The organism is Cutibacterium avidum ATCC 25577, from assembly GCF_000227295.1.
Taxonomy (GTDB): Bacteria; Actinomycetota; Actinomycetes; order Propionibacteriales; family Propionibacteriaceae; genus Cutibacterium; species Cutibacterium avidum.
In genome coordinates this window covers 2,382,038-2,483,507 of the sequence record NZ_JH165054.1, presented here as the reverse complement: position 1 = coordinate 2,483,507, position 101,470 = coordinate 2,382,038, and the positions used below count along the sequence as shown (strand labels likewise).

The 101,470-nt window shown below is 64.1% G+C and carries 97 protein-coding genes, 1 other RNA gene, 3 pseudogenes and 2 riboswitches (1 of these 103 only partly in view); of the genes and pseudogenes, 52 read left to right on the top strand and 49 right to left on the bottom strand.

The genetic code is table 11. From position 1 onward, the window contains the following. Positions 1-425: hypothetical protein (locus HMPREF9153_RS11150; protein ID WP_004811958.1), on the bottom strand; the 425-nt coding region annotated here is incomplete at its 3' end. 175 nt (positions 426-600) lie between these two features. Here HMPREF9153_RS11150 and HMPREF9153_RS11145 point away from each other — a divergent pair. The 5 genes from HMPREF9153_RS11145 (at position 601) to HMPREF9153_RS11125 (ending at position 9,000) form a co-directional block, all read left to right on the top strand. Further along, entirely contained in the window at positions 601-1,608 is a 1,008-nt protein-coding gene (locus HMPREF9153_RS11145; protein WP_004811957.1) for an alpha/beta fold hydrolase, read from the top strand. Between the two features lie 70 nt (positions 1,609-1,678). After that, a riboswitch (cobalamin riboswitch) is annotated at positions 1,679-1,930 on the top strand. A gap of 80 nt (positions 1,931-2,010) precedes the next feature. Further along, positions 2,011-3,921: a methylmalonyl-CoA mutase small subunit gene (gene mutA, locus HMPREF9153_RS11140; protein ID WP_004811956.1), complete on the top strand. Its 1,911-nt coding sequence runs from the start codon at positions 2,011-2,013 to the stop codon at positions 3,919-3,921. After that, a complete protein-coding gene (gene scpA / locus HMPREF9153_RS11135) occupies positions 3,918-6,107 on the top strand; it encodes a methylmalonyl-CoA mutase (protein WP_004811955.1) in 2,190 nt (729 codons plus the stop codon). The genes mutA and scpA overlap by 4 nt, the downstream gene beginning before the upstream one ends. 150 nt (positions 6,108-6,257) lie before the next feature. Further along, positions 6,258-7,304 (top strand): methylmalonyl Co-A mutase-associated GTPase MeaB, encoded by a 1,047-nt coding sequence (gene meaB, locus HMPREF9153_RS11130; protein ID WP_004811954.1) that lies wholly within the window; start codon positions 6,258-6,260, stop codon positions 7,302-7,304. A 214-nt stretch (positions 7,305-7,518) separates the two neighbouring features. Beyond that, positions 7,519-9,000 carry a S8 family peptidase gene (locus tag HMPREF9153_RS11125; RefSeq protein ID WP_036980187.1) on the top strand — a complete coding sequence of 494 codons (1,482 nt, stop codon included), beginning with the start codon at positions 7,519-7,521 and terminating at the stop codon, positions 8,998-9,000. Positions 9,001-9,074: 74 nt separating this feature from the next. On the opposite strand, the gene HMPREF9153_RS11120 is transcribed toward HMPREF9153_RS11125, so the two are convergent. The 10 genes from HMPREF9153_RS11120 to HMPREF9153_RS11075 all read right to left on the bottom strand — a co-directional run bounded on the left by HMPREF9153_RS11120 (position 9,075) and on the right by HMPREF9153_RS11075 (position 18,038). Continuing rightward, a complete protein-coding gene (locus tag HMPREF9153_RS11120; protein ID WP_036979841.1) occupies positions 9,075-9,290 on the bottom strand; it encodes an RNA-binding S4 domain-containing protein in 216 nt (71 codons plus the stop codon). A 45-nt stretch (positions 9,291-9,335) separates the two neighbouring features. After that, entirely contained in the window at positions 9,336-10,097 is a 762-nt protein-coding gene (locus HMPREF9153_RS11115; protein WP_036976522.1) for an amino acid ABC transporter ATP-binding protein, read from the bottom strand. Positions 10,098-10,132: 35 nt separating this feature from the next. Next, entirely contained in the window at positions 10,133-10,816 is a 684-nt protein-coding gene (locus HMPREF9153_RS11110) for an amino acid ABC transporter permease (RefSeq protein ID WP_231128557.1), read from the bottom strand. Between the two features lie 287 nt (positions 10,817-11,103). After that, the gene (locus HMPREF9153_RS11105) at positions 11,104-12,030 is read right to left on the bottom strand and encodes an ABC transporter substrate-binding protein (RefSeq protein ID WP_036979839.1); all 927 of its coding nucleotides are present in this window, start codon (positions 12,028-12,030) and stop codon (positions 11,104-11,106) included. A 145-nt stretch (positions 12,031-12,175) separates the two neighbouring features. Next, a complete protein-coding gene (locus HMPREF9153_RS12435; protein WP_004811948.1) occupies positions 12,176-12,820 on the bottom strand; it encodes a hypothetical protein in 645 nt (214 codons plus the stop codon). Between the two features lie 41 nt (positions 12,821-12,861). Then, positions 12,862-13,965: an esterase-like activity of phytase family protein gene (locus HMPREF9153_RS11095; RefSeq protein ID WP_004811947.1), complete on the bottom strand. Its 1,104-nt coding sequence runs from the start codon at positions 13,963-13,965 to the stop codon at positions 12,862-12,864. Positions 13,966-14,094: 129 nt separating this feature from the next. Next, positions 14,095-14,949, bottom strand: coding sequence for a metal ABC transporter permease (locus HMPREF9153_RS11090; RefSeq protein WP_004811946.1), 855 nt, complete (start codon positions 14,947-14,949; stop codon positions 14,095-14,097). Position 14,950: 1 nt separating this feature from the next. Beyond that, a complete protein-coding gene (locus HMPREF9153_RS11085; RefSeq protein WP_004811945.1) occupies positions 14,951-15,805 on the bottom strand; it encodes a metal ABC transporter ATP-binding protein in 855 nt (284 codons plus the stop codon). A 5-nt stretch (positions 15,806-15,810) separates the two neighbouring features. Then, positions 15,811-16,746 (bottom strand): metal ABC transporter solute-binding protein, Zn/Mn family, encoded by a 936-nt coding sequence (locus tag HMPREF9153_RS11080; RefSeq protein WP_036979836.1) that lies wholly within the window; start codon positions 16,744-16,746, stop codon positions 15,811-15,813. A 242-nt stretch (positions 16,747-16,988) separates the two neighbouring features. Further along, a complete protein-coding gene (locus HMPREF9153_RS11075; protein ID WP_036979833.1) occupies positions 16,989-18,038 on the bottom strand; it encodes an alcohol dehydrogenase catalytic domain-containing protein in 1,050 nt (349 codons plus the stop codon). A 126-nt stretch (positions 18,039-18,164) separates the two neighbouring features. Between HMPREF9153_RS11075 and HMPREF9153_RS11070 the strand changes: the two genes are divergently transcribed. Next, positions 18,165-19,862, top strand: a complete 1,698-nt coding sequence (locus HMPREF9153_RS11070) for a dihydroxyacetone kinase family protein (protein ID WP_004811942.1) — start codon at positions 18,165-18,167, stop codon at positions 19,860-19,862. A 1-nt stretch (position 19,863) separates the two neighbouring features. Here HMPREF9153_RS11070 and HMPREF9153_RS11065 read toward each other — a convergent pair whose 3' ends face one another. Both HMPREF9153_RS11065 and HMPREF9153_RS11060 read right to left on the bottom strand, forming a co-directional pair. Beyond that, positions 19,864-20,367, bottom strand: coding sequence for a phosphoribosyltransferase (locus HMPREF9153_RS11065; RefSeq protein WP_004811941.1), 504 nt, complete (start codon positions 20,365-20,367; stop codon positions 19,864-19,866). A gap of 138 nt (positions 20,368-20,505) precedes the next feature. Further along, positions 20,506-21,003 carry a GNAT family N-acetyltransferase gene (locus HMPREF9153_RS11060; protein WP_004811940.1) on the bottom strand — a complete coding sequence of 166 codons (498 nt, stop codon included), beginning with the start codon at positions 21,001-21,003 and terminating at the stop codon, positions 20,506-20,508. On the opposite strand from HMPREF9153_RS11060, the gene HMPREF9153_RS12815 reads away from it, so the two are divergent. From HMPREF9153_RS12815 to dapC, 5 genes are all read left to right on the top strand, one after another. Further along, on the top strand, positions 21,002-21,127 hold the full coding sequence (locus tag HMPREF9153_RS12815; protein ID WP_004811939.1) for a hypothetical protein: 126 nt from the start codon (positions 21,002-21,004) through the stop codon (positions 21,125-21,127). The two genes, HMPREF9153_RS11060 and HMPREF9153_RS12815, sit on opposite strands and share 2 nt — an antisense overlap. 178 nt (positions 21,128-21,305) lie before the next feature. After that, positions 21,306-22,850 (top strand): Re/Si-specific NAD(P)(+) transhydrogenase subunit alpha, encoded by a 1,545-nt coding sequence (locus tag HMPREF9153_RS11055; RefSeq protein WP_036902317.1) that lies wholly within the window; start codon positions 21,306-21,308, stop codon positions 22,848-22,850. Between the two features lie 3 nt (positions 22,851-22,853). Further along, complete coding sequence (locus tag HMPREF9153_RS11050; RefSeq protein WP_004811937.1) at positions 22,854-24,275, top strand: NAD(P)(+) transhydrogenase (Re/Si-specific) subunit beta; 1,422 nt, start codon at positions 22,854-22,856, stop codon at positions 24,273-24,275. A 148-nt stretch (positions 24,276-24,423) separates the two neighbouring features. After that, entirely contained in the window at positions 24,424-24,744 is a 321-nt protein-coding gene (gene fdxA, locus HMPREF9153_RS11045; RefSeq protein ID WP_002514074.1) for a ferredoxin, read from the top strand. Continuing rightward, the gene (dapC, locus tag HMPREF9153_RS11040; RefSeq protein WP_004811935.1) at positions 24,741-25,850 is read left to right on the top strand and encodes a succinyldiaminopimelate transaminase; all 1,110 of its coding nucleotides are present in this window, start codon (positions 24,741-24,743) and stop codon (positions 25,848-25,850) included. Before fdxA ends, dapC begins: the two co-directional genes overlap by 4 nt. A 3-nt stretch (positions 25,851-25,853) precedes the next feature. Here the strand turns inward: dapC and HMPREF9153_RS11035 are convergent, their stop codons facing one another. Both HMPREF9153_RS11035 and dapD read right to left on the bottom strand, forming a co-directional pair. Next, positions 25,854-26,801, bottom strand: a complete 948-nt coding sequence (locus HMPREF9153_RS11035) for a hypothetical protein (RefSeq protein WP_023032482.1) — start codon at positions 26,799-26,801, stop codon at positions 25,854-25,856. A 1-nt stretch (position 26,802) separates the two neighbouring features. Beyond that, positions 26,803-27,765 (bottom strand): 2,3,4,5-tetrahydropyridine-2,6-dicarboxylate N-succinyltransferase, encoded by a 963-nt coding sequence (gene dapD / locus HMPREF9153_RS11030; RefSeq protein ID WP_015583082.1) that lies wholly within the window; start codon positions 27,763-27,765, stop codon positions 26,803-26,805. A 415-nt stretch (positions 27,766-28,180) separates the two neighbouring features. On the opposite strand from dapD, the gene dapE reads away from it, so the two are divergent. Genes dapE through HMPREF9153_RS11625 form a run of 3 tightly spaced genes read left to right on the top strand, consistent with a single transcriptional unit; the run spans position 28,181 to position 29,791 of the window. Then, a complete protein-coding gene (dapE, locus tag HMPREF9153_RS11025) occupies positions 28,181-29,278 on the top strand; it encodes a succinyl-diaminopimelate desuccinylase (protein ID WP_023032483.1) in 1,098 nt (365 codons plus the stop codon). Then, entirely contained in the window at positions 29,278-29,583 is a 306-nt protein-coding gene (locus tag HMPREF9153_RS11020; RefSeq protein WP_004811929.1) for a DivIVA domain-containing protein, read from the top strand. Before dapE ends, HMPREF9153_RS11020 begins: the two co-directional genes overlap by 1 nt. 40 nt (positions 29,584-29,623) lie before the next feature. After that, on the top strand, positions 29,624-29,791 hold the full coding sequence (locus tag HMPREF9153_RS11625; RefSeq protein WP_004811928.1) for a DUF3117 domain-containing protein: 168 nt from the start codon (positions 29,624-29,626) through the stop codon (positions 29,789-29,791). 83 nt (positions 29,792-29,874) lie between these two features. On the opposite strand, the gene glgA is transcribed toward HMPREF9153_RS11625, so the two are convergent. Beyond that, on the bottom strand, positions 29,875-31,062 hold the full coding sequence (glgA, locus tag HMPREF9153_RS11015) for a glycogen synthase (RefSeq protein WP_004811927.1): 1,188 nt from the start codon (positions 31,060-31,062) through the stop codon (positions 29,875-29,877). A gap of 142 nt (positions 31,063-31,204) precedes the next feature. Between glgA and glgC the strand changes: the two genes are divergently transcribed. After that, positions 31,205-32,431 (top strand): glucose-1-phosphate adenylyltransferase, encoded by a 1,227-nt coding sequence (gene glgC / locus HMPREF9153_RS11010; RefSeq protein ID WP_004811926.1) that lies wholly within the window; start codon positions 31,205-31,207, stop codon positions 32,429-32,431. Positions 32,432-32,504: 73 nt separating this feature from the next. Here the strand turns inward: glgC and HMPREF9153_RS11005 are convergent, their stop codons facing one another. Next, a complete protein-coding gene (locus tag HMPREF9153_RS11005) occupies positions 32,505-33,158 on the bottom strand; it encodes an O-methyltransferase (protein ID WP_004811925.1) in 654 nt (217 codons plus the stop codon). Positions 33,159-33,227: 69 nt separating this feature from the next. Here HMPREF9153_RS11005 and dapA point away from each other — a divergent pair, with 69 nt between their 5' ends. Continuing rightward, positions 33,228-34,109, top strand: a complete 882-nt coding sequence (gene dapA, locus HMPREF9153_RS11000; protein ID WP_004811924.1) for a 4-hydroxy-tetrahydrodipicolinate synthase — start codon at positions 33,228-33,230, stop codon at positions 34,107-34,109. 50 nt (positions 34,110-34,159) lie between these two features. Beyond that, on the top strand, positions 34,160-34,573 hold the full coding sequence (locus HMPREF9153_RS10995; RefSeq protein WP_004811923.1) for a sec-independent translocase: 414 nt from the start codon (positions 34,160-34,162) through the stop codon (positions 34,571-34,573). 77 nt (positions 34,574-34,650) lie between these two features. On the opposite strand, the gene HMPREF9153_RS10990 is transcribed toward HMPREF9153_RS10995, so the two are convergent. The 3 genes from HMPREF9153_RS10990 to HMPREF9153_RS10980 form a co-directional block, all read right to left on the bottom strand. Further along, a complete protein-coding gene (locus HMPREF9153_RS10990) occupies positions 34,651-35,805 on the bottom strand; it encodes an Mrp/NBP35 family ATP-binding protein (protein ID WP_004811922.1) in 1,155 nt (384 codons plus the stop codon). 62 nt (positions 35,806-35,867) lie between these two features. Further along, the gene (locus HMPREF9153_RS10985; RefSeq protein ID WP_004811921.1) at positions 35,868-36,392 is read right to left on the bottom strand and encodes a DUF1003 domain-containing protein; all 525 of its coding nucleotides are present in this window, start codon (positions 36,390-36,392) and stop codon (positions 35,868-35,870) included. Continuing rightward, entirely contained in the window at positions 36,385-37,650 is a 1,266-nt protein-coding gene (locus HMPREF9153_RS10980; protein WP_004811920.1) for a magnesium transporter MgtE N-terminal domain-containing protein, read from the bottom strand. Before HMPREF9153_RS10980 ends, HMPREF9153_RS10985 begins: the two co-directional genes overlap by 8 nt. Positions 37,651-37,757: 107 nt before the next feature. Here HMPREF9153_RS10980 and HMPREF9153_RS10975 point away from each other — a divergent pair, with 107 nt between their 5' ends. Further along, a complete protein-coding gene (locus tag HMPREF9153_RS10975) occupies positions 37,758-38,264 on the top strand; it encodes a YflT domain-containing protein (RefSeq protein ID WP_171048598.1) in 507 nt (168 codons plus the stop codon). 109 nt (positions 38,265-38,373) lie between these two features. Then, positions 38,374-39,246 (top strand): COX15/CtaA family protein, encoded by an 873-nt coding sequence (locus HMPREF9153_RS10970; RefSeq protein WP_004811918.1) that lies wholly within the window; start codon positions 38,374-38,376, stop codon positions 39,244-39,246. A gap of 52 nt (positions 39,247-39,298) precedes the next feature. On the opposite strand, the gene HMPREF9153_RS10965 is transcribed toward HMPREF9153_RS10970, so the two are convergent. Continuing rightward, positions 39,299-40,795, bottom strand: coding sequence for an aminopeptidase P family protein (locus tag HMPREF9153_RS10965; protein ID WP_004811917.1), 1,497 nt, complete (start codon positions 40,793-40,795; stop codon positions 39,299-39,301). 222 nt (positions 40,796-41,017) lie between these two features. On the opposite strand from HMPREF9153_RS10965, the gene HMPREF9153_RS10960 reads away from it, so the two are divergent. The 7 genes from HMPREF9153_RS10960 to HMPREF9153_RS10935 all read left to right on the top strand — a co-directional run bounded on the left by HMPREF9153_RS10960 (position 41,018) and on the right by HMPREF9153_RS10935 (position 46,140). Further along, positions 41,018-41,755, top strand: a complete 738-nt coding sequence (locus HMPREF9153_RS10960; RefSeq protein ID WP_004811915.1) for a zinc ribbon domain-containing protein — start codon at positions 41,018-41,020, stop codon at positions 41,753-41,755. Positions 41,756-41,815: 60 nt separating this feature from the next. After that, positions 41,816-42,197: RNase P RNA component class A (rnpB, locus tag HMPREF9153_RS11590), an RNA gene on the top strand. A gap of 16 nt (positions 42,198-42,213) precedes the next feature. Then, complete coding sequence (locus tag HMPREF9153_RS10955) at positions 42,214-42,414, top strand: hypothetical protein (protein ID WP_004811914.1); 201 nt, start codon at positions 42,214-42,216, stop codon at positions 42,412-42,414. 34 nt (positions 42,415-42,448) lie between these two features. Continuing rightward, a riboswitch (cobalamin riboswitch) is annotated at positions 42,449-42,634 on the top strand. Between the two features lie 41 nt (positions 42,635-42,675). Continuing rightward, positions 42,676-43,689 carry an ABC transporter substrate-binding protein gene (locus HMPREF9153_RS10950; RefSeq protein WP_004811913.1) on the top strand — a complete coding sequence of 338 codons (1,014 nt, stop codon included), beginning with the start codon at positions 42,676-42,678 and terminating at the stop codon, positions 43,687-43,689. Then, positions 43,686-44,720, top strand: coding sequence for a FecCD family ABC transporter permease (locus tag HMPREF9153_RS10945; protein ID WP_004811912.1), 1,035 nt, complete (start codon positions 43,686-43,688; stop codon positions 44,718-44,720). The genes HMPREF9153_RS10950 and HMPREF9153_RS10945 overlap by 4 nt, the downstream gene beginning before the upstream one ends. Next, the gene (locus tag HMPREF9153_RS10940) at positions 44,717-45,511 is read left to right on the top strand and encodes an ABC transporter ATP-binding protein (protein WP_004811911.1); all 795 of its coding nucleotides are present in this window, start codon (positions 44,717-44,719) and stop codon (positions 45,509-45,511) included. The genes HMPREF9153_RS10945 and HMPREF9153_RS10940 overlap by 4 nt, the downstream gene beginning before the upstream one ends. Beyond that, complete coding sequence (locus tag HMPREF9153_RS10935) at positions 45,508-46,140, top strand: (2Fe-2S) ferredoxin domain-containing protein (protein WP_004811910.1); 633 nt, start codon at positions 45,508-45,510, stop codon at positions 46,138-46,140. The genes HMPREF9153_RS10940 and HMPREF9153_RS10935 overlap by 4 nt, the downstream gene beginning before the upstream one ends. Before the next feature lie 22 nt (positions 46,141-46,162). Here the strand turns inward: HMPREF9153_RS10935 and HMPREF9153_RS10930 are convergent, their stop codons facing one another. Further along, entirely contained in the window at positions 46,163-46,378 is a 216-nt protein-coding gene (locus HMPREF9153_RS10930; protein WP_004811909.1) for a YbdD/YjiX family protein, read from the bottom strand. Continuing rightward, positions 46,375-48,648, bottom strand: coding sequence for a carbon starvation CstA family protein (locus HMPREF9153_RS10925; protein WP_004811908.1), 2,274 nt, complete (start codon positions 48,646-48,648; stop codon positions 46,375-46,377). Before HMPREF9153_RS10925 ends, HMPREF9153_RS10930 begins: the two co-directional genes overlap by 4 nt. A 673-nt stretch (positions 48,649-49,321) precedes the next feature. Between HMPREF9153_RS10925 and HMPREF9153_RS12495 the strand changes: the two genes are divergently transcribed. The 6 genes from HMPREF9153_RS12495 (at position 49,322) to HMPREF9153_RS10900 (ending at position 54,471) form a co-directional block, all read left to right on the top strand. Then, entirely contained in the window at positions 49,322-49,513 is a 192-nt protein-coding gene (locus HMPREF9153_RS12495; protein ID WP_203335088.1) for a hypothetical protein, read from the top strand. 15 nt (positions 49,514-49,528) lie between these two features. Then, positions 49,529-49,903 (top strand): ABC transporter permease, encoded by a 375-nt coding sequence (locus HMPREF9153_RS12490; RefSeq protein WP_218915094.1) that lies wholly within the window; start codon positions 49,529-49,531, stop codon positions 49,901-49,903. After that, the gene (locus HMPREF9153_RS10910; RefSeq protein ID WP_004811905.1) at positions 49,900-50,886 is read left to right on the top strand and encodes an ABC transporter permease; all 987 of its coding nucleotides are present in this window, start codon (positions 49,900-49,902) and stop codon (positions 50,884-50,886) included. The genes HMPREF9153_RS12490 and HMPREF9153_RS10910 overlap by 4 nt, the downstream gene beginning before the upstream one ends. A gap of 93 nt (positions 50,887-50,979) precedes the next feature. Then, on the top strand, positions 50,980-52,113 hold the full coding sequence (locus HMPREF9153_RS10905) for an ABC transporter substrate-binding protein (protein ID WP_203335089.1): 1,134 nt from the start codon (positions 50,980-50,982) through the stop codon (positions 52,111-52,113). Next, a complete protein-coding gene (locus tag HMPREF9153_RS12485) occupies positions 52,001-52,651 on the top strand; it encodes an ABC transporter substrate-binding protein (protein ID WP_218915093.1) in 651 nt (216 codons plus the stop codon). Before HMPREF9153_RS10905 ends, HMPREF9153_RS12485 begins: the two co-directional genes overlap by 113 nt. A 92-nt stretch (positions 52,652-52,743) precedes the next feature. Then, positions 52,744-54,471: a dipeptide ABC transporter ATP-binding protein gene (locus tag HMPREF9153_RS10900; RefSeq protein WP_238993152.1), complete on the top strand. Its 1,728-nt coding sequence runs from the start codon at positions 52,744-52,746 to the stop codon at positions 54,469-54,471. Positions 54,472-54,477: 6 nt separating this feature from the next. On the opposite strand, the gene map is transcribed toward HMPREF9153_RS10900, so the two are convergent. The 3 genes from map to HMPREF9153_RS10885 all read right to left on the bottom strand — a co-directional run bounded on the left by map (position 54,478) and on the right by HMPREF9153_RS10885 (position 57,507). Further along, the gene (map, locus tag HMPREF9153_RS10895) at positions 54,478-55,218 is read right to left on the bottom strand and encodes a type I methionyl aminopeptidase (RefSeq protein WP_256998272.1); all 741 of its coding nucleotides are present in this window, start codon (positions 55,216-55,218) and stop codon (positions 54,478-54,480) included. 190 nt (positions 55,219-55,408) lie between these two features. Beyond that, positions 55,409-56,119: an ABC transporter ATP-binding protein gene (locus HMPREF9153_RS10890; RefSeq protein ID WP_004811900.1), complete on the bottom strand. Its 711-nt coding sequence runs from the start codon at positions 56,117-56,119 to the stop codon at positions 55,409-55,411. Further along, entirely contained in the window at positions 56,119-57,507 is a 1,389-nt protein-coding gene (locus HMPREF9153_RS10885; protein ID WP_004811899.1) for an FtsX-like permease family protein, read from the bottom strand. Before HMPREF9153_RS10885 ends, HMPREF9153_RS10890 begins: the two co-directional genes overlap by 1 nt. Before the next feature lie 84 nt (positions 57,508-57,591). Here HMPREF9153_RS10885 and HMPREF9153_RS10880 point away from each other — a divergent pair, with 84 nt between their 5' ends. Further along, positions 57,592-57,786 carry a hypothetical protein gene (locus tag HMPREF9153_RS10880; RefSeq protein WP_004811898.1) on the top strand — a complete coding sequence of 65 codons (195 nt, stop codon included), beginning with the start codon at positions 57,592-57,594 and terminating at the stop codon, positions 57,784-57,786. Positions 57,787-57,790: 4 nt separating this feature from the next. Here the strand turns inward: HMPREF9153_RS10880 and HMPREF9153_RS12810 are convergent, their stop codons facing one another. Further along, the gene (locus HMPREF9153_RS12810; RefSeq protein WP_036902323.1) at positions 57,791-58,192 is read right to left on the bottom strand and encodes a hypothetical protein; all 402 of its coding nucleotides are present in this window, start codon (positions 58,190-58,192) and stop codon (positions 57,791-57,793) included. A gap of 396 nt (positions 58,193-58,588) precedes the next feature. Then, a pseudogene (locus HMPREF9153_RS12805) lies at positions 58,589-58,660 on the bottom strand (hypothetical protein); the annotation flags it as partial. A 104-nt stretch (positions 58,661-58,764) separates the two neighbouring features. Between HMPREF9153_RS12805 and glnA (HMPREF9153_RS10870) the strand changes: the two are divergent. Beyond that, positions 58,765-60,066 carry a type I glutamate--ammonia ligase gene (gene glnA, locus HMPREF9153_RS10870; protein ID WP_036902328.1) on the top strand — a complete coding sequence of 434 codons (1,302 nt, stop codon included), beginning with the start codon at positions 58,765-58,767 and terminating at the stop codon, positions 60,064-60,066. Between the two features lie 122 nt (positions 60,067-60,188). On the opposite strand, the gene HMPREF9153_RS10865 is transcribed toward glnA (HMPREF9153_RS10870), so the two are convergent. Next, positions 60,189-60,989, bottom strand: a complete 801-nt coding sequence (locus HMPREF9153_RS10865; RefSeq protein ID WP_036979826.1) for a sterol carrier family protein — start codon at positions 60,987-60,989, stop codon at positions 60,189-60,191. A gap of 129 nt (positions 60,990-61,118) precedes the next feature. On the opposite strand from HMPREF9153_RS10865, the gene HMPREF9153_RS10860 reads away from it, so the two are divergent. Then, positions 61,119-64,070, top strand: coding sequence for a bifunctional [glutamine synthetase] adenylyltransferase/[glutamine synthetase]-adenylyl-L-tyrosine phosphorylase (locus HMPREF9153_RS10860; protein WP_080564900.1), 2,952 nt, complete (start codon positions 61,119-61,121; stop codon positions 64,068-64,070). On the opposite strand, the gene HMPREF9153_RS10855 is transcribed toward HMPREF9153_RS10860, so the two are convergent. Both HMPREF9153_RS10855 and HMPREF9153_RS10850 read right to left on the bottom strand, forming a co-directional pair. Next, on the bottom strand, positions 64,071-65,297 hold the full coding sequence (locus HMPREF9153_RS10855) for a threonine/serine exporter family protein (RefSeq protein WP_036902330.1): 1,227 nt from the start codon (positions 65,295-65,297) through the stop codon (positions 64,071-64,073). It lies immediately after the preceding gene. A 99-nt stretch (positions 65,298-65,396) separates the two neighbouring features. Then, positions 65,397-66,578: a Nif3-like dinuclear metal center hexameric protein gene (locus HMPREF9153_RS10850; protein ID WP_004811892.1), complete on the bottom strand. Its 1,182-nt coding sequence runs from the start codon at positions 66,576-66,578 to the stop codon at positions 65,397-65,399. Positions 66,579-66,600: 22 nt separating this feature from the next. Between HMPREF9153_RS10850 and HMPREF9153_RS10845 the strand changes: the two genes are divergently transcribed. Both HMPREF9153_RS10845 and HMPREF9153_RS10840 read left to right on the top strand, forming a co-directional pair. Next, positions 66,601-67,227 (top strand): hypothetical protein, encoded by a 627-nt coding sequence (locus HMPREF9153_RS10845; protein WP_235044092.1) that lies wholly within the window; start codon positions 66,601-66,603, stop codon positions 67,225-67,227. 353 nt (positions 67,228-67,580) lie between these two features. Beyond that, positions 67,581-67,988, top strand: a complete 408-nt coding sequence (locus HMPREF9153_RS10840; RefSeq protein ID WP_015583057.1) for a hypothetical protein — start codon at positions 67,581-67,583, stop codon at positions 67,986-67,988. Between the two features lie 108 nt (positions 67,989-68,096). On the opposite strand, the gene glnA (HMPREF9153_RS10835) is transcribed toward HMPREF9153_RS10840, so the two are convergent. Then, positions 68,097-69,518, bottom strand: coding sequence for a type I glutamate--ammonia ligase (gene glnA / locus HMPREF9153_RS10835; protein ID WP_004811889.1), 1,422 nt, complete (start codon positions 69,516-69,518; stop codon positions 68,097-68,099). 112 nt (positions 69,519-69,630) lie between these two features. On the opposite strand from glnA (HMPREF9153_RS10835), the gene HMPREF9153_RS10830 reads away from it, so the two are divergent. The 3 genes from HMPREF9153_RS10830 to HMPREF9153_RS10820 are packed head-to-tail and all read left to right on the top strand — an operon-like array spanning position 69,631 to position 71,803. Beyond that, a complete protein-coding gene (locus tag HMPREF9153_RS10830) occupies positions 69,631-70,053 on the top strand; it encodes an RDD family protein (protein WP_021108700.1) in 423 nt (140 codons plus the stop codon). 5 nt (positions 70,054-70,058) lie between these two features. Beyond that, a complete protein-coding gene (locus HMPREF9153_RS10825; protein WP_004811887.1) occupies positions 70,059-71,171 on the top strand; it encodes a glycosyltransferase in 1,113 nt (370 codons plus the stop codon). Between the two features lie 23 nt (positions 71,172-71,194). Next, positions 71,195-71,803: a DedA family protein gene (locus HMPREF9153_RS10820; protein ID WP_004811886.1), complete on the top strand. Its 609-nt coding sequence runs from the start codon at positions 71,195-71,197 to the stop codon at positions 71,801-71,803. A gap of 70 nt (positions 71,804-71,873) precedes the next feature. Here HMPREF9153_RS10820 and HMPREF9153_RS10815 read toward each other — a convergent pair whose 3' ends face one another. After that, positions 71,874-73,262 (bottom strand): PTS transporter subunit EIIC, encoded by a 1,389-nt coding sequence (locus tag HMPREF9153_RS10815; RefSeq protein ID WP_004811885.1) that lies wholly within the window; start codon positions 73,260-73,262, stop codon positions 71,874-71,876. A gap of 213 nt (positions 73,263-73,475) precedes the next feature. On the opposite strand from HMPREF9153_RS10815, the gene HMPREF9153_RS10810 reads away from it, so the two are divergent. The 4 genes from HMPREF9153_RS10810 to HMPREF9153_RS10795 all read left to right on the top strand — a co-directional run bounded on the left by HMPREF9153_RS10810 (position 73,476) and on the right by HMPREF9153_RS10795 (position 75,275). Further along, a complete protein-coding gene (locus HMPREF9153_RS10810; protein ID WP_004811884.1) occupies positions 73,476-74,201 on the top strand; it encodes a GntR family transcriptional regulator in 726 nt (241 codons plus the stop codon). Beyond that, on the top strand, positions 74,198-74,446 hold the full coding sequence (locus HMPREF9153_RS10805) for a PTS sugar transporter subunit IIB (protein WP_004811883.1): 249 nt from the start codon (positions 74,198-74,200) through the stop codon (positions 74,444-74,446). Before HMPREF9153_RS10810 ends, HMPREF9153_RS10805 begins: the two co-directional genes overlap by 4 nt. A 146-nt stretch (positions 74,447-74,592) precedes the next feature. Next, positions 74,593-74,823 (top strand): PTS sugar transporter subunit IIB, encoded by a 231-nt coding sequence (locus HMPREF9153_RS10800; RefSeq protein WP_004811882.1) that lies wholly within the window; start codon positions 74,593-74,595, stop codon positions 74,821-74,823. Then, positions 74,823-75,275 carry a PTS sugar transporter subunit IIA gene (locus HMPREF9153_RS10795; protein WP_004811881.1) on the top strand — a complete coding sequence of 151 codons (453 nt, stop codon included), beginning with the start codon at positions 74,823-74,825 and terminating at the stop codon, positions 75,273-75,275. The genes HMPREF9153_RS10800 and HMPREF9153_RS10795 overlap by 1 nt, the downstream gene beginning before the upstream one ends. Here HMPREF9153_RS10795 and HMPREF9153_RS10790 read toward each other — a convergent pair. The 9 genes and pseudogenes from HMPREF9153_RS10790 to HMPREF9153_RS10750 form a co-directional block, all read right to left on the bottom strand. Next, a complete protein-coding gene (locus HMPREF9153_RS10790; protein WP_231097295.1) occupies positions 75,254-76,378 on the bottom strand; it encodes a glycosyltransferase 87 family protein in 1,125 nt (374 codons plus the stop codon). The two genes, HMPREF9153_RS10795 and HMPREF9153_RS10790, sit on opposite strands and share 22 nt — an antisense overlap. A gap of 104 nt (positions 76,379-76,482) precedes the next feature. After that, on the bottom strand, positions 76,483-78,285 hold the full coding sequence (locus HMPREF9153_RS10785; RefSeq protein ID WP_004811879.1) for an ABC-F family ATP-binding cassette domain-containing protein: 1,803 nt from the start codon (positions 78,283-78,285) through the stop codon (positions 76,483-76,485). Positions 78,286-78,292: 7 nt separating this feature from the next. Then, positions 78,293-79,063 (bottom strand): DUF4191 domain-containing protein, encoded by a 771-nt coding sequence (locus HMPREF9153_RS10780; RefSeq protein WP_004811878.1) that lies wholly within the window; start codon positions 79,061-79,063, stop codon positions 78,293-78,295. Positions 79,064-79,208: 145 nt separating this feature from the next. Beyond that, entirely contained in the window at positions 79,209-80,201 is a 993-nt protein-coding gene (gene lipA, locus HMPREF9153_RS10775; RefSeq protein WP_021108695.1) for a lipoyl synthase, read from the bottom strand. 10 nt (positions 80,202-80,211) lie between these two features. Then, positions 80,212-82,455 carry a heavy metal translocating P-type ATPase gene (locus HMPREF9153_RS10770; RefSeq protein ID WP_004811876.1) on the bottom strand — a complete coding sequence of 748 codons (2,244 nt, stop codon included), beginning with the start codon at positions 82,453-82,455 and terminating at the stop codon, positions 80,212-80,214. Then, positions 82,452-84,395, bottom strand: coding sequence for a cytochrome c oxidase assembly protein (locus HMPREF9153_RS10765; RefSeq protein ID WP_004811875.1), 1,944 nt, complete (start codon positions 84,393-84,395; stop codon positions 82,452-82,454). The genes HMPREF9153_RS10770 and HMPREF9153_RS10765 overlap by 4 nt, the downstream gene beginning before the upstream one ends. 49 nt (positions 84,396-84,444) lie before the next feature. Beyond that, on the bottom strand, positions 84,445-85,209 hold the full coding sequence (gene lipB, locus HMPREF9153_RS10760; RefSeq protein ID WP_174266677.1) for a lipoyl(octanoyl) transferase LipB: 765 nt from the start codon (positions 85,207-85,209) through the stop codon (positions 84,445-84,447). A gap of 160 nt (positions 85,210-85,369) precedes the next feature. Continuing rightward, positions 85,370-87,108 (bottom strand): annotated as a pseudogene (gene sucB, locus HMPREF9153_RS10755) (2-oxoglutarate dehydrogenase, E2 component, dihydrolipoamide succinyltransferase). Positions 87,109-87,267: 159 nt separating this feature from the next. Then, on the bottom strand, positions 87,268-88,794 hold the full coding sequence (locus HMPREF9153_RS10750; protein ID WP_004811871.1) for a leucyl aminopeptidase: 1,527 nt from the start codon (positions 88,792-88,794) through the stop codon (positions 87,268-87,270). A 20-nt stretch (positions 88,795-88,814) separates the two neighbouring features. On the opposite strand from HMPREF9153_RS10750, the pseudogene HMPREF9153_RS10745 reads away from it, so the two are divergent. Beyond that, positions 88,815-89,299, top strand: a pseudogene (locus HMPREF9153_RS10745) (hypothetical protein); the annotation flags it as partial. Here HMPREF9153_RS10745 and HMPREF9153_RS10740 read toward each other — a convergent pair. Continuing rightward, entirely contained in the window at positions 89,269-89,487 is a 219-nt protein-coding gene (locus HMPREF9153_RS10740; protein WP_004811869.1) for a hypothetical protein, read from the bottom strand. The pseudogene HMPREF9153_RS10745 and the gene HMPREF9153_RS10740 sit on opposite strands and share 31 nt — an antisense overlap. Before the next feature lie 79 nt (positions 89,488-89,566). Next, positions 89,567-90,331 (bottom strand): DUF3043 domain-containing protein, encoded by a 765-nt coding sequence (locus tag HMPREF9153_RS10735; protein WP_004811868.1) that lies wholly within the window; start codon positions 90,329-90,331, stop codon positions 89,567-89,569. A 199-nt stretch (positions 90,332-90,530) separates the two neighbouring features. On the opposite strand from HMPREF9153_RS10735, the gene HMPREF9153_RS10730 reads away from it, so the two are divergent. From HMPREF9153_RS10730 to HMPREF9153_RS10705, 6 genes are all read left to right on the top strand, one after another. Further along, positions 90,531-91,334: a PspA/IM30 family protein gene (locus tag HMPREF9153_RS10730; protein WP_004811867.1), complete on the top strand. Its 804-nt coding sequence runs from the start codon at positions 90,531-90,533 to the stop codon at positions 91,332-91,334. After that, the gene (pspAA, locus tag HMPREF9153_RS10725) at positions 91,331-91,621 is read left to right on the top strand and encodes a PspA-associated protein PspAA (protein WP_004811866.1); all 291 of its coding nucleotides are present in this window, start codon (positions 91,331-91,333) and stop codon (positions 91,619-91,621) included. The genes HMPREF9153_RS10730 and pspAA overlap by 4 nt, the downstream gene beginning before the upstream one ends. 172 nt (positions 91,622-91,793) lie before the next feature. Then, positions 91,794-92,147: an iron-sulfur cluster insertion protein ErpA gene (gene erpA, locus HMPREF9153_RS10720; RefSeq protein ID WP_004811865.1), complete on the top strand. Its 354-nt coding sequence runs from the start codon at positions 91,794-91,796 to the stop codon at positions 92,145-92,147. Between the two features lie 181 nt (positions 92,148-92,328). Continuing rightward, positions 92,329-93,237, top strand: a complete 909-nt coding sequence (gene ctaC, locus HMPREF9153_RS10715) for an aa3-type cytochrome oxidase subunit II (protein WP_004811864.1) — start codon at positions 92,329-92,331, stop codon at positions 93,235-93,237. Further along, positions 93,234-94,955, top strand: coding sequence for an aa3-type cytochrome oxidase subunit I (gene ctaD, locus HMPREF9153_RS10710; protein WP_004811863.1), 1,722 nt, complete (start codon positions 93,234-93,236; stop codon positions 94,953-94,955). Before ctaC ends, ctaD begins: the two co-directional genes overlap by 4 nt. Continuing rightward, complete coding sequence (locus HMPREF9153_RS10705) at positions 94,955-95,350, top strand: cytochrome c oxidase subunit 4 (RefSeq protein WP_004811862.1); 396 nt, start codon at positions 94,955-94,957, stop codon at positions 95,348-95,350. The genes ctaD and HMPREF9153_RS10705 overlap by 1 nt, the downstream gene beginning before the upstream one ends. An 88-nt stretch (positions 95,351-95,438) precedes the next feature. Here HMPREF9153_RS10705 and HMPREF9153_RS10700 read toward each other — a convergent pair whose 3' ends face one another. Next, complete coding sequence (locus tag HMPREF9153_RS10700; protein ID WP_004811861.1) at positions 95,439-96,095, bottom strand: NAD(P)H-binding protein; 657 nt, start codon at positions 96,093-96,095, stop codon at positions 95,439-95,441. Positions 96,096-96,159: 64 nt separating this feature from the next. Continuing rightward, positions 96,160-97,644: a GuaB1 family IMP dehydrogenase-related protein gene (locus HMPREF9153_RS10695; protein WP_004811860.1), complete on the bottom strand. Its 1,485-nt coding sequence runs from the start codon at positions 97,642-97,644 to the stop codon at positions 96,160-96,162. 40 nt (positions 97,645-97,684) lie between these two features. On the opposite strand from HMPREF9153_RS10695, the gene HMPREF9153_RS10690 reads away from it, so the two are divergent. Then, positions 97,685-98,002 (top strand): MGMT family protein, encoded by a 318-nt coding sequence (locus HMPREF9153_RS10690; RefSeq protein WP_004811859.1) that lies wholly within the window; start codon positions 97,685-97,687, stop codon positions 98,000-98,002. A 45-nt stretch (positions 98,003-98,047) separates the two neighbouring features. On the opposite strand, the gene qcrB is transcribed toward HMPREF9153_RS10690, so the two are convergent. The 3 genes in view from qcrB to qcrC are tightly spaced (each overlapping or abutting the next) and all read right to left on the bottom strand, a layout consistent with a single transcriptional unit that may run on beyond the window. Next, on the bottom strand, positions 98,048-99,727 hold the full coding sequence (qcrB, locus tag HMPREF9153_RS10685; RefSeq protein WP_004811858.1) for a cytochrome bc1 complex cytochrome b subunit: 1,680 nt from the start codon (positions 99,725-99,727) through the stop codon (positions 98,048-98,050). Then, complete coding sequence (gene qcrA / locus HMPREF9153_RS10680) at positions 99,727-100,809, bottom strand: cytochrome bc1 complex Rieske iron-sulfur subunit (RefSeq protein ID WP_004811857.1); 1,083 nt, start codon at positions 100,807-100,809, stop codon at positions 99,727-99,729. Before qcrA ends, qcrB begins: the two co-directional genes overlap by 1 nt. Next, on the bottom strand, positions 100,776-101,470 hold the 3' portion of the coding sequence (gene qcrC / locus HMPREF9153_RS10675) for a cytochrome bc1 complex diheme cytochrome c subunit (protein ID WP_036979822.1). 109 nt of this gene lie beyond the right edge of the window; only the last 695 of its 804 coding nucleotides appear in the window; its start codon lies off the right edge, out of view; it ends in the stop codon at positions 100,776-100,778. The genes qcrA and qcrC overlap by 34 nt, the downstream gene beginning before the upstream one ends.

Genomic DNA, 101,470 nt, shown 5'->3' with positions numbered 1-101,470 from the left:
ACGAGGAACAAGGATCGGGAGACCGACAGCTTGAACAGATAACTGAAAATTGCCAGAGAACCGAAGGCCCACAGAGTCCCCCGCGCCACGAGCTGATACTCCTGTAATCCCGAACTCAACAGCCGGATTCGATGGCTGTCGTTGGTTGAAAGAATGAGGAGCCACACCAGGCCGAAGACCACGGCCAATGCCGAATAGGTGATGTGCCGGGTGCCGGCAATCGTCTGGCTGTCTGGGCTTGGCCAACGGATATATATCGTTGTGATGAGCGCTACGGCTATCGCCAGCGCGTCAGAGAGGGTAAGTCCGAAACGTATGCGCGTCGGCCAGTGAAGGCGTCCGGCGGCCTTGCGGGCAACTTCGGTACTGATGGCGGTGCCTTTCGAACGTGAGAGCACTCTCAAGCTGAAGTCATTCCGAAGCATTCATATCATGAAAGTGACAGTCCCTGCCGGGGCGCGACCATCGCGGATGCTTGGCGGGTTGATCGCCTCTACGGCAAGGCACAATGCAGTGTCAGACTCGTCCGGGCGACGGGTGAGCGCTCCGGTACGTTCTCTCGCGGCCAGGCTGTGTGATAGCCGCGATGAAGACGTCGGTATGGTTGAGACGGTTTTGTCCGGGGTGAGCTGTCTGGGAGGAACTATGGACACCATCACCATCACCGCTGATGACGGAGCCGACGTCGACGTCCTTGTCTGGCGTCCCGAGGCTGCGTCGGGGCGCCCCATCAAGGGCTTGGTGCAGTTCTGCCACGGTATGGCCGAGTACGCGGCTCGCTATGACGAGGTCGCCCGGGTGCTTGCAGCCGACGGCTGGCTCGTCGTGGCGAACGACCACCGTGGCCACGGGCCGCGTGCTGCTGCCATAGGAGAACTCGGAACCACGTCTGATCGTGGCTACCACCAGCTGCTCGACGACCTGTCCGCCGTCGCTGACCACTTCATGGCCAAGCTGGAGGGGAAGCCGTGGTTCCTCGTCGGACACTCGATGGGGTCGTTCCTTGCCCGTGTCCTGGCCGTTCGTCGGGGACGCGAGATGGCCGGCCTGGTCATCATCGGCACCGGCTCCTCCCTGGGGCCGTTGAGCACTGTCGCCACCGGGCTGGCCCAGGCCCAGGTGCTCATGGTGGGGGAGGACTCCCGCAGCCCGCTGCTCAACACGCTGTCCTTTGGGTCCTTCAACCGAGCCTTCCTGCCGGCCCGCACCGACTATGACTGGTTGTCCCGAGACGCTCACGTCGTGGACGCCTACAACGACGACCCGCTGTGCGGTTTCGTCTGCACCGCAGCCTTCTACCGCGAACTCGTCCGACTCATCGAACTCGCCAACTCCACCGAGATCTTCCGAGCGACTCCACCGGCACTGCCCATTTTGCTGATGTCGGGCGCCAAGGACCCGGTGGGGGACTCCGGCAGGGGAGTGCGCCAGGTCGCGCGTCAGTTGCGCGACTCGGGCTCGCGTGAGGTGGACCTTGTTCTCTACCCCGGGGCGCGCCACGAGATCCTCAATGAGGTGAACCGTCGACATGTCCACGCCCACCTGCGCGACTGGATTGATGCCGTCGCTGCCCGGCCCCGGACCTTGCAGGTTCGGAAAGCACGGTGAAAGGCCGCTCACGTTCGTTTCGCACAATCGTGCACATGCACCCCCGCTGCGTGAAGGCGATTGTGCGCAGCCTAGTATCGTAGGTGCTGGTGCCGAGGAATCCCATCCGGGGTTTCAAGGCGGTAAGAGGGAATCCGGTGAAACTCCGGAACTGCCCCGCAGCGGTGAGTGGGAACGACATCACCATCGTCGCCCATCTGGTTCTCGGACCGGGTGGACGTCGATCAAGCACTGGGCTTCGGTCTGGGAAGCGGTGACGTAGGACTCGTCGGCAGACGAGGTGCCCATGAGTCCGAATACCTGCCAGAGCGTGTGGTGCACTCCGCGTGTGCCACAGCGTCCGAGGTCTCGAGGGCCGGCCGAGGTCGTCCAACCATCCACAGCGGAGCAGGAGTCTGACGAATGACTGATCCTGACAACCTCGCATCCAAGCCCGTCGAGGACAGGATGCCCGAGGAGTTGAGCCTGGCCGGGGACTTCCCGAAGGTCACCCACGAACAGTGGGAGGACGCGGTCCTCAAAGTCTTGAACCGGGGTCGCCCCGAGGGCAAGGAACTCAACATCGAGCAGGGAATGAAGCGCCTCGAGCCGACCACGGTCGACGGCATCCAGATCGAGCCGATGTACCGGCGTCAGGATGCCTCCGAGAAGCTCGGCGCCCCGGGCGTGCCGCCCTTTACCCGTGGCACGACGGTCCGTGACGGCAGCATGGACGCGTGGGACGTCCGAGCCCTTCACGAGGATCCCGACGTCGAGTTCACCAAGAAGGCCGTCATCGCTGACCTCGAGCGTGGCGTGACGTCCCTGTGGCTGCGCGTCGGTGCCGACGCCATCAACCCCGAGGACATCGCCGGCGATCTCAAGGACGTGCTGCTGGACCTGGCCAAGGTCGAGGTCTCCAGCCGCGACGACCAGGAGGCTGCCGCCGAGGCCCTCCTCAAGGTCTACGCCGATTCCAAGATCGAGCCCGACAAACTGTCGTTCAACCTCGGTCTGGACCCGATCGGTTTCGCCGCCCTCAACGGTGGCACCCCGGATCTGTCCGGCATGGGCGAGTGGGTCAGGAAGATCGAGAAGTACAAGAACTCCCGCGCCTTCGTCGTTGACGCCACGATCTACCACAACGCTGGTGCCGGCGACGTGCATGAGCTCGCCTGGGCCATCGCCACCGGCGTCGAGTATGTCCGCGCTCTCATGGAGCAGGGACTGACCGCCGAGCAGGCGTTCGACGCCATCAACTTCCGGGTGTCCGCCACCCACGACCAGTTCCTGACCATCTGCCGTCTGCGCGCCCTGCGCACCCTGTGGAACCGTGTCGGTGAGGTCTTCGAGGTGCCGGCCGCCAAGCGTGGTGCCCGTCAGGAGGCCGTCACCAGCTGGCGTGAGCTGACCCGTGACGATCCCTACGTCAACATCTTGCGAGGCACCATCTCGACCTTCGGTGCTGCTGTCGGTGGTGCCGAGGCCGTCACGACCCTGCCCTTCGATGCCGCCATCGGCCTGCCGAAGAGCGACTTCTCGCGTCGTATCGCCCGCAACACTGGCATCATCCTCGCCGAGGAGTCCAACATCGGTCGCGCCAATGACCCGGCTGGTGGCTCCTTCTACGTTGAGGCTCTGACTAAGAAGCTGGAAGAAGCCGCTTGGGTCGAGTTCCAGGCTGTCGAGGCTGCCGGTGGCATGGCCGCCGCCGTGACCGGCGACCACGTCCGCACCGAGCTCGACAAGCTGAATGCCGAGCGCGCCAAGCGTCTGGCGACCCGCAAGCAGCCGATCACGGCCGTCAGCGAGTTCCCGCTGCTCGACGCCAAGACGGTCGAGACCAAGCCGTACCCCGAAACTGCCGAGCGCAACGGGCTGGAGTGGCGCCGCGACGCCGAGATCTTCGAGGCCCTCGTTGATCGTTCCGCCACCTGCTCCGAGCGTCCGAAGGTTTTCCTGGCTTGCCTGGGAACCCGTCGTGACTTCGGTCCTCGCGAGGGATTCTCCGCCCCGGTGTGGCACATCGCCGGCATGGAGACCCCGGAGTGCGAGGGAGGCACCACTGAAGAGGTCGTCAAGGCCTTCAAGGAGTCCGGTGCCGAGGTCGCTGACTTGTGTTCGAACGCCAAGACCTACGCGGCCCAGGGCCTCGAGGTCGCCAAGGCCCTCAAGGAGGCTGGCGCCAAGCTGGTCTACCTGTCGGGTGCCTTCAAGGAATTTGGTGATGACGCTGCCGAGGCCGAGAAGGTCGTCGACGGGCGCATCTACCTCGGAATGGACGTCGTTGACGTCCTGACCACTACTCTGGACACGTTGGGAGTTGCCAAGTGACCACCCTGCCTCGTTTCGATTCCATCAACCTCGGAGACTCTCCGGTCCCCGCGGACGCACAGGAGCAGTTCGCCAAGTTGGCCGCCGCCGCTGGTGAGCAGGAGCCCTGGACCACTCCGGAGCAGATTCCGGTTGGCCACCTGTACTCCGAGGACGTCTACGCTGACATGGACTGGCTGGACACCTACGCCGGTCTGCCGCCCTTCACCCACGGCCCGTACGCCACCATGTACGCCTTCCGTCCGTGGACGATTCGTCAGTACGCCGGATTCTCCACCGCCAAGGAGTCCAACGCGTTCTACCGCCGTAACCTGGCCGCTGGTCAGAAGGGTCTGTCGGTCGCCTTCGACCTGCCGACCCACCGTGGTTACGACTCCGACAACCCGCGTGTTCCCGGTGACGTCGGCATGGCTGGTGTGGCTGTGGACTCCATCCTGGACATGCGTGAGCTTTTCGCGGGTATTCCGCTGGACCGCATGTCGGTGTCCATGACGATGAACGGCGCCGTGTTGCCGATTCTCGCCCTGTACGTTGTGACCGCCGAGGAGCAGGGCGCCAAGCCCGAGCAGCTCGCCGGAACGATCCAGAACGACATCCTCAAGGAGTTCATGGTTCGTAACACGTACATCTACCCGCCGCTGCCCTCGATGCGGATCATCTCCGACATCTTCGCCTTCACCAGCGCGAACATGCCGAAGTGGAACTCCATCTCCATCTCCGGCTACCACATGCAGGAGGCCGGCGCGACCGCCGACATCGAGATGGCCTACACCCTGGCCGACGGAGTCGACTACATCCGCGCTGGCGAGTCGGTGGGCCTGAAGGTCGACCAGTTCGCACCGCGTCTGTCCTTCTTCTGGGCCATTGGCACCAACTTCTTCATGGAGGTCGCCAAGATGCGCGCGGCTCGCATGCTGTGGGCCAAGCTCGTCAACCAGTTCGGACCTAAGAACCCGAAGTCCATGAGCCTGCGTACCCACTCGCAGACCTCTGGCTGGTCGCTGACCGCTCAGGACGTGTACAACAACGTCATCCGTACCTGTGTGGAGGCCATGGGAGCCACCCAGGGACACACCCAGTCCCTGCACACCAACTCCCTCGACGAGGCCATCGCCCTGCCGACAGACTTCTCCGCTCGTATCGCTCGAAACACCCAGCTGTTCATCCAGCAGGAGTCGGGCACTTGCCGCGTCATCGATCCCTGGAGCGGTTCCGCCTACGTCGAGAAGCTCACCCTCGAGCTGGCTCGCAAGGCTTGGGCCCACATCCAGGAGGTCGAGAAGGCCGGCGGTATGGCCAAGGCCATCGAGAAGGGCATCCCGAAGATGCGTATCGAGGAGGCCGCTGCCCGTACCCAGGCCCGTATCGACTCCGGTCGTCAGCCCCTCATCGGCGTCAACAAGTACCGTCTCGATGAGGAAGAGGATCTTGAGGTCCTCAAGGTCGACAACACCCAGGTACTCAAGGAACAGAAGGCCAAGCTCGAGCAGCTTCGCGCCAACCGTGACGAGGAGGCCTGCCAGGCTGCTCTGGAGAAGCTCACCTGGGCTGCTGCCAACCCGGACCCGAGCGATCCCGACCGCAACCTGCTCAAGCTGTGCATCGACGCCGGTCGCGCCAACGCCTCCGTCGGCGAGATGTCCGACGCAATGGAGAAGGTCTTCGGGCGCTACACCGCTCAGATCCGTACCATTGAGGGCGTGTACAGCAAGGCAGCCGGTAGCACCGAGTCGACCAAGAAGGTCCACGACCTCATCAAGAAGTTCGAGGAGAAGGAAGGCCGTCGTCCTCGCATCATGATCGCGAAGATGGGCCAGGATGGTCACGACCGTGGCCAGAAGGTCGTCGCGACCGCCTACGCGGACCTCGGCATGGACGTCGACGTCGGCCCGCTGTTCCAGACCCCTGAGGAGACCGCTCGACAGGCTGTCGAGGGCGACGTCCACGTCGTCGGTGTCTCCTCGTTGGCCGCCGGACACCTCACCCTGGTGCCGGCCCTGCGCAAGGAACTGGACAAGCTTGGCCGCTCCGACATCATGATCGTTGTTGGTGGCGTCATCCCGACCCAGGACTTCCAGGAGCTCAAGGATGACGGCGCAGCCGCCATCTACCCGCCTGGCACCGTCATTCCCGACGCTGCCGTCGAGCTCATGGAGAAGCTGCTCGCCGCTCACAGCGACGACTGAGACTGGATGGGTCCACGAGACTGAAGGGTTGGCCCCTGGAACCTCGCGAGGTTCCAGGGGCCAACGTCGTTTTCAGCCCGAAAAACAGCCAGGAATGGGCCCTCAGCCGTGGACGTTGTCCCCGGGCGGTACGGTAGACGTACCCACCCGATGAAGGAAATGGTGATCATGCCGATCGACGTCCCCGAACTGGTTGAGCAAGTCCTGGCCGGGAGCCGCCAGCACATTGCCAAAGCGCTGACTCTGGTGGAGTCGAGCAAACCGGCACATCGCGAGAAGGCACGCGAGATGTTGCGCCTGCTGGCTCCTCACACTGGTGACGCCATCCGTGTCGGTATCTCGGGTGTTCCCGGCGCCGGTAAGTCGACCTTCATCAATGCCATGGGCACCAAGCTCATCGACGAGTTCAACTACAAGGTTGCCGTCCTGGCCGTCGACCCTTCCTCGACCCGCACCGGCGGTTCGATCCTCGGTGACCGCACCCGTATGGGGGATCTGTGCAACCGTGACGAGGCATTCGTGCGCCCGTCACCCTCCGGCGGTCACCTGGGTGGCGTCGCCCGGGCCACGCGTGAGGCCATGATCGTCATGGAGGCGGCTGGTTACAACGTGGTCCTCGTCGAGACCGTCGGTGTCGGACAGTCCGAGGTCGCCGTGGCAGGCATGGTCGACACTTTCCTCATGCTTTCCGTCGCGGGTACCGGCGACCAGCTGCAGGGCATCAAGAAGGGCATCCTGGAACTGGCGGACGTCGTTGCGGTCAACAAGGCCGATGGCGACAATGCCGGCAACGCGCGTGTCTCCGCTCGTGACCTGTCCATCGCCATGAAGCTCGTCTCCTCCGATGCCGACAAGCGGCGTGTTCCGGTGCTGACCTGCTCCTCGTATACCAAGGAGGGGCTCGACGACGTCTGGCAGGCCATCGTCGACCACCGCGCGTACCTCGAGGCGGACGGCTCCTTGCAGGCCCGCCGTATCGAGCAGCAGCGTGAGTGGCTGTGGAACATGGTCCGGAACGAGATCCTCGAGTCCTTGGACACCGATCCCTCCGTCCAGCAGGTTGCCGAGAAGATCGAGGCCGGGTTGGGCACGGAGGCCACCAACGCCTTGGAGGGGGCCGAGCAGATCCTGCGCGCCTTCGCTCATGCCGTCCCGGGGCTGCCGTGGGCTCAGGGAGAGATGACCAGCGGTTCCTGATCTGACGTCGTCCCAGAAACGACCGGCCGGGGGTGCTTCGCGCTCCCGGCCTTGTCATGCCTGGATGGCCGGCACATATGGAGCTGAAGCTAATCCGGTTTTGTTTCGGAAAGATTTCTCGACCGTCATGTGAGAAGTTTCGACGTCATGACCAGGAAGTGACCCCTTGTCACCTTAGGTTCATTCCACCTTCAACAAACCGAGAGGAATGGACATGGCATCACGTCGTACGTCGACCTTGCTGCTCTGTGCGATCACTGGCGCTTCCCTTGCCGCGACCGCCGTCCCCAGCATCGCCGCTCCCGGCTTCACCACCTCACCGCTGCGCACCTCCGCATCCACGCAGACCACCAGTGGATTCGTCGTCCATCTCAAGGACGACTCGACTTCCGCTCAGGGCATGTCCCGCGCAGCTCGTACCAGCTCCGCCATGCGGGCGAGCTCGACCTCCCTGCGTGGAGCCGTCGATCACGCCGCCAAGGCCCGTGGCGCCCACGTCACGGCATCCCTGGCTCGAGCCAACGACTCGATGTCGGTCCAGGTCTCCAAGGGACTCGACTCCAAGGCCGCCAAGGCTTTCATCTCGGAGATTGAGCGCAACCCTGAGGTGGAATCCGTCGAGCCGATCCTCCACATGTCGATCAACGAGCAGACCGGCAAGAAGGTTCGCCCTGCCGCGGTGTCGTCTGCCCCGAACGACCAGTACTGGGGTCGTCAGTGGGGACTCCACTCCGACAAGGGTATTGACGCCCCCGGAGCATGGTCGACCAGCACCGGTTCCGGTGTGACCGTGGCCGTCATCGACTCGGGTATCACCGAGCACCCGGACCTGGCCGGCAAGATCCTGCCGGGCTACGACTTCATCTCTGACGGTCGCATTGCGGGTGACGGAGACGGCCGAGACAACGATCCTTCCGACGAAGGCGACTGGACCCTCGCCGGAACCTGCACTCGCCGTGACGTCGATTCCTCCTGGCACGGCAGCCACGTGGCCGGTGTCATTGGAGCTGCGACGAACAACGGCATGGGCATCGCTGGTGCCGCTCCTGACGCCCAGATCCTGCCCGTCCGCGCCCTGGGCCACTGCGGTGGCACTGACGTCGACATCGCCGACGCCATCACCTGGGCCTCCGGCGGTTACGTTCCGGGAGTTCCTACCAACAGCCACCCCGCCCAGGTCATCAACATGAGCCTTGGTGGCCGTTCCAACTACTGCCCGACGAGCTACCAGCGAGCCATTGACAACGCCAGGTCTCGTGGTGCCACGATCGTTGTCGCCGCTGGTAACGAGTCGATGGATGCCAGCCGTTCGACCCCCGGTAACTGCCGTGGCGTCGTCGTCGTGGGTGCGACCGGCCAGACTGGTTCCCAGTCCTACTTCTCGAACTACGGTTCGACCGTTGATGTCTCCGCTCCCGGCGGTGACGACCGCACCGGTGACCTGATCCTGTCGACGGTCAACAGTGGTAGGAGGACGCCGCAGTCCCCGGCCTACGGCTACATGGAGGGCACCTCTCAGGCCACCCCGCACGTGGCTGCGATCGCCGCCCTCATGCTGTCCACCAACCCGAACCTCACCCCGTCTCAGGTTGAGTCGATCCTCAAGCAGTCGGTGAAGCCGGCTCGCTGCTATTCAGGATGTGGGACCGGCATCGTCGATGCCCGCAAGGCTGTTCAGACAGCCAGATACGCCTGATCCTCAGCGTCCACTGAGAACAGAACGTGGCCCGGACCATGTGGTCCGGGCCACGTGTCGTGTTGGGGGCGTGATCACCAGGGAACGTCAGGCTCAGTGAGATCGACGGTCTCGGTGACGGTCTGGCCGCCGCTGGTCACGCCCACCTCGTCGCCGGGGTGAAGCTGGCGTCCGCGTCGAGTCTCGACCTCGCCGTTGACGCTGACCTGCCCCGACGCGATGAGTTCGCGAGCCTGACCGCCAGTGTCGGCGAGGTTGGCGAACTTGAGGTACTGGCCGAGCCTGATCATCTGGTCGTCATGCACACCGTCAGTCTGTCACCCGGACCCGACACCTCACAGCACCGAGTTGATGAATCCCTGCAGCCGCTCCGACTTCGGGTGATTGATGACGTCATCGGGAGAACCGGCCTCGACGACGACGCCGCCGTCCATGAAGACGACGTGGTCGGCGACCTCGCGGGCAAATCCCATCTCGTGGGTGACGACGATCATCGTCATGCCCTCGCGGGCGAGGTCCTTGAGGACACTGAGCACCTCCCCGACGAGCTCGGGGTCAAGGGCTGAGGTTGGCTCGTCGAAGAGCATGAGTTCGGGTTTCATGGCCATCGCACGTGCGATGGCGACGCGCTGCTGCTGGCCGCCGGAAAGTTCGGCGGGGTAGTGGTCGGCGCGGTCAGCCATGCCGACCCGCTCCAACAAGGACATGGCCAGCGGCTTGACTTCTTCCTTGGACAAGCCCGACACCTTGATCGGCGCTTCCATGACGTTGCCCAGGGCGGTCATGTGAGGAAAGAGATTGAACCGTTGGAAGACCATGCCGACTCGTGCCCGCTGGGCGGCGATTTCCTTGTCGGAAAGCCGCTTGAGGCGTCCGTCCGGCAAGGGATCATGCTCGTAGCCCACGCGCTCGCCGCCGACCCAGACCTCTCCGGCCTCGAAGGTCTCCAGCTGGTTGATGCAGCGCAGCAGCGTGGATTTCCCGGAGCCGGAGGGACCGAGGAGGACACACACCTCACCCGGGGCGACGTCGAGGTCGATCCCCTTGAGGATGTGCAGGGGGCCGAACTCCTTGTGCAATCCCGTGATGCGCACCATCGGCTCGATGCGTGCAGACTCTGCTGCGGATGTGGTCACTGCTCGACCTCCAGGGCGATGTTCTTGTGCGTGGTGCCGGCTGCCTGGATGGCGGCCTGGCGTCGCAGTCGCTTCGACGAGGACTTCCCGTTGAAGCCACGTCCGAAGTACTGCTCGAGGAAATGTTGCCCGATCATGAGGACACTCGTCATGACGAGGTACCAGAAGGCGGCGACGATGAGTAGCGGGATCGGCGCGTAGATACGGTTCGCGATGGCGTTTGTGGCGTACTGCAGGTCAAGGGTGAAGGGCACGGCCAACACCAGGGAGGTGGTTTTGAGCATGCCGATGGTCTCGTTGCCCAGCGGCGGAATGATCACCCTCATGGCCTGGGGAATGATCACCCGGCGCATGATGAGGGAGGGCTTCATGCCCAGTGCCTTGGCGGCCTCGGTCTGGCCGGCGTCGACGGATTCCAGCCCGGACCGGATGATCTCGGCCAGATAGGCACCCTCGTTGAGACCCAGGCCGATGATGGCGGCGGCCAGCGCGGTGACGACCTTCTCGGTCTCGACGCTGGCCAGCGTCGGTCCGCCGAAAGGCACCCCGATGGACAGGGTGGGGTAGAGCACGGCGAGCAGACCCCAGAACACCAACTGGGTGTACACCGGAACGCCACGGAAGACGAAGATGTACGCCCAGGAGACGCCGCGTAGCACAGGATTGCTCGACTGCCTCATGATGGCCATGAGGAGGGCTACCGCGGTTCCGAGGATCATTGCCGCAAAGGTCAGCAGGATCGTGTAGCCGATACCAGTGATGACTTTGACGTCACGCAGGTACAGCCACACCACCGACCACTGATAGTTCGGGTTCGTGACGAGCCCCTGGACGAAGATCAGTACCAAGAGGGCGACGATGACGGCAGCGATCCAGGTGCCCGGATGAGCGACGTCGCGGGCCCGGATGCGATTGGGGATGTCGGCGTGGTGGTTGGCCACCTTAGATGCCTTTCAGTTGGTTGTGATCACGACTCGGGATTGACCTTGGAGGTCTCGATGAGACCGTCCTCGGTGCCCCACGAGGTCAGCAGCTTCTTCATGGTCCCGTCGTCCATGAGCTTCTGGGTTGCGGCCTGGATGGCCTTGGACAGTCCGCCGTCATTCTTGGCGGTGACGACGCCAAACATCGATGCATCGGTGATGTTGCCGAGGGCTTCGAGCTTGGACGTCTGCTTGATGGCGTACCCGGTAATCACTGAGTCGGCGTAGAGGACGTCCGCCTTGCCCCCGGCGACATTCGTGGTGGCGTCTGACTGGGAGGCGTAGGACAGCAGGTCAATCGGCTTCTTACCGGCCTTGGTGCACGCCTTTGACTTCTGCTGGGCAGCGGTCTCCTGGGCGGTGCCGGTCTGAACGGCCACGGAGTGACCACACAGGTCGTCAGGGGAGATCTTCTTGGGGTTGCCCTTCGGGACGGCCATCGAGAATCCGGCCTTGAAGTAGGAGGTCATGGTGACCTGCTTCTGCCGCTCCGCGGTGATGGTGAAGGAGGAGACGCTGACGTCGTACTTGGATCCGATGGCAGGGATGAGGCTGGGGAAGGCCGCATTGGCGGTCGTCACCTTGAGTCCCATGAGCTTGCCGACGGCGGTGATGTAGTCGATGTCGTAGCCGACCACCTTCGAGCCGTCCGTGTCGATGAACTCAGCCGGAGCATAGTTGGCTGCTGCGCCGTTGCGAAGGGTGCCGGATTTCTTGATGTCGTCAGGGACCATCGCGGCGATCGTGGGATCAGTCTTGATGGAATCGATGATCTGGGCATTCGACGGAGTGCCAGCCTTGCTGGCCTCTGCCGTGGGAGTCGCGGACTCCTCTGAGGCATGGGTGCAACCGCTGACGGCAAAGGCGACAACGGCCAGGGTGGCACCGGCGGCATGACGCAGAGTTTTCATGTAACGTTCCTTCGCTGCTGCGGCGCCGGGTGACACCGCGAGATACATAATTATGCACTATAGGGCATGAATACAAATTGGCACGCCTTTGGGCACGCAAGAACAAGCGCCCGGACGAATCGTCCGGGCGCTTGGCGTGGGGGGATCAGAGTCCGGTGTGCGGCAGACCGCGACCGGCGTGGGTAGTCGAGGCTGACGTGCCCGGTGCCGTTGCGTTAGCTGCAGTGGTGTTGGGCATAGTGCTGTTGGGCGCGGTGGGGCTCGACGAGGCGGCGCTCGGGGCGGGCGTGATCGGAGTCGTCGGGGCTGACGGGCCCGCCTTCACCGTGACCGAGGCAACCGTGGACTCGGCCAAGGACAGGGTCACCTCGTGGTCACCAGTAGTCAGGGCTGGCAGATCGAGGGATCCCGAACCCTTCGCGTTGGTCGCCAGGGTGCCGACCTTGGTGCCGTCGACAGCCACGACGTAACCGGTGTCAGGCTCGAGGTTCTTGCCGGTCACGGCATTCCCGTCGGTGGTGAACTCAGCCTTACGGTATGCCGGTCCGCGCAGGTTCTCAGTCAGGGAGTTCATGCGCACCTTCAGCGACTCGCCGATGTCCTGGCGGGATTCGTCGGTGCCGAAGTGCTTGGAGACGAGCTGGAAGGGGTTCTTGGACCCCTTGACGATGCCGTTGATACCGAAGTCGGAGTCGTTCGACAGCGTGACGGTGGCCCCACCGTGAGTCACCGCGACCCCCTCGACCTTGTCGTGGGGAAAGGTGTTGCCGGATGGATCAGCGGTCCACACCAGCTTGGTGACGTCGAGGTACAGCTCGCCGATCGCGGGCTCTACGCCGTGGGAGGTGAGGATCTCGGTGGCCTTCTTCTCGTCGTTCTTGGTGGACTTGTCGGCCGAGACGAGACCCTCGAGGGACTTGCCGTCGACGAGTAGCCACCCTTGGCGGCGTCATAGGTCGCTCCCGGGACCGACTTCGCGTCGTTGACATTGGTCGCCTTCGACAGGTCAATCTTGTACAGGCGCTTGAAGGTGTCCTTGCCCGGGTCGCCGTCACGTTCGTCAACGAGCAGGGTGTGGTTTCCCAGGGCGGTGATCTCTGAGACGGAGGTCTTGGCCTGGCTCAGGTGCAGCTGGTACAGGTACTGCCCAGTGGTCCTGCCGCTCGCGACGTCGATGGTGACGATGCGCACGAAGGGGACCTTCTTGGAGCTGCCGGACAAATCCGGGGTCTCCAGGGCCGACTGCATGGTTCCGACCAGGGTCTTGCCGTCGGGGGTCAGGGTGAGGCCTTCCATGCCACGATTCGGGGTGCGGAAGGCCAGCTCGCGAGGGAGGGTGCCGTCGAAGGGTTTGAGACGGGAGATCTCGCGTCCCTGGGCATCGAAATGAACGACATAGGGGCCGTACTCGTCGGAGACCCAGAAGCTGCCGTCTGGGGCGACGACGAGACCTTCGGAGTCGATGCCGGCCTTCGAAGGGGCGATCGTCCTGCCGTTGATGTCGACGATCGTCTCCCCGGTGGAGGCCTCCGGATTGACGGCACCGTTCATCGGTGTGCCGTCCTTGGTCACCAGACCAATCCTCTTGACGAGGTCCATGTGGCCGTTGACCAGACGGAACTTGGCGATCGAGGGCTGGAACTTGACCGGCTCGATCTTCTCGTTGTCGGCATCGGAGTCAGTGTTCGGGCCGCGGTCGGTCAGGCCGTAGTAGACGTCGTCAGGATCGCCGTTGCGATGGGCAAAGGCTGAACCGAATCCGCTGTCGGTGATCTTGACGCCATTCGGCGCAGTGGACAGGACCGGAGCGCCTCCGGTGTACACCTCGATGGCGTCCGTGGTCGGTTCGGCGGAAGCAACCCCTGGTGCCAGCGGGCAGGTCAGGGCAGCGGCACAGGCGGTGGCGGCCAGACCTCGGGTCAGGTGGCGATGCATGAATCATCCTCTCAACGGCGGACCGCACCAGTTCACAGTGCCCAGTTGACATCGCGGTGACGTCGAGATGACAGCACAACGTCCTGTCGACAACAGTCGTCGACAGGACGTTGTGCGAGAAATGACGGTTCAGGAGACCCGACGGCTCCAACCGCGGCGCTGACGAATCGCGCCGAGGACAAGGCACACCAGATAGATGAGGAAGCTCACCGTCGTCACGTAGGGGCTGATCGGCAAGCCGGGCCCCAGGGACAGCAGGATGCCGCCCACAGCGGAGACCGTCGCGAAGATGATCGACAGCAGGGACATGGCCAGCGGATGTGCCGTCACCTTGGCGGCGGAAGCTGTCGGAGTGATGAGCAGGCTCAGCACCAGCAGGGCACCGACGAGCTGTACTGCCATAGCGGTGGTCAGACCGAGCAACAGCATGAAGACGATCGACAGGAACCGCATGGGGACCCCGCGAGCCTTGGCTGCCTCGGGATCCACTGACGCGAAGAACAGCGGTCTCCATATGATGCCCAGGCACACTGCAACGAAGATCGCGACGGCGACCAGGGTGCTCAGCTCGGTGGTGTCGACAGCGACGATCTGTCCGGTCAACAGGCCGAACTTGTTGGACGATCTTCCCTTGTAGAGGCTCAGGAAGAGCACGCCAATGCCCATGCCGAAGGGCAGCATGATGCCTATGGAGGCGTTGCGCTCAGCGGCTTTGACGCCTAACAGCCCCAGGATGAGGGCGGCTACCAGGGATCCGACGACAGCACCCTGGGTGACCGATGCATCGAAGAACAGGGCCACTGCGGCGCCCGCGAAGGAGAGCTCCGAGGTGCCGTGAATCGCGAAGGCCAGGTCGCGGGCATGGATCATCGGTCCGATGAGACCTGCCATAACCCCGAGGATGATTCCGGCGATGATCGAGCCGTGGACCAGGGGAACGAGCTGGCTGAAGCTGTCGAAGTTGATGATGGTAGAGAAATCCATGTCAGACCATCTCCTCGACCTCGGCGATCTGCGGGCCGTGCAGATGCGACGGTCTCTCGTCGTCTGCCAGCACGATGATCCGGTCGTCATGACGGAAGACCTCGACGGGGGACCCGTAGAGATCGGTGAGGACCTCAGAACGCAGCACCTCGTCGGGGGTGCCGACACGAACTTTGCCGCCAGCGACGTACACCACCCGATCGACATAGGGCAGAACCGGGTTGATCTCGTGGGTGACGAAGAGCACCCCGAGATTTCGGGTCCGACGTGCAGTGTCGATGAGCTTGGTGACCTCCTGCTGGTGGCGCAGGTCAAGGCTGGACAACGGCTCATCGCACAGCAACAACTCTGGGTCGGTGACGAGGGCTTGGGCGATGCGCAGACGCTGCTGCTCACCACCGGAGGTCATCGTCAGCGGGGCGTCGGCGAAGGCGGTGGCACCCACAGAGGCGATGGCCTCGTCAATGCGCCGACGTCGGGAGCGGCTGAACAAGCCGAATCCCCACTTGTGACCGTCGATCCCCATGCCCACCAGATCGCGGCCGCGAATCGGGGCCGTCGTCTCCAAGGAGCGTTGCTGCGGGATGTAACCGATGTGGGTCGAGCCACGACGCACCGGACGGCCGGCCACCATGGCGGTGCCGGCCGTCAGCGGAGTCTGCCCGAGCAGGACCCTCAGCAGGGTGGTCTTTCCCACCCCGTTAGGTCCCAGAACGGCGATGAACTCGCCGGGTTCCACGACGAGATCGAGTCCCGACCACAGCACCCGGTCCCCGAAGGCGACCTTGGCGCCGGTGAGTCTGGCAGGCTCGATCCTCGTGGTCGCCCAGGAGATGTCAGAGCGATGTGATGCCACGAGTGTCAGGCCAGGCCATTGTCAATGTCGGTGATGGCCTTGCCGATGAAGTCCTGGTAGGTGTCGACACCCTTCGGGAAGGTCTCCCACACGCCGACCTGCTTGATCCCGGCGCCCTTGGCAGCCTTCTGCAGCTCCTTGGTGACGGCGTCACTGGTCTGGCCGTTGACGAGGAGGATGGAGGCCTTCTTGGCAGCAATCAGCTTGGTGGTCTCGTGGACGACCTTGGTCGACGGGCCGGCCTCGGTCTCGGACTGCTCGACGAACTCCTCAGGGGTGATGTTCTTGACCTTCATGTCGTCGAGCAGGTAGCCGACCACCGGCTCGGTGGCAATGGCGGTGCTGTTCGGGTGCTTCTCGCCGACCTTGGCGGCATGGGCCTTGAGCTCATCCAGCTTGGACTCGAAGTCCTTGAGGTTCGACTCGAAGGCGGCCTTGTTGTCCGGGGAGGCCTTGGCCAGATCGGACTCGACGACCTTGGCAACCTTGCGAGCGCTGTCGATCGAGAAGAAGACGTGCTCGTTGAACTCCTCCTGGCCAGGCTTCTTGAGGCCGGAGGTCTCGACGGCGTCGATGAGGGTGGCCTTGGAAGCGGTGCTCTTGACGAGCTTCGGAGCCCAGTCGTCGTAGCCGCCACCGTTGGCAATGGCGATCTTGGCCTTCGAGAAGGCGAGCTTGTCCTTGGCGGTGGCCTCGTAGTCGTGCGGGTCCTGATCCGGGCTGTTGATGACGGAGTGGACGTTGACCTTGTCTCCGCCGATGGCCTCGGCGACCGAGCCCCAGACGTTGGTCGAGGCGACGACGTCAACCTTGTCCGTCGCAGCGGCATTGGAGGAAGCGCCTGAAGCCGCGCTCGAGCCCGAATCAGAGTTGCCGGAGCAACCAGCCATGCCCAAGGCGCAGGCGCTGATGGTTGCAAGGGCCAGAAGGCGACGATGCATGTGGTGTTCCCTTTCCAGTTCGCAAGTGAGAACCATTGTCGTCTCCGTATTGTGAATTAACAAGGCAGGGTGACCAAAGAAATAGCCAATCCACAGCCTCAACGGAGGGCAGAAAGCGCCTCAGGGCTGGAACCCCTTCCTGTGTGAGCAGCCAGCTCCGGTGACGGCTCGCCGATTCGATAACCCTGGCGCCAGCCTCTCTCTGGAGGGCCTCTCCCGGTGAAACTGTGAGGTGATGCGGCTCAGCGACGGGGGTCGATGGCGATCTTCACCCCCGCATGGCCGCGCACCGCGTCGACGGCGTCGGTCCACTGGGAGAGCCCGAAGGTGTGGGTGACGATCGGGGCCTCGTCGATGTCCCCGCGTCCCAACATCTCGACGGCGCGGTGGACGTCGGCGCGACGAGCATTCGATCCTCCCGAGACCGTGAGCTCCTGGTAGTGCACGGTGTTGGGGGTGATCGTCGCCGTTGATCCCTTGGGGAAGCCGGCGAACCAGCTCACCCGCCCGCCCGGGGCGGCAAGGTCAAGGGACTGCTCGGCCAGTTCATTGCGTCCGATGGCGACGATGACGAGGTCGGCACCGAAACCATCAGTGCGCTCGGCAACGACCTCGACGAGGTGATCGGGTGAGGTGGTGACGGCCCCCATGGCCGCCGCACGGTCGCGTCGGTCAGCGTGCTTCTCGCACAGGATGACCTGTCCCGCTCCGCATGCCAGGTTGAGCTGGGTGTGAAGCAGACCAATCGCCCCGCCACCGATGATGACGACCGTCTCCCCAGGATTCACCCCGCCATGGCGACGGTGCCCGTTGAGAACGCAGGACAGGGGCTCGGCCAGAGCCAGCCGGTTGGCCGGCATCTCGGAAGCCACCGGGATGACGTTGCCGCGAGCGACGGCTCGGGCCGGCACACACAACCAGGGAGCCAGTCCACCGTCAATCCCGTAGCCGATGAGCTCGCAATGGCTGCACAGATGCTCGCGGCCTGCCAGGCAGGCTCGGCAGGTGCCGCAAGAGACGACGATGGAGACGGTCGCCTGCTGCCCGACGGTCAGTCCTTCCACTCCTTCGCCGAGGGAGGCGATCCGTCCGGCGATCTCGTGGCCGAGGGTGACGCCGGGGCGTACCCCGGTGGTCTTCTCACCGGAGATGATCCGTAGATCGGTGCCGCAAATCGTCGTCGCCTCGACGGCCAGGACCACTTCGCCGAGCTCCGGCTCGGGAATGGGTTTTTCGGCCAGCTGAACGTCTCCGGGGCCGTTGAGGACCAGTGCTGACATGGTGTGCGTCATGTGATCTCCTTCGTCGGCTCCAGTGTCCCATTTTCGGCACGCCGGGTGCGCTGTGGCGACATCAATTATCATGGGATGTGGGAATAACACCATCAACGATGATGAGATGACAGGAGAGTCCCAGCCATGACCCGACTCGTGAACAGCCCTGATGATTTTCCGTCCCAGGCAGTCGCTGGGCTCGCCAGCGCCTTCCCGAACCATCTGAGGCCGGTGTTCGGTGGAGTCGTTCGTGCCGCCCGCACCGATCACAAGGTCGCCCTCGTCGTGGGCGGTGGATCAGGTCACTACCCGGCTTTCGCCGGCTGGGTTGGCCCGGGATTCGCTGACGGTGCCGTCTGCGGCAACATCTTCTCCTCGCCCTCCGCCTCCCAGGCCTATTCAGTCTGCAAGGCGGCGGATCGGGGAGCTGGAGTCCTCATCGGATTCGGCAACTATGCCGGCGACGTCCTGCACTTCGGGCAAGCGGCCCAACGGTTGCGCAGCGAGGGCATCGACACCCGCTGTCTGCTCGTCACCGACGACATCGCCTCGGCTGGTCCGGGGGAGCACCTCAAACGTCGTGGCATCGCCGGAGATCTCCCGGTCTTCAAGGTGACAGCAGCTGCATGCGAGGAAGGCTGCGACATCGACGAGGTCGTCAAGGTCTTCGATCGCGTCAACGAACGTACCCGCTCCTTCGGAGTGGCCTTCGCAGGTTGTACCTTGCCGGGAGCTGACGAGCCGCTGTTCCGTGTCGAGCCGGGACAAGTGGGTGTCGGTATGGGTATTCATGGTGAGCCGGGTATCCATGACGAGGCACTCGGTACGGCCGACGACGTGGCCGCCATGCTCGTCGACGGCTTGCTGGCCGACCGCCCCGAGAACCCCGGAACCCGGGTCGTCCCGATCGTCAACGGCCTCGGATCCACCAAGTACGAGGAACTCTTCGTGCTGTGGAATGACATCAGCCGTCGTCTCGAGGCGGCTGGACTGACGATCGTCGATCCGCAGGTCGGGGAGTTCGTCACTAGTCTCGACATGGCAGGCGTCTCCCTGACCCTGGTGTGGCTCGACGAGGTCATCGAACCGCTGTGGCTGGCTGCGTGCGACACCCCCGCCTACCGTCGTGGGGCTGTCGGTCAGGTCGATCTCGACACCACTCAGCTGCCCCAGGAGGCAGAACACGTTTCGGTTGCCGCTACCGGATCGCAAGCGTCCCAGGACCTTGCCGACGTCGTCGTCAGGGGGTTGGAAGAAGTGGTGAAGACCTTGTCGGAGCGCGCCAATGAGCTCGGCCGACTCGACTCAGTGGCAGGTGACGGTGACCATGGCATCGGCATGACGCGTGGATCCCAGGCTGCACTCGCCGAGGCGAAGCGGGTGAGAGGAGACGGCGCCGGCGCGGCGACCACCCTCAACGCCGCCGGTTCAGCCTGGTCCGAGCAGGCTGGTGGTACCTCAGGTGCGTTGTGGGGAGCGGTGCTGACCGCATTCGGTGCGGTACTGGGTGACGAGGACCCGGCCAGCGACGACGCCGTTCGGAAGGCTGCCCGCGCTGCCCTCGATGCCGTCACCAGGCTGGGCGGGGCGACGGTCGGCGACAAGACCATGGTTGACGCCATGGATCCCTTCGTGACGACCTTGGAATCGTCAGCGGATCCGTTGCTACAGGCGTGGGAATCAGCATGCCAGGCCGCGGAGAAAGGGACTCGGGCAACCTCTGAGATGACTGCCAAGGTCGGTCGAGCCCGCCCGTTGGGTGAGAAGTCCCTGGGCACGCCCGATCCGGGAGCGGTGTCCTTCCACGACGTGGTCGTCGCGGTCGGGTCGGTGCTGCCGTAAGTCAGCGCTGACCGACGGGAGGCTTCGCACTCCACGGGAACACGATCCACTTGTCAGTGGCCTTCCAGACGAAGTCCGGATTGATGACAGTGGTGGGCTTGGCGTAGAGCACAGCCGAGCGAACGTCGGCACCGAATCCGCGCAGCAGCTTGAGCACGAGTGCCAGGGTGCGGCCGGAATCGGCGACGTCGTCGACGACGAGGATTCGCTTGCCGCGGATGGAATCAGTGTCGAGCATCGGGGCCAGCAGCACCGGATCAGGCAGGGTCTCCTCGACATCGGTGTAGAACTCGACGTTGATGGCGTCAGTGAGCTTGACGCCAAGGGAGTAGGTGAGGGCTCCGCCCGGGATCATGCCGCCGCGAGCCACCGCGATCACGATCTCGGGATCGAAGCCCGAATTGTGGATCTGGGTGGCGAGTTCGTCGGTGGCGGCACCGAAGGTTTCCCAGGTGAGGATTTCCTTGCCCTCAAGGCCACTGGCGTCAGCATGGTAGGCGGTCATGGGCCAACACTAGCGACCTCGTGAATCCCATATCGGTTGTGTTCGAATACAGGCTGAAGGTGCGGACTCGACCGGAGGAGCCATCATGGTCAGCGTGGGCTGTCCACCCGCTCCCGTGACCGTCGAGGGGCTGGCTGATCAGCCCAGCACAAACTGCATGATGATCGCAGTGCGCCAGCTGTCCATCTTGTGTGCGATGTGAGGCAGCCGGCCCACCTCGGTGAATCCCATCGCGGAGTGGAATCCGAGACTGCCGACGTTGTCGGAGTCGATGACTGACACCAGGCTGTGCAGACCGTCGCGGCGAGCCTGCCGCATGAGTTCGGTCATGAGTTTGCGTCCGACCCCTCGACCGCGAGCAGGGGTGTCCAACCAGATCGACACCTCCGCGGTGACGTCGTATCCCTCACCGTCTCGGAAGTGATGGTAGGTCGCGTATCCGCCGAAAAGCCCGTCGACCTCCGCCACCAGGACCGGTCTGCCATCGTCGACCAGGTTGCGCCACCAGGTACGGCGGTCGGACACCTGTGAGTGGCTCACGGTGTATGAGGACGGGGTGCCCACTGCGTGGTCATTGTGGACACGCGTTGCCGCCGGCAGATCCTGTTCTTGCATCGCTCGGATGATGACGTCCATGACCGGAACAGTAACGAGCCTTGAGCGGGATTCCCGTTGGCTGTTTGCCCAGTGGGACGCCGCCATGAAGGTCACCGGCGTGCACCCGCTCTCGGTGATTGCTGACAACCAGGAACGAGGTTGAAGGATGGCTGAGGAAACACCGCCGCAAGGCCCGCGTCAGGGGAACTGAGTCCAGTTTCACGACGGGGCGGGATGTTACCGCGGGTAGTGTCCCGTTTTTCTCATGGATGTGGGTGGACGTGGGGAAACGTGCAACCCCGGTGTCGTGGTCAGGGACGTTTGGCCGTAAAGTCACCATCATGATCATCGGAATCCCACGGGAGTCACTCCCGGGTGAGAATCGGGTCGCCGCGACTCCGACGACTGTTCCCGCCCTACTCAAACTCGGCTACGAGGTGGTCGTCGAGTCCGGAGCTGGCGAACACGCCGCTCTGCCTGACCACGCGTACGAAGAGGCCGGAGCCAGGATCGTCGGACTGGGGGAGGCGTGGAAGGCCGACCTCGTGCTGGCCGTCAATGAACCCACCGACGACCAGATCGCCCTCATGCGTTCCGGCGCTGTCCTCGTCACTTTCCTTCATCCGCGTCAGGATCTTGCCCTCACCGAGAAACTGGCTGCCGTCGGCATCACCGGTCTGAGTATGGACATGGTTCCGCGTATCTCGCGTGCTCAGTCCATGGATGCTCTGTCCTCGATGGCCAACATCTCGGGTTACCGGGCTGTCGTGGAGGCTGCATTCGCGTACGGTCGAACCTTTGGCGGCCAGGTCACGGCTGCTGGCAAGGTTGCGCCGGCCAAGGTCTTCGTCATCGGTACCGGTGTCGCCGGCCTGGCCGCGCTGGGTGCCGCCAACTCGATGGGGGCCGAGGTCTACGCCACCGACGTCCGTCCGGAGACCGCCGAGCAGGTGCAGTCGATGGGTGCCACTTTCCTGCACGTGCGCACTGGTGACTCCGATCAGGGCGTCAGCTCCGATGGCTACGCCAAGGAGGCCAGCGACGATTACAACGCCCGCGCTGCTGAGCTCTACATGGAGCAGGCGGGTAAGGATGACGTCATCATCACCACGGCCGCCATCCCGGGCAAGCCGTCCCCGAAGCTCATCACCGCCGAGATGGTCGCTGCCATGAAGCCCGGCAGCGTCATCGTCGACCTCGCTGCCCTGGGTGGTGGCAACTGTGAGCTCACCCGTCCAGGTGAGTCCTACGTCACCGACAACGGCGTGACGATCATCGGCTACACCGACCTGCCGTCCCGTCTGCCGGGTCAGGCCAGTCAGCTCTACGGCACCAACCTCGTCAACCTGCTGAAGCTGGCCACCCCCGAGAAGAACGGAGAGCTCGTCCTCAACTTCGACGACGAGGTCATCCGCACCATGACGGTGTGCCACGAGAGCCAGGTGGCGTTCCCGCCGCCACCGGTCCAGGTCGCTGCTGCTCCCCAGCCGGTCGCCAAGGCCGAAACCGAGACCCCGGTTGTCCCCGAGAAGAATCCGCGTCCGTGGCCCCAGACCTTCGGCATCGTCGCTGTGCTGTCGATCGCACTCATCGCCCTGCTGACCTTCTCCCCGACGGAGTTCGTCGCCCTCTTCGGCACCTTCGCGATCGCCGTGGTCGTCGGCTACTACGTGGTGTGGAACGTCACCCATGCCCTCCACACCCCGCTGATGAGTGTCACCAACGCCATCAGCGGCATCATCATCGTCGGTGCCATCACCCAGCTCGGCAGTGAATCGTGGGGTATCCGGATCGTCGCCGCGTTGACCGTGCTCATCGCCAGTATCAACATCTTCGGCGGTTTCACGGTCACCCAGCGCATGCTCAAGATGTTCAGGAAGGCCTGATCCATGACGTCAACACTTCTCATTGCCCCGATGGCCGGGTCGTTGGTGAACTTCGTCAACGCCTCCTTCATCATCTCGGGCCTGCTGTTCATCTTCGCCCTCGCTGGTCTGTCCAAGTTCGAAACCTCGAAGAAGGGGAACGCCTACGGCATTCTCGGCATGGTCATCGCGATCATCGCCACGATCGTCGCCCTGGTGAAGCTGCCCGGATACTCCCCGGTGTCCATGGTCCTGCTCTTCATCCCGATGCTCATCGGTGGCGCCTTCGGTGTGTGGAAGGCCCTCAAGGTCGAGATGACCGGGATGCCTGAGCTCATCGCTCAGCTGCACTCCTTCGTCGGTCTTGCTGCCGTTCTCATCGGTTTCAACGCCTTCGCCGAGGAGGGGACCGGTGCCAGCACCTTCCAGCTCTCCGAGATCTGGATCGGCATCTTCATCGGTGCTCTGACCTTCACCGGGTCCCTGGTGGCCTGGGGCAAGCTGTCGGGCAAGGTTCCTTCGAAGCCGCTGACCCTGCCCGGGCGCAACTGGATCAACCTCGGCCTGTTGGTCGTTATCATCGGCTGCGGCATCTGGTTCTCCAACGTTTCCGGAGGCATCGCCTGGCTGCCGCTGGTCCTCCTGACGCTGGCCTCCCTGTTCCTCGGCTTCCACCTGGTTGCTGCCATCGGTGGCGCTGACATGCCGGTCGTCATCTCGATGCTGAACAGCTACTCCGGTTGGGCAGCCGCCTTCTCCGGATTCAGCCTCCACATCCCGGTGCTCATCGTCACGGGCGCCCTGGTGGGCTTCTCCGGCGCCATCCTGTCCTACATCATGTGCAAGGCCATGAACCGCTCCTTCGTGTCGGTCATCCTGGGTGGCTTCGGCGATGCCCCGGCCGTTGAGGGTGACGGTCCGGACGGTGAGATAACCGAGATCAAGGCTGATGAGCTGGCCTCCCAGCTGTCCGACGCGTCCTCGGTCATCATCGCTCCCGGATACGGCATGGCCGTGGCCCAGGCCCAGTACCCGGTGGCCGAGCTGGCCAAGAAGCTGCGCGACAAGGGAGTGGACGTCAAGTTCGCGATCCACCCGGTCGCCGGTCGTCTGCCCGGCCACATGAACGTGCTGCTCGCCGAGGCCCATGTGCCTTACGACATCGTCATGGAGATGGACGAGATCAACGACGACTTCGCAGACGCCGACATCGTCCTGGTCATCGGAGCCAACGACACCGTCAACCCGGCCGCCATGGATCCTGGTACCCCGATCTCGGGCATGCCGGTTCTCCACGTGTGGGAGGGCCACGAGGTCGTCGTCTTCAAGCGGTCCATGAAGCCCGGTTACGCCGGCGTCGAGAACCCGCTGTTCTTCGCCGACAACACCCGGATGCTCTTCGGTGATGCCAAGGCCAGTGTTGATGCCTTGGTCGCCGCTCTCTGAGGCACGCTGACACCCTGATTCCGACGCCCATGACCGTCCGACGGTCATGGGCGTCGGTGCATCCCCGAAGACGGATGTCATGGCGCGGCACTATGATGACAGCGAATGTCTATCAGGCCCCTTGTCAGGGCCGGAACAAGGAGAAGACGTGACCTACGTCATCGGTCTGCCCTGCGTGGACGTCAAGGATCGTGCCTGCGTCGAGGAGTGCCCCGTCGACTGCATCTACGAGGGTGAGCGCAGCCTCTACATCCATCCTGAGGAGTGCGTCGACTGCGGTGCATGTGAGCCCGTCTGCCCCGTCGAGGCCATCTACTACGAGGATGACCTGCCCGGCGATCAGGAGAAGTTCCTCGACATCAACGCCGAGTTCTTCAACGAGCTGGGTTCCCCGGGCGGTGCCGCCCGCCTCGGCCCGACCCACAAGGACCACCCGGCCGTCGAGGCCCTGCCCCCGCAGGGCGAATGAGTCGCCGTATCGTCTCAGCCAGTCTGCCCGCCTTCCCGTGGGACACCATCGCTGACGCCAAGGCCAAGGCACAGTCCCACCCCGGTGGCATCGTCGACCTGTCGGTGGGCACCCCGGTTGACCCGACTCCCCAGGTCGTCACCGAGGCCCTGACGGCGTTCAGCGACGCTCACGGTTACCCGCAGGTGTGGGGGACCCCTGCCCTGCGAGCCGGCATCTTGGACCACATGAAGCAGGTCTGGGGTGCGTCGGCACATCTCGACGAGAACAGCGTCCTGCCGGTCGTCGGGACCAAGGAATTGGTGGCCTCGCTGCCCAGCCAGCTTGGCTTGGGCCCGGACTCGAGGGTCGTCATTCCAGCCTGCGCCTACCCGACCTACCGGGTTGGTGCCCAGCTCGCCGGTGCCACCGTTCAGGCCGTTGACGAGCCCGATGAGGTCAAGGGCACCCCCGACCTCATCTGGATCAATTCGCCGGCCAACCCGTCGGGTCGCATCCTCGACCTCGACGAGATGAAGGCCTGGGTTGAACTGGCTCGCAGCACCGGAGCCGTGCTGGCCTCCGACGAGTGCTACGGCGAATTCGTCTGGGAGGGGAATTCCATCTCCGTCCTCGACGAAAGAGTCAACGGCGGTGACGTCACCGGTCTGCTCGCCTGTCTGTCGATGTCCAAGCGCTCGAACATGGCTGGATATCGTGCGGGCTTCGTCGTCGGTGACGCCGACCTCACCCAAGAGTTGCTCACCTTGCGCAAGCACTCCGGTCTCATGGTTCCGGCCCCGGTCGCCGAGGCCATGCAGGCTGCTCTGTCGGACCGATCCCACGTGTTGGAACAGGCGAAGCGCTACCAGCTGCGCCGGGACGTCCTCAAGCCCGCCCTCGAGCAGGCTGGTTTCCGGGTCGATCACTCCGAGGGATCTCTCTACCTGTGGGCGACTCATGGCGAGGACTGCCGAGCCACCCTGGACAGGCTGGCTGATCTGGGCATTCTCTGCTCACCAGGGGATTTCTACGTCGACGGTGGCTCCGACCACGTCCGCATTGGACTGACGGCCACTGACGAGAGGATCAACACCGCGGCCGAGAGGCTGTCCGAGTCTCACTGAGAGTCAGCTGCGGGCGGTGACGGTGCCGGTGACTCGGCCCGTTCCGCTGGCAGCAGGGCTCGCTGACGGGCCGGAGGCTGCACTCCATGAGGCGTGGTGCTCGGGGTCAGCACTCCAACTCGTCGTCGCGACGGTGGCGCGATCGATCGGCCCCAGATTCGTGCTCGCCATCGTCAAGGCCACTGCTGCCCGGGTCGAGACCAGGTCCGTGGCGGTGAAGGTCGCCGTCGCCCCTGTGGTCTGGATGGAGATCTTGTCGGCCATCCCCTTGCGCACCGTCTGAGTGAGCTTGTCAATCGTGGTCGTCTCGGAGGACCTGTTGACACAGGACAAGGCCGAGGGGGAGCGGCCGGTCAGCGCTGATGCCCATGCCTTGGCCAGCGGCTCGTGCTGGCGGTACGCCTCCGGGTATCCGGAGCGCTGCACCTGCTGGGCGGCGTCATTGATACTGATGTCCTTCCAGTTTCCGAACTTCACCAGCTCCTCATAGAACTTTCCGGAGGAGTACCACGGGTCCATGATCTGCTTGGAAGTTCCCCATCCCTGGGAGGGACGCTGCTGGAAGAGACCCAAGGAGTCACGATCGCCATAGTCGATGTTGCGCAGCTTCGACTCCTGCATGGCGGTCGCCAGGGCGACGGTGGCTGCATGGGCCGACAGGCCGCGTCGAATCGACTCGGCAGTGATGATGGCGGCGTTCTGGGACTGTTCCAGGTCAAGGTCGTAGGACTGGCCGGACGCTGTCACCCGGCAGCCCTCCGGCTCGACGGTGCCGAACGGGTCGACGGTCTTCCACACCTTGTAGCCTCCCCAGCCCAGCCCCGCCAGGATCGCCAACACCACGACGAGGGCAGCTATCGACCTGGCGGGATTGGTGGAACGGCGCCTGCGTCGACCCTGGGGTCGTCGCGTGGTGGCAGGGCGGGCCCGGTGGGATGAGGACTTCGTCATGTCAGTTCTGGTGCAGATCCGTGTTGAGCTCGATCTTGTGGTCGCCACGTCCGAGAGCCTTGACGACACCGGTCGTCGAGTCGCGGATGTAGAGGATGTCGTCGGCGCCGGACAGCTCCGAGGCCTTGACGACCTTGCCGTCGGGCAGGGTCACCTTGGTGCCGGCAGTGACGTAGAGGCCCGCCTCGACGACGCAGTTGTCGCCCAGGGAGATCCCGATTCCGGCCTCGGCGCCCAGCAGGCAGCCCTCTCCGATCGTCACCTGCTCCTTGCCGCCTCCTGACAGGGTCCCCATGATGGAGGCGCCGCCGCCGATGTCGGTGCCGTCACCGACGACGACACCCTGGCTGATGCGTCCCTCGACCATGGAGTGCCCCAGGGTGCCGGCATTGAAATTGACGAACCCCTCGTGCATGACGGTGGTTCCCTCGGCCAGATGGGCTCCCAGACGGACACGATCGGCGTCACCAATACGCACCCCGGTGGGAATGACGAAGTCGACCATGCGCGGGAACTTGTCGACGAGCAGGACGGTGAAGGGGGCATGGGCGATGCGCGCCTCCATGCGTGCCTTCTCCAGATCGGCCATCCGGATCGGGCCGATGGTCGTCCACGCGTTGTTGGGCAGCACACCGAAGATGCCGTCGAGGTTGATGGTGCGGGGCTGAGCCATGCGCGATGACAGCAGGTGCAGACGCAGGTAGGCGTCGGGGACGTCACCTGGTGCCTCGTCGAGATTGATGACGGTGCGCACCACCTCGGTGTGCACGTTGCGGATGGCGTCACGACCGGCTTCGGTGACCCGGTACAGGTCGTCAGGGACTTCGGATTCATCGGGGGCGCCCAGTTTGGGCTCGGGGTACCAGGTGTCCAGGACATCGCCGTCCTCATGGACGGTGGCCAGTCCCCAACCCCAGGCCTGACGGTCGGTCGGGGCGGTTTGTGAAGTCGTCGTCTGCGTCATGACCACGAGTCTAGTTGCAGGTTGGGACGACCTGACGGTGTCGGTGCCGTCACTAGGTTGAGCGGTCGTGGAAACGTGCCGCCCATGTCCTGGCCCTCCGAGAGATTCGTCATCAACGTGGACGATTCGCCCTCATCGTTGCCGTCATCGCGCTGATTGCGTACCTGGCTTTCTTCCTGGCATCTCTGGCGACCGGACTCGCCCACTCCATACCGCTCAGCCATCGATGATTGGGACGCCACGTCGGTGGCTCTCACGAACGGTTCCAATGAGTCGGTGACGGCCTCGTGCCTGTCGAGGGACCAGGTCGAGGTGGGGACCAGGACCTTTGCTGCGGGCAGCTGCCAAGTCCCTGTGGAACCGGCATCGAGGTGGTCGAGAGCCTGGTGCCAGACGGTTCAGTACAGTGAAGATCATGCAACTCGACCTCGCTGGTGACCTCCATGACCTGTTTCGCGACATCGTGGACATCCGCTCCGAAAGTCTCCATGAGGATCAGCTCGCCGACACCGTCGAGGAGTCCCTGCGAGGTTGTGGCCATCTGACGGTCACGAGGATCGGAAACTCGATCGTGGCGGCCACCAACCTGGGCCGGGATTCCCGTGTCCTCGTCGCTGGTCACCTGGACACCGTTCCGGTGGCTGACAATCTCCCCAGCCACGTCGAGACCCGCGACGACGGTGACTACCTGGTCGGCAGGGGAACCTGCGACATGAAGGGGGGAGTGGCCGTCGCACTGCATCTGGCAGCGACCCTGGCTGCGCCCAGCCGCGACGTTACCTGGGTGTTCTACGAAGCGGAGGAGATCGCCGCCGAACACAACGGGCTGCTCAAGGTGCGATCCCACGACGAGAGCTTGCTCGACTGCGACCTGGCCATCCTCATGGAGCCCACCGATGCCATCATCGAGGGAGGCTGTCAGGGGACGATGAGGTTCACCCTGACGACCGAGGGGCAGGCTGCCCATTCCGCCCGATCCTGGGCTGGCCACAATGCCATTCATGGCCTGTTGCCGATCCTCCAGATCCTGCAGGACTGGCAGGCTGACGGCGACCACCTCGTCGAGGTCGATGGGCTGACCTACCATGAAGGACTCAACGCGACGATGGTGCAGGGTGGACTGGCCGGCAACGTCGTCCCCCCAACTGCCACGGTCCAGATCAACTACCGGTTCGCCCCTGACAAGACCGCTCAGCAGGCCGAACAGATGATGCGCACCATGTTCGCCGACTGGACGATGGAGATCCTCGATCTGTCCTCCCCGGCGCGGCCGGGCCTCGACAAGCCGCTGGCTCGGTCCTTCGCCCGATCGGTCGGCACGACCCCGATGCCGAAATACGGCTGGACGGATGTGGCTCGGTTCTTCGAGATGGGACGTCCAGCCCTCAATTTCGGGCCTGGCGACGCGATGTACGCCCACAAGGCCGATGAGTGTTGCAAGTTGTCCAGCCTCGACGATTGCGCCCGAGCGCTGGAGTCGTGGCTTCGTGAGCGTTCGGAAGGAGATCACTGATGGTGTGGGCGTTGTGTGGGCTTGTCATCGTCATCATCGGACTGGCGGTGCTGGCAGCTTCTGGCAAGTTCGGGCAGGTGCCGGCGGTCGTCGATGATCGTCCGGTCCCTGACCTGCCCGAGGGCGATCTGAGCGCCGATGACCTGCGTTCGGCCCACTTCGCGGTGGTGCCGAGAGGCTATTCCATGCGCCAGGTGGATCAGCTGCTCGACCGTATGGCAGCCCAGTTGGAGGCAGCCCAAAAGGAGGATTTCGCGGACACTGCGGAGTACACCACTGACGGAAAGGGCCCGGATACGGAATAATGGGGGTTGCACCACTGCCCAGTGATTGAGGAAGAGTGACATGGCAGCTATGAAGCCCCGTACCGGAGACGGTCCCATGGAGGTCACGAAGGAGGGCCGTGGCATCATCATGCGCGTTCCAGTCGAAGGCGGCGGTCGGCTGGTTGTTGAACTCAACGCTGACGAAGCCCAGGAACTGCTCGAGTGCCTCCAGGGTGTCGTTGGCTGACGCAGACGGCTGAGAGACGGTCGTGCCCGGCTCCGAGGAGCTGGGCACGACCGCATTCACACGACTGCATTCATACGGATCTCTCAGGCGTTGTGACGATTGATGGCAGCCTTGTAGACCTCAACGGTCTGCTCGGCGATCCGTGCCCAGGAGAACTCATCGATGCAGCGTTGACGACCAGCGGTTCCGAAGGCCTCGGCGCGCTCCGGATCGCGGGTGAGGTTGTTGATCGCTGCGGCGAAGGCCGACTCGAAGCCGGCCACCTGCTCGGGGGTCGAGGAGTCGGTCGGGACCCCACCGACCAGATGGCCAGTCGTCCCGTCGACGACGACCTCCGGAATGCCACCGACTCGGGAGGCGACCACCGGGGTGGCGCAGGCCATGGCCTCGAGATTGACGATGCCCAGCGGCTCGTAGACCGAGGGACATGCGAAGACCGTGGCGGCCGAGAGCACCTGACAGACCGACGGACGCGGCAGCATCTCCTCAACCCAGATGACCGGGGCCTTGCGGGAAGCCCGCACCTCGTCGAAAGCCGTCTTGAACTCCTCACCGATCTCGGGGGTGTCCGGCGCTCCTGCCAGCAGGACGAGCTGAGTGTCGGGATCGAGGTCGGCAGCGGCGCGCACCAGATGAATCAGACCCTTCTGACGGGTGATGCGTCCCACGAAGACCACCGACGGGCGCTCCGGATCCATGCCGATCTCGCGGCAGACGTCGGTCTCGGTGACGGGGTGGAACTCCCCGGTGTCCACGCCGTTGCGCACCACGTGTACCTTGTCCGGGTCGAGTTCCGGGTAGGCGCGCAGCACGTCCTTCCGCATACCATCTGAGACCGCGATGATGGCGTCGGCGGCATCGTAAGCCGTCTTCTCGGCCCATGAGGACAGCCGGTATCCGCCACCGAGTTGTTCGGCCTTCCACGGCCTGTCGGGTTCCAGGGAATGGGCGCTGATGACATGCGGGACGTCATGGAAGACGCCGGCCAGTAGACCAGCGAGATTGGCGTACCAGGTGTGGGAATGGACGAGATCGATCTCGTCAGGGATCGCATTGACCATGGACAGGTCAGCTCCGAAGGCCCGCAGCGCGCCGTTGGCGCCCTCCGGGTAGTTCTCGGCATGGGCGGTGGCTCCCTCGCGTGGCTCTCCCATGCACTGCACATCGACGTCGATGAGGTTGCGGAGATGGGGGACGAGTTGCGCGACGTGGACGCCAGCGCCTCCGTAGATGGTAGGAGGGTATTCGCGGGTCATGACGGACACGTACATGGCTTGATCGTCCCACAAAGACGGCGCCGACAGGTCAATAGGGTGGCCTTGTCGTCAACGAATCAGAAACTCTCCACGACAGTGACCGTTTGGGGTCGTAATCATCGCCCCTTAGAGGCTCGGTGACGGTAGATTGAGGGCCATGGCAAAGACGCGTCCCAAGGTTCTGTCCATCGTCCTCGCTGGCGGCGAGGGCAAACGCCTCATGCCCCTCACGATGGACCGTGCCAAACCAGCCGTTCCGTTCGGCGGTACCTATCGGCTCATCGACTTCGTGCTGTCGAACTTGGCGAACTCGGGCCTCACCCAGATCGCGGTGCTGACCCAGTACAAGTCGCACTCCCTCGACCGTCACATCTCCATCACGTGGAGGATGTCGACGATGCTGGGGTCGTACGTGACCCCGGTCCCGGCCCAGCAGCGTCTCGGACCCCGTTGGTACCAGGGCAGCGCCGACGCCATTTACCAGTCCCTCAACCTCATCAACGACCAGAACCCCGATTACGTCGTGGTGTTTGGTGCCGACAACATCTATCGGATGGACGTCGACGCCATGCTGCAGTACCACATCGATTCCGGTCTGGGATGCACCGTCGCCGGGATCCGGGTGCCTCGCAAGGAGGCCTCTGCCTTCGGAATCATCGATGCCGACGAGAACCACAAGATCACCGAGTTCCTCGAGAAGCCCGCTGATCCGCCTGGCCTGCCGGATTCTCCGGACGAGTCCTTCGCCTCCATGGGTAATTACATCTTCAGCCGCGAGGCTCTGTTACAGGCCCTGCACGACGACTCCCACACTGCCGATTCGCGCCATGACATGGGCGGCGACATCATCCCCAGGTTCGTCAACGCCTCCGATGCCCAGGTCTACGACTTCCGCGACAACGAGGTTCCGGGCAACACCGACAAGGACGCTGACTACTGGCGAGACGTGGGCACCATCGATGCCTACCACGACGCGCACATGGACCTGGTGTCGGTCGAGCCGGAGTTCAACCTGTACAACCCTGACTGGCCCATCTGGACCATGCAGGAACAGGCTCCTGGCGCCAAGTTCGTGATGCGTGGCTCCTGCGATGACACCCTGGTCTCGGCCGGGTGCATCATCTCCGGAACTGACATTTACCGCACGGTGCTGGGTCCGCGCGCCCGCATCGAGAGGTGGGCTCGTGTCGACGAGTCGATCGTCATGAACAACGTGACGATCGGGTCCAACGCCACCGTCCACCGCGCCATCCTTGACAAGAACGTCGTCGTTCCCGACGGGGCCCAGGTGGGCGTCGACCACGACCACGACCGCGCTCGCGGATTCACCGTCTCTCCAGGCGGTGTGACGGTGGTCGGCAAGGGAATCACCGTCCCCTACTGATCGGACGATTCACAGGACGCACGAAGCGGCTCCCCGGGTCACCGGGGAGCCGCTTCGTCGTGGCTGGCCGGGATCAGCCCTTCGTCGCCAGCAGCAGACCGTCGCCCACCGGCAGCAGGACGGGGGTGAACTCCTCGGTCTCCAGCACCGAGTCGAGGGTCTCGCGGATGATGAGGGTGTCGTCGTCCTCGTTGTCAGGGTCCGCGACGTGGTTGTTGGCCAGTGCGGCATTGGCGATGACGACTCCGCCCCGACGCAGCAGACGCAGTGCCTGGGAGACGTACTCGACGTACTCCAGCCGGTCACCGTTGATGAGGACCATGTCGTAGGCGTCGTCGCGCAGCTTGGGCAGCACGTCCAGTGGGGTGCCGGTGATGAGGCGCACCCGGTTGGAGCGGATTCGTGCCAGGGAGAGGACCTTGCGGGCGGCAGCCTGACGCTCGGCATCGGGATCGATGCTGGTCAGCACGCCTTTGTCGGTCATGCCCTCCAACAGGGCCAGGGCTGAGACGCCCGCGTCAGTACCAACAGTGACGACGTTGCTGGCCTGCATGGTGCGTGCCAGGAAGGTCAGCAGGGCAGTGGTGCCGTTGCCGAGCACCTCCCACTGATCGGCACGCGCGGCCTCGCGGGCCTCCTGCAGGGCCGGCGAGGGGGCGACGAAGCCGTCGGCGTACTCCCACGACCGGGCGTCTGGGGCTTGATGTCTGGGCTGTGCTGGACTCACACGGACAGCCTAGCCCGCCGAGGGCATCTCGTGGCTACCATGGGCACCAGGTATACAAGGAGGTCTCGCATGTCTGCTCCCGTTTTCGGCCGTTTGCTCACGGCCATGGTGACTCCGATGACGTCCGAAGGGGTGGTCGACCTGCGTCGGGCCGGCGAATTGGCGCACAGACTCGTCGATGAGCAGCGCAATGACGGCATCGTCGTCAATGGCACGACCGGCGAGTCCCCGACGACCACTGATGCCGAGAAGGTTGACATGGTCAGGGCCGCCGTCGATGCCGTCGGGTCGGACGCTGCGATCGTCGCCGGTGTCGGGACCAATGACACAGCCCACACCGTCGAGCTGGCCCGTCAGGCTGCCGATGCCGGGGCGGACGGACTGCTGGTCGTCACCCCGTACTACTCCAAGCCCTCTCAGGCTGGCTTGATCGAGCACTTCACCACCGTCGCCGATGCCACCGATCTGCCGATCATGCTCTACGACATTCCCGGGCGCAGCGGAACCCCGATCGAGACGAAGACCCTCATCGAGCTGGCCGACCATCCCAACATCGTGGCCGTCAAGGACGCCAAGGGGCAGGTTGTCGAGTCGGCCACGGTGATGGCCAACACCACCCTGGCCTATTACTCCGGCGATGACGCCATCACACCGGCCCTGTTGTCGGTCGGTGGGGTCGGACTCATCGGGACGTCGACCCACTTCACCGGCAGGCGAATGCATGAGGTCATCGACGCCTACGTCGAAGGGCGGATTGACGAGGCCCTGGCGATCTACCGCGAAATCCTGCCGGTTCTCACCGGAGTCTTTGCCGCCCAGGGCGTCACCATGGTCAAGGCCGGGCTGGCGCACCAAGGATTTGACGTCGGCGGGGTTCGTCTTCCGCAAACCATGCCGACGCCCGAGCACACCGAGCCCTTCTTCGATCTGCTGGATCGTACTCAGCTGTGACAACCCTGCAGTGACATGGGGAGGCCGAATTCCGGGGTAGCATATGGGGCATGTCCACAGCAGGTCCAGCGGAAATCGCGGTACTCATCATCATTGCTGTGCTCATGTTTGGGCCGGACAAGTTGCCCGAGATGGCCCGCAAGGCGGCGCGCGTCTATCACTACCTCAAGAACATCGCGAACAACACGAGGGACCAGCTCCGCAGCGAGCTGGGACCGCAGTTCGCTGATCTCGACTACCAGGACCTCAAGCCGCAGAACTTCGTGCGGAAGTACGTCCTGGATGGTCTGCAGGATGACATTGACGAGATCAAGTCTGACCTGTCCGACGTTCGATCCGACCTCGACCTGGGCCTGGCAGACATCCGCAACTCGGAAGGGTTGCCGGAGGTGCCGTCGGAATCGAGTCCGGAGTCAGCGCACGACTCCAGCCAGCCGGTGCCCTTCGACACCGAGGCGACCTGATTCGTCTCGCAGACGATCCAGAGAAGCACTGGTCCCCGGTCAGTACTGACCGGGGACCAGTGCTTCGTAATGGTTGATCAGACCGGGGAGACTCCCAGGTTCATCCCGGCCAGTCCGCGCGGGCGGGAGTCGATGGTGCTCGCCAGTGCGTGGATGGCCTTGGCAGCCGGGGACTCCGGGTGGGCGAGGACGATGGGGTCCCCCTCGTCGCCGCCGCTGCGCAGATCGGCGTCCAGCGGGATCTGGCCCAGCAGCGGGATCTCGGTGCCCAGGCGCTCTGACAGGGCATCGGCGGCCTTCTGACCACCGCCAGTGCCGAAGAGGTCGACGCGGAAGGTCTCGCCCGACTTCGGGGCGGTGACCTCCAGCCACGACATGTTCTCGACGACGCCCATGACACGCTGCTGCATGATCCCGGCCATCGTTCCGGCACGCTCGGCGACCTCGGAGGCAGCCTGCTGCGGGGTGGTGACGACGAGGACCTCGGCGTTGGGCAGCTTCTGGCCCAGGCTCATGGCGATGTCGCCGGTGCCGGGCGGAAGGTCGATGAGGAGGTAGTCGAGGTCGCCCCAGTGGACGTCAGCCAGCAGTTGGGTGAGAGCACGGTCGAGGATCGGGCCGCGCCAGGCGATGACGTCGGACTTGTTGGGCTTCATCATGCCGATGCTGATCGACTTGATGCCCAGACCAGGGACCGGCAACAGCATGTCATCGAGGGGAATGGGGTGGGCGTCACCCAGGCCGAGCATGTCAGGCACCGAGTGGCCGTAGATGTCAGCGTCCAGCAGGCCGACCTCGCGACCCAACTGAGCCAGGGCCAGAGCCAGGTTGACGGTCACCGAGGACTTGCCGACGCCACCCTTGCCGGAGGACACCGCGATGACCTTGGTGGTGTTTCCGGGCTGGGCGAAGGGGATGACGCGTTCGGGGACGCCCCCGCGCAGCTGCACCTTGAGGGCATCACGCTGCTCGTCAGTCATGGTGCCGAGTTCGACGGAAACGCTGGTGACCCCATCGACACCGCGGACGGCCTCGGTCACCTGCTCGCGCAACTCAGTCTTGAGGGGGCATCCGGACACGGTCAGCAGGACGCGGACGAAGGCGCGTCCCTGGTCATCAACGGTGATCTCATCAACCATGTTGAGATCGGTGATGGGGCGTTTGATCTCGGGGTCATTGACGTGCGTGAGAGCTTCGGCAACGGCCTCGACCAACGGGTTATCGGTGCTCATGCTGACTTGTCTACACACCGTTGGGCCCCTCGGACAACTCGCCGATCGCGAACCGACTCCGATCAGCGCGATCCGGAGGGCGCCGGAGAGGCCTCAATCTCCTCCAGAAGGGAGCGCAATTCGTCCCGCAGCTCGGAGCGCAGGTAGTCACGGGTCGCCAGTTCACCCATCTGCATCCGGATGGAGGCGACCTCCCTGGCCAGGAACTCCATGTCAGCACGGGACTGGGCAGCCACTCGGCGGTCCTCGGCCATCGACACCCGGTCACGGTCTTCCTGACGGTTCTGGGCCAGCAGGATGAGGGGAGCCGAGTAGGAGGCCTGGGTGGAGAAGAACAGGTTGAGCAGGATGAACGGGTACGGGTCGAAGCGCAGCTTGTAGATCGCGACGAGGTTCCAGATGATCCAGGCGAGAACGACGACCGTCATGTACGCGAGGAATTTCGCGGTTCCCATGAACCTGGCGGTGGCCTCGGCGAACTGGCCGAACTTCTCGGAGTCCAGCTGCACCTTGGGGCGTCTGGCCTTGCGCGGTCCCGGGATGTCGAGACGATCGGCGTCGTGGATCCTCTGATCGCCGTCAGCCATGGTTCACCTCCAGAAGTTCGCCGTCCATCTGGTCGCCCCGCCAGTCGGCGGGCAGCAGGTGGTCGAGTAGGTCGTCAACGGCCACCGCCCCGACGAGCTGGTTCGCCTCATTGACGACCGGGACCGCGACGAGGTTGTAGGTGGCGAAATAGCGGCTCACCGCACCCACCGGGGCGTCCGTGCGCATGGGCTCGAGATCAGTGTCGATGATGGCCGAGACCATCGTCGAGGGCGGTTCGCGCAGCAGACGCTGGACGTGCACCGCTCCCAGGTATCGACCGGTCGGGGTCTCGGTGGGAGGACGACACACGAAGACCATGGAGGCCTCGGCAGGGGTGATGTCCTCGTTGCGGACCAGGGCCAGCGCGTCGGCGACGGTGGCATCGGGGGCGACGATGACGGGCTCCGGGGTCATCATGGCACCGGCAGTGAACTCGGCATAGGCCATCAGGGATCGGACGTCCGCGGCGTCGTCAGGCTCCATGCGGGCCAGCAACTGATGGGCGGTGGTGTCCGGCAACTCCTTGATGAGGTCCGCGGCGTCGTCGGGGTCCATCTCCTCGAGGATGTCGGCGGCGCGGTCAGGATCGAGGACGGTGATGAGGGAGACCTGCTCGCCCTCCGGCAGCTCCTCGATGGCGTTGGCGAGTTGGTCGTCGTCAAGGGCCATGGCCACCTCGGCGCGACGATGGGGATTCATGTCATGCAACTCGCGGGCCATGTCGGCCGGTTTCATCTCGTGCATCTCGGCGATGGTGCGCTCGGTGGACTGCCGGGAGGCCAGCACCAGGGAGGGTACTTCGCGCCAGTCGACGATGGTCGGGTTGCTGGGGGTCTTGCGGATGAATCGGCCCCGTCCGGACTCGGCCAGGGCCACCTCGTTGATCTCCCACTCGCGGCTGCGCACCGGGGCCATCGAGACGTCCATCACCCACACCTGCTTGCCATCGCGGGTGAAGGTACGGTCGAAGAGGTCCTCGACGACGAGGGTCTCGGAGACGCGGCGGGAGAACACCTGGGTGTTGACGGTTCCCGAGATCATGATCTGCACCGCGTCGATGGCGTGCACCCGGACCATGGGCACGAATATCCGCCGACGTGCGAAGAGCTCGACGACGAGGCCGCGCACGAGTGGGGCGCGGCCGGGGGTACGCATCTGGACGACGACGTCCCTGACCTTGCCGACCTGATCGCCGTTGGCATCCATGACGGGAAGGCCACGAATCCGGGAGATGAATACCGACTGGGACCTGTTCACCTCGCACAATCTACCCGGAGGGCCAGTAACGATGCCGTGACCGATGACGGAGGACTGTCGGTGGCTGTCCGTACACTGTGGTCCAGACCAAGGAGGTAGCCGTGACGATGAGTGTGATGCCGGGCAGGGCAGATGCCATGATCAATCTTGAGTACCCGCAGTCGGTCGTTGTGGTCGACGATTACGAGACGGCCCAGAAGATTGTCGACGAGCTGTCCGACAAGGAGTTCCCGGTCGAGAACCTGTGCATCGTCGGAACTGACCTCAAGACGATGGAGAGAGTCACTGGTCGTCGTACCTGGGGCTCGGTGCTCGGCCAGGGGGCCGTCTCCGGACTCGGCATGGGTCTGCTGGTCGGCCTCATGATGATGTTCTTCACCACCGGCGAGGCCATTTTCGTGGTGTTGCTGACAGGTCTGCTCGTGGGCGTCATCATCGGCATGATCACGGCTGCCATCACGTATGCGATGTCGGGTGGGGAGCGCGACTTCAACTCTGTCCAGCAGGTTGTCGCCACCCATTACGAGGTGCTGGCTGAGCACAAGGTGGCTGCCAAGGCCCGTGAGATGGTTGCCGAGATGCCCTTCATGAGGGCCAAGGCTTTCCAGGGCTGATCCTCTCCGGGTAGACCCGCCGACAAGTCCGGGCGGTGGTGGTGGCAGGATCGTGGCCATTCGAGCCCAGGTCCATGACTGACGGCAATCACCACCAGCGAGGATTTTCATGACCAACACCGTCGCCACCAGAAACGCCGTGCCGAAAGGGGTGACGATCCTCTTCGGGATCACCGCCGTCGTCATCACTGTCACTCTGGCCCTGGGATCAACGGTGTGTGCCACCGATGCGTCGGCCTCCTGCCCGAACTGGCCCGGCTGTTATGTCGGACGCCTGACTCCGATGGATGCGACCCAGCCATGGGTGGAGTTCATCCACCGCGTCATCTCGGCCTCGGTCGGCATCTTCGCGGTCGCGAGCGTCATTGTCGGAATCGTGTATCGGCGGGCCGACAGGTTGCTCGTTGCCCTGCCGATCGTCGCCCTGCTGGGCGCACTGACTTCCGGGATCTTCGGCATGATGACGATCAAGTGGGGGATCAACGCCGTCGAGGCGTCCTTCGACCTGCTGGCCGCCATCATCTCGATGGGTGCGATGTGGCGGGCCTTCTTCGTCTCCCGTAGGCCGCGCTCCCCGTGGATCTGGAATGGGCGTACCAAGCTCGGCGTCGGTGCCGTGGTCTTCCTCGTCGTCGGTCACTTCTTCGCCATCCAGGTTGCTGGCCCCGGGTCGCTCACCCGTTGCATGGGCTGGGCCATGTTCGTGCGCGGTGCCGGCGATGGACCGTTGGCCGGCTGGGTGGCTCAGCAGGCCATTGCGGGCATCGGGATGATCCTGGCCATCGTCTTCCTGCTGGCTCGCTGGGGGCGTCGCAATGGTTGGGACATCCTGTGCGCCGTGCTCATCGTCATCGAGATCGTCGCTGGGATCCTCATCGCCGTCAATGGGTCGAACCACGGCCTGGGAACCCTGCACGCCGTCCCGGCCGTCCTCATCCTGTGCCTCACCATGACGGCGACGATGCGCAGCGCCAGGGGCTGAAACCCCCGGGCGCTGCGCATCGGCAGTGCTTGTGATCAGCGGGTGCTGATGATCAGTGGGAGGTGCGTCCCCAGATGTCGGCCATCCAGGCCTCGACCTCGTCGATCTGACGTGGGCAGTCCTTGGACAGCCACTCGGGTTCACCGTCAGTGATGCACAGGTCGTCCTCGATGCGGACACCGATGCCACGGAACTCCTCGGGGACCAAGAGGTCCGTCTCCTTGAAGTAGATGCCCGGCTCGTCGGAGACGCACATGCCCTTCTTGAGCGGTCCGGAGTAGTCCTGACGACGTGCCTGGTTGCAGTCGTGGACGTCCATGCCGAGGTGATGGGAGGTGCCGTGGACCATCCAACGACGGTGCTGGCCGCCCTCCGGGGAGAGGCATTCCTCGACGCTGACTGGCAGGATGCCCCACTCGTGCAGGTACTCGCAGATGACGCGGATGGCCGCCTGGTGGATCTCTGCGTGGTCGTGTCCGACCTTGGCGACGGCAGCGGCGGCGTCCTGGGCCTCTAGGACGGCTTGGTAGACCCGACGCTGGGCCGGGGAGAACGTGCCCGAGATCGGCAGGGTACGCGTGATGTCGGCGGTGTAGAGGGAATCGACCTCGACACCGGCATCGATGAGGATGAGCTCTCCGGGACGCAGGTCCCCGTCGTTGCGCACCCAGTGCAGGGTGTTGGCGTGGTCACCGGCGGCACAGATCGAGCCGTAGCCGACCTCATTGCCGAGGTGACGGGCGACCCGTCCGAAGGTGCCCTCCATCCAGCGCTCACCGCGTCCCTTGCGCACGGCCTCCGGGATCTCGGCGATCATGGACTCGAAGCCGACCTTGGACTTGAGGCAGGCGTCGCGCAGCTGCTCGACCTCCCAGTCGTCCTTGCAGAAACGCGCGGCTGAGGAAAACTCGTAGAGCTCCTCGTCGGCCTCCTCGGAGCCCTCGGGGCGCAGGGAGTCGACGGTCGCGGTGACATTCTCGTCGGCGTCACGGATGACACGAACCGTCACGTCGCCGGCTGCCAAGGCGCTGTTGAGCTGAGAGATGTCGCGGCAGGTGAGCCCTGTCATGGCTGACATCTCCTCCAAGGACTCACGCTTGCCGACCCACATCTCGCCGTAGGTCGGGTCGGCGTAGAACTCTCGGTCCGTGCGCGGGGCACGCGGCTTGAAGTACAGCACGTCGCGGGTCTCGGCGGTGGTGTCGACGACGAGCACCGCATTGGGTTCCCGGTCGGTGCCCAGGCCCGAGTAGTAGGCGAAGGCGGTATTGGGACGGAAGGGGTAGTCGCAGTCGTTGTTGCGGCGCATGAGATGCCCAGCCGGAATGACGAGTCGGTCCCCGTCGAAGCGGGCGGCCAGGGCGTCACGGTGGGCAGTCGCCGAGGGCACGGAGCCGAGCGGCTCAGGAAGCTCGTCGGGGTAGGGGGCCCAGTCCGTGGGGATGAACTCGACGAAGGCCTTGGAGAACGGGGTCTGACGCTTGGGGACCTTCTGCTCCTCGGCCTGCTTCATCTGTTCGTTCAGATCTGACGACCTCGTCTCGGTCATATGTGTCGGGACCTCCGTTGGTTGATGGGGTGACTTCCAGTGTAGGTGTCGATGACATGGGCGTACTCGTCAGTGATGTCCTTGAAGGGGAACGAGATCGATGTCGGTGTGTTCGATCAGGCAGGATGCCGTCTACGCGCATCACCCTACCGACGGGAGGTAGGCTGAACCCCACATGTCAACAGGGCCTGCTCAACGGGGCCAGGAACGCAGGAGGTCAGCGTGAAAGCCGCGGCACAGGATCAGTGGAAGCTTCTCGATCTTGCACGGACTGACCGTCTGATCGCCCGGGCCCAGCACCGTCGTCAGACCCTGCCCGAGCTGGCCGAGCTCAAGGACCTCGCGGTCCAGCGCAGGGCCCTTGCCGAGGAGGTCGTCGCCAAGTCGACCGCGCTGTCGGACGCCAAGATGGAACAGGAGCGCATCGAGGGTGACCTCGAGCCGGCCCGTGCCCGCATGGATCGCAATCAGAAGACCGTCGATTCCGGTTCCGTCACCGACCACAAGGCCTTGAAGGGGCTGACCGAGGAGATCGAGCATCTCGGGCGACGCATCAGCCTGCTGGAGGACGCCGAGCTCGACGCCATGCAGGCCGTCGAGGACGCCGAAGCCGCTCACTCCGACGCGGATCGTCGTCGTATCGAGCTGGATGGGCACATCCGCACCGTCCTCGCGTCTCGCGATGCCGGTCTCAAGGGGATCGACGACGAGCTGGTCGAGTTGTGCCGGTCTCGCGAGACCCAGGCGGGTGGTGTCCCGGCTGATCTCCTCAAGCTCTACGAGATGCTGCGCGAGCGTACCGGGATGGGATGTGCCAAGCTCGTCCACGGGGTGTGTGAGGGATGTGGCATTGCTGCGAATCCGGCCGACCTGCGCACCTATGCCGCAGCCGCCGAGGACGATGTCGTGCGTTGCGAGGAGTGCGACCGGATTTTGGTGCGCACCGAGGAGTCCCTCTGAGAATTGCGCCGTTGCCCGTGTGGCGACGATGCGGCAATGACCGTAGAATCGACGGTCGGACGAGCCATCCGGGTGATCGCGGCAGTCTTGAGCTGTCGAGGAAAGTCCGGGCTCCACAGAGCAGGGTGGTGGGTAACGCCCACCCGGGGTGACCCGCGGGACAGTGCCACAGAAAACAAACTGCCGGTTTTCGGGCCGGTGAGGGTGAAACGGCGGGGTAAGGGCCCACCGCGTCATCGGTGACGGTGACGGCACGGCAAACCCCACTTGGAGCAAGGCCAAGAAGACCGTGAGGTCGCGGACGTGTTCGAGGGCTGCTCGCCTGAGCGTCCGGGTAGGCTGCGCAGCCGAAAGGCTGGAGGATGCCAGCAATGGCGTTCACAGATGGATGATCACCGGCCCTGAGGGGCCACAGAACCCGGCTTACAGGATGGCTCGTCCCTCCTATCATCAGGTCCATGAAGTTCGGAATTCGTACTCCCAGCCTGTCCAGAACCATCTCGGCCAGGACGCGTGGTCGAGTCACGAGGACCGTCAAGCGCACCCTCATCCCCGGTTACGGCCGTAAGGGAATGGGCTGGCTGCGAGATCCACGTCGAGCCGCCTACAACAAGGTTTACCGGAAGACGACGATGCGTTTCGGTGACCTGTTCAAGTGAGGTAACCCCTTGGAGGAAAGCATACGAAGGGGATGCTAACATGCTCACGTCAGGTTGCTGGTGACCCCACCAGCGCTGGAATCCGGTGAGAAGCCGGAGCTGACGCGCAGCGGTATGACTGATCTGCCCCGGCGAACGCCACTGGTGCCATGAGCACTGGGAAGGAGCCGGGAACGGAGACGAGGTCGAGCCCGAAGACCACCTGACGCCGTCCTGTCGGTACCCGGTCGCGCACGCCGAACACAGAAAGCTGGCTTCCTCATGCCCGTCACCCCGTCATCCCTTCGCCGTGTCCTCGTGGCATCGGTGGTTCCCGCCGTCCTGCTCGCCGGCTGTGCCGGTGCCCCCAAGGACTCCGCCTCATCGTCGTCCCCCTCGGTCTCAGCGTCGGCTTCTGGTCCGATCACCATCACCAACTGCGGACAGCAGGTCACCCTCGACAAACCAGCCACGAGGGCAGTGACCCTCAATCAGGGAGCCACTGAGGACGTGCTGGCCATCGGCGGTGAGTCCAAGCTCGTCGGCACCGCCTACCTTGACAGTAGGATCCCGGCGAAGTGGAAGAAGGCCTATGACTCGGTCAAGGTGCTCTCCAAGGAGTACCCGTCCAAGGAGACCTTCCTGGCCGCCAAGCCTGATCTGGCGCTGTCCTCGTATTCCAGCGCTTTCACGGACAAGGCCGTCGGCACGCGTGATGAGCTGAAGAAACAGGGAATTGCCACCTACATCAGCCCCTTCGGCTGCCCCAAGGGCACGCCCTCGGCCGAAACCACCTGGGAAAATGTCTGGAAGGAAATGACCGAGGTGGGGACTCTCATCGGCGTCAAGGATGCGGCTGACAAGGCCATTTCCGAGCAGCGCGATGCCCTCAAGGAGGTCACCGGGAACAAGCACGGCACCGGGACGTCGATCGTCTGGTTCGACTCGGGAGACAAGACCCCGTTCATCGGCGCCGGACATGGCGGACCCCAGCTCCTCATGGACGCTGTCGGTGCCAAGAACCTCTTCGCCCATCTCGACGGCGGTTGGGCAGACGGCTCCTGGGAGAAGATCGTCGCATCCAACCCTGACGTCATCGTGGTCGCCGATGCCAGTTGGTCCACGGCGACGTCGAAGATCGACTACATGAGGAAGGACCCCGTCCTCAGCCAGATGAAGGCCGTCAAGGAGAACAAATTCGTCACCGTGCCGTTCTCCCAGAGCACCCCTGGTGCCGAACTCGTGGACGGTGCGAAGACCCTCAATGACGGTCTGGCGAAGATCACCGGCAAGTGAGTCGTCAGCGTAGTTGGCTGATCACCGGCATCCTCGCCATGGCCTTGGTCGGCAGTGTCCTCGTGGTGCTCGGGACCGGGGCGGTACACGTTCCTGTCCATGACGTCGCGAGGGTGGTGGCCCGACGATTCCGCCTCATCGAGGGCGCCGACGTCACCGTTCTCGATGATCAGATCGTGTGGCAGCTGCGGGCTCCGCGCGTCATCGGATCGATGGCCGTCGGCGCTTTGCTGGCGATGTGCGGCGCGGTACTGCAGACCCTGACCGGTAATGACCTGGCCGATCCCTATCTGCTCGGCATCTCCAGTGGAGCCTCGGTGGGTGCGGTCTTCGTCCTCATCATCGGAATCTCCAGCACTCTGGGGCAGTCCGTCCTCATGACACTGGCCTCCTTCGGTGGGGCGGTCGGGGCCCTGACCATGGTGCTGGCCATGGCCACTGGCAAGTCCGGGGAGTTACCCGCCAGCCGGACCATCCTGGCCGGGGTGGCCGTCGGACAGTTGTGCGGCGCGGCGGTGTCCATGATGATCATGGTGTGTGGTGAGTCGAACGCCGCTCGATCAGCCCTGTCGTGGACCCTCGGGTCGTTCACCGGTGTGAGATGGGGATCGACGATCACCCTGGCCGTCGCCACCGTTCCGGCCCTCATCGCCGGGATGGCATTGTGCCACACCCTTGACGCCTTCGCCTTCGGTGACGTCAGCGCGATGTCCCTGGGAGTACCGGTCAACACCGTGCGCTGGATGATCATGGTTGGCACCGCCCTGCTGACCGCTCTCAGCGTGGCCTTCGTCGGTCCCATCGGATTCGTCGGGCTGACGGTCCCACACATCGTGAGGTTCTGGACCGGGCCACGACACGCCCGGCTGCTACCGGTGTCGGCCCTCGTCGGAGCCCTGCTCATGGTGTGGTCCGACACCGCAGCGAGATGCCTGCGCCCTGACACCGAGATTCCCGTCGGGGTTATCACTGCGGCCGTCGGAGCCCCGGTGCTGGTCGTCCTGCTGCGTCGACAGGCGTCTCGATCATGAGTGCCGGGACAGCAGCAACGTTGCGAGCTGAGGATCTTGGTTGGACGGTCGACGGGACGATGATCCTGTCCGGGGTCGACGTGGAGATTCGGCCAGAGGTCATGACGATGGTCATCGGGCTGAACGGATCCGGGAAGACGACCCTGTTGCACCTGCTGGCCGGGTTGCGGAAGCCAAGCGCGGGGCGGGTGTGGTTGGGGGAGCGTGATCTCTCCGGGATCGGGGCCAAGGAGCGCTCCCGGGTGATGGCCCTTCTCGAGCAGAGTCCTTCGGCTCACGTGGAACTGACGGTGCGTGACGTCGTCCAGCTCGGACGCATTCCCCATCTGGGAGGCTGGGGGATCGGCAATCTCAGTCGCCGAAGAGGGCGTGACGGAGATGTCGTCGAGAACGCGATGGCGTCAACCGGAGTTGCTGATCTTGCTGACCGGGCATGGTCGTCCCTCTCGGGAGGGGAGAGGCAGCGTGTTCAGTTGGCCCGAGCTCTCGCCCAGGATCCTGAGATCCTGCTCCTGGACGAACCCACGAATCATCTCGACCTGCGTCACCAGATTGACCTGTTGGAGAGAGTGCGTGGGCTTGGTCTGACAACGGTGACCGTCATCCATGATCTTGACCTGGCCGCCGCTTACGCGGATGACCTCGTCGTGCTGGACTCGGGCCGGATGGTCGCAGCAGGATCGGCCGCCGAGGTACTGACTCCTGACCTCGTCCGAGAGCATTTCGGGGTCGACGGCGAGGTTTGGTCAGATTTCAGACGTGGATTCACCTGGCGGGGATTGCAGCCATGACGACGCGCATCGCGGTCTCGCTGCGCTGGGAGGATTCCTCTGACACGGTCAGCGCAGAAGCGGTGGCCCGTCACGTGGATGCCGACCGGAACGCATGTCTGCAGGGTCCTGGACCGGCGCTCGTAGATGTCCTCGACGCCGCTGACGACGACCGGGTCGAGCTCGTCGGATGGAGTTGCGATGACGGACCGGTGCCGCTGTCCTGGCTTCGTCGCGTCGCCGGCCAGTGGGTCCGTGTTCATGAGAACGGACCCACCGTCGTCGTGCATGTCGGGGTTGTACGTCCTGACCAGGAGTTCACCGGCGAGTGGCGAATCGTGACCGGGGCCGAAGCGCCGTTGCACAACCCTGCCTGGCAGGAATTCCCCTCCTTCCGACACCATCTGCTCACCTGCCGAGGACCTCGCTGCAGCGCAGCCGGCGCCGCCGACCTGCATGCACGCCTGCAGGAGAAGCTGGCGCAGTCACACGCCTTGGACACAGAGGTTCTCGTCACGGTGACGGGGTGCATGTATCCGTGCAACCACGCCCCACTCATCGTGGTCTGGCCGGACGGCAGATGCATTCAGTTGACCGAGGACAACCTTGACCGCATCGTGTCAGAACTGACCGGGTCTTCCCGTCACTGACGGGAAGACCCGGTGATAGGGGTCAGCAGCATCGTGCCTGGGGATTGCGGTCCTGACGGTCGCACTGGTCGCGCCAGAATGCCTTCTCCGGCATCGGCTCATGACCCATGCGTCGACACCACTCGAGGTAGTTGTCGTAGGCGTCAGCTCCGGTGACGCCGCGCACCCACCACCGCAGTGACGACCACCATCGTCGCCACAGTGGATCGGTGGGCAGATGCCGTGGTGCGGCGCTCACGCGCGTTCCTGGTGAACGTGCTCCAGGTCAAGCTCGGGATGAGTCTCGTAGAACTCGTCCCACTCGGCCTGAAGGTCCTTCTCGGCCTTGCTGGCGATGAGGCCACTGGGGGCGAAGAGGTGCGACGGCTTGGCCGGATCCTCGGTGTTGATGATGTTGTGGCCTCGCAGTGCCTGAACGGTGCGGATGCAGGCCGCGATCATGACGATGAGGGCACAGACGACGAAGATGATCGACATCGTCCCCTGGATGGCGGTGTTGCCGACGACGGTGTGCATCTCGTCAATGTCCTTGGCCTGACCCAGCGAGGTCTTGCCAGCGGAGATGGCCCGCTTGTACGTCATGTGGTTGGCCCAGTAACCGATCTTCGGGTCGGGGGAGAAGATCTTCAGCCAGGAGCCGTACACCGTGATGACGGCGGTGAAGAGCATCGGCACGAAGATGATGAGCAACCGCCACTTGTGACCGGCTCGGGCGAAGACCACCAGGCAGATCGACAGGGCGACGGCTGCCAACAACTGGTTCGCGATGCCGAACAACGGGAAGAGGGTGTTGATGCCGCCCAGCGGGTCATTGACACCCATGAGCAGAATCGATCCCCAACCGGCAACCATGATCGCGGTGGTGAGCCAGGATCCGACCTTCCAGGAGTGGTCCGTGAGGCGGGGCCAGAAGTTGCCCAGGGCGTCCGAGAGCATGAACCGGGCGACGCGAGTACCCGCGTCGACCGAGGTGAGGATGAACAGTGCCTCGAACATGATCGCGAAGTGGTACCAGAAGCTCATCATGGCCTGACCACCGAAGAGCTGATGCATGATCGTCGCGAGGCCCACGGCGAGGGTTGGTGCGCCACCGGTACGGCTGATGATCGACGTCTCGCCGACAAGTTTGGCCGTCGTCGTCAGGGCGTTGGCATCGGTGTGCACACCGGACAAACCGAGTGAGTTGACGTAGGCCACTGCGCTCTGGACGGTGTTGCCCGTCGCCCCGGCGGGGGAGTTCATGGCGAAGTAGATGCCACGGTCCACTGACAGGGCCGCCACCAGAGCCATGATCGCGACGAAGGACTCCATGAGCATGCCGCCGTAACCGATGAGGCGGGCCTGGGACTCCTTCTCGATGAGCTTCGGGGTGGTGCCCGAGGAGATCGTCGCGTGGAATCCCGACAAGGCGCCACATGCGATCGTCACGAAGAGGAAGGGGAACAACTTTCCGGAGAAGACCGGACCGGTACCGGTGTGTGCGTAGACCGTCATGGCCGGGACGGTGATGACCGGACGGACGATGACGATCGAGACGGCCAGCATCGCGATGACGCCAACCTTCATGAAGGTTGACAGGTAGTCACGGGGAGCCAGCAGCATCCAGACGGGAAGCACTGCGGCGATGAATCCGTAAAGGATGATGGCCCAGGCCAGAAACGGCTTGCTCAGATGGAGTGCGCTGGAGATGGCGGTGTTCTCGATCCAGGCTCCCGAGGCGATGGCCAGCACCAGCAGGACGATGCCGATGAGGGAGACCTCGAACACCTTGCCAGGGCGCAGGTAACGCAGGTAGAAGCCCATGAGAAGCGCGATCGGAATCGTCAGACCGACGCTCCACACTCCCCAGGACGAGGCGGCCAGGGAGTTGACGACGACCATGGCCAGGATGGCCACGATGATGAGCATGATCGTCAGGGTGGCGACGAGGGCGGCGATGCCACCGAAGCGTCCCAGTTCGTCCTTGGCCATCTGACCGAGGGATCGTCCGCCCCGTCGCATGGAGATGACGAGGACGAGGTAGTCCTGCACAGCCCCAGCAAGGATGACGCCCACGATGATCCAGATCGTGCTCGGCAGGTAGCCCATCTGAGCCGACAGCACCGGCCCGACGAGAGGGCCGGCGCCCGCGATGGCGGCGAAGTGATGGCCGTAGAGGATGCGGCGATCCGTGGGCACGAAATCCCGGCCGTTGTAGTCATACTCGGCCGGGGTGGCCCGGTCGTCGTCGGGATGGACGAGTTTGTCCTGGATGTACGTGGCGTAGAACCGGTAGCCGATGAAGTACGAGCCAACGGCGGCGAAGACGAACCAGATGCCGTTGACGGTTTCACCCCGTCGCACGGCTAGCATCCACCAACCGAGGCCGGCAATCGCAGAGATGAGAATCCAGACGACCACGCGTAGTGGCGTCCATTGCTGCTGGCGTGACCGCTCTTCGGCAGACAGACTGACGGCTGGCATACCTTCGGGAATATCTGATTGTTGATGAGGTGGGACGGTTCCCATGGTGACCTCCAGTTGTCATTCAGCCCGATCGCGCGGCGCGACAATGCGGTGAAACCGTGCGACGAGGCCGTGGGATGGTGAGTGAGGATAGTGCCGCCTATCCCTTGGCTCGGCGCATCCGTTGGCGTGGCTACGCCCACCATCTTCTGCTACCGCGGGGTCACTCCGGGACTGGAAACGACAACTAGCTGGTGGCGTCGTCGCTGTGTCATGGCCGCGAGCACCTTCAGACAAGGTGGCATTTGAGACCCAATCTCACAGTGTGGTATGTCCTGCTAAGGCTCGCAGGTGCGGGCTGCATCAAACCTTGGAGAAGAGGGCCCATGCGCATGCGAATGTGTTGTTGTCGCTGAGACGCGACTCCAACCCACGCATGTCTTACCCACGCATGTCTGTTCCTGTCCCTTCCTAACCACCAAGGAGTATCCGTGAGCATGTCCGAAACGGACGCCGCGCCTGATGTCCCTGTCGCCGGTGATCTTCTGCCGGGCGATAGGCTCTCCTCGATCGGCGACGAGACCACTTCGGCCCCGGTGGCTGCCATCGATACCGATAGCGGACGGGTCGTTCCCGGCGGAGTGTCGAGCCTCAGACCGGTCGCGATCTCTTCGCCATCGTCGTCGAAGGCACCCGGACCTCATTCCTCATTGGCATGGGGGCGACCATCCTTTCGATGGCCATTGCCATCATCGTGGGGGTGACGGCTGGGTACTTCGGTGGCTGGTGGGACGGATTGGCGTCTCGTGGCACTGACGTCATCCTGGGATTCCCACAGCTGGTGTTCATGATCGCGATTTCAGCGGTCATTCCGGCCACCGCTCCACGAGCGACCGTCATGGTCCTCATCATTGGTCTGTTGGGGTAGCCCTCTACGGCGCGGGTGCTGCGTAGTCAAGCGATGTCGTTGCGATCGCGTACCTTCATTCGTGCGTCACAGGCAATGGGCGCGAGCCATCTGCACATCTTGGTGCGGCAGATGCTGCCCAATCTGGTAGCCACGATTATCGTCTTCACCACTATCTCCATTCCTGGGAAGATTGGCGCGGAAGCGGCGCTGTCTTTCCTGGGAGTGGGCGTCACCCCATCAACGCCTTCGTGGGGTCGATCCATAGGTTCGGCGGTAACCTGGGTGAGCACGGATCCCTGGTACTTGCTGTTTCCCGGTGGCGCGTTATTCCTCGTCACCCTGGCTTTCAACCTCTTTGGCGACGGGCTTCGTGACGTCATTGACCCGAGGCTAGGTGAGTCTCGATGAACCGTCTACGTTTCCTTGTCTCTCGCCTGCTGCAGACGCTCGTCGTGCTCGTGGTCATTACCTTCATCACCTTTGCCATCTTTGAGTTCTTCCCTGCTGATCCAGCCCAATTAGCTTGTGGTAAGCCATGCACTCCGGAGAATCTCGCCCTTGCACGTTCTTACATGGGTTTGAATGATCCGTGGTACCAGCAATTCTGGAACTATCTTTCTGAGATTGTTGCAGGCGCTACATATGGGTCTGGTGCTGATGCCATTCACTGTTCTGCCCCCTGCCTGGGATACTCGTTCCGCTTGTCGACCCCGGTCACTGAACTCATTGCAAACCGGCTGCCAGTCACTATGTCGGTGGCTTTGGGGGCAGCCGTGTTGTGGATGATTATTGGCGTGAGTACCGGCATCATTTCGGCCCTTCATCGAGGTGGTGCCGTGGACCGTGCGATCATGACCGGAACAGTTTTGGGAATTTCCTCACCGGCCTATCTGGTAGGTCTGCTCGGTATCCTGCTGTTGGGATTCAAGGCTGACATCGTTCCGGTGTCCGGATATGTGCCATTCTCTGTGAGTCCAGTCGACTGGCTCTGGCATCTGGCCCTGCCGTGGACCGTGCTCGCCGTCCTCTCGGCAGCGGTCTATACGCGGATGGTCCGCAGTGAAATGCTCGAGACCCTTGATGAGGATTATGTGCGCACTGCTCGTGCTGCGGGTCTGTCGGAACGACGCGTCCTGGCAAACCACGTCCTGCGCAGCATCTCCGTGCCGATCCTCACCTATTTCGCTCTCGACCTGGGGGGATTTCTGGGCGGTGCCGTTATCACCGAGAAAGTGTTCTCCATTCAGGGTCTCGGAGCATTACTCATGGATGCCGTGGGAGCTACTGATGTCCAACTCGTGATGGGCGTCACATTGGTGGCCGCAGTCGCGATCATCGGAATGAACCTGTTGGCCGACATCGTCGTAGCAGCCATCGATCCTCGGGTTTGACGCTGGTACGCCGCCGCGCAGCGCAACAGCACATATTCACACCACAGTCACATCACACACCACTGAAAACGGCTCACAAGAAAGATGAAAGTCATGGGTACCAGCACATACTCCATTTCGTCGTTGTCCCGCCGCGGCTTCCTGCTTGGCGCAGGGGCCACCACTGCAGTTGCGGCATTGAGCGCATGCGGTGCCAATGAGCGTTCCGCGCAGACAGCTGGGTCAGTCACGCCTACCAAGGGCGGGACGCTGACGATCCTCGCGTCAGACACTGACATCAACTGGGATCCGGGCCGCAGCCAGGGCATGGCCGTCACCTCGTTGGCCCTCGTTCACCGCCGTCTCATCAGTTGGCAGATCGTCAAGGGTAAGGAGGCCAAGGTCGTCCCCGACCTCGCTACCGACACCGGAAAAGCCTCGGATGGTGGCCGGACCTGGACCTTCACCCTCAAAGACGGTTTGGTGGCCGAGGACGGGTCGTCGATCACATCTACGCAAATTCGCCATGGGGTCGAACGCACCTTCACAGCCTCCTTGGCCGGCGGACTCGGATACCACAAGACGCTGCTTGCCGAGACCTCCGGATATACCGGCCCATACAAAGGCAAGCACTTGAAGTCCATTGAGACGCCAGACGACAAGACGATTGTCTTCCATCTAAAAGCTCCATTTGGCGACTGGCCATGGATCGTTTCTATGCCCGCCTTTGCTCCGGTTCCCCTCAGTGACAACCCCACGACCTACACCCGTAAACCGGTCGCATCTGGGCCTTATCGTGTGGCTGAGTACAAGCAGGGTGTGGCCGCAACCCTCAAGCGCAACCCGAAATGGACACCGTCCTCTGACGAGGTGCGTACTGCGCTACCTGACACGATCGTGTTTTCCTTGGGCCAGGACAGCCCGGTGGTTGCTCAACGTCTCATCTCTGACTCTGGCAATGACCGCAACGCATTTGGGGCGGAGATGGTGCCCCCTGCCCAATTGCCTCAGGTGACGTCCAACCTCCAGGCCAAGTCCAGGCTAGCCGTCGGTAGCGCTGGACCACTGCAGTACTTGGCCATCAACGTTGAAGCGCGTCAAAGACGTCAAGGTGCGCCAGGCCATCGCCTATGCGGTGGATCGCAAGGCCGCAACAACCGCTCTGGGCGGAGAGATCGGTGCAGCCCCAGTGACGACGTACATCACTCCTGGCATCTCAGGACGCCAGGAATACAACCTGTACCCTGAATCCACCGCAAAGGCTCAAGAACTCCTCAAGGGCAAAGCGGTGGGCCAGCTCGTACTGCTGGTAAGCAACGATGAGGGAACGTTGGCGCTCGCTCAAGCCGTCCAACAGGCACTTCAGAAGGTCAACATTTCCGTCAAGATCAATCCCGTCGAAAGTGAAACCTGGATTGAGAAAACTACCCAGTCTGATGGTTCCGACTACGACTTGACCATTGCTTCGTGGAATCCCGACTATCCGTCGGCCAATGCCAATTTGCAGCCGCTTTTTGCCTCCAGCGAGATCGGATCAGGCGGCTTCAATCTTGGCCGCTACCACAATGCCGAGGTGGATCGGATGCTCGCCGAAGCAGCCGCCCTGCCGATGGATGAGGCCAAGGACAAATGGGCGAACATTGATCGACTCATCGCCCAGGACGTTCCCGTCGTTCCGTTGGTGTTCCGGCGCAATGCCTTCCTGCACGGAACAGGTGTGAGCGGTTTCTTCGTCAATCCCTTCCCGGCTTACCCGAACTACCTCGTCGTGGGAGTGCAGAAGTGAGGGGCCAACCCCGACGGACAGACGCACCCACCCCGGTGACCGCACAGCAGGATCGGCGGCCAGATGCAGTCCTGAGCCTGCGAGATGTCACGGTGAGATTCCCCGGGGCGCCGGTGGCGGCCTCGGAGGGAGTCAATCTGGACCTGGTGTCTGGACGAGTACTGGCTCTGGTGGGCGAGTCGGGATCGGGGAAATCCGTGACAGCTCTGGGAGGTCTCGGCTTGCTGCCCCAGGCCGCCACGGTGACGGGATCGGTGCTCCTGAGCCGAGATGAACCGGGCAGAAACGCCGCCGAGGCAGCCGTGGAACTGGTTGGGGCTGATAAGTCGGTGCTCGACGGTGTGCGAGGTCGGTTGGTCGGCACCATCTTTCAGGAGCCCTCCAGCGCGCTTGACCCTCTTCTGTCCATCGGCGCTCAGATCCGTGAAGTCATCAGGACCCACTCTGACGAGGCTCGGTCGCGTTCTCGAATTCGCGACCGAGTACATGAGCTCCTGGGTCGCGTCGGGCTGCCGGACGTAGAACGGATCGCTGCCTCCTACCCGCATCAGCTGTCCGGAGGCCAGTTGCAGCGAGCATGCATGGCCCTGGCCTTGGCCTGCAATCCGAAGGTGATCATCGCTGACGAGCCCACCACGGCCCTTGATGTCACAGTGCAGGCCGGGATTCTCGACCTTCTGCGTCGGCTGACCGATGAAGGCATGGCGGTGCTGCTCATCACGCATGACATGGCCGTCGTGGCCGACATCGCCGACGAGGTTGCCGTCATGAGAAAAGGGCACATCATCGAGCGGGGCAGTGTCGACGCGATCTTCAACGATCCGCAACACTCCTACACCCGCCAGCTCCTCGACGCCGTTCCCCAACTCGATGCACTACGAGAACTCGATGATCCGCAGACCGATCCCGACGGAGCGAGCGCCGCTAGGTCCGAAACCAGCGATGGGCCGGGAACTGTTGAGGTCGTCGGCCCGACGACCCCTGACGCGACGAGCCGAGAGCCGGACCCACCACTAGTTGAGGTTACCGACCTCGACGTCGTCCACCGTGCGCGACGACGCAAGTCTGTGCACGCGGTCCGCGGCGTGAGTTTGGCCATCGCGCCGGGGGAGGTTCTGGGACTCGTGGGGGAGTCCGGGTCGGGGAAATCCACGATCGCTGGCACCCTCACAGGGTTGGTGCCGGTGACCTCCGGGTCGGTGCGAGTGGCTGGGGTCGAGGTCGCCGGGGCCTCTCGGCGTGCGATGCTCCCCGTCCGGCGTAACACCGGAGTCGTGTATCAGAATCCGGCCTCAGCCCTTAATCCCAGGCGCACTGTCGGTGCGTCAATTGCTGAACCCTTGATGCTGCATTCCTCCCTCGACTCGTCGCGGAGGCGCGCCAGGGTGCGTCAACTCCTCGAGCAGGTGGAGCTGCCGGAATCGATGGCTGATCGTTACCCACATCAAATGAGCGGTGGTCAGCGTCAGCGGGTTGCTATCGCTCGTGCCCTGGCCTTGGACCCCCGGCTGGTGGTTGCCGATGAACCCACCAGCGCGCTCGATGTGTCGGTCCAGGCCAAGGTGCTCAGGCTCCTGACGGGTCTGCAAGCTGAACTGGGGTTTGCATGCCTGTTCGTCTCGCATGATCTGGCGGTCATCGAGCAGATCGCAGCCCGAACAGTGGTGCTCAGCAAAGGTCGCATCGTCGAGGAAGGGCCGACGACGGAGGTGCTTTCGCATCCGCGGGAGGAATACACCCGTGCTCTGGTGAGTGCCGTTCCCATCCCTGACCCGGCGATACAGCGAACCCGCCGAGCCCGGGCGGCCGCTCAACGGTGAGGCTTGTCAGTCCAGGGTCGTGATGATGCGCGCCCCGCCCTTCTCGATGACGAGGGTTTGCTCGAACTGGGCACACCGTGAACCATCGTTGGTGAGGACCGTCCAGCCGTCGTCCCACTGATGATTGGACTGGTCACCGAGGGTGAGCATCGGCTCGATGGTCAGCGTCATGCCCTCCTCGAGGGTGACGTCATAACGCGGCTCGTCGTAATGGAAGACGACAAGGCCGGAGTGGAAGGCACTGTGGACCCCGTGCCCGGTGTAGTCGCGCACCACGCCGTACCCGAATCGCTTGGCGTAGTTCTCGATGATGCGTCCGATGATGGAGATCGAACGACCAGGCTTGACGGCCTTGATGGCCCGGTTCATGGACTCCTCGGTGTGCTTGATGAGGTCGAGGGACTCCTGATCGACGTCTCCGCACGGGAAGGTGTAGCAATTGTCGCCGTGCACGCCGTTCTTGTAGGCGGTGACGTCGATTTTGACGATGTCGCCCTCCTCCAGTGGGCGAGCGTCCGGGATGCCGTGGCAGATGACCTCGTTGACGCTGGTGCAGCAGGACTTGGGGTAGTTGCGATAGTCGAGGGTCGACGGGTAGGCGCCGTGATCGCACATGTACTCGTGAGCGATGCGGTCGAGCTCGTCGGTGGTGACCCCAGGTGCCACAGCCTCGCCGGCCGCGTGCATGGCACCGCACGCGATCCGACCGGCCTCCTCCATGGCGGCAATCGTCTCGGGAGTCTGCACGTGGGAGCCATCGTAGGTCTCCGGGACGTCTCCCAAACCGACATAGGGAGGGCGAGCAATGCTGCCGGGGACGTGGCGACGACGACTCTGGGGATACGGCTTGATGGCACTCACGTCGGCCTAGTCTAGGTCGTCAGTGTCACGACGCCGGATTGGTTCACGTTCGTGTGCCGATGTGCAACAGTTCGGATCAGTGCATGGTCTCGAAGAGTTCCTCGGAGGTTGGGTGGGTCAGGACCCGGTCATGACGGCCATTCGCGAGAATAATGACGCGATCTGCGGTGGCTGCGATGTCCAGATCATGGGTGATCATGACCAAAGAGGTGCTGTCGGTCACGGTCTCGCGAAGCAGATCGAGGACGGTCTCCCGAGAGGCGACGTCGAGAGACCCGGTCGGCTCGTCAGCGAAGAGTACCTGGGGAGCCCGGACCAGGGACCGCGCTATCGCCACCCGTTGACGCTGTCCGCCGGACAGGTGGTTCGGGTACTTGTCGGCGCAGGAGGCCAGCCCGACGGTCTCCAGGGCGTGCATGACATCACGTCGGCGCGGCCTCATCCCTGCCAGTCGCGCAGGCAGGCGGACATTGTCACGGACGTTGAGGGAACTAATGAGGTTGAGGTCCTGGAAGACAACCCCGACGTGATCGCGTCGTATCCGTGCGAGCTCAGAACGACTAGCCGAACCGAGGTCGTTGCCGGCCAGGGCGATACTCCCGCCATCGGCGGCGATGAGACCGCACAAGCAATACAGCAGCGTCGACTTGCCTGCTCCCGAGGACCCGACGATGGCGACGAACTCGCCAGGACCAACCTCGAGATCGACTCCCCTGAGCACTTCGATCCGTTGGGATCCCTTTCCGAAACCCTTGCGCACCCCCACGGCACTGATCAACGGCGACATCAACGACCTCCCATGACGATGGTGATGGGATCCTTCCGCATGCCACTGCGGGTGACGACGAGAAGGAGGATCAAGGTGAGGGTGAACCCAAAGCCGACCACTGCACAGGCCGACCACCCAGGTGGCGTGGCTCTGACGTCGGGGACCGGTCCTGCCGACAGCGCAGCCACCATGGCCAGGTCGTTGACCGTGACAATGGTGTAGGAACACACCAGGCAGACGGCTGCGTACACCAGGGCCTCCAGAACGGTCTTGGCGCGTACCAGACCCGGCGTCGATCCCGACACCAGCAACAGGGCATTGTCCTCGCGTCGGTGTGATGAAGTGGCCAGCACGATGGCGGATGCGCACACGCAGGCGACAATGACCGGACCTCCCAGCAACAAGGCCATCTGGCGTGGCGGGGCCGAGACCGATCCGGATCCGGGAGCGCGGGCTGCCATCACCGTCGTCACCAGGTGGATCCAGCTCGTCATCATTCCGATTGCGGCTGCTGCCAGACTGATGGGCATGACGAGGGCCTGGGTCAATCGCGGCCTGGCCGCTGCCTCACGGCTCGCCAGGAATCCGGGGGTGCCGCCGAGGCCAATGGCTCTGATGAGCGCGACAAGGCCACGGACGACCGGCCCGCAGATCATTGCGAAAACCAGACAGACGAGGAGCCCCATCCCCGGATACGCGGAGAGGACTCCGACGAGGTCGTCTGCGTCGGTGACTGGACTGACGTGGCCAATGGTGAGGTACAGGGTCACGGTTCCCGCGATGAGAAGCACTGTGACGACCACGAAGAGGACGCGGGAGTGGTGCGGTGAGGACTGTGTCGTCTCCGATGGACGGACTGCAGTGACGACGTCAGCCCGTGCGATCTGTCGCGCCGAACCCAGACCAGATACCAGACTGACGACGGCCGTCGTCGCGACTCCCGTGATCATCGCCACGACGGGAATCGGATGGGTCAGCCCATCACTGGGAGGCAGCCCGCTGGTGGCCACGAAACCGGCGTACCACGGCCACACGGCCTCCGAGACAAGCGCCCCAAGCAGTGCGGACAGGGCTGTGACGAGGAGGATTTCGACAATGAGGATCAACAGGGCAGTTCGTGGCAGCACACCGACGATCTGCCACAAGGCGACGTCACGTCGTTGCAGGCGCACACAGGTGCCTACGACCAGCCGGAAGGAGGCGAATCCGGTCAGCACCGTGAATCCCAGGGCCACCCCGCCCATGGACGCGTAGGCCTGCTGCGCGTCGCCGCCGGCAGACACCCCGGCGACTATTAAACCGATGCTCAGGGTGACCACCACCATGAGCACGACTGAGGCGACGATGAGGGAGAGCCAGGAGGATGCGCCCCGAATGACGGAGTTGACGGCGATCTTGAGAGTCATGGTGCAGGGTTTCACAGCGCGGATGGAAAAACGGGACGATCATTGACATCTAGGATGTGAGTCACGATACCGGAGGGGGATCACATGGCTGACAAGACCGAATACTTCTGGTGTCTCAAACACCACACCGTCGAGACTGCCGATGACTGCAAGGCGGCCGATCACCTTGGCCCGTACCCGTCTCCTCAGTCAGCGGCGGAGGCTCTTGACACGGTGGCCGCGCGCAACGACTTCTGGGAGAACGATCCTCGTTTCAATGACGAGGAGGACGACGACTGAGCCGTCAGCCCACCTTGAGGGATTCGCGCGCGTGGTCGACGAGGGCCTGACGTGCTGAGTCCCCGATCGTGGCGGAGTTGAAGTACATCCCGAGGAAATCCGTCTGCCCGGTGTTGACCACGACGACGTCGACGACGTCGCCACGCACCTTCGGCAGGTTGGGCAGCGTCACGTAGATCTCGCTGCGCTTCCACCAGGCAGGGTGCCCGTCAACGGTGAGGGCCTCCGAGCGAATCTCCTTCTCGCCGGTGTAGCCCATGTAATAGTCGGAGCTGGCGAAGCAGGACATCATCATCGATGCCGCGGTCTGCGGATCGGAGAATCCTTCCGCGACCGGCAGACCACCCACTCCTGACACACTCATCCACCCGGGGTAGACGTCGTCAATCTGAGCCGACTGACCCATCACCCACGGCAAGGTGAGGTTCTGGCGGCGCCAGTTGGGAATGGATTCCACCGAGACGCCACCGCCATGCAACCGGTCGTCAGCGGTGTCCAGGTTACCGGGACGCTGGCCTTGCGGGCACCTGATGGCCGATGAACTGGCCGACGGGGTGCTCGATTTCTCGTTCCAGGCAGAAACGGTCGGCGAGGAGGAGTTGAGATCGGGTTCCGCGTGGTGATCGGATGCGGTGCGCTGGCGCAGGCCGAGAGCAGCGATGACGGCGACGACGAGCACCACGGCGATGATCGCCCACACCCATCCGGAACCGTGGCCGCCGTTGTTGCCACGAGGACCCTTTCCACCTCGCTGTGGAGAGGGCTCTGGGGAGGTGACGGTACGGTCCGTCCAGCGCTCGCCGTCGAACCAGCGATAGCGGTCCGGTGTGTCGTCGGGATCTGGATACCACCCTGCCTGAGGACCCGAAGCCATGTCCGCAGTCTACCGAGGCGATCCAGGGCGCTTGTTACTCGCTCGAAACACGCGCCATGCACACTGGAAGGGTGAGCAGGCAGACTGATTTTGTCCTGCGTTCCATGGAGGAACGCAATATTCGTTTCGTGAGGCTGTGGTTCACCGACGTCCTGGGATCACTCAAGTCCGTCGCCATCGCCCCCGCTGAGGTCGAGGGTGCTTTTGCCGAAGGCGTCGGTTTCGACGGTTCGGCTATTGAGGGGTACGCCCGCGTCTACGAGGCAGACATGGTGGCCCATCCGGACCCGGCCACCTTCCAGGTGCTGCCGTGGCGCTCGGGCACCGGCACTGCTCGGATGTTCTGCGACATCACCAATCCCGACGGCACGGCCTCGGCAGCAGATCCGCGTCACGTCCTCAAGAAGACGATGGCCCGAGCCGCTGACATGGGGTTCACCTTCTACGTGCACCCGGAGATCGAGTTCTACCTGCTCAAGGAGGAGCACCAGCCCGGTGGAGCACCTGTCTCCCTCGACAACGGCGGCTACTTCGACCACACCACCCTGGGGGCGGGTACCGATTTCCGTCGTGACGCCATCAACGTCCTGGAGCAGATGGGTATCTCGGTGGAGTTCAGCCACCACGAGGCCGCCCCCGGCCAGCACGAGATCGACCTGCGTTACGCCGATGCGTTGACGATGGCCGACAACATCATGACCTTCCGCGTGGTCATTCGGGAGATTGCCTCCCTCAAGGGCATCAAGGCCACCTTCATGCCCAAGCCCTTCACCAACCACGCCGGATCGGGAATGCACGCCCACGTCTCCTTGTTCGAGGGCGACACCAATGCCTTCTACGACGTGGCTGACGAGTTTCGCATGTCGCCGGTGGCCAAGCACTTCGTGGCGGGCCTGCTTCACCACGCTCCGGAGATCACCGCTGTCACGAACCAGTGGGTGAACTCGTATCGACGACTCTCGGGCGGGGGGGAGGCCCCCAACTACATCTGCTGGGGTCGCAACAACCGCTCGGCCCTTGTCCGGATACCGATGTACAAGCCGGACAAGGCCTCGTCAGCGCGGGTGGAACTGCGTTCTATCGACTCGGCTGCCAATCCATACCTGGCCTACTCCTTGGTGCTGGCCGCTGGTCTGGACGGCATCGAGAAGGAGCTGCCGCTGCCTGAGGAGGCCTCCGACGACGTGTGGCAGCTGTCGGCCCGGGAACGTCACGCCCTCGGTATCAAGCGTCTGCCGCAGAGCCTGGGTGCCGCCATCCGGTGCATGGAGGAGTCCGAGCTGGTGGCCGAGACCCTCGGCGAGCACGTCTACGACTTCTTCCTACGCAACAAGCGGGCGGAGTTCGAGGAGTACAACCGGCAGGTCAGCCAGTTCGAGTTGGATCGTTACCTTCCCCATCTGTGAGCGGTCGACCGGCCAAGTCCCCGAGACCACTGGTGCGAGCTGACTGTGCCAAAGCACTATCGCCGGCCTTGCCGGGGCACAAGGAGTCGAGCCCGATGATCGCGGTGATCGGGTCCAGCTGATCAGTCCTCGGCGAGGATCTCGCGGAGGGCCCCGGCCATGTCCACCACGGGCAGAAGGTTGGCGACGTCGTCGACGTGGGATCCAGACGCCTGGACCCATCCCGCCTCGCGCATCTCCTCCCAGGAGGAGAAGCCGGTGGCCAGCTGCAGGAAGGTGACGGGATCCATCTCGGCCACATTGGGCGGGGTGCCACGGTGATGGCTGGGTCCCGACTCGGTGGCTGCCAGCTGGACTGCACATGCGGGCGGCACTCGCAGCTCGATGGTGCGTCCGCCATGAGTATCGTCAAGGACGGCCGACAGTGTCCGGCAGCTCTCAGTGATGGCTGGCGACGGAACGTCGACGCCGTCGTGGAGACCCATGGCCACCATGGCGAGCAGGGTTGCCCGAAGGTGATCAGTCATGCGAACCGGACCGATGAGGGATTCCACCGTCGCCGAGGGGCCCGGAGTGGCCAGCAGGACCGACTCGACCTCGCTGAGGAGACGCTGCGCCTGGCTGGCCAGACGGGTGGCGGTGTCATCGGCGATGACCTCGTGGCCGATCGCCGCCAGGGTCCCGGTCGCTTTGCTGCGCTCATCGATCACCCTGGCGAGGGTCATCGGTCTGATCGTCGTCGGGGCGGTGACGGTCTGCAGGGTGTCGGTGAGGATGACCATGAGGTGGGCGATGTGGTGGCGTCCCAACCGTGCATCGGCCGACCCAAGGGTGGTGTTCCTGGCCGGGGGCAGCAACGAGCGAGCGGTGGCCACCCATGTCGTCGCCAACCGCCTCACGCCGCGTTCTGCGCGTGCCGCCATAATCGTCACCTCAAAAACACTAGGGGAAGCTAGTTGCTGGGACCGTACACCCATTCGACACCGACGTGACGACTGAGCAACACGTCGGTGGCCCTCGTCGGCTAATGTGCCGTCGAGGGGGTGGTCACGGTGGATCGCAAGTCGAGCGTCACGGTGGACCTACTGCGGCTGGGAGTGATGGACACTGAAGCGTCCCTGGCCCACCATCAGCGGATTGCAGAGACGATCGGGGCTGACCCAAGCCGACTGACCGGGTGGGAACATCACCTGGAAATGTCCTGTGACCCTGATCTGGCCCTCGACACCTTGGCAGATCTCTCCCAGAGATCCCCCCAGCTCGTCGTCGATCTCCTCGGTGACGAGGACTCGGCATGCCGGCTCGTTCGGCTCCTGGGCGCCTCCAGCGAGTTGGGCCGTCACCTTGTTGCCCATCCCGACGACCTGGCCGAGATCGCCCACGATCCCGTGCGTCGCAGCCGTGACGAGATTCGCGACGACCTGCTCGAGGTCGTCGGAGCTCATGAGGATGGTGAGTTCCTGGTGGCCGAGAGGCCCACCGGTCCGGCAGCGGATCGGCTGAGGTTGGCCAATCGGCGTCATCTGGTGCGGATCGCCTCCCGAGATGTCGGGGCGGACGACCCGACCGAGGTCGTCGAGGACATCGCGGGAGAACTGGCAGACCTTGCCGACGCCGTCGTCGCCGCTGCCCTGGCCCTGACCCGCGCAGACTGTCCGGATCATGCCGACGCACGGCTCGCCGTCATCGCAATGGGAAAGTGCGGGGCTCAGGAACTCAACTACATCTCCGACGTTGACGTCGTCCATGTCGCCGAGCCGGCCCGGGAAGACGTCTCAGCGGCTCGGGCTGTCGACATCGCCACGAAATTGGCAGCCTCGGTGGCGCGGATCTGTTCGGCCCACTCCGGGGCAGGGTCCATCTGGCAGGTCGACGCCGCGCTGCGTCCCGAGGGCAATGCCGGACCACTGGTGCGAACCATGGACTCGATGCGCACCTACTACGAGAAGTGGGCGAAGAACTGGGAGTTCCAGGCCCTCCTCAAGGCTCGTCCGATGGCTGGCGACCTCGATTTGGGGCAGAGATTTGTCGAGATGGTCTCACCCATGGTGTGGCAGGTGGGGGAGGCAGAAGGCTTCGTCCCGGAAACCCGCGCCATGCGAACCCGGGTCGTCTCCTGCATCGCCACCAGAGAGAAGGGCCGTGAGATCAAGCTGGGTGCCGGGGGGTTGCGAGACGTCGAGTTCACCGCCCAGTTGCTGCAGCTGGTCCACGGACGCCAGGACGAGTCGCTGCGGGTACGAGCCACTCTGCCGGCCCTGCGCGCGCTGGCTGCTGGCGGTTACATCTCCCGAGGTGCGGCCGAACGTCTCGGGGAGGCCTATCGACTGCAACGAGTGATGGAACATCGGGTGCAGATGTTCCGGTTGCGTCGTACCCACCTCCTTCCCGACGACGAGCCAGGTTTGCGCAGGCTGGCACGGGCAGTGGGCCTGCACACCCCCGACGAGGTGCGAGGTGTGTGGACGGCGACCTCGAAGGCCGTCCTGCGGGCTCATGGCCAGGTGTTCTACTCGCCTGTGGTCGAGGCTGTGGCTCGCATCCCCACCGAGGACCTGCGGATGGGCCCGGAGGCAGCCAAGGTTCGGCTCGGGGCGCTGGGATTCCACGACGAGGACGCCGGCCTGCGTCACATCGAGGCCCTCACCAGCGGTACCAGCCGAGCAGTGCGTATCCAGACCGCTCTCATGCCGGCCATGCTCGCCTGGCTGGCCGACGGCCCCAGCCCCGACAATGGTTTGCTGGCCTTCCGCCAGGTCTCCGAGGCATTGGGGGAGTCTCCTTGGTACCTGCGCGCGATGCGTGACGAGGGGGCCATGGCTCAGCGGCTGGCAACGGTGCTGTCGACGTCGAGATATGCCGTAGACGTCCTCACCCGAGCCCCCGAGACCGTCCAGGTCCTCGTCGACGACGATCTGACTCCGCTGGACCGCGATGACCTCACTCGCCAGATGTACGCCGTTGCCAGGCGGCACCGTGACGTCGAGGAGGCGGTCGAGGCGATCCGTGCGGTGCGGCGTCGTGAACTGTTCCGGATCCTCGTCGCGAACATCCTCAATGTCACCGACACGTTGCGCATCGGCCGGGCCCTCACTGACCTGACAGGAGCGACGATCGACGCTGCGCTGTCCGCAGTGTCGCGCGGTGTTGAGGACGCCCCACCAATTGGCATCGTCGCGATGGGCCGATGGGGCGGCCAGGAGCTGTCCTACGGTTCTGACGCCGACTGTCTCTTCGTCGTCGGTGACGGACCAGGTGCCGGTGAGAAGGCATCGCGCATCGTCACCAAGCTGCGGAACCTGCTCGGCAGGAACGGTGCCGATCCCGCGCTGATCTTGGATGCCGACCTGCGTCCGGAAGGACGATCGGGACCGATGGTGCGCAGCCTGGAGAGTTATCGCAAGTACTACGGGAAGTGGTCGAGCACCTGGGAGTCCCAGGCCCTCTTGCGGGCGAGCCACGGAGCCGGTGATCGAGACCTGACGACTGCGTTGCTCGAGTGCGTCGACAACCTGCGCTACCCGGCCGACGGCCTGACGGCTGGTCAGTTGGCCGAGATCCGCATGCTCAAGGCACGAATGGAGTCCGAGCGAATTCCGCGCGGTGTCGATCCCAGGCGTCATCTCAAGCTCGGGCCCGGAGGCCTGTCCGACATCGAATGGACTGCCCAGGTCATTCAGTTGCAGCATGCCGGCAAGGAGCCCGCTCTGCGCACGACCTCGACGATCAAGGCCCTTGACGCTGCTCTGGCAGCCGATCACGTCGACGAGGAACAGCACCAGGAGCTGTGCGATTCCTGGTTGGCTGCCAGCCGGCTGCGCAATGTGATCATGGTGGTGCGGGGCCGTCCCAGTGATGTCATACCCTCCGACTCAATTGATCTTGACGTCATTGCCCGGGCTCTCGGGATGGGCCGTGGGGCATCTGAGCAGTTGATTGAGGACCATCTGCGGCACGGGCGACGTGCCTCCAAGGTGGTCGATGCCGTCTTCTGGAACCAGTGATCAGTCCTCCTCGGAGAACTTGAAGGCGTGTGGGCTGGGGATGGGGAGGTTGTGTGCCCACGCCGGGTCGGTGCACATCCGGGCCACCGCCAATCCGCAGGCGATGAGGACCAGGGTGAGAACGGCGTCGGCACCGAAGGTCAGCGCCTTCGTCATGTCCTGGGCGTTGAGCCAGTACACAGTGCGGTACATGGAGGCACCGGGCACCATGATGACGCAGGCGGGGACCGTCAGGGTGATGCGGGGCAGCTTGGTCCTGACCGACAACGGGCTGGCCAGGAATCCGATCGCGAGGCCGCCGACCCCGGCTGCCAACTGCGCTGGCAGGTTGGCACCGACCAGGGCCAGGCGACAGAGGTTTCCCACCACTCCCAGAGCGACCGCCCATGCCAGCATCCGCGGCGACGAGTTGAAGATGATGGCGAATCCGGCGACCCCACATGCCGTCGCTGCGGCGTAAGCCAGCCACGCCCAGGGATTCGGCAGCACCGTCTGCGCGGGTAGTGGTAACAGTCCGGTGGCAACCGAGAACACCCAGGCCGACAACGTCGCGGCAAGGATGAGACCAACCGAGTACATTGCGCGGCTCAGACCCGCTGTGAAGTCCATCCGGACCATGTCGAGGATGGAGGTGATCATCGGAAAACCAGGTACCAGGAAGAGCAGGGAGGCCACGTATCCGGGGCCGTGGATCGTGTGAAGCCCAGTGTTCGTAAGGAGGTCGGCGACCACCAGGTAGATGAGACAGGCCGCTGCAGATGCGAGCGCCGCGACACCGAACTGGTTGAGCCAGCGACGGTTGAGTCGACCACGTACGAACTGGCCGGCACTTGCCGCCAGCAGCACGACGAGTGAGTCGGCCAGCGAGAACTTGTTGAGGATGGCGAATCCGGCGCAGGCAAAACCACCGGCGAGAATGGTCTGCCATTCCTTCCACTGTGGGCGGACGGTCCGGGAGATGTTGTCGAGTCTGGCCTCGACATCGCGGCCTGTCATCCCCTCGGGAAGGTTGTGGGCAAGCTCCTCGAGAGCGGAGATGCGAGAGGAGTCGACGCGCACTCGGTACACCTCCCGGGCCACAGTGCGGAAGTTGTCGCCCCGGTGCGCGGTGACCGTGATCTCGGTGAGACCGACGGTGGCGTCGAGGCGATCCATGCCGAGGGCGTCCCCCGTGTCCGTCATGGCCCTCTTCACCCGATAGGACCCGGTACCCGACGACAGCAGCATTGATCCCAGACGGATGACGGCCTCGGTGTCGTTGACGAATTCGTGGTCGTGGCGCAGGTCGTCGTCGGAATTCACGGAATCAGTGCTTGTCACGTCCTGCTATTGTGCCACTGCAGCTCCGAGGGTCCACGGGTCGGTTCGGATGCCCAGATCTCGGCAGGGCAGACCGAGTTCCTCGTGAAGTCGGCGGGCCACGTCAGCACACCAGGGTGATTCGGAGGCCCAGTGAGCCGTGTCGACGAGGGCTGGTCCGCCGGCCCGAAGATGTTCGTCGGCAGGATGATGGCGCAGGTCACTGGTGAGGTAGACGTCGGCGTTGCTGGCTGCTGCGGCATCCAGCAGGGAATCTCCGGCTCCGGAGCACAGCGCGACGGTGTTGACCGGTTGGTCCGGGTCGCCAGCAGCCCGCACTCCCCAGACGGTACGGGGGAGTCGTTCGGAGACTCGCCGGGTGAAGGACCGCAGTGTCATCGGTTCGTCGAGATGGCCGACACGACCGATACCCGGGGTGGTGGGGCCGGGGCGAGCTCCCGAGTCAATGGTCGTCACGTCGTAGGCGGGCACCTCGTAGGGATGGGCGGCGACGAGAGCCGATCGCACTGCGGAGCGTGCCCAGGTCGGGGCGACGACGTGAATGCGCGCTTCCTCAACGGTCTCCACCTCATGGGCTGTGCCGATGGTGGGATGGGAGCCATCGAGAGGCCGGAACTGGCCGCGCCCGACGGTCTCGAAACTGCACTGGTCATAACCGTCGAACCGTCCGGCCCCGGCATCGAAGAGGGCATTGCGAAGCGCCTCCGAGGAGTCGAGGGGCACCTGGACTCCCCACAGATCCACGGCTTGGGTGACGGGTTCGAGGGGACGCTCGACGACGACGCCCAGGAGCCTCGCGAGGACGTCATTGACACCACCGACCGCAGCGTCGGCATTGGTGTGGGCACTCATGAGGGCAATGCGATGACGGATGAGCTGGTGAATGATGCGTCCCTTGGCGGTGTCAGCTGCCACCGAGCTGACCCCACGCATGAGAAGTGGGTGGTGGACGACGAGCATGTCCGCGTGCGCCGCGATCGCGGCGTCGACGACGTCGTCGGTGGCTTCCAGAGCGCACACGATGTGACTGACGGTGTCGTCAGGGTCACCGCACACCAGACCCGGGGCATCCCACGACTCCGCCAGGGATGGCGGGTACCACTCATCGAGGATGTCGCGAACCCGACTGACGGTGACGAGGTCGTCGGCGGGTGAGGGGATGGCGGTGTGGGATGTATCAGCTGCCATGGGTTCACGGTAACTTGAGGGTATGACTGTTCGCCGACCAGTGACGATGTTTGTGTGCCTGGCTGCCGTCGTGGCCGTAGCAGGGTGCGCCGAGAAGACTCCGACCGTCGCCGACATGGCGAACCAGCCCGGGGCGACTCCGATCGCCAATTCCGTTCCGCCCCAGCCGGTGCGGCCGAGACCGTCAAAAGGTGCTTCTGGTGCCAGTACTCCGGCCATGCCGACGTGCAAGGGGTCGACCCCGGCCCTTGAGATGTCTTCGATGAAGACGGGAGACGCGGGTAGCTCTGTCGAGCTGATCGTCCGGAACTGCACCGAGAAACCGTTGACCCTGCCTGCCGTGCCGACGATCAAGGTGACGTCCGCAGGCTCGCCCGTCAAGATCGCATGGGAATCGCGCGGTGTCGTCCCGGGAGAACTGCTCAGCGGAATGGGGCGCAAGGTCACCTTGTCATGGCCTGGGCAAGGTGGTTGTGGTTCCCACAGTCAAGTGATGTCGGTTGAGATTGCCGGAGGGGTCGTGAGCGACGAAGGATGCTTCATCCCCACGGTGAAGCGATCGGCCACGCCGAAGCCCGGGGAAGCCGAGAATCCCGAACAGCTGGAATCTCCCAAACCAATCCAAGGATCGGTCGTGTGGTCAGGATGATGTCTTTTCCCAGTCACCGCAAGGACGCGACGGCGGACCGCGTGAATGATGGTCGTCCGTTCCTCATCGGCATCATGGGGACTCTCCTGTCGACCTTTCGGCCGGGCATGGCAGTGGCTCGGGTGAGGAGCCGGCGAGCGGTTGCCGCTGCGATTGCAGCCACAGCGATGGCGTCCGGTTGTTCACGGCCGATCCCAGCGGTGCCCGAGGCTGTCGTACCGACCTCCTCAATGACCGCGACGCCGAGGTACACGCCCCGTCCTCGCCCCGAGCCGAGCACGTCCCCACAGCGAGTGACCAGCGTTGGCGGCGGTCGGGGCGCCTTGACGTGCCGGCCAGGCGAGAAAGTGGCGATGGGGTTTGGTGACGTCGAGGAAGCGCTGGGGGCACGCGTCGCCCGGCTCATGATCCGCAACTGCGGCACGTCGACGACGACGGTGCCCGTCATGCCGAAACTCCAGCAGAGTTCTGAGTCTGGGGTGCCCGTGTCGGTGACTTGGAAGCCCTACGACCCCAAGGCCACACCCAAGCGTCTGGCCCCCGGAGGGTTCTCCGGCTGGGAATTGAGCTGGCATAGCAATGGCGATTGCGAGCACCGCGGAGCACGACGACTTGTCGCAACAGAGGGGACGACGACGGCCGCCCTGGAGGGGTGTCTGGATCTGGGAGGCTCCTATGCACTGACCGGCGAATCTTCCACTGGGCCGGATGGTTCTGACGCCGTGCCCACACCTGAGGCGGCCGTGCGGTTGCTGGATTGAGGCGAATCAGCCCCAAGTTCACACAATCGTCGCATTCCTCGCTCGACTGGCCACGACGCGACGAGGGGGACGACCGAAGTCCCCCCCACGGAATCACGTCAGATCGACTCAGATGTCGTAGTACAGGTCGAACTCGTAGGGATGCGGACGCTGCTGCAGAGCATTCAGGTCACCACGCTTGAGCTCGATCCAGGTCTCGATGAGATCCGGGGTGAACACGTCACCGGCAAGGAGGAACTCATGATCGTCCTCAAGGTGGTCGAGGACGGCTCCGAGGCTGCCAGGAACGTGATCCATGGCGGCGTGCTCCTCCGGGGGCAGCTCGTAGATGTCCTTGTCGACCGGGGCCGGCGGCTCAATCTTGTTCTGGATGCCGTCCAGGCCAGCGAGCAGCAGGGCAGCGAAGGCCATGTACGGGTTGGCCGAGGGATCGGGGCAGCGGAACTCGACACGCTTGGCCTTCGGGTTCGGACCGGTGATCGGGATACGCATGCAGGCGGAGCGGTTGCGCTGGGAGTACACCAGGTTGACCGGGGCCTCGAAGCCAGGAACGAGACGATGGTAGGAGTTGGCCGACGGGTTGGTGAAGGCCAGCAGCGACGGGGCGTGCTTGAGGATGCCGCCGATGTAGTAACGAGCCATGTCGGACAGCTGTGCGTAACCGGACTCGTCAAAGAAGAGTGGATCGCCGTTCCTCCACAGCGAGGAGTGGACGTGCATGCCCGAACCGTTGTCACCAAAGATCGGTTTCGGCATGAAGGTCGCTGTCTTGCCGTGCTGCCAGGCAACGTTCTTGACGATGTACTTGAACTTCATGACGTCGTCAGCTGCGCGGGACAAGGTATTGAAGCGCCAGTTGATCTCGGCCTGGCCAGCGGTGCCGACCTCGTGGTGGGCCCGCTCGACCTTCATGTCGAGGCCCTCCATGATGGTGACGATCTCGTCACGCAGATCACCGAAGTGGTCGGTGGGGGCCACCGGGAAGTAACCGCCCTTGTACTTCACCTTGTAACCGCGGTTGCCGCCGTCCTCGGTGCGTCCGGTGTTCCAGGCACCAGCCTCGGAGTCGATGGAGTAGTACGAGGTGTTCTGGCGAGTGTCGAAGCGAATGTCGTCGAAGACGTAGAACTCGGCCTCGGGGGCGAAGAAGGCAGTGTCGCCGATGCCGGTGGAGGTGAGGTAGGCCTCGGCCTTGCGTGCGATGTTGCGCGGGTCGCGGCTGTAGGCCTCCTTGGTGATCGGGTCGTGGACGTTGAAGTTCACGATGAGCGTCTTGCACTCGCGGAACGGGTCGATCCAGGCGGTCGTCGGGTCAGGCAGCAGGGCCATGTCCGACTCGTTGATCTTCTGGAAGCCCCGGATGGAGGATCCGTCGAAGGCCAGACCGTTCTCGTACTGGTCCTTGTCGAACTCTCGGGCGGGGACGGTGAAGTGCTGCATGACACCGATGAGGTCGCAGAAGCGGACATCGATCATCTCGATGCCTTCCTTCTTGACATAGGCGAGCAGGTCGTCGGGACCTTCGAACATCTTTCCTCCATCAACACGGCTGGTGATGTGTTCACGGTAGTCCGTGCGGGTTGCTTAGCCGTCACCGTTGTGTTTCGAGCGTGTAACAGGTACTACCGGTAGGATTCCCTGGGTGAGTGGAACCGAGGCAGTGCCAGGCACCTCGATCGGGCTGCCCACGGAAGGGCGCGGATCGCTGGCGAGTTGGGGCAAACGCATTGGTGCTCTCATCATTGACTGGGGAGCATCCATGGTGCTGGCCAGCACCATCGTCGGGCCGGCAGTGATCCGCGGTGGAGGCTGGAAGATGTGGATGCCGATGGCGGTCTTCTTCGTCGAGTCGGTCCTCTTCACCGCGATGGCAGGCGGATCCTTCGGCCAGATCGTCGCCCGAGTGGCCGTGGTCCGACTCGATGGCCTCGGCCCCATCGGATGGTGGCGAGCGGCCGCCCGCACAGCGATGAAGTGCCTCGTCATTCCGGCCCTCGTCATCGGTGCAGAAAGGCGAGGTCTCGACGATCTCGTACTGGGCACCGTCGTCGTCAATCGCAAGTGAGTGATATGCGCGTCATGGTTTTGTCTCGGGGTACTCCGAGCCCGGAAGCTCCGCTGCGGGGGATCTTCGAGTACGACCAGGCGGTGGCGCTGCGCCAACAGGCCCATGAGGTGGTACTGGCCGTCCTCGACGCACGCTCGGCCCGGCACTGGCGGAAGTTCGGAACTCGTGTCGAGCACGCCGTGGAACGCGATGACGGCATCACGGTGGTGAGACTGGATGTCCCGGTGGGGGCCGTTTCCGCGCGGACTGATCATCGTGTTCACGCCTGGGCTGCGCGACGACTCCATCGAACCGTGACCTCCGAGTGGGGAACGCCTGACGTCATCCATGCTCACTTCGCGCGATTCGCGGCCGCTGCGACCCGCGCCGAGTTTCCGGAGCCACTGGTGTGGACAGAGCATGACTCCCACCTGGCGAATCCTGATCGGCGCCTGACCGAGGACATCTCGGTCGCTGGAGACAGGGCCGACGCGGTCGTCAGTGTCTCCCAGGGGCTGAGTTCGCGGCTGGCAGGGCATGGGATCACCTCGACGGTGATTCCCAACATCGTCGATGTCGATCTCTTTGACCGTCCTGCCCGCCGTCATGAGGGAACGGTGGTGGTCAGCGTCGCCACCCTCAACCCAGGCAAAGGAATGGTCGAACTGGCCCATGCCGTCGAGCAGGTGCCCGGAGTTCAGCTGCGCATCATCGGGGACGGACCACAACGGGGGTCGTTGGAGACCATCGCTGCCAACAACCCGAATATCGTCCTGCTGGGTACCCAGCCGCGTGAGCGCATCGCGGAGGAGCTCGCGGGTGCCGACGCCTTCGCCCTGGCCTCCCACGCCGAGACCTTCGGGGTGGTCTGCGCCGAAGCGTTGGCGGCAGGCCTACCAGTCCTGACGACGGCGTGTGGTGGTCCACAGGAGTTCATCGACGACAGCAACGGCATGGTCGTCCCGGTGGGGGACGTCGACGCGCTGGCAGATGGCCTGCAACAGGTGCTTGGTCGGCCGTGGGACCGAGCGGCGATCGCATGGCAGGCTCGCTCCCGATTCGCGGCCGGGCCCGTCGTCGATCAGTTGGAGACGGTCTACCGACAGGCGATCTCCAGCCATGTGACGACCGGTTGAGCCTGGGTGGAAGACTGGCAGGTATGGATCTGACCGCATGGATGGCGAGCGTCAACGGCGTCATCGCGGCCAATGCCTCCCATCCCTGGGTCATTGCGGCGTTGGGGGGACTATGCGTCATCGACGGGTTCTTCCCGCCCGTCCCCAGCGAATCCCTCGTCGTCGCCCTGGCAGCAGTAGGACACCCGCCGTGGTGGATCATCGTCCCGGTGGCAGCACTCGGTGCGATGTGTGGGGACAACATCGCATATTGGATTGGGCATCAGCTCGGCCACACCAAGCTTTTCAACGGTGGACCGAAACGGCAGAAGACCGTCGCCTGGGCCACTCACCAGTTGCTGGTGCGCGGGCCGCTGTGCATCCTGGTCGCCCGATACATCCCTGGCGGACGTGTCATCGTCAACGCCATGGCGGGGGCCACTCGCTTTTCCTATCGCGTCTTCCTCCCCATCGACGCGTTGGCCGGGGTCCTGTGGGCTGGATATGCCACTGGGATTGGTGCCGGTGCGGCAAGTTTCCTGGGCAACAACCACATCCTCGCCGCGACGGTCGGGATCATCGGTGCAATTGTCATCGGCGTCATCCTGGACCAGGTTCTGCGGCGAGTGATGCCCGCTCCGCAGAACGACTGAGGGCAATTGCGGACGGCGCCCCGGCTTGCTTGTGCCGGGGGCGCCGTCATGAGGTGGGGGAGGGGCGGGATCAGGCTCGGCCCTCCTTCTGGGCGTTCTCCTTGCCGGTGGACTTGTTGGCGGCGAGCTGAGCCTCGTCGAAGACGCTGGCCCCGGCGTTGGACTCGTCACCCTCCTCCTCGCGGCCAGGGGTGCGCAGGTTCCACTTCGTGATGACGAATCGGAACACCACGTAGTAGATGACGGCATAGACGAGACCGATGAGGAGGAGCAGCAGGACCTTTCCTGCACCGCCGGACAGCTCAGCAGCTCGTCCGAAGTTGATGATGTAGTCGGTCAGACCGGCCGAGAATCCGAACCCGTCCTTGATGCCCAGAGCGTTGCACAGGGCCAGGGAAGAGCCGGTGAGCAGGGCGTGCACGAGGTACAGCGGGAAGGCCACGTAAGCGAAGGCGTACTCGAGGGGCTCGGTGATACCGGTGAGGAAGGCGGTCAGGCCGACCGAGAGCATGACGCCACCGGTGATCTTCTTACGCTCCGGCTTGGCGGTGTGGTAAATGGCCAGGGCAGCACCGGGCAGGGCAAACATCATGATCGGGAAGAAGCCGGTCATGAAGGAGCCGGTCCAGGCATTGGTGCCGGCCGTGCCGCTGAAGAAGCAGGTGATGTCGCCGTGCAAGGTCTCGCCAGCAGCGTTGGTGCAGTTACCGAGCTGGAACCACGGCAAGGAGTTGAGCAGGTGGTGCAGGCCGAAGGGGATGAGCAGACGGTTGATGGTGCCGAAGACGAATCCGGTGGCCGGGTTCGACCCGTGGGCCATGATGAATCCGCCGACCTGCTTGTTGAACAGCCAGTCGAAGGCAGGGTAGATGAGGGCCATGATCACACCGGCGACCACCGAGGCCGCAGCGGTGACGATCGGCACGAAGCGACGTCCACCGAAGAAGGCCAGGTAGGTCGGCAGCTTGGTGCGGCGGTACTTCTCGTACATCTTGGCGGCGATGATGCCGATGACGATGCCGCCGAGGACGCCGTAGTTGATGACTCCGGTGTCCTTGGCGAAGTACGGGGCCAGTGCGTGCAGGACGCCACCCTGGGTCTTGTCGGAGGTGCCTGCGCCTGTGAAGGTGAGATAGCCGATGAGGGCGGCCAGTGCGGTGGAGCCGTCGGCCTTCTTGGCGTAACCGACGGCCACGCCGAGGGCGAAGATGAGGGGCAGGTTGTCGAAGATCGCGCCACCGGCGCCAGCGAGTACGTCAGCGACTGGCTGCATCCAGGATGCGTGCTTGGCCACGCCGTCCGCGCCCAGCACGTCGGCCGCTCCGAATCGCATGAGCAGGGCCGCGACCGGCAGGGATGCGATGGGCAGCATGAGGGAGCGTCCGATGCGTTGCATCTGGGAGAACCCGGGTATCTGCCGTTTCTTCTTCGTGCTGGTGGCAACAGCGTCTTTCGCCATGGAGTTCCTCCGCAGTGAGTTCTCATGTCCGACGCCTTCGCCCACGTCGGTTCGGCATCAGGTGGTCCGTGGGGTGGTATGGACCACTTGCGGAAGTATAGGTCACCGGTACTGCCATCACAAGAGGGCGCGCAGAATGTGTGAACGTGAACATTCCGGTCGGGTTCGATCCCCAACCGGTGGTCAGCCCTGCACCCGGGGCATAATTCACGCATGAAGTACGTGACCGTGCGGGACTATCTCGTCGAGCTCATCGACACCCGTCTGTCGGTCGGGGATGTCGTTCCCAGTGAGCGTGAGCTTGCCGAGCGTTTCGGAGTCTCGCGGATGACGGTCCGCCAGGCGGTGGACTCGCTGGTCAGTAGCGGACGGCTGGAACGTCGCCGGGGGAGTGGAACCTATGTCCGGGCTCCGAAGGTTGACGTCCAGTCTCGGATCTCGTCCTTCAGCGAGGAGATGCGTCAACGTGGGATGATTCCCGATACCAGGGTGCTGCGCGGAGAGGAACTGCCGGCAACCCCGGACGTGGCTGTCTGGCTGGGGATTGAGCCTGGTGAATCCGTCCACTTCATCTACCGGGTGCGGCTGGCCGACGGGATTCCGATGGCAGTCGAAAGAACTTGGATCTCCACGCGAGTGATGCCGGATCTGCTGGCGAATGGCGTACCCACGAGCATTTACGGGGCTTTGGCTGACGCTGGACTGGTCCCCACCTGGGGGGAGGATGCCATCGAGGCCCTCAGTGGCGATGCGGTGATCTGTGAGCTGTTGCACATCCCGGTGGGATCTCCCCTGCTGGCCATCAACCGCCGTACCTATGCCGACGATCTTGCTGTCTCGTACTCCCGGTCCTGGTACCGGGGAGACCGTTACAAACTGTGGGTGCCGATCTCCGGGCCACGTAGGACCCTGTATCCACCTCGAGGAGGTTCGCGATGAAGCGTGTTGAACACATCTTGGCGGCGTTGGGGGGAGTCGACAACGTGGTGTCGATCGAGCCGTGCGTGACCCGCCTGCGCTGCCAGGTCCGAAACTGCGAGCAGGTTGATGAGCAGGCTCTGCGTCGTGCTGGGGTCCATGGTGTGACGGTGCAGGGGCAAAGCGTGCAGGTGATCGTCGGGCCTGATGCGGACCTGCTCGCCTCCGACCTGGAGGATTTGTGGGGAGAGGATCACGAGACCTGACCGCTTCTTGACCCTGACCGTCTCTTGACACCGGGCGGCCCGATGGAGTTCAGTGTTAGTTGTCTGGACCACTTGGAAGGTGGGCCAGTATTTGTTCGAGGATCCTCCATGGCGGAGTTCATCTCGAACCAGGACAAGGAGACATCATGAGCAAGGCAGAACAGATCCTGGCGGCCCTCGGTGGCGACGACAACATTGACGACCTCGAGGCCTGCATCACCCGGCTGCGCGTCGAGGTTGACGACCCCGACCTCGTCGACGAGGCCGCCCTCAAGGCAGCCGGTGCATTCGGCGTCGTACAGCAGGGAACTTCCGTCCAGGTGGTCGTCGGCCCCGAGGCTGACACCCTCGCTGAGGACATCGAGGACCTGCGCTGATGCCCTCGATCCTTTCCCCCCTCGACGGCACCCTGATGACGTTGTCCGAGGTTCCTGATCCGGTGTTTGCACAGGGGCTGGTGGGCCCCGGCGTCGCCCTGCAGCCCACCGGCGACGGTGATGTCACCGCCGTGGCCCCGGTGGCGGGACGCATCGTCAAGCTGCACCCGCATGCCTTCGTCCTTCAGGCGGACGGTTTCGGGGTGCTGGTGCATCTGGGCATCGACACCGTCCAGCTGGAGGGGGAGGGATTCACCCTCCACACCGAGGAGGGGGCAGAGGTTTCCGTCGGGGACAAGCTCATCACGTGGAACCCTGCCCGTATTGCCGAAGGCGGTCGCAGTGCGGTCTGCCCGATCATCATCCTCGACACGACTCCTGACAAGCTCGGTGGTGTCGCCGCTGCCGGCACGTCGGTGAACAGCGGTGATCAGTTGTTCACGGTGGCGTGATTGAGCGTTACGGGTATGGGGCGGGCCGGAGACGGTCCGCCCGCCTCATGTCGTGCGACGGATGCATGGTTGTTTCGGGCCAAGGAGAGGAGAGACCCGATACCAAGGATCTCGTAAGGGTCGGTGAGGACTTTCTGCCACCACGGCGCAGCAATTTCTAGGTCATTACCTGCTGGGAACCACCAGACCATCCATGTCAGGGTGGCGAAGGCCCAGAGCAGGGCGAGAACGTGCCGGCCGTGGCGTCGGTCTGCCAGCCCTGCGACGATGAGTAGCGGTGCCCACACCCAGTGATGAGACCATGACACCGGGCTCACCAGACATCCGCAGAGTCCGGCACACAGCAGGGACCACACCTGGTCAGCATCGCCCTGCTGCCACAGCCGACGTGAGGAAATCCCAGCGAACAGGCAGCAGACGGCGACGAGAACGAGCCAGATCAGCGTGAGGTCTCCCAGCCCCAGTCGCAACAACATCCCCGAGAGGGATTGGTTGCCGGCCCAGGTGAGCCCGCCCAGCCGCTTCGGGGTGATCATGTAATGGGTCCAGTACTGCCACGATGCCGTGGGTGCGATGGCGAAGCCGAGAGCAATCGTTGCCACTCCGGTGCCAGCGGCTCGCAAGGCTGCTTTGAACTGGCCGGTGACGAGGTACCAGAGTGCGAAGATGCCGGGAGTGAGCTTGAACCCGGTGGCTACACCAACGCCGACACCGCGCCACTTTCGGGGAAGAACGAAGACGTCAAGGACGACCAGGAGAGCCAGCTGAAGATTGACCTGGCCGCAGGCAAAGCTCTTGCCGATCGGTTCGCTGGCCACCAGGATCACGGCGACGACAGCCGTCAGGATGCCCGAAGGTCGACGTCCGCAGCGGCGCCACACCACGTCGATCATGACGACGAGAGCAGTCGCGCTGACGGCATGGTGAAGGATCGTCGCGGCGCGCAACGGCAGGAGGGTCAGCGGGATGAGGGCGATCGCGGCGAAGGGTGGATAGGTGAATCCCAGACCGATGACCGAGGTGGCGGTGTACAGCGTCTCCGGGTCGTGCAGCATCGCTCGCACGCAGTCCCGGTAGATCCTGAGGTCGATCGGGTCGGGAATGATGAGCATCCACGCGACCGTGATGACGAGGGTAGCAATCGTTGGCCACAGCATGGCCAAGGATCTGCGGGGCCGGGAAACGTTGGTGTCATCGTCTTGCAGTGTCACGAATTCTCCACGATGTCGGCGGCCTCCAGCCATTGCTCCTCGAGGTCGGACATCCGTTCGTCGAGGTCATTGGCCTTCATCTGCAAATCGGCGAGGGCCTGGTAGTCGTCGGCCTTGGCAGCCATCTCCTCGTGCAACGAGGCGAGTTTGTCGCGGACCTTGCCCATCTGGCGGTCAATCCGGTCCATGTCCTTGCGAGCCTGACGCAGGGCCGCAGTGTTGACCTTCTGCCGGGACCCCTCGGTGCCCACTCGACTCGACTTCGACGGACCGGTCTCACGATTGCGACGGTGCTCCAGGTACTGGGAAATGCCTCCTGGCAGGAGGGCAACCGTGCCGTCTCCCACGAGGGCCCACACCACGTCGCAGACCCGCTCCAGGAACCACCGGTCGTGCGAGACGACGATCAACGTCCCCGGCCAGGAGTCGAGGTAGTCCTCGAGCAAGCGCAGGGTGTCGATGTCGAGATCGTTGGTCGGCTCGTCTAGCAACAACACGTTCGGCTCGTCCATGAGGAGGCGCAACAGCTGCAGACGACGACGCTCCCCACCGGAAAGATCGCCGACACGGGTGACGAGCTTCTGCCCGGTGAATCCGAATCCTTCCAGCAGGTCCGCGGCGGAGGCGTCCCGGCCGGTGGCCAGTTTCGTCCTGGCCTTGACGTCGTTGACTGACTCCAGCACCGTCACCGTGGTGTCGAGGTCGTCAACCTCCTGACGCAGATGGGCAAGTCGCAGGGTCTTTCCCTGCTTAACGCGGCCCGAGTCGGGCTGCCGGGATCCATCGAAGAGATTGAGCAGGGTCGTCTTGCCGGCACCATTGACGCCGACCAGACCGATTCGGTCACCTGGGCCGATCGACCATGTCACCTTGTCAAGCAGGGTGCGCTCACCCAGCTCGTCGGAGGTCACGGTGACGGTGACGTCCTTGAGATCGAGCACGTCCTTGCCCAGACGGGTAGCGGAGAAGCGTGCCAACTCCAACTTGTCGCGGGGCTCGGGGACATTGGTGATGAGGGCGTTCGCGGCCTCGACGCGGTAACGAGGCTTGGAGCTGCGGGCAGGGGCGCCGCGACGCAGCCATGCCAACTCCTTGCGCGCCAGGTTCTGACGCTTGGCCTCGTTGCTGGCAGCGATGCGGGCGCGTTCCACCCGGGCGAGGGTGTAGGCGGAGTATCCGCCCTCATAAGCCTCGACGGTGGCGTCGTGAACCTCCCAGATGTCGGTGCAGATCTCGTCGAGGAACCAGCGGTCGTGGGAGACGACGAGCATTGCGACGCCACGCTCCTGGAGGTGGCGGAGGTGGCCTGCCAACCAAGCGACGGCCTCCACGTCAAGGTGGTTGGTGGGCTCGTCGAGGACGAGCAGGTCATGGTCTGCCAGCATGATTGAGACCAAGGCAGCACGTCGCCGTTCACCACCGGACAAATCGGTCATGGGGCGATCGAGGTCGATGTCGGAGAGCATGTCCTCGACGATGGGGCGAGCTTCGCGATCCGCCGCCCAGACATGATCGGGACGGCCACCGACGACGAGGTCACGGACGGTCTCGTCACCCTTGGGGGTCTCGGCCTGGGCGAGTACCCCGATGGAAACCCCATTGGTGCGCGTCACGACCCCGGAATCGGGCTCCAACGAGCCCGTGAGAAGGGCCAGGAGGGTCGATTTTCCGTCCCCGTTGCGACCCACGACGCCGATGACATCTCCCGTCAAGAGTCCCAGGGACACCTCTGAGAGGACCGTCCGAGTGCCCCAGGACTTCGAGATGCGATCGGCGTTGACGAGGTTTGTGCCGGCCAACGGAGGCTCAGCGTCCTCGCATGGCGGCGCGGGCGCCCTTCATGGAGCTGGGCATCGGGCCCTTGGGCAGTGGCACCTTCGGACGCATCGCGTCGAGGGCCTTGAGGCGGTTGATGACCTCGTCCACCTGGGCGGTGTTGAGAGCCTTGGGCAGCTTCTTGATGTGCTTGTCGAGGTCCTCCAGCGGAACCTCACCCTTGCCGTCGCCCATGATGATGGAGGTCACCGGAGTGCCATAGGCGACCTGCTCATGACGCTTGGTCTCGGTGGCCAGCAGATTGCGCAGACCGTTGCCGTGTCCCTCGCCGATGAGGACAATTCCGGCCGGTCCGACGGCGCGGTGCACGACGTCCTGCTGGCGGGTGAAGGCAATCGCCGGGGTGGAGGTCCACTTCTTCTTGTCGAGCAGGGAGAGAGCGACCTCGGCCGATCCGGTCTGGCCCTTGAACCGGGCGTACATGGAATGCTTGGCGCGCCACTGGAACACCCACATGGCGGCAGCAGCACCGGCAAAGATGCCGACGATGAGCCATGCCCACCACAGATCGGTCAGGATGAGACCGAGGACGGTGAACACCACGACGCCCAGGACGAAGGCGCCAATGACCCACCAGAGGAGCTGGGGATCAACCTGGCGAGTCAGCTTGAAGGTCTCGACGAGCTGCTTGCCGGTGCTCCAGTCCTTGGGATTGTCGGAGTTCTTGCGACGCTCCTTCTCGGCCTTGGCCTGCGCCTTCTGCTTGGCGGCGAGTTCCTTGGCTGCCTGGCTCTTGGGCATTGACACGCTCCCGACGAGGTTAGTGGACGGACTCCGCGGCATTCTACCGGTTTCGCGACGGTGGCCCTACTTTGGCATGGTTTCGGTGTATGTACCTCGGGGCGCCGCTGGAATCCTCCTCGTCAAGCTGATCAGGTGTCCCTGATCATTCCTTGGTCGCGAATGGAGCCGGCTTCTCCCCGTCTCGGTACCCGGTGACGATGGTGACCGGCTTCTCCCCGCGAGCCTCCATGGCCTGACGGTAGAGACGTCCGGCGCGGTAGGAGGAGCGCACCAGCGGGCCACTCATGACACCGACGAATCCGATCTCGCGGGCCTCCTCGGCCAGCTCATCGAACTCCTGCGGGGTCACCCAGCGGTCGATGGGGTGCAGGTAGGCATTCGGACGAAGGTACTGGGTGATCGTCAGCAGGTCGGTGTTGGCGTCATGCAGGGCCTGCATGGCCTCCGAGATCTCCTCACGAGTCTCTCCCATGCCGAGTATGAGGTTCGACTTGGTGATGAGTCCCGCCTCGTGGGCCGAGTTGAGGACGGCCAGCGAACGGTCGTAGCGGAATCCGGGGCGGATGCGCTTGAAGATACGGGGGACCGTCTCGAGGTTGTGCCCGAAGACTTCCGGGCGTGCCCCGAAGACGACGTCGAGGAGATCCTGCTTGCCGGAGAAGTCCTGAGCCAACATCTCGACGCCGACTCCCGGATTCACCTGGTGGATCTGGCGGATGGTCTCGGCGCACAGCCAGGCTCCCTCGTCTTCGAGGTCGTCACGGCAGACCGAGGTGACGGTGGCATAGCGCAGTCCCATCTGCTTGACGGACTCGGCGACGCGGCGGGGTTCGTCCCGGTCGTAGTCCTCCGGCTTGGCCGACTCGATCTGGCAGAAGTCGCACCGACGGGTGCAGTGGTCACCGCCGATGAGGAAGGTGGCCTCGCGATCCTCCCAGCACTCGAAGATGTTGGGGCAACCAGCCTCCTGGCACACCGTGTGAAGATCACCGTCGATCATGCGGCGTCGCATGTCACGGTACTCAGGGCCCATCGTGGCCCGGGTGCGGATCCAGCGGGGTTTGTCCTCGATGGGGGTCTGGGAGTTCTTGACCTCGACTCGGAGGAGCTTTCTACCGTCTGCTTCGACACTCACGTCGGTCAGTTTAACTGTGTGCACCGAAGTTGCGAAGTCTCAGTGAATGGGTGACGACGAAGAGGCTCGACAGGCTCATGGCTAGCCCGGATATCAGTGGGTTGAGGAGCCCGGCGGCTGCGATCGGGATAGCTGCGATGTTGTAGATGAAGGCCCATGCGAGGTTGCCACGGATGGTGCGCAGAGTGCGTCGTGACAGCCCGATGGCGTCTGGGACGACCCCGAGATGGTGACGCACACAGATGATGTCCGCGCTGCGCATCGCGATGTCGGTGCCGGTGACCATCGCCAGGCCGAGATCAGAGCTGGCCAGGGCCGCGGCGTCGTTGATGCCGTCCCCGACCATGGCGACGACGCGTCCCCCGGCCCGTAGTTCGTCGATGATCTTGGCCTTCTCGGTGGGCAGGACGTCTGCGAGTACCTCGTCGGTACCGAGTTGGGAGGCGACGGCGTCCGCAGCGGCCTTCGAATCACCGGTGAGGAGGACGGTTCGCAGCCCCATCCCCTTGAGCTGAGCGATGACCGCAGGAGCCTCGGGCTTGACGGTGTCGGAAATGACGAGTGCTGCCGTGGCCCGGCCATCGATCGCGACGAGGACGGTGGAACGACCAGTACTGGCGGCCTGATCGACGGCGTCGGTGAGTTCGCCGGGAATGGTGATGCCGGCCTCGGTGAGGAAGACGGGATTGCCGACCATGACGTCGTGCCCGTCGACCTCGCCCGCAGAGCCGCGACCGGCGACGGTGAGCGGGCTGGGGCACTCCGGAATCGTGCCCTCGACAGCGGCGACGATGGCCGTGGCCACCGGGTGGGTGGAGTGCTGATCCAGGGCGGCGGCGTAGCGGTGGGCTCGGTCGATGTCCTCTCCGTCGGCGGCGATCCGTTCGGTCAGGGTCATGTCGCCGGTGGTGACGGTACCGGTCTTGTCGAGGACGACGGTGTCGATGCGTCCTGACGCCTCCAGCGCTTCCGGGCCCTTGATGAGGATTCCCAGTTGACCGCCGCGTCCCACCCCGACCATGAGCGCGGTGGGGGTGGCCAGACCCAGGGCGCAGGGACAGGCGATGACGAGCACGGAGAGAGCCGCTGACAAGGCATGACGGATGCCTGCCCCGGCGATCCACCACCCGAAGAAGGTGAGGACGACCACGGCTAGCACGGCCGGCACGAAGATCTCGACGACCTTGTCGACCAGACGCTGGACGTTGGCTTTGCGGGCCTGGGCCTCCTCGGCCATGACCGCCATCTGGGCGAGTTGACTGTGGGTTCCCACGCCGATGGCTCGCGCCACGATGCGTCCGGTGAGGTTCATCGTTCCGCCCAGAACCGTTGATCCGACGGTGGTGTCGACCGGCATCGGCTCGCCAGTCATCATCGAGGTGTCAACACTCGACGACCCTTCGACGATCTTCCCGTCGGCGGCGAGGGTTTCACCAGCCAAGGTGACGAAGAGGTCACTCTTGTGCAACTTCTCGATGGGCACGAGGGTCTCGACCCCGTCGCGCAGCACGCGCGCATTCCTGGCCGCCAACTGGCCCAGGGCCGTCAGCACCGAGCGAGCCGACCTCTTGGCCCGGGCTTCGAAATAGCGCCCGGCCAGCAGGAAACAGGTCACCCCGGCAGCGACGTCGAGGTAGAGGGTGTCGGCGCCAGCAGGGGTGATGCCGTAGCCCAGCCAGTACCCCTCCTCGTCCTGGGCGCCGATGAGGATGGAGACGAAGGACCATCCGAAGGAGGACAACACGCCCAGTGAGACCAGGGTGTCCATGGAGGTCATGCCATGGCGCAGGTTTGACCATGTCGCCTTGTGAAAGGGCCACGCCGACCAGAACACCACTGGCAGGGAGAGCACGACGAGCAGCCGGTCCCAGGCGGGGAAGCGCAGCTGTGGCTCGAGGGCCAGTACCAACCCGATGTCCATGAGGGGCAACGTCAGCAGGACGGCGACAATGAGACGGCGTCGCAGCATCGTGATGCGTCGCTCTGCCTCGACGGCCAGATCGACGTCAGACAGCGGAGCGGCGGTGTAGCCGACATCCTTGACGGCCGCGATGGCGTCCTCGACGTCGATACCAGTGACCGTCGCTCGCTCGGAGGCGAAGTTGACGCTTGCATGCACGCCGTCAATACGGGCCAGGCGCTTCTCGATGGTGTTGGCGCACGCCGCGCACGTCATCCCGCCGATCTGGAGCTGGACCGGGGAATGGAGGACCGGCTCGTCGTCATCCTGCTCATCGGTTGTCACCGCGGTCATGACCGGTTCTCCGGGTCCTGCGGCTTGATCTCCTGGCCAGCCATCCGAGCCAACATGTCATTGTAGGCGGCGAGGGACTCGTCGAGGCTGGCATCCTCGGAGGCGTCGACCCGGCGCTGGTCCCGCCGATCGGAGACGAACCACTGCACGCACAGGGCGATGAGCACCAGGGCCATCGGAATCTCGCCGGTTGCCCAGGTGATCTGGCCGCCGAGGTTCTGGTCGTCGCGCAGGTTGGTCACCCACGGGATCGACAGGGCCTGATAGAAGTCCTTGCCAATGATCTGGTGGGCATTCATCGTGATGACGGCGAAGAAGGAGTGGAAGGGCATCGCAGTGATGACGAAGCCCAGCCGACCGATGTGAGGCAGGGAGGCGGGCAGGTCGTCCAGGCCGATGACGTACTCGAAGAGCATGAACCCGGCCATCAGGAAGTGCAGCAACATCCACTGGTGTCCCCAGTGGTAGCGCATCAGGTAGCCAAAGATCGGGGTGAAGTACACCACGTAGAAGCTGGCGATGAAGACAATCCATGCTGCGAATGGGCCGAATAGGATCTTGGTGGGACGCCATTCCAGAGCGGCCACGAGGCAGTCGTGGGGGCCGTTGAGGCCGTCGTCGATGCCATCGCCGGTACGGAAGACCTCCCTCATGAGAGTTACCGGCGCTCCCAGCACCAGCAAGGCGGGAACCAGCATGTTGAAGGTCATGTGGACCAACATGTGCCAGCTGAACTGCATCGAGGAGTACTCCCACAGGCCAACGCTGGCCAGGTAGATCACGACGACCCATGCCCCGATCCAGGACCCGATGCGAGCGCCGGACCATTTTTCGCCGCGGCGCTTGATGATGCTCACCGCGAAGAGGTATCCCGCGATTCCCAGGATCGACAGGGTCCAGAAACCGATGTTGGGACGGCCCGGGGCCAGCAGGACACCAGTGCTGGGCGCCGGTGGCAGTTCGTAACCGAGGTAGTTGACGGCGGGGGTCTGCCCGATGAGGTAGCGCGGGGGCACCAGCTGGCTGCTGGCTCCCAGGACGGTCAGGACGATGGTGACCATCCCGAGACGAAGCCACCCACGTACCCGAGATTGAGGCAACCAGCTGAGGATCACCCAGACCGTTGATGCGATCAACAGGACGACCCGGGCCACCCCCCATCGGTCCGACAGCCAGGAATGCCCGGCCTGACCCTGCCAGGTGACGACGATTCCGCCGGCAAGGGTGATGATGGCCCCGACGCGTTCCAGCCAGGACAACCGACAGGTGACAGCGGAATCAGGCCCATCGAGGACCTCGACGAGAACGCACGCCGCTGCAATCGTCATACCGATGGCGGCAAGAGCCCCGGAGTCGGTGGCGAAGTCGTGGTTGAGACCCACCGAGATGGCTCCGGTCACCGGTATTGGCAGGGCAGCTAGAACCGTCACCAACGTCGCCATGACGAGGCCACCAAGATGCGTGGCGAGCAGGGCGAGTAGCGCCACCACCAGGCCCAGCACGGCGACGACGAGCCAGGCCGTCACAGAAGGGGTCGAGGTGATGTAGGTCGGCAGGTCGACGATGGTCTGTTCGAAGGTCAGACCGGCGGAGTCGGCGGACTCCAGCGGGATCATGAGCAGGGCCAGCAACGCCCACATCTGGGCTGCCAGCCAGGCCCGGCGCCCGCGGGTATGGGTGGGATCGACGACATCCCGGTGGGGAGAGCAGAGGGTGGCGCGAATGAGTTCGGCCAGGGTCCACACCAGAGCTGTCCAGAACAGGGTCCCGACGACGGCATGGAGGACGCTGGTGAGGACGTCCGGATTTTCCCTACCCAGCAGACGAGGCTCCAGGGTCCGGAGCCGACCGGTCACGGCGGCGATGACGGTCATGACGACACCCGTGACCGCCAGCAGCGGTCCAGTGGCGCGGGCACGGGTGGGATGCGTCACCAACATCTCCTTTGGGGTGGGGTAGGGGGAACTGTAGCCGGGATGGCGGACAGACTCACGACATCGGGTGGAGGAACGCCGGGTGCCCCCGACGCGGGATGTCCGGGCTCATCTCGTAGGGCTGAAAGGACATCATCTCGGTGAGGATGGGCTCGAGCCTGTCCGCCACCTCCAGCATGGACGGCACCTCGGCGTCGGGGCCATGCAGGCGTCGCAGCTCGCGTCCCATGCTGGTGACGTCAGCATCGGAGATACCACAGGGGATGATGTTGTCGAACCCTGCGGTGTCGGGGTCGATGTTGAGGGCGAATCCGTGCATCGCCGTCTGACGAGAGACCCGGATACCGATGGCGCAGACCTTGCGCTCCGGTCCGACGCCGTCGGAGGGGAACCAGACTCCGGTGCGTCCGGGGACGCGACCGGCCTTCAACCCGTACTCGGCGACGAGGCGGATGACCGATTCCTCGACGCGACGCACGTAGTCCACGACACCGATGCCGCGCTGCAGGAAGACGATGGGGTATCCGACCAGCTGTCCCGGACCGTGCCAGGTGATCTCACCGCCACGATCCACCGGGACGACAGGGGTGCCATCGAAGGGGTAGGCTTCCGGACGGGTCCGTCGCCCGGCGGTGTAGACGGGGTCGTGCTCGACGTAGATGACCGTGCTGGGACGCTGATGGCTGGAGACCTCGGCGTGGACCTCACGCTGGTGGGCCCAGCACTCGTTGTACTCGGTGCGTACCGGGGGGTTGTCCGCGATGCCCAGATATTCGAATTCCAAGCCAGCGGGATGGTCCACCCATCCCTTCGGGGCCACCCCGGCAACGACCTGGGGTGTGGTGGGCTGTGGGGTCGCCTGGGCGTCGTCGCGATCGCAGGAGTGATTCTGGGCGTCTGTCACGCTGACCCATGGTAGTCCGGACACGCGACGGGGTCCGGTGTGGAATTCCACACCGGACCCCGTCATGAGGTTCGAATCAGAACTCTCCGGCGAAGTCACCCTCCTCCAGACGGGCCTTGATGCCCGACAGGAAGCGGGCCGCCACGGCACCGTCGATGAGGCGGTGATCGTAGGACAGCGACAGGTACATCATGTCGCGAATGGCGATGGTGTCCTCACCGAACTCGTTGGTGACGACGACCGGGCGCTTCACCAGGGCACCGGTGCCGAGGATGGCAACCTCGGGCTGATTGACGATCGGGGTGTCGAAGAGAGCACCGGCCGAACCGTAGTTGGTGATGGTGAAGGTGCCACCGGCCAGCTCATCGGGAGTGACCTTGTTGTCACGGGTGCGAGCAGCGAGGTCGCCGATCTGGTGAGCCAGTCCAGCGATGTTGAGGTCGCCGGCGTTCTTGATGACCGGAACCAGCAGGCCACGCGGGGTGTCGACGGCGATGCCGATGTTCTCGGAGGCGCCGTAGGTGATCGTCCCGGCCTCGGTGTCAATGTTCGCGTTGAACTTCGGGTTGGCCTTGAGAGCCTCGACGACAGCCTTGGTGATGAACGGCAGGTAGGACAGGCCGACTCCCTCGCGAGCCTTGAAGGCGGCCTTCTCGGCCTTGCGGATACGGGAGATGGCGGTCATGTCCACTTCGACGGTGGCAGTGAGCTGGGCGGACACCTGCAGGGACTCCACCATGCGGGAGGCGATGACCTTGCGAAGACGGCTCATCTTCTCGGTGGTGCCACGCAGGGCGGCAGCCTCCGGAGAGACTTCCTGAGAGGCCTTGCGAGCCGAACCAGTGGGCTTCGGGGAGGCCGGAGCCGGAGTGGCGGAGGGAGCCGGAGCGGGGGCCGGGGCCTCCTCGGACTTGGCAGCGGCCAGCACGTCCTGCTTGCGGATGCGACCACCGACACCGGTTCCGGTGATGGTGGACAGGTCTACGTTGTTCTCCTTGGCCAGCTTGCGGACCAGCGGGGTGACATAGACGTCGGAGGACGGGTTGGTGGCGCGCGGGGCGACCTCGTTGGTGCCAGTCGGCATCGGGGCCTCAGGGGGCTTCGGGGCAGCCGGGGCGGGGCCGGGGCCTTCTCGGCCTTGCTCTTCACCGGCTCGGGCTCGGCCTTCTCGGCGGGCTCAGCCTTGGGCTCGGTGGGCTCAGGAGCCGACTCGGCGGTGGAGGGGTCGCCGATGATGGCCAGCACGGCGCCGACCTCGGCGTCTTCGTCCTCGGGGACCTTGATCTCGAGCAGGGTGCCGGAGGCGGGGGAGGGGACCTCGGTGTCTACCTTGTCGGTGGACACCTCGAGTAGGGGCTCGTCAGCCTCGACGGTGTCTCCGACGGCCTTGAGCCAGCGGGACACGGTGCCTTCGGTGACGGACTCGCCCAGAGCCGGCAGAGTGACCTCAACACCCTTGGCCGCACCACCAGCAGCCGGAGCAGGCTTCTCCTCGGCGGCGGGTTCGGGCTCAGGCTCCGACTCGGGGGTCTCGTCATTTCCGCTGGGGGCCTCAGCTGGAGTCGACTCGGCGGTGGAGGGGTCGCCGATGATGGCCAGCACGGCGCCGACCTCGGCGTCTTCGTCCTCGGGGACCTTGATCTCGAGCAGGGTGCCGGAGGCGGGGGAGGGGACCTCGGTGTCTACCTTGTCGGTGGACACCTCGAGTAGGGGCTCGTCAGCCTCGACGGTGTCTCCGACGGCCTTGAGCCAGCGGGACACGGTGCCTTCGGTGACGGACTCGCCCAGGGCGGGAAGAGTGACTTCGGTCGACATGTGTTGGAGCTCCTTTGCAAGCCGCGACGGATTCGTTGCAAGCCTAGCCGGACTATGGGCAAATGTGCAGTTGGTCCCATTTCTGAAGTCGGAAAAATCTCATCCGAACGTGGCGGAGGGCAGGGCCCGTGGACCCTGCCCTCCCGACGATCGAGTTGATCAGTCAGCCAGATTGGCGGCGAGCTGCACCAAGGTGCGCACCCCGAATCCGGTTCCCTGGATCGGGGTGTAGTCGTGCGGTGTGGCGTTGTTGTAGGCCGGGCCGGCGATGTCGAGATGGGCCCAGTCGATTCCAGGGGCCACGAAGCTTTGCAGGAAGGCGGCGGCGAGCATCGCGCCACCTTCGCGACCACCGGAGGACTTGACGTCGGCGACGTCAGAGTGCAGGTGCTCGCGGACCTCGTCCGTGATGGGAAGTTCCCAGAAGTCCTCGCCGGCGGCCTCGGAGGCGTCCAGCAGGGTGTCGGCAGCCTGTGCTCCGGAGGTCATGACTCCGGCAGTGTGGTTGCCGAGGGCGACCATGCAGGCGCCGGTGAGGGTGGAGATGTCGACGAGGTAGTCCGGTTCGTCCTCACAGGCACGAGCCAGGCCGTCAGCCATGACGATGCGGCCCTCGGCGTCGGAGTTGCCGTTCTCGACGGTCTTGCCGCCATACATGGTGACGACGTCGGAAGGGCGCCATGCCGATCCGGACGGCATGTTCTCAGCCATGCAGCCGTAGGCGATGACGCGGACGTTGAGGCCCAGACGCGCGACCGCGCCCACGGTGGCGAGCACCGCGGCAGCACCGCCCATGTCGCACTTCATGGTGTACATGCCGGCAGCAGTCTTGATGTCGAGGCCGCCGGAGTCGAAGGTGATGCCCTTGCCCACCAGGGCCAGGGTGGTGGTGGCACCTTCCGGGGCGTACTCGACGCGGACCAGACGCGGGGAACGGGCCGAGCCGCCGCCGACGGCCAGGATGCCCCCGAATCCGCCACGGACGAGAGCCTTCTCGTCGAGAACCTCGACGTTGACGTCCTTGAGGTCCTTGCACCACGACTGCACTGAGGCGGCGAAGGTCTTCGGGTAGAGCAGGTTGGCCGGGGCATCCACCCAGTCACGAGCGGTATAGACGGCATCGGCGAGGATCCGGGCCTTGTCGAGCTCGGGCTTGGCGCCACGAGCATTGGAGACGATGGTCACAGTGGAGACCTCGGGGACATCCGGGTTCGCGGTGACGACAGGCACCTTGTAGCAACCGAGCAGGGCACCCTCGGCAGCGATACGAACCTGCTCAGCCGAGCCGGTTCCCATGTCGACGGCGACCTTGAGGCTGGTTCCGTGCGACAGGGCCGCGGCGGCACGGGCGCCGGCACCGGCAGCCTTGCGTAGGGCCTCACCGTCAAATCCTTCAGCTCCGCAGCCGACCAGAACGAGGTTGTTCCCGGACCAGGGCAGCACCGCGGTGGACCCAAGCTTCGTCGAGCCGCCAGCGCGAATGGCAACCTCGGCCAGTGAAGCGCCGAAGGTCTCCTCGGCCTCCTTCACGGCTCGCGGTGCAAGTCCCTGGACGACGGGGCCCTGGGAGCCCTCGACCAGGCCGGCAATCACGACGTCGGCGCCGTTGGCATTGCGGGAGACCTTGAGATCGGGACGCGGACGGATGGGTAGCTCGGTGCTCTTGGCCACGAGGATTCCTCTCATTCGGGGGGTCGGTTCAGGATGGGCCCGGTCAGACTCGGGCCGACGCCTCGTCTGAAGCCTAGTCGAGGTGCGTCGAGCGCGGGACGGTGCGGTACGAATGACGCGCCGTTATGGTGTGCTCGTGAACTCAACCACCCCGGCCAGCCAGGACACGGCGCCTTCTCGTCGTGCCAGCCATTCCACGTTGCGGATGGCCTTGGACATCGTCACCGTCATGGCCGGAATTGCCCTGCTCGTGTGGGGCATCGTCGTGATGGCCTCGCCGACGATCTCGTGCCGTGGCGTCGAGATGCATCCGGGAGACACCTGCCACAAGGCCACCTACACCGCCACCCGCACGGACACGGTGCAGACATACGAGCAACGACGTCAGTCTATTGCCCAGTCTCGCCCCACGGTCACAGGTCTTGGGGTTGCAGTAACGGTTTTCGGGGTCGTGATGAGCTGGCAGACCGTCAAGGTCCGCCGCCAGGATCACTCCTCGGACAGCCCCATCGGGCCGTAAACGACATCCTCGTCCTGCATGAGAGTGACCTCGTCGACACCGGCATCCTGCAGCTCGGGCCAGGTCTCGGAGAGCCATGCCTCGGCTTCCTCCTGAGATTCGAACTGCTGGCCAGCGCCAATTTCGCCGAGGTGCTCAGCTCCCTTGACGGTGACGCGAGACTGTTTGAAAACCCACGAGTAACTCATACCTACAAGACAACCACGTCCGTGCCACGGAAGGGATACGGACGTGGCAACGACGCAGAGTTTGGTCTGGAGATCAGTGTCAGTCGATCTTCTCACCACGCTCGATGCGCGGTTCCGGGTTGCGCCACCGGCGCACGGTCATCGCCCGGTTGTTGAGATAGGCCCACAGACCGCGCAGAGGAGCGTTGGGGTAGCGGGCACGGATGCCCTTCTTGGCCCCGTGCCACAGTCGCCAGGAGTCGACCAGCCACAACAGCATGACCATCAGCATGCCCAAGGACATGGCGTTGATGGCGCCGACCGCGGTGGGGGCGATGAAGAGCATGGCCAACCAGATCACCATGACGGCCAGGAAGATCGGCATGATGAACTCGCTGAACGTCCAGCGCGAGTCGACGTAATCGCGGATGTAACCGCGCTCGGGTCGTCGTTCGGCAGCCTCCATGGCGGCGGCCTGACGCTCTCGCTTGGCCAGACGCTCGCGCTTTCGGGCTTCCTTCTTGCTCAGGGTCGGGTTGAGGCGCTCACGGCGGGCAGCCTCGGCCTTGGCGCGGGTCGGGGTCGGACCCTTCTTCGCGATGTGGCGAGGCTTGGGCTGTGCCGCGGGTGTTGCCTGTGCAGCTGCGCGGTGTTCCTTGGCAGCGCCGTTGCTCTTGTCAGCGTGACGCCTCTTCTCGGGCTGCTTCTCCTGCTTGGTGTTCGCCGCATCAGAGGTGGGCCTTGGGGCAGCGGTGGCCGAGGACGGGGAGGACTCGGTGCTGGACACCGGCTCTGCCGTGACGGTCTCGTCCGTCGAGTCGGCTTTCTTGCTGTCTCCCTGCTCGTAGGGGCGGAACAGTCCCACGATCCATCCTCTTTTGTGTCGTACTCGTGCCCACGGTGGCCAGTTCCAGCCGGGGCGACCCTGTCTGGGCTGAGAAGATTGTACGGGTATTGCTCTGGGTTGTTGTTGCGCGGTCCCGTACTCTGATGGTCAGGCAACCGCAATGCTGACGACTTCCCGGAGTCATCAAGCACCGAAGGGGAAGGATACGACTCCACCTATGGCTGGCATATTTGCACGACTTTCGACGGTTTTCCGTTCCAAGGCGAACAAGGCCCTCGACAAGGTTGAGGACCCGCGCGAGACCCTCGACTACTCCTACCAGCGTCAGCTCGACATGTTGCAAAAGGTGCGTAGGGGCGTTGCCGACGTCGCCACGAGCCGCAAGCGAGTCGAGCTGCAGATGAACCAGCTGCAGGCCGACGTCGACAAGATGCAGAATGCGGCTGCTCGCGCCCTCGAGCAGGGCCGCGAGGATCTGGCTCGTGAGGCCCTGACCCGCAAAGCCACCCTGCAGGCCCAGCTCAACGACCTGCAGACTCAGCACGCCACCTTGCAGGCTGAGGAGGAGAAGCTCATCCGCGGTTCCCAGCGTCTCCAGGCTCGTGTGGATGCCTTCCGCACGAGGAAGGAGACCATCAAGGCCACCTACTCGGCGGCTGAGGCTCAAACTCGTATCAATGAGGCCTTCACCGGTCTGAACGAGGAGATGGGCGACATCGGCATGGCGATCACGCGTGCCGAGGACAAGACCATGGAGCTTCAGGCCCGTGCAGGAGCCGTTGACGAACTCATGGTCAGTGGAGCCATCGAGGATCCCACCCGTAGCTATGGCGACGACATCACTCGCGAGCTCGACAACCTTGCCAGTGACCATTCCATCGATGCCGAGCTGTCGGCCCTCAAGGCGCAGCTGGATACCGGCCACGACAATTCCACTCCGGAGCTCGAGTCCGGTTCCGGCGCGGGGATGAACCCGGAAACCGGATCGCGTGCTGTGCGACGTCAGGAGGGCCAGTCATGATCATTCGTATCGTTGGTGAGGGCCAGTGGCAGGTGCCCGACACCGAGATGAACCATCTCAACCGTATTGATTCCCGCGTCGAGCACGCCATCGAGACCACCTCGCAGAGTGAGCTCACCGAGGCTCTCTCTGAGCTGGTGACGACCGTCCGCACGATAGGTACCCCGATTGCCGACGACAACATTGTCGACTCGGACCTCATCGTTCCCGACGTCTCGGCGACGATCGAGGAGGTCTCGGTCTGGCTCTCGGAAAACCCTGCCGGAGACGGTCTCATTCCCGGCTGACAGAGGTGAAGCACCCCTGTTCCGCTGCGCGCTTAATCGGCACAGTTCGATGTCGACGGGGCGCTGCGGATACAGTGGACGATGCGACGGGACGACATACCCGCCCGATCCACCAGGATCGAACGCCCGGGTCATCCCCCGGGACCGTCCATCACACGTTCTTGGAGTCCACATGACCGACACCGTCAACGCCCCCACCACCGATGGAATCGTCCTCACCGATGCCGCTGCGGCCAAGGTGAAGTCCCTGCTCGATCAGGAGGGACGCGACGACCTCGCCCTGCGTTTGGCCGTGCAACCCGGCGGTTGCTCGGGTCTGCGTTACCAGCTCTTCTTCGACGAGCGCCACCTCGACGGTGACGTCGTCAAGACCTACGGCGGGGTCAATGTGGTGACCGACCGAATGAGCGCTCCCTACCTCGCCGGTGCCACGATCGACTTCATGGACACCATCGAGAAGCAGGGGTTCACCATCGACAACCCCAACGCGACCAGCACTTGCGCTTGTGGGGATTCCTTCCACTGAGCCGATTCTGACTACCGGGATCACTTCCCCGACAGACCTTCTGGGGTCATTGAGGCGTTTCGTCAGTCCTGCTGGGCGGACGGAGCGCCTTATTTTCGCTATTGTTCGGTGTGACAGACACAACAGTCACCTGTCCCCACCGTCGGGTCGGGGCCGGGCTTGCAATGGGGAAGGGTGAGCCGTGGGACGCAGAGTCAGCTGGCGACACGACCTTGACCGGGACGTGCCCCGAAGTGGCAGCGGTGTTGCCGGGAAGGTCGGTGGTGCCTGTGCCGCAATGATTGCGGTACTGGCACTGAGCGGCTGTGGTGACACCGGACCCGGACGTGCAGCTCGTCTCGGTCTCGTCGATCCGGCGTCCGACCGTGCCGTGCACATGGGAAACATGTGGATTGGTGCATGGGTTTCGGCGCTCGTCATCGGTGTGTTCGTGTGGGGCCTCATCGGATACGCAGCCTTCAAGTTCCGTCGTAAGGACGGAGATCCGGTGATTCCACGGCAGTCGCGGTACCACCTTCCGCTTGAGGTGCTGTACACCATCGTTCCGTTCCTCGTCATCGGCGTGCTGTTCTTCTACACCGTCCGTACTGAGAACAAGGTGCTCGAGAAGAATCCCGAGCCTCAGCATGTCGTCAATGTCGTCGGACAGAAGTGGTCCTGGACGTTCAACTACATGGAACAGAAGAACCCGGATGTCGGCGGTGCCGTCACCCATGAGGTGGGCACCATCGAGAAGATCCCGGATCTCTACCTTCCCGTGAACGAGTCGGTGCGCTTCCACCTCAATTCCGCCGATGTCATCCACTCCTTCTGGGTTCCGGCCTTCTACTTCAAGATGGACGTCATCCCAGGTCATCCCAACCAGTTCGACCTCACCCCGACGAAGATCGGCGTTTACGACGGCAAGTGCGCCGAGTTGTGTGGTACCTACCACGCCAACATGATCTTCAAGGTGCATGTGGTGTCGGTCGGGGACTACAACAAGCACCTCCGGCAGCTCAAGGCTCAGGGCGACATCGGTGAGATCAAGCCTCCGAATTCCGTCGCCGCCCTCACCACCGCCGAATCGAAGGAGGGGGAGAAGAAGTGACCAGCGCATCTATCGCCCAGCGAACCGCGGTGCGTCCTGCGGTGACACGCGAGGAGCGTCGCAAGACGAGCTTCGGCGCTCTCGTCTGGGATTACATGACGACCACCGACCACAAGAAGATCGGACGGCTGTACTTCGGCACGTCGCTGTTCTTCTTCGCCTTTGGTGGCATTCTCGCCCTGCTCATCCGAGCCGAGCTGGCCTATCCCGGCATGCAGTTCATGCACCAGGAGACCTTCAACCAGCTCTTCACGATGCACGGCACGATCATGCTGTTGATGTTCGCCACCCCGCTGTTCTCCGGGTTTGCGAACTTCTTCATGCCTCTCCAGATCGGTGCCCCCGACGTCGCCTTCCCCCGTATCAACCAGTTCGCGTACTGGCTGTACCTCTTCGGCTCGTTGATGGCCTGTGGCGGCTTCCTCACCCCTGGTGGCGCTGCCAGCTTCGGTTGGTTCGCCTACGCCCCGCTCTCGGACGCCATCAACTCCCCGGGAGTCGGTGGTGATCTGTGGGTCATGGGTCTGTACCTGCTGGGTCTGTCGTCCATCCTCGGTGCCGTCAACTTCGTGACGACGATCATCCTCATGCGTACTCCGGGTATGACGATGTTCCGGATGCCGATCTTCTCCTGGAACATCCTCATCACCTCGATCATGGTCTTGGTCGTCTTCCCGGTGCTGTCCGCCGGTCTGCTCGTCCTCGAGGCTGACCGAGCTCTGGGAGCCCACATCTTCGATGCTGCGAATGGCGGACCGATCCTGTGGCAGCACCTCTTCTGGTTCTTCGGACACCCTGAGGTTTACGTCATCGCCCTGCCGTTCTTCGGCATCATCACCGAGGTCCTCCCGGTCTTCAGTCGCAAGCCGGTTTTCGGTTATGTCGGTCTGGTGTTCGCCACCCTGGCCATCGGCGGTCTGTCGGTGTCTGTGTGGGCCCACCACATGTTCGTGACCGGTGCGGTCTCTCTGCCGTTCTTCTCCTTCATGACCTTCACCATTGCCGTTCCGACGGGCGTGAAGTTCTTCAACTGGATTGGCACGATGTGGGGCGGGTCGTTGAGTTTCGACACACCGATGCTCTTCGCCATCGGCTTCCTGACGACCTTCCTCTTCGGTGGTCTGACCGGCGTCATGCTCGCCAGCCCGCCGATGGACTTCAACGTCTCAGACACCTACTTCGTGGTGGCCCACTTCCACTACGTGCTGTTCGGCACCGTGGTGTTCGCGATGTTCGCCGGCTTCTACTACTGGTGGCCGAAGATCACCGGGCACATGCTCAACGAGACCTGGGGCAAGATTCACTTCTGGACTCTCTTCGTCGGATTCCACACCACCTTCCTCGTCCAGCACTGGCTCGGTGTCGAGGGCATGCAGCGTCGTATCGCTGACTATGGCTCCTGGGAGGGATTCACCCTCTTGAACCAGGTGTCGACCTTCGGCGCCTTCCTGCTGGCCATCTCGATGCTGCCATTCGCCTGGAACGTCTGGATCACCCGTCATGACCCGAACATCGAGGTCGATGATCCGTGGGGTTGGGGCCGTACCCTCGAGTGGGCCACCTCGTGTCCGCCGCCTGCCCACAACTTCACCAAGATGATTCGCGTTCGTTCCACTTCCCCGGCCTTTGACATCAACCATCCGGAGGCCGCCCTGGCTCCCGAGACCGAGGAAGCTAACCCGCGTGAACTCGTCCACTCCGGCAAGGAGGATGCCTGATGAAACCGGAACGTTGGGTCTTTGGCGGACTTGGTCTGTTCTACCTTGTCGTCACCCCGATCTACTGGTTCACCGCCCATGAGGTCGCCGGCACCTGGGTGCTGGGGCTGTCGGGGGCCATGGCCCTGATGGTGTTCTTCTACGTCCAGGTCGTCGCCAAGAAGATCAATCCGCGTCCTTCCGACGAGAAGGATGCTGAGGTGATCGACGGGGCTGGACCAGTGGGATTCTTCCCACCGCAGAGCATCTGGCCCTTCTGGTGTGCTCTCGTCGTGGCAATCATGTGCCTCGGTCCGGTCTTCGGGTGGTGGATCTCGCTGCTCGGTCTGGGCATCGGAATCTGGGCTGCTTCGGGTTGGGCATTCGAGTACTACCGCGGGGACTACCAGCACTGACCGCGTCTCACCGACAATGTGAAGGCCGGGACCGTCATGATGACGGTCCCGGCCTTTTTCGTCGGAGGATACTGCTGGCGGTCCTGGCTCAGATGGCCTCTGCAATGGGCCGAGAACCGTTACGGAAGCGAATGAACCGGCCAACCGTGGTCTCGTCGTCCAGACAGGCCAGAGCCGCCTGAGCGACGGCCTCACGGGACACGGTGGCGTCCTTGTAGTCCTCGCCCTCCTCCAACACATGGATGCCGGTGGCGGGATCGTGGCTGAGGGTCACCGGGCCGAGGATGGTCCATTGAACCGTCGAGCGCATGGTGTGGCGGTCGGCATCGGCCTTTGCGTCGGCATAGGGGAAGAAGTCGTTGTCGGAGGGGACACCGTGGTCGGGGCTGCCGCACCACGAGATGAGCACGAACCGCGGTCCGTGGGAGGAACGCGCAATGGCGTCGACGAGGTGCTTGCAGGCATCGCGGTCGACGGCATAGGTGTCCTCGGGGCTGCCCTTGCCACCTGCTCCGGCCGACCACACCACAGCGTCGTGACTGTTGACGAGGTCGTCCCACTGAGAAGGGCGCAGACAGGTGACATCAGCGACGATGGGATTCCCGCCGCACCTGACGACGTCAGCAGCTTGGTCTTCACGCCGAATGACGGAATCGACGTGACGACCCTTCGAACTGGCGTGCTGGGCGAAGTGCCTGGCGACGTGTCCATGGCCACCAATGATGAGGATTCGATCTGCTGTCATGCCTCTCACCCTAGAACTGACAAGGTCGGGCCAGGGCGAGCGACGGTGACAGTTCGCCAGCAGCTCAGGTCCAGCTGCGCTGCAGGGGACGTCCCTCCTCATATCCCGAGGGGGACTGCACGCCGATGACGGCCTTCTCGTGGAACTCCTCGAGGTTGGCCGCGCCGGCGTAGGTGCAGGAGGATCGCACTCCGGAGGTGATGAAGTCGACGAGGTCCTCAACTCCAGGACGCTGGGGATCCAGGTACATCTTCGACTGGGAGATCCCTTCCTCGAACAGGGCAGCGCGGGCCCTCTCGAAGGCGCTGCGCTGGCGGGTGCGGTGACGAACTGCACGGGCCGAGGCCATCCCGAAGGACTCCTTGTACAGGCGGCCATCGTGATCGACGAGCATGGCTCCGGTGGACTCGTGGGTGCCGGCGAACCACGAGCCGATCATGACCGATCCGGCTCCGGCCGCCAGGGCGAGGGCGACGTCACGGGGGTGACGGATGCCTCCATCAGCCCAGATGGCCCCGTCGGCCTCGGCGGCTGCCTCAGCGCACTCCAGCACCGCCGAGAACTGGGGGCGCCCGACGCCGGTCTGCATACGGGTGGTGCACATGGCGCCCGGTCCAACACCGACCTTGATGATGTCCGCCCCGGCCTCCAGCAGGTCCAGGGTGCCGCGCCGGGTGACGATGTTGCCAGCCACGATAGGGATACGGCGTCCGGTTTTCTCTTGGAAGGCAGTGCGAACCTTGTCCGCCACGCCAATGGCCCGGATCATGGGGTCCTGGTGGCCGTGAGCGGTGTCCATGACGAGGACGTCGGAACCGGAGTCCAGAGCGCTACGAGCGCGACCGGCGACGTCGCCGTTGATGCCGATGGCAGTGCCGATCATGAGGCGACCGTCGGGATCGACGGCAGGGCGGTAGATCTCGGTGCGCAGCGCGCCACGGGACGTCATGATGCCGACGAGGACGCCGGTCTCGTCGACGGCCACAGCGACCTTCTGGTGACGCTCTGCGAGGGCCTGGAAGACGTCGTCCGGGCTGGCGTCAGGGCCGACCAAGGTGAGGTCGGTGGTCATGACCTCATGGCACTGGGCGAAGCGGTCGACGCCCTCCGCCTCGGCAGGGGAGACCAGTCCGACCGGGCGATGGTCCTCGATGACGAGGACGACGCCATGGGCGCGCTTGTTGAGCAGATTCATGGCCTCGCCGACGGTCGTCGTGGGATTGACGGTGACCGGGGTGTCGAAGCGGGTGTGGGCACCCTTGACCCGACGTATGGACCTCGCGACGAAGTCAGCGGGGATGTCCTGGGGCAGGATGGCGATGCCGCCGCGGCGGGCGATCGTCTCGGCCATCCGTCGTCCGGAGATTGCGGTCATGTTGGCCACAGCGAGGGGTAGGGGAGTGCCCAGCCCGTCGGTCGACGTCAGATCGACATTCATCCGAGACCCGACCGAGGAACGGTTCGGGGCCATGAAGACGTCGTTGTACGTCAGGTCGTAGTTCGGCTGCTCGTTGAGAAAACGCACGTTCCCATTCTCCCACGTCGTCATTCTCCAGTCATGTCCTGACGGGTCGCGGCACACTGGTGTCATGAGCTCGATCGTCGATGACGTATTGGCCGCGGTGGAAGCCCTGCCGCCGAGAACGGTGGTGTCCTACTCTGACCTTGCCGAGCTCGTCGGAACCTCCCCACGGCGGGTCGGCACGATCATGGCCGGTCACGGTCATGAGGTGGAGTGGTGGCGAGTCACCAATGTGCGTGGGACCCTGCCCGACCACCTCATGGAAGAGGCTCGCCGTCACTGGGATGACGAGGGGTTGGGTGGAGGAGTCGATATGCTGCGCGCCCATGCCCCCGATCCGCAGGAGTGGGAGCTCAACTGGCAGAGATTGCGCATCCAGGCATGACGAAGGCCCCTCGACCGAGGGGCCTTCGTACGGGTTCAGAAGGGGTCAGTTGGTGATCTCGGCATTGCCCGCGGAGTGACCGGAACCGATCTCGGTGTGGTGGCGAGCGGCCTCCAACTCCTCGCGGGTGACCTTGGGAACGTTGTCCCCGAGGAACCACTTCATCCAGCGAGCGCGCTTCTTGCTGACGCGACGGCCGCGGTCGTCGATGGAACCAGCGGTGAGGACCGGGTAGGTCTTCTGCTGGGTGAGGGTCCAGGCCTCCTCCTCGCTCACCGGCACGTGAGCCTCGTGGAAGGCGCCATCGGGCTCGCGGATGATCTCACCCGAGGGCGACCCGTGCAGCAGGCGCTGACGGTCAGCACGCTGCAGGGACACGCAGATCCGCTTGGTGATCTGGTAGGTGATGATCGGGACGATGAAGATCGCACCACGCATGAAGTACGTGATCGAGTTCAGCGACGGGTGGAAGTGGGTGGCGATGATGTCGTTGGCACCCGACAACCAGAACATGGCGTAGCAGCTCATGGCAGCAACACCGAGGGCGGTACGTGTCGGGACGTTGCGCGGACGGTCGAGCAGGTGATGCTCGGACTCGTCACCGGTGATCCACTTCTCGACGAAGGGCCATGCCACCAAGAGGGTGAACAGCACGCCCATGAGGCACACACCGGGCAGGAAGATGTTCCAGCTCCAGGTGGTGTGACCGATGTGCCACTCCCAGTTCGGTGTGATACGGACAGCGCCCTCGAGCCAACCCATGTACCAGTCAGGCTGGGATCCAGCGGTGACCTCGCCCGGGTTGTAGGGGCCGAACTTCCAGACCGGGTTGATCTGCATGAAGGTGCCCATGAGGGTCAGGACGCCGAAGACCACGAAGAAGAAGCCACCGGCCTTGGCGGCGTACACCGGGAACAGCGGGTAGCCCACGACGTTCTTCTCCGTCCGTCCGGGTCCCGGGTACTGGGTGTGTTTGTGGTACACGACCAGGGCGAGGTGTGCGGCCACCAGGCCCAGCAGCAGGGCCGGGATCAACAGGATGTGCACCATGTAGAGACGGGGCACGATCGCGGTGCCGGGGAACTCGCCGTTGAAGACGAAGAACTCAACCCACGTGCCCACCAGCGGGATGGCACGCATCAGGCCGTCGGCGAAGCGGAGACCGGTGCCCGAGAGCAGGTCGTCAGGCAGCGAGTATCCGGCGAAGCCCTCAACCATGGCCAGCATGAAGAGCCCCAGGCCGATCAGCCAGTTGATCTCACGAGGCTTGCGGAAGGCACCCGTGAAGAAGATGCGCAGCATGTGGACGGTGGCTGCTGCCACGAAGAGGATGGCTGCCCAGTGGTGGATCTGGCGGACCAGCAGGCCACCACGCACCTCGAAGGAGAGGTCCAGGGTGGAGGCGAACGCCTCCGACATGGGCGTTCCCTTGAGCAACTGGTACGGACCGTTGTAGTCGACCTCGGCCATCGACGGCTTGAACCAGATAGTGAGGAAGACACCCGTGAGCAGTAGGACGACGAAGGAGTAGAGAGCAATCTCGCCCAGCAGGAAGGACCAGTGGTCAGGGAAGACCTTGCGCAGGTTCTCCTTGCCCATCTTGGCAAGACCCAAACGGTCGTCGTGCCAGTTGACGATCCGCATCCCGCGGCCCGAGGGCTTGTCGTCAGCCGTCGCAGTGCGCAGGGTGGGTGATTCCTCGGCGATGCCAGTTGGCCGGGCCATCAGTTGTCACCCTTCTTGTAGTCGTGACGAGAATCTCGCTCGAAGTAGGACGGGCCCACCGGAACGGTGAAGTCGCTGCGAGCGACCAGGTAACCCTTGTCGTCGACGGTGATGGGCAGCTGCGGCAGCGAGCGTCCGGCGGGACCGAAGACGACGACACCGGAGTCACCTAGATCGAAGGTCGACTGGTGGCAGGGGCACAGCAGATGGTGGGTCTGCTGCTCCCACAGGTTGACGGGGCAACCGACGTGGGTGCAGATCTTGGAATAGGACAGGATACCGCCGACCTGCCAGTCCTTGCGGGACTCGGGGATCTTGATGGAATCAGGATCCATCCTGACGATGAGGATGGCGGCCTTGGCCTTCTGACGCTGGAACTCAGCGCCTTCGAGATCCTTGAGGTTCTCGGGCTCCGCGTTGACCAGCTGGCCGATCTCGAGGTCGGAGGCCTTGATCGGCTGGAAGGTGATGTCGTTGACGAGTCGGACGCCCTCGGCCCAGATGGTGCGCTCGATGGTGGCGCGACGCATTCCGGGGCCGGGCTTCGGACCGAGGTCAGCAAGGGTGACGATGGCCGGGACAGCCATGATGCCGATGGCACCACCAAGGGCGCTGCCGATGAGCTTGCGTCGGGAGAGGCCGGACTGCTCGGCGCCGATGCGCCACTGCTTGGCGAACTCCTCGCGATCAGCGGTATCGGAATTGACCGGGTGCCGCTCCTGAACGATCTCTTCGTCGCCCATGATCTGCTTGGCCCAGTGGATGCAGGCGATGCCGATGAACAGCACCGCGAGGCCGGCACACAGACCCAGCGCGAAGGTCGAGGCGTTCATGTGGAGCGGCCCGATCTCGATGGTGGCGTCGCGGGGGATCGCGAAGTAGAAGACGACGAAGGCGATGGCGAGAACGGGGACCAGTCCCAGCAGGGTGATCACCTGGAGGTAGGCCCGGTTTCCGGCCTTCGGATTGGCGTCGGTGTACCGCTCGACGTGGGGCTCGACGCCCGGGTTCTCGACCGGCAGGTCGTTGCGTTCGGTGTACTTGTCGCTCACTTCGCGCGAGCCCCCTTCCGTGCCAGCCATCCGGCGACCAGGACGAGGCCGCCAATGCCGATGATCCAACCGAACAGGCCCTCAGTGACCGGGCCGATGCCGCCGAGGGCGAATCCGCCGTTGTTGGGCTCAGAGTGTGCGGTCTGGAGGTAGCCAATGATCTCGCGGGCGTCCTGGTCGGTGATGACCGACTTGGAGAACACCGGCATCTGCTGCGGGCCGGTGCGCATGGCCTCGTAGATGTGCTTGTCGGACGTCTTCATGAGGGAAGGCGCGTAAGCACCTTCCGGGAGCGCGCCACCGCGTCCCTCAATGTTGTGGCAGGCTGAGCAGTTGGTCTTGAACAGCTCAGCGCCCCGAGCCAGCTCCCCAGCACTCAATCCCGAGGTGTTGAGGGTCTGGGAGGAGGGGACCTCCGGACCGGGGGTCAGAGAGGCGACGTAGGCGCCGACCGAAGCGATTTCCTCATCGGTGAACTTCGTGTTCTTGGAGGGGGCCTGAGCCTCGGGACGAGCCATCGGCATGCGGCCGGTGCCCATCTGGAAGTCGACCGCAGCCGCGCCGACACCGGCCAAGGACGGCCCCTGGGTGGTTCCCTCGCCGTTGAGGCCATGACAGGAGGAGCAGTTCTGCTGGAAGATCTCCTTGCCCTGGGCCATCTGGGTCGACGCATTGGTGTCAGCCTGCCCAG

Excerpts from the sequence above, each read along its gene's own strand:
- HMPREF9153_RS11145 (WP_004811957.1), top strand. The coding sequence starts at position 601 with ATGGTTGAGACGGTTTTGTCCGGGGTGAGCTGTCTGGGAGGAACTATG.
- mutA (WP_004811956.1), top strand. The coding sequence starts at position 2,011 with ATGACTGATCCTGACAACCTCGCATCCAAGCCCGTCGAGGACAGGATG.
- meaB (WP_004811954.1), top strand. The coding sequence starts at position 6,258 with ATGAAGGAAATGGTGATCATGCCGATCGACGTCCCCGAACTGGTTGAG.
- HMPREF9153_RS11125 (WP_036980187.1), top strand. The coding sequence starts at position 7,519 with ATGGCATCACGTCGTACGTCGACCTTGCTGCTCTGTGCGATCACTGGC.
- HMPREF9153_RS11120 (WP_036979841.1), bottom strand. The coding sequence starts at position 9,290 with ATGATCAGGCTCGGCCAGTACCTCAAGTTCGCCAACCTCGCCGACACT.
- HMPREF9153_RS11115 (WP_036976522.1), bottom strand. The coding sequence starts at position 10,097 with ATGGTGCGCATCACGGGATTGCACAAGGAGTTCGGCCCCCTGCACATC.
- HMPREF9153_RS11110 (WP_231128557.1), bottom strand. The coding sequence starts at position 10,816 with ATGAGGCAGTCGAGCAATCCTGTGCTACGCGGCGTCTCCTGGGCGTAC.
- HMPREF9153_RS11105 (WP_036979839.1), bottom strand. The coding sequence starts at position 12,030 with ATGAAAACTCTGCGTCATGCCGCCGGTGCCACCCTGGCCGTTGTCGCC.
- HMPREF9153_RS11095 (WP_004811947.1), bottom strand. The coding sequence starts at position 13,965 with ATGCATCGCCACCTGACCCGAGGTCTGGCCGCCACCGCCTGTGCCGCT.
- HMPREF9153_RS11090 (WP_004811946.1), bottom strand. The coding sequence starts at position 14,949 with ATGGATTTCTCTACCATCATCAACTTCGACAGCTTCAGCCAGCTCGTT.
- HMPREF9153_RS11080 (WP_036979836.1), bottom strand. The coding sequence starts at position 16,746 with ATGCATCGTCGCCTTCTGGCCCTTGCAACCATCAGCGCCTGCGCCTTG.
- HMPREF9153_RS11075 (WP_036979833.1), bottom strand. The coding sequence starts at position 18,038 with ATGACGCACACCATGTCAGCACTGGTCCTCAACGGCCCCGGAGACGTT.
- HMPREF9153_RS11070 (WP_004811942.1), top strand. The coding sequence starts at position 18,165 with ATGACCCGACTCGTGAACAGCCCTGATGATTTTCCGTCCCAGGCAGTC.
- HMPREF9153_RS11065 (WP_004811941.1), bottom strand. The coding sequence starts at position 20,367 with ATGACCGCCTACCATGCTGACGCCAGTGGCCTTGAGGGCAAGGAAATC.
- HMPREF9153_RS12815 (WP_004811939.1), top strand. The coding sequence starts at position 21,002 with ATGACCGGAACAGTAACGAGCCTTGAGCGGGATTCCCGTTGGCTGTTT.
- HMPREF9153_RS11060 (WP_004811940.1), bottom strand. The coding sequence starts at position 21,003 with ATGGACGTCATCATCCGAGCGATGCAAGAACAGGATCTGCCGGCGGCA.
- HMPREF9153_RS11055 (WP_036902317.1), top strand. The coding sequence starts at position 21,306 with ATGATCATCGGAATCCCACGGGAGTCACTCCCGGGTGAGAATCGGGTC.
- HMPREF9153_RS11050 (WP_004811937.1), top strand. The coding sequence starts at position 22,854 with ATGACGTCAACACTTCTCATTGCCCCGATGGCCGGGTCGTTGGTGAAC.
- dapC (WP_004811935.1), top strand. The coding sequence starts at position 24,741 with ATGAGTCGCCGTATCGTCTCAGCCAGTCTGCCCGCCTTCCCGTGGGAC.
- HMPREF9153_RS11035 (WP_023032482.1), bottom strand. The coding sequence starts at position 26,801 with ATGACGAAGTCCTCATCCCACCGGGCCCGCCCTGCCACCACGCGACGA.
- dapD (WP_015583082.1), bottom strand. The coding sequence starts at position 27,765 with ATGACGCAGACGACGACTTCACAAACCGCCCCGACCGACCGTCAGGCC.
- dapE (WP_023032483.1), top strand. The coding sequence starts at position 28,181 with ATGCAACTCGACCTCGCTGGTGACCTCCATGACCTGTTTCGCGACATC.
- HMPREF9153_RS11020 (WP_004811929.1), top strand. The coding sequence starts at position 29,278 with ATGGTGTGGGCGTTGTGTGGGCTTGTCATCGTCATCATCGGACTGGCG.
- HMPREF9153_RS11625 (WP_004811928.1), top strand. The coding sequence starts at position 29,624 with ATGGCAGCTATGAAGCCCCGTACCGGAGACGGTCCCATGGAGGTCACG.
- glgA (WP_004811927.1), bottom strand. The coding sequence starts at position 31,062 with ATGTACGTGTCCGTCATGACCCGCGAATACCCTCCTACCATCTACGGA.
- glgC (WP_004811926.1), top strand. The coding sequence starts at position 31,205 with ATGGCAAAGACGCGTCCCAAGGTTCTGTCCATCGTCCTCGCTGGCGGC.
- dapA (WP_004811924.1), top strand. The coding sequence starts at position 33,228 with ATGTCTGCTCCCGTTTTCGGCCGTTTGCTCACGGCCATGGTGACTCCG.
- HMPREF9153_RS10995 (WP_004811923.1), top strand. The coding sequence starts at position 34,160 with ATGTCCACAGCAGGTCCAGCGGAAATCGCGGTACTCATCATCATTGCT.
- HMPREF9153_RS10990 (WP_004811922.1), bottom strand. The coding sequence starts at position 35,805 with ATGAGCACCGATAACCCGTTGGTCGAGGCCGTTGCCGAAGCTCTCACG.
- HMPREF9153_RS10985 (WP_004811921.1), bottom strand. The coding sequence starts at position 36,392 with ATGGCTGACGGCGATCAGAGGATCCACGACGCCGATCGTCTCGACATC.
- HMPREF9153_RS10975 (WP_171048598.1), top strand. The coding sequence starts at position 37,758 with ATGAGTGTGATGCCGGGCAGGGCAGATGCCATGATCAATCTTGAGTAC.
- HMPREF9153_RS10970 (WP_004811918.1), top strand. The coding sequence starts at position 38,374 with ATGACCAACACCGTCGCCACCAGAAACGCCGTGCCGAAAGGGGTGACG.
- HMPREF9153_RS10965 (WP_004811917.1), bottom strand. The coding sequence starts at position 40,795 with ATGACCGAGACGAGGTCGTCAGATCTGAACGAACAGATGAAGCAGGCC.
- HMPREF9153_RS10955 (WP_004811914.1), top strand. The coding sequence starts at position 42,214 with ATGAAGTTCGGAATTCGTACTCCCAGCCTGTCCAGAACCATCTCGGCC.
- HMPREF9153_RS10950 (WP_004811913.1), top strand. The coding sequence starts at position 42,676 with ATGCCCGTCACCCCGTCATCCCTTCGCCGTGTCCTCGTGGCATCGGTG.
- HMPREF9153_RS10940 (WP_004811911.1), top strand. The coding sequence starts at position 44,717 with ATGAGTGCCGGGACAGCAGCAACGTTGCGAGCTGAGGATCTTGGTTGG.
- HMPREF9153_RS10935 (WP_004811910.1), top strand. The coding sequence starts at position 45,508 with ATGACGACGCGCATCGCGGTCTCGCTGCGCTGGGAGGATTCCTCTGAC.
- HMPREF9153_RS10925 (WP_004811908.1), bottom strand. The coding sequence starts at position 48,648 with ATGGGAACCGTCCCACCTCATCAACAATCAGATATTCCCGAAGGTATG.
- HMPREF9153_RS12495 (WP_203335088.1), top strand. The coding sequence starts at position 49,322 with ATGGCCATTGCCATCATCGTGGGGGTGACGGCTGGGTACTTCGGTGGC.
- HMPREF9153_RS10910 (WP_004811905.1), top strand. The coding sequence starts at position 49,900 with ATGAACCGTCTACGTTTCCTTGTCTCTCGCCTGCTGCAGACGCTCGTC.
- HMPREF9153_RS10905 (WP_203335089.1), top strand. The coding sequence starts at position 50,980 with ATGGGTACCAGCACATACTCCATTTCGTCGTTGTCCCGCCGCGGCTTC.
- HMPREF9153_RS10890 (WP_004811900.1), bottom strand. The coding sequence starts at position 56,119 with ATGTCGCCGTTGATCAGTGCCGTGGGGGTGCGCAAGGGTTTCGGAAAG.
- HMPREF9153_RS10885 (WP_004811899.1), bottom strand. The coding sequence starts at position 57,507 with ATGACTCTCAAGATCGCCGTCAACTCCGTCATTCGGGGCGCATCCTCC.
- HMPREF9153_RS10880 (WP_004811898.1), top strand. The coding sequence starts at position 57,592 with ATGGCTGACAAGACCGAATACTTCTGGTGTCTCAAACACCACACCGTC.
- HMPREF9153_RS12810 (WP_036902323.1), bottom strand. The coding sequence starts at position 58,192 with ATGGGTCAGTCGGCTCAGATTGACGACGTCTACCCCGGGTGGATGAGT.
- glnA (WP_036902328.1), top strand. The coding sequence starts at position 58,765 with ATGGAGGAACGCAATATTCGTTTCGTGAGGCTGTGGTTCACCGACGTC.
- HMPREF9153_RS10865 (WP_036979826.1), bottom strand. The coding sequence starts at position 60,989 with ATGGCGGCACGCGCAGAACGCGGCGTGAGGCGGTTGGCGACGACATGG.
- HMPREF9153_RS10855 (WP_036902330.1), bottom strand. The coding sequence starts at position 65,297 with ATGCTGCTGTCGTCGGGTACCGGGTCCTATCGGGTGAAGAGGGCCATG.
- HMPREF9153_RS10850 (WP_004811892.1), bottom strand. The coding sequence starts at position 66,578 with ATGGCAGCTGATACATCCCACACCGCCATCCCCTCACCCGCCGACGAC.
- HMPREF9153_RS10845 (WP_235044092.1), top strand. The coding sequence starts at position 66,601 with ATGACTGTTCGCCGACCAGTGACGATGTTTGTGTGCCTGGCTGCCGTC.
- HMPREF9153_RS10840 (WP_015583057.1), top strand. The coding sequence starts at position 67,581 with ATGGGGTTTGGTGACGTCGAGGAAGCGCTGGGGGCACGCGTCGCCCGG.
- glnA (WP_004811889.1), bottom strand. The coding sequence starts at position 69,518 with ATGTTCGAAGGTCCCGACGACCTGCTCGCCTATGTCAAGAAGGAAGGC.
- HMPREF9153_RS10825 (WP_004811887.1), top strand. The coding sequence starts at position 70,059 with ATGCGCGTCATGGTTTTGTCTCGGGGTACTCCGAGCCCGGAAGCTCCG.
- HMPREF9153_RS10820 (WP_004811886.1), top strand. The coding sequence starts at position 71,195 with ATGGATCTGACCGCATGGATGGCGAGCGTCAACGGCGTCATCGCGGCC.
- HMPREF9153_RS10815 (WP_004811885.1), bottom strand. The coding sequence starts at position 73,262 with ATGGCGAAAGACGCTGTTGCCACCAGCACGAAGAAGAAACGGCAGATA.
- HMPREF9153_RS10810 (WP_004811884.1), top strand. The coding sequence starts at position 73,476 with ATGAAGTACGTGACCGTGCGGGACTATCTCGTCGAGCTCATCGACACC.
- HMPREF9153_RS10805 (WP_004811883.1), top strand. The coding sequence starts at position 74,198 with ATGAAGCGTGTTGAACACATCTTGGCGGCGTTGGGGGGAGTCGACAAC.
- HMPREF9153_RS10800 (WP_004811882.1), top strand. The coding sequence starts at position 74,593 with ATGAGCAAGGCAGAACAGATCCTGGCGGCCCTCGGTGGCGACGACAAC.
- HMPREF9153_RS10795 (WP_004811881.1), top strand. The coding sequence starts at position 74,823 with ATGCCCTCGATCCTTTCCCCCCTCGACGGCACCCTGATGACGTTGTCC.
- HMPREF9153_RS10780 (WP_004811878.1), bottom strand. The coding sequence starts at position 79,063 with ATGCCCAAGAGCCAGGCAGCCAAGGAACTCGCCGCCAAGCAGAAGGCG.
- HMPREF9153_RS10770 (WP_004811876.1), bottom strand. The coding sequence starts at position 82,455 with ATGACCGCGGTGACAACCGATGAGCAGGATGACGACGAGCCGGTCCTC.
- HMPREF9153_RS10765 (WP_004811875.1), bottom strand. The coding sequence starts at position 84,395 with ATGTTGGTGACGCATCCCACCCGTGCCCGCGCCACTGGACCGCTGCTG.
- HMPREF9153_RS10750 (WP_004811871.1), bottom strand. The coding sequence starts at position 88,794 with ATGAGAGGAATCCTCGTGGCCAAGAGCACCGAGCTACCCATCCGTCCG.
- HMPREF9153_RS10740 (WP_004811869.1), bottom strand. The coding sequence starts at position 89,487 with ATGAGTTACTCGTGGGTTTTCAAACAGTCTCGCGTCACCGTCAAGGGA.
- HMPREF9153_RS10730 (WP_004811867.1), top strand. The coding sequence starts at position 90,531 with ATGGCTGGCATATTTGCACGACTTTCGACGGTTTTCCGTTCCAAGGCG.
- pspAA (WP_004811866.1), top strand. The coding sequence starts at position 91,331 with ATGATCATTCGTATCGTTGGTGAGGGCCAGTGGCAGGTGCCCGACACC.
- erpA (WP_004811865.1), top strand. The coding sequence starts at position 91,794 with ATGACCGACACCGTCAACGCCCCCACCACCGATGGAATCGTCCTCACC.
- HMPREF9153_RS10705 (WP_004811862.1), top strand. The coding sequence starts at position 94,955 with ATGAAACCGGAACGTTGGGTCTTTGGCGGACTTGGTCTGTTCTACCTT.
- HMPREF9153_RS10700 (WP_004811861.1), bottom strand. The coding sequence starts at position 96,095 with ATGACAGCAGATCGAATCCTCATCATTGGTGGCCATGGACACGTCGCC.
- HMPREF9153_RS10695 (WP_004811860.1), bottom strand. The coding sequence starts at position 97,644 with ATGACGACGTGGGAGAATGGGAACGTGCGTTTTCTCAACGAGCAGCCG.
- HMPREF9153_RS10690 (WP_004811859.1), top strand. The coding sequence starts at position 97,685 with ATGAGCTCGATCGTCGATGACGTATTGGCCGCGGTGGAAGCCCTGCCG.
- qcrB (WP_004811858.1), bottom strand. The coding sequence starts at position 99,727 with ATGGCCCGGCCAACTGGCATCGCCGAGGAATCACCCACCCTGCGCACT.
- qcrA (WP_004811857.1), bottom strand. The coding sequence starts at position 100,809 with ATGGCTGGCACGGAAGGGGGCTCGCGCGAAGTGAGCGACAAGTACACC.